The sequence below is a fragment of the Clostridium luticellarii genome, assembly GCF_002995845.1.
GTDB classification, from domain to species: domain Bacteria; phylum Bacillota; class Clostridia; order Clostridiales; family Clostridiaceae; genus Clostridium_B; species Clostridium_B luticellarii.
This window is the reverse complement of the sequence record NZ_PVXP01000004.1, coordinates 1-115,343: the sequence shown is the minus strand read 5'-3', so window position 1 is coordinate 115,343 and position 115,343 is coordinate 1. Positions and strand designations below refer to the sequence as shown.

Below are 115,343 nucleotides of genomic sequence, written 5' to 3'. Positions count from 1 at the left end.
GACAATATTTTAGTGACACAGGAGGAGATAAGGAAGGCCTACAAAGGCATAGATGATGAATTTGTAGAGGCTTTGAAGACAGCTGCCCAAAATATAATTTTTTTTCATGAAAAACAGAAGAGAAATTCCTGGATGGTAACCGGGGAAGATGGAATAATATTGGGACAGCAGGTTAGACCTCTGGAGAAGGTGGGAATATATGTGCCGGGAGGAACAGCAGCTTATCCTTCTTCTGTGCTCATGAACACTCTTCCGGCAAAGGTGGCGGGAGTTTCTGACATAACTATGGTTACACCTCCCTTAGAAGATGGAACTATAGAACCCAAAATACTGGTGGCTGCAGATCTGGCCGGGGTGAATAGAATTTACAAGGCAGGGGGAGCTCAGGCTATAGGTGCGCTGGCTTTTGGCACCGAGACAATTGGTAAAGTTGATAAAATAGTAGGCCCCGGCAACATATATGTGGCCATGGCTAAAAAAACTGTCTATGGTTTTGTAGATATAGATATGATAGCAGGCCCCAGTGAGATCTTCATAATTGCAGACGAAAGGGCAAATCCCCGTTATCTGGCTGCAGATTTGATGTCACAGGCGGAACATGATGTGCTGGCTTCTGCAGTATTAGCTGTTACTTCAAAAAAATTGGCCGACAAGGTAAAGGAAGAACTTATAAAACAGGTTGAATCTCTCAAGAGGAAAGATATCATATTACAGTCTTTGAAAAACCAGGGTGCTGTATTTATAGTGGATAGCGTGGAGGAAGGTGTGAAATTGGCAAATAAAATAGCTCCTGAACATCTGGAGCTCTGCATTAAAGATCCATTTTCCATATTGGGCAGTATAAAGAACGCAGGTTCGGTATTTATGGGGGATTTTTCGCCGGAACCTCTAGGTGATTATATGGCAGGACCCAATCATGTGCTTCCTACCAGTGGAACTGCCAGGTTCTTTTCACCGCTTTCCGTAGATGATTTTATAAAGAAATTCAGCTTTACCAATTATTCCAGACAATCACTTTTAAAAGTGGGGGATAAAATTGTAACACTGGCAGAGGCGGAGGGACTTACAGCCCATGCCAATTCCATAAAAGTCAGAATGAAATCATCAAACTAGGTAGATAATTATTTATATATAAAGAAGGTGTTTTTATGAGAACAGCAGAACTTTCCAGGCATACCTATGAGACTGATATAAACATAAAAATGGATTTGGATGGGTGCGGGAAATATGTGATAGATACGGGAATAGGATTTTTCAACCATATGCTGAGCATGGTGGCAAAGCATGGAATGGTGGACCTGGATGTGCAGGCAAAAGGAGATCTGGATGTGGATTTTCACCATACTGTGGAGGATACGGGAATTGTCATGGGGAAATGTATAAAAAATGCTCTGGGTGACAAGAAAAATGTGAAAAGGTATGGTACATTTTTTATTCCCATGGACGAAAGCTTATCCATGGTATCTGTTGATTTGAGCGGTAGGCCTTACCTTGTGTTTGATGCTGATTTTAAAACTGAAAAGGTGGGTAAGATGGATTCCCAGCTTGTGGAGGAATTCTTCAGGGCACTGGCGTTTAATGCGGAGATGACGCTTCACGTAAAAATATTCTATGGAAAAAACACCCACCATATGATAGAGGGAATATTCAAGGCATTCGGGCATGCCTTCAGAGAGGCGGCTTCCATAGATGACAGTATAAACGGGGTAATGTCCACTAAAGGCAGTATTTGAGTTTGCCTAAATATAAAATATTGTTGATTTTCAGCAGCCGCCGAGAATCTTCATTAATTGTGCATTGTGAAGTGTAAATTGTCAATTGAATAACAGAAAGAGGGTGTACAAATTGATTTGTATTGTAGATTATGGTATGGGAAACTTGAAAAGTGTCCAGAAGTCACTGAAATATATAGGAGCTGAGAGTATAATAACTTCAGATGCAGATAAAATAAAAAGCAGTGACAAAATTATACTTCCAGGTGTAGGTGCTTTTCCAGAAGCTATGAGAAACTTGAAGAAAAGAAATTTGGATAAGATTTTGAAAAAAGAGGCAGAAGCCGGGAAGCCCTTTATAGGCATATGCCTTGGAATGCAGCTGTTATTTGACCTGGGGGAGGAAATAGAGGAGTGTGAAGGACTTGGACTCATATCCGGGAAAATAGTTAAACTTCAGGGAAACATGAAGATACCACACATGGGATGGAATGACCTGATTATTGAAAAGCAGTGTAAAATTTTAAAAGATGTGCCCGAAAAGAGCTATGTGTATTTTGTACATTCCTTCTATGGAAAATTGAAATCAAAGGAAAATTTAAATGCCTACAGCACTTATGGCGAAGTAGATATACCAGCTGTTGTGAGTGAAGGAAATGTGTATGGGACTCAGTTTCATCCAGAAAAAAGTGGTGATGTGGGCATCAGCATGTTGAAGAATTTTGTAGAGAGAGCAGTTTAATTATAGAGTTCAAGGGGGCATTTTGTATGTTGATACTTCCAGCAATAGATTTAAGGGATGGAAAATGTGTCAGATTGTATCAGGGGAAATTTGAACAATCGGAAATAGTAGGTGAAGATCCGGTGAAAGTAGCTCTGAGCTTTAAAAAAAGTGGAGCCGAGTATATTCACATGGTGGATTTAGACGGGGCTCTTCATGGAAAGATTAAAAATATAAAGGCCATAGAGAAAGTGGCGAAAACAGCTGGAATCCCAGTGGAATTGGGCGGCGGTATAAGGGACATGGAAACCATAGATATGCTTTTGAAACTTGGAATATCAAGAGTGATACTGGGAACTTCAGCTCTGAAAGATCCCAATTTTGTCAAAGAAGCAGTAAAAAAGTACAGTGAAAAAGTAGCTGTGGGTATAGATGCAAGAAATGGAAAAGTTGCAGTAAATGGATGGGTTGATGTAAGCGCTGTTCATTATACTGATTTTGCAAGGCAGATGGAGGATATAGGTGTAAAGACAATTATATTTACAGACATAAGTAAAGATGGGACACTGAAAGGGCCTAATTTGGAGCAGCTTTTTGAAATAAAAGAAAGTGTAAACTGCCATATAATAGCTTCAGGAGGAATTAAGAGTGTGGAGGACCTGAAAAATATAAATAAGATGGGCATATATGGAGCCATAACAGGAAAGGCCGTATATTCGGGGAATATAGATTTGAAAAAAGCCATAGAATTATGCAGATAATTATAGTAGAAGGTGGTAACAATTATGAGTAAGTATTGGAGCAGTATTACAAAAAGTGTAGAACCTTATGTGTGTGGTGAACAGCCTAAGGACAAGAAATATATAAAATTAAACACCAATGAGAGTCCGTACGGGCCTTCACCTAAAGTATTAAATGCCATAAAGAGTACAGCAGATGAAAACTTGAGTTTGTATCCGGATCCCGGCTGCGATAAATTGAGGGAAGTTATATCCTGTTATTATGGCCTGGGAAAAGATCAAATTTTTGTGGGAAATGGTTCCGATGAAGTGTTAGCCATGTGCTTTATGGCATTTTTCAATAAGGGGGAGCCTATAATTTTTCCAGATATAAGTTACAGCTTTTATCCGGTTTATGCCAATTTGTACAATATAGATTATAAACTTGCAAAACTGAATGAAGATTTTTCAATTCCTGTGGAGGAATTTTTAACTAAAAATGGCGGGGTGGTGCTTCCCAATCCCAATGCTCCTACGGGGAAATGTATTGAAACAGAAGGAATTAAAAAAATTTTAAAAAGTAATCAGGACAAAGTAGTTATAATTGACGAGGCCTATGTGGATTTTGGCGGAAATTCTGTAGTGGGGCTGATAAAAAGCTATCCCAATCTCCTTGTAGTACAGACATTGTCCAAATCCCGTTCTCTAGCCGGGCTCCGTGTGGGATTTGCATTGGGACAGGAACAGCTTATAGAGGGGCTGAACAGGATAAAAAATTCTTTTAACTCCTATACTGTGAACAGAGTTTCAAATGCAGCGGCAATTGCAGCCATAGAAGATGAGGATTATTTTAAAAAATGTGTTGGTAAAATAATAGATACAAGAGAATTAACTGTGAGCAGGTTGAAAAAATTAGGATTTAAGGTTGTACCTTCAAAGGCCAATTTTATATTTATAACCAATCCTGAATATGCTGCAGAGGAACTTTTCAGAAAGCTGAGAGAAAAAGGTGTACTTGTGAGATATTTTAACAAGGAGAGAATAAACAATTACCTTCGAGTGAGCATAGGTTCGGAAAAGGATATGGATATTTTTATAGAAAAAATTGAGGAAATTATCAAGTGATTTATCTCAAGGATTCCATTGCCAAAATATAAAAATCACTTGATTATATATTTTAAATAATCAGGACAGGAGAGTGGAAAAATTGCTTACCAAAAGAATAATTCCATGTCTGGATGTAAATATGGGCAAAGTGGTTAAGGGAGTGAATTTTGTCCACCTGCAGGATGTAGGGGACCCGGTGGAGATAGCCGAACACTATAACAGGCAGGGAGCGGATGAAATAGTATTTCTGGATATTACAGCCACACATGAGAAGAGAAAGACCATAATAGATCTGGTGGAAAGAACTGCTGAAAAAGTATTTATACCGCTTACCGTTGGCGGGGGAATATCCGGTATAGATGATTTTAAGAATATACTTAGAGCTGGAGCTGACAAGATTTCCATAAATTCTTCTGCTATAAAAAATCCCAATTTAATATATGAAGCGGCGGATAGATTTGGATCCCAGTGCGTGGTGGTGGCAGTGGATGCCAAAAAGCGGGATTCCCAAGATGGATGGGATGTGTTTGTAGAAGGTGGAAGAAAAAATACTGGAATAGATGCTGTAGAGTGGATAAAAAAAGCGGAGCAGCTGGGTGCAGGAGAAATACTTTTGACCAGTATGGATGCGGATGGTACTAAAAATGGGTATGATATAGAACTTACCAAAACCGTGTGTGATCTTGTGAATATCCCTGTGATAGCTTCAGGCGGGTGTGGATCTTTAAATGATTTTTATGATGTATTCAATGATGCAGGTGCAGATGCAGCACTGGCAGCGTCACTGTTTCATTATGGAGAACTTACGGTGGAACAGGTAAAACAGTATTTGAAAAATAAAGGTATACCAGTTAGGTTGTAAAAATATATTATGGTTGGCTTTTCGGTTACACCGAAAAGCATCATTATTTGATATTTGTTTTTTGAACTTTAATTAAAGGGTGATAGTAAATGGATAGCGAAGTTTTAAAGAGTATAGATTTTAAAAAAATGAGGGGACTTATACCGGCAGTTGTGCAGGATTTTGAAAATGGAGAAGTTCTTATGCTTGCCTATATGAATGAAGAATCCCTGAAAAAAACCATTGAAACGGGTAAGACCTGGTTTTGGAGCAGGAGCAGAAACGAGCTCTGGAACAAGGGTGCTACTTCAGGCCATTATCAATATGTGAAAGGTATAAATTTGGATTGTGATTATGATACTATTTTGATAAAGGTAAAACAGGTGGGGGCAGCCTGCCATACGGGAAATAGAAGCTGCTTTTACAGAAAATTATATTAAAAGGGGTGTAATTGAATGGAATTGCAAAACATACTGGAAGAATTATATGGTGTTATAGAGGATAGAAAGATAAATCCGGTAGAGGGGTCCTATACCAATTATTTATTTAGAGAAGGAATTGACAAGATACTAAAAAAAGTTGGGGAAGAGAGCTCTGAGGTGATAATTGCCAGCAAAAATAATAATAAAGTGGAAGAGGTATATGAGATATGTGATCTTTTATATCATCTCCTGGTTTTAATGTCCAATCAGGGTGTAAAATTGGAGGATTTAGCGGAAGAGCTGGAGAGAAGAAGAGATAAGATATGCAATAAAAAGCCTGAAAGAAAGGCTGTAAATAGAATTTAATATAGAAAGGGGAATTTAAATTTTTTGAATAATAGATTATAATATAAAAGTAATCTTTAAATGGGAAAAATATGTTTAATGTTAAAAAGATTTCAAAGCACAGGGATGATTTTAGTTTCAGCCATGCTTTGAAATTATCACAGGGGGAATATGGAATGGATAAATCTGAACTGTTATCTGAACTGGTGGAGGTATCCGCCAAACCCATAGTGCAGGCTAAAAACTATTGGCATGAGAGTATATTCAATACTTTGAGAGAGAAGAGGAAATCGTCGAAGGATATTGAGGACTATGCTTTGGAGCTAAAAGCGGATATTGTATCTGTAAAAAAGCTTTGGGATGAACAGATGAAGGTTATAGAAAATTGGGCATTAGATGAGAAAATCCCTGAAGTAGACCAGATCAGCAGTACAATAGAGAATATGGAAAATGAGTGTAAGACAGCAGTGCTGGATAAAAAAGTGGTATTTAAAAATGGAAATTCTTTAAACAAGGATGAATTGAACTATATAGAAAGGTATAATTCAATAAAAAATTTAAACGAAAGAATAGCATCCATGGAAGAGGATTATCTATACCTTAGAATAAGAGATTATATAGTTTTGAATTTATATCAGTTTCTGGCCGAAAACAGGGAAATGGCACTTAACGTATTGAAAGGGGATACCGATAAAAAAATGAGAAGTATCTCTGATTTAATCTGCAAGGCTGCAGATAGCTGTATGTATATTGATCTGGAAGAGGATTAGTATACCTGCATTTTATTTTCATAAGGGCAGAAATTAGGTGAAATATTCTTGAATGTTAAAGTAATAAACCAAGTAATAATATTATCGATTATGATGTTAATAGGAGTTTTTGCAAGGAAAAAAAATATAGTGACAAAGGAGGCTGTAAAAAGTTTTTCGGATTTTTTACTCAATATAACGCTTCCTGCTATGCTTTTAACCTCTTTTGATTATGGTTATTCGGAAAAAATGATAAAAAATGCGGAGGATATATTCATATGTTCTGCCATTATCCAAATAATTTTTATATTTTTAAGCAGGCTTTTTGTTTTAAACAAGCAGGATAGAGCTAAAAGTGTATTGAGATTTTCAGTTATATTTCCCAACAGTGGGTTTATGGGATATCCTGTGCTGGAAGGGATATTCGGCAAAATAGGTATATTTTATGGTGCCATATTCAATATACCCTATAATCTATTTATGTTTAGTGTTGGTGCAATGCTGTATACAGGTAAAAGCGATATGAAGGCTGTAAAAAGTGCAATTTTGAATCCTGCTGTAATTGCCACGGTTATTGGTTTTTTGATGTTCGTATTTTCAATTAAGCTGCCGTATACTTTGTATACTGCATTTAGTACGGTGGGTTCCATGACCACCCCTCTTTCTATGATCATAGTTGGAACCATGCTGGCAGAAGCAAAACTTAAAGATATTTTTTCAGAATTTCTTGTATATTATGCATGTTTTTTAAGGTTGATATTGATACCTGTAATTACTGTAATTATATTAAAAATTTTTCATGTAGATGATCTCATAATTCAAATATGTGGTATAATTGAGGCCATGCCAGCGGCTGTGGTGGCTTCCATATTTGCTGAAAAATATAATGCGGATTTTAAACTGGCGGCCAGAATAATATTTATGAGTACTATAATATCGATGTTTACCATTCCGGTGGTCACATTGCTTTTGAAATACATAATTTAAAGCTTTATTTCAAATTGAATCTAAAAATCATTGATGGGAGGCGGTATATTGTTTGATACACATGTGCATACTGTTTTTTCTTCAGATTCGGATATGAGTATAGAAAGTGCAAAAAAATCTGCGGAGGGAAAGGGCATATCTTTTATAATAACGGAACATATGGATCTCAATTTTCCCAAAGAGGATCTTTTTCGTTTTGATGTAGGTAGATATTTCAATGAATATTCCGGGTGGAGAGGTGATAATCTACTTCTTGGGATAGAACTTGGCATGAAGAAGGATTGTATAGAGGATGCCAGAAAACTTATAGAAAACAATGCTTTTGATTATGTCATAGGATCCGTACATTTGGTTGAAAACAAGGATCTGTATTATCCGGACTATTATGAGGGTAAAACCAAGCATGAAGCTTATTTGAAGTATTTACAGGTTATGCTGGATGATCTGAAGCGTTTTGATTTTATAGACAGCCTGGGACATATTGATTATATAGCAAGATATGGAAAGTTCGAAGACAGGGAGCTGTATTACAAGGATTTTTCAGATATAATAGATGAAATATTTGTAAAGCTTATACAAAATGACAAATGCCTGGAGCTGAATACCAGAAGATTCAATAATGAAGATTCGATAAAAAACATGATTGATGTATACAAAAGGTTTGGGGAATTAGGAGGAAAGTACATAACTGTAGGATCTGACGCCCATGATCCTTCAGCTATAGGGGCAAATTTCAAATGTGCTGAAGAAGTTGCCAGGATATGCAATTTGAAGATTGTATATTTTAAAGATAGGGCGAAGGAATATGACAAAAATTTCTAGGGAGGGGAAAAATTATGGAATTTACAAAAAATTTGGATAAGGCCATTCAAAACATAAATAGAGGAAGAGCTCTTTTAACCAGCAAATACAATGGGAAGATAAATACCATGACCATAGGCTGGGGAAGCGTTGGAATCATATGGAGGAAACCGGTCTTTACCGTGCTTGTAAGGGAATCAAGATATACTAGGGAGTTTCTGGAAAACAGCGGCGAGTTCACAGTAAGTGTATGTTTTGATGACAGCATGAAAAATGTTTTTACCATATGTGGAACTAAATCGGGAAGAGACATAGATAAATTTAAAGAGTGCAATTTAAAGGCTGTACCTGGTAAAAGCGTGAGCAGCCCTGTCATAGATGGATGCAATATATACTATGAGTGCAAGGTTGTGTATAAGAGAGATATGGATAGAAAATTTTTATCTGAAGATGTAGATTCAGATTGCTACAGCGGAATTTATGCAGACAATTATCATACAATTTATTATGGGGAAATAGTAAATTGTTATGAGGCATGATAATCTATAGCAGTGAATACAGCCCCGGGAGATTTTGTCTAAGATCTCTTGGGGCTGTATTGAGCCTTCTGCCGGATTCTTAAATCATTTTTGTATATTGATTCAAGGCACGCTTCAAGCTTTCAACCTGCGGTTCCCTGTCCTTGCTGCGAAGTGCATCCAGGACACAGTGATCTAGATGATCTTCCAGTATGATCTGGCTGATTTTTTGAAGTGCAGCTTTTGAGGAATTAAGCTGAATAATTATTTCATCACAGGGTTTATCATCTTTCAACATTTTACATATGCCTTTTAATTGTCCCTGAATCCTGTTGATTCTCTGACAAATTTTATCTACATCATGGTGCTCATAAGTTGACATAAAATCACTCCCTATTTGATATTTACACTTTGTGTTTTTTCCTTTTGTATTTTGCTTTTTTCTCTTCCTATTATATATTTGGGATTGGCTTCATCCTTATATGTGAGCAGCAGAGCAGAATTCACCACTACAAATACGGATCCGCAATTATGAACAAGAGCTGCAGTTATTGGATTCAATATACCAAACCCTGCCAATATAATAGCACAGAAATTGATGAACATGGAGATAGTAATATTGAAAAGTATACGATTTTTAGTTTTACGGCACAGCTTAATTAAGAAGGGAAGTTTGCCTATATCATCACTCATTAGTGCAATATCTGCTGTTTCAATGGCTACATCTGAACCTATTGCTCCCATGACTATGCCTACAGAAGCTGTGGCCAGAGCCGGAGCGTCATTTACTCCGTCACCCAGCATGCCCACTGAATGCCCCTCATCCATCAGCTTTTTTATTGAATCGGCTTTATCCTCAGGAAGCTGAGATGCAAATATATCTGTCATGTTCACTGATTGTCCAATAGAGTTGGCAACTGCCTCATTATCTCCTGTAAGCATGACTAGGTGCGATATGCCTACTTTTTTCAGCTCTGAAATCGTGAGTTTGGCTTCCCTGCGCAGTGCATCTGCAATAGATACAATTCCTATGATTGTGCCATCTAGAGCAACGGGCAGAACAGTTTTACCGGATTTTTGGGTTTCCTCAACGAGCTCTGAAATTTCTGGAGAGCTATCTATAAGCTCCTGGCCTATAATTTTTATTCCAATTAGAATTTCGTGTCCTTCGACTGTTGCCCTAACACCTTTTCCAGCCTGCATTTTAAATAAATCGGGATCTTTTGCAGTGATTCCCTGCTGGTGACTGTATTTCAGAATTGCTCTTCCCAATGGATGCTCTGAAAATTTTTCTGCACTGGCCACCAGTTTTATAAAATCCTCTTTATGTATATTATCATGGAAAATAACTATATTTTCAACTCGAAGTTTTCCATAAGTCAAAGTTCCAGTCTTGTCCATTACAATGGTATCGAGTTTTGCAGCAGTTTCTACTGCGGAACCTGATTTTATAAGTATTCCTTTTTTTGTGGCATTTCCTATTGCAGCCATTATGGCAGTAGGAGTGGCCAGTATAAGTGAACAGGGACAGAAAACAACAAGAGCTGTAACGGCCCTGTGAATATCTCTTGTGATGATAAGAATTAGTATGGAACAGCCAAGAGCCACCGGTACTAGGATACGTGCCCATTTATCTGCTATACGGACAATTGGAGCCTTATTCTCCTCAGCTTTTTTCACCAAATTTATCATTTTTTTCAGGGAGGAATCATCTCCTACGTTAGATGCCTCAATTTTGATGACTCCATGCTCATTTATGGTTCCTTGATAAACTTCATCTCCAATTGTCTTGTCAACAGGGATGGATTCCCCGGTCATTATTGATTGATCAATTGATGTGGTACCCTTGATTATCCTGCCGTCGACAGGAATGGATTCGCCGGGCCTAATTAGTAGGATATCACCTTTTTTAACTTCCGAGGCCAATATTTCCATATCTCCATCTGACGTATGAAGGCAGGCTTTCTGGGGGGTGAGGTTTATCAATGATTGTAAACTTTTATGTGATTTTTTCGCTGTGAAATCCTCAAGTATTGAACCCAATTGCATGATAAAGGCAACTTCTCCGGCAGCAAAATATTGTTCTATTACAAGAGCTGCAATGAGAGCGATTGCCACAAGCAGGTCAGCAGTGACATCAAGTTCAGCCAGCAGTCCCTTGATGGCTCCGAAAATAATGGGGATACCGCTTATAATAATGGCAATCCAGGCGGCATCGAAGGGAAGCTGCGGAATCAATTTAAAAAAGCTTATAAATAAAAATATGCCTGATATTATGGTCAAACACAGTGTGCAAAATTCTTTTTCTTTTCGAAATTTGTCAACCACTTTCATGATTAAATCTCTGCCTTTCTATAATAATATCAATATGCTATATGCCCCTATAGGGCATATATTTATATTAAAAGAAGAAAATTTATTTGTCAATTGCGATATGAGGTTAATACGACTTATATAATTCTATTTTTATAGAACTAAGCCGTGGATTTTGTAGATGTAACTTATTTCAGAAAATATATAGTTGACAATTTTACTCTGATTTGATATTATAAAAAATATAATAGTTAAGTGATCTAAAAGATAGATGGGAAGTGATCGATTGAAGCTGTCTACAAAAGGAAGATATGGTGTGAAAGCTATGGTGGATTTAGCCATTCACTATAGTCAGGAACCTTTGTCTATAAAGAGCATATCGGAAAGGCAGAATATATCGGAATATTATTTAGAACAATTATTTTCCAGTTTGAGAAAATCCAATTTAATCAAGAGTATAAGGGGAGCACAGGGTGGATATATTTTAAATAGAGAACCTAAGAATATAACCATAGCGGATATAATGGAGGTATTGGAAGGTCCTGTGGAAATTTCAGATTGTATAGATGAAAATAGTGAAAATTCATGCAGCAGAGTAGATTGTTGTGCTACCAGACTTTTGTGGAGTAAAATCAAAGCCAGTATAGATCAGGTTATGAAGTTTACTACCTTACAGGATATGGTGGATGATTACAATCAAATGACCCAGGGAAAGATTAGAAAAGATAAATAGATAATTTTAAAATATAACTTGCCAAAGTTATATTTTTTATTTTTTTGGATAAATTAGATATATGTTTTCAAATTAAAGGTGATATTTTGTATAGAATAATGGACTTTATATTTAAAGGTGTAATGAATATTTCAGGGAAACAATTGGGATTTATAAGTGACATAATAGTGGATTTTAACGCCCGAAAAATAAATGGTTTTGTGATAACCTCCAACAATATATTTAAAAAACCACTGAATGTCAACATAAAGGATGTAGTGAATTATACATCTGTAATGGTTGTGACTGAAGTAAATAGAGAAAAATATCTTCAATTTAAAGAGATAAAGAATATGAATGTAGTAGATAAAAGCGGTGAGTTGATTGGAGTGGTGGAGGATATATTGTTTGACAGAGAAAAATTTTCAATAAAAGCTGTTATAATATCCACCGGTTTTATGAATAATTTTATAAAAGGCAAAAAAATATTGCTGATAGATGATCTGATACTGGGGGACAGAAATTTATTGTATAGAGGTAAAAACCAAAATATTAAATTCTTTAATTCGGTCCACCGGTTCATCAGGTGAATCTTAGAAATACCAAATCAGTCCAGTGTATATCCAAATAAAATTATGGAAGATGATGTATATGAATATTAATAGAAAGACAGGAATAAAATATATTGCCTTGATATCTGCAGCTGTGGCAATTGTTGTGTTTATCATTATGAGCTCCCTTCTGAGAGAAATCATATATTTGGTCTTTATATCTTTTTTAATAGCGTATACATTGAAACCAATATATAACTCCATGCTGAATAAAGGTATAAATAGGAGAATAAGCGCTTTTTTCCTGATAAGCCTGCTGATTCTGATTGTAATAGGGACATTTGCAATTCTCATACCTTCACTGTTCAGGGAAAGTTTGAATCTAAGCACTGCTGCAAACAGTGCCCAGAAATTGGTGGATAATCTTTACATGAAATTAAAACCGGTCCAGGGCAATAAGACAATTTATACACTGACCAGTAATTTAAACAGCAAAATTGACAGTGAAATTGTAAGCATATGCACTAGAATATTTGATTCCATAATGTACATAGGAGAGAATTTTTTATCTATAATAGTCATTCCCATAATAACCTATTATTTTCTGGCAGATGGAGATTGTATAAATGGAAAAATGCTTTCTGTTTTTCCCATCAGCAGCAGGCGTGTAATTCAAAAGATGTGCTGTAATGCAGATAAAATATTGGGAAGATACATAATGAGTCAGCTCATTTTAAGTGGACTGGTGGGTGTGGCTACATTTTTTATATTGATAATTTTAAAAGTTGACTTTCCAATAATTCTTTCCATGCTAAATGCATTTTTCAATATAATACCATATTTTGGACCTATATTTGGTGCCATTCCAGCTGTAGTCATAGCTGCTATAGAATCTCCCAGAGCGGCATTGTGGACTGTGGTATGTCTTTATATACTTCAGCAGATAGAGGGAAATATGCTGTCTCCCAAGGTTACGGGAGACAGCATAAACATGCATCCTCTGCTTATAATACTCCTTTTGATACTTGGTGGTAAAGCAGCGGGTTTCATTGGAATGATATTGGCAGTACCCATGGGTGTTATAGCTAAAATAATGTATGAAGATTTAAATTATTATTTATTTTGATTCTATTGGGATAAAATATTGACATAATTGTGTATTTAAATTATAATTTGTATCATAATTGAAGAATAAAGTGATGAATAGAAGGAGTAAATATTTTCTTACATGTTTAAGAGAGGAAGTGGGGGGTGTAAACTTCCTGTGAGTTGTATTGAAGCTGTCTAGGAACTTATGTTATGCTGTTTAAGAGATATGGATTTTATTTCAAATATCTGTATAATTAGGGTGGTACCGCGAAGAATCTTTCGTCCCTTAGGGGAGTGGAGGATTTTTATTATTTTAAGCATGAATTTTAGATACAGGTTCGGATGCGAAAAGATTTTTTTTAAAAGGCTTTTTCATCGCGCTTATAAATTATTTAGTATGTGGAGGAGAGATACATATGAAAAAATTAGGGCTGAATGAGATTAGGGAGTTATATTTGAGTTTTTTTGAAAGCAAGGGCCATTTAAGAATGCACAGTTTTTCTCTGGTACCTAAAAATGACAAGAGTTTACTGCTTATAAATGCTGGGATGGCACCTCTCAAGCCATATTTTACAGGACTTAAAATTCCGCCTCGGAGGAGGGTAACTACCTGTCAGAAGTGTATAAGAACGGGTGATATTGAAAATGTGGGGAAAACCTCTAGACATGGAACTTTTTTTGAGATGCTTGGAAATTTTTCTTTTGGAGACTATTTTAAGAAGGAAGTAATCCCCTGGGCCTGGGAGTTTACCACTCAAATTTTAAAGCTGCCAAAAGATAAATTATATGTTACAATATATTTAGATGATGATGAGGCCTATGATATATGGGTAAAGGACACGGATATAGACAATTCAAGAATTTTCAGGCTTGGAAAAGAAGATAATTTTTGGGAACATGGTGTGGGACCCTGTGGACCTTGTTCTGAAATCCATTATGACAGGGGAGAGGGAAAGATAGATACGGTAGAGGAATTTGTAAAAGCAGGGGACAATGACAGGGTACTGGAATTGTGGAACCTGGTTTTTACACAATTTGACAGGGATGAAGAAGGAAATTATAACAGACTTCCAAAACCTAATATAGACACAGGTATGGGACTTGAGAGAATGGCAGTTATAATGCAGGACAAGGAAAATATATTTGAAGTGGATACCATAAAAGCTATACTGCAGGAAGTAAGTGATATATCCTTTACCACGTATGGTAAAGACAAAAATAAAGATATTTCCATCAGAGTTATAACAGATCATATAAGAAGTATTGTTTTCATGATAAGTGATGGAATACTGCCATCTAATGAAGGCAGAGGATATGTACTGAGAAGACTTTTGAGGAGAGCGGCAAAACACGGCAAGTCTCTTGGAATTAAAGGACCTTTTCTTTATAAGCTGTCCAGAGCTGTTATAGATAATTCCCGTGAGGGTTACCCTGAATTGGTGGAAAGGGAAGATTATATAAAAAAAGTGATAAAAATTGAAGAAGAAAGATTTGCGGTTACAATAGACAGTGGAATACAGATTTTAAATGAATTCATAACTCAGCTGAAAGAAAACAACAGCTCAGTGTTAGATGGAGATAAAGTGTTTAAATTGTATGATACCTATGGTTTTCCTCTGGAGCTGACCAAAGAGATACTGGAGGAAGAAAATATCACTGTGGATTTGGAAGGTTTCAATAAAAAGATGAAAAATCAAAGAGATATGGCAAGAGCCGCCAGAATGGAGACAAATTATATGGGTAATGAGGATACTCTGTTGAATAAAATTCCTCTGGAGGTTAATACTATATTTGAAGGTTATGACAGGTTAAAATCAAATTCCAAAGTTAAAGTTATGGTGAAGGATGAAGAGTTTGTATCCCTTTTGAGTGAAGGAGAAGAAGGAGTTATAGTAGTTGAGAATACGCCTTTTTATGCTGAAATGGGTGGTCAGGTAGGGGACAGCGGAATCCTATATAATGAAAATTTTAAAGGGGAAGTTTTGGATTGTAAAAATAATGTAGCGGGTAAAATACTTCATTTTGTAAAAATTACTTCAGGCAGTTTGAGTTTGGATGATGATGTTGTTTTAAGCGTAGATAAAAACAGAAGAAATGCAATAAAAAAGAATCATACAGCCACCCATATTTTAGACGAAGCACTGAGAAAAGTTCTGGGAGAAAATGTTCATCAAGCTGGCTCCTATGTGGATGAATACAGATTGAGATTTGACTTTAACTATTTTGAGGCTTTGAACGATGAAAACCTTGGAAAGATTGAAAATATTGTGAATGAAAATATAATGGCAGTTCATCCAGTGAAAACAGCTGTTATGTCCTTGGAAGAGGCTAAAGAAAGTGGAGCAATAGCGCTATTTGATGGCAAGTACAAGGATAAGGTCAGAGTGGTCTCGGTAGGAGATTTCAGTAAAGAGCTCTGCGGCGGGACTCATGTGGAAAATTCCGGTGAAATAGGGTTGTTTAAAATAATTTCTGAAACAGGAATAGCTGCCGGCATAAGGAGAATAGAAGCTGTTACAGGATCTGCTGCAATGGAATACCTGAGCTCAAAGGATAAAATGGTTAGGGAAATATCACGTAAATTAAAATGTTCTGAAAAAGAGATAATCCATAAACTGGATTTGCAGACCGATGAGCTAAAGGAAGCAGATAAGGAGATACAGCAGTTGAAGTTAAAATTGGCAGGCAGTGCAGAAAATGATATTTTAAATGGAGTGAAAGTGGTGGGAGGAACGAACCTTCTTACAGGGATTCTCAAGGAAGTTGATGCCAATGCACTTAGAGAATTGGGAGATAAAATCAGGAGCAGATACGAGAATTGCCTGGTGGTATTGGGAAGCAGTGTTAATGGGAAAGTTCAGCTCATAGCTATGGCAACCAAAGAAGCAGTAAAAAATGGTATTCACTGTGGAAAAATTATAAAGGAAATTGCAGCCGTTGCTGGAGGCCGTGGAGGTGGAAGACCTGATATGGCTCAAGCAGGAGGAAAGTTTCCTGAAAAGCTGGAAGAAGCTATAGGAAAATGCAGTATAATTATGGAAAAAAAAGTTAGATAGTATACATTTTATAAAATATGTTCTATAATAGATTTATTAGAATGTTAGCGGGGTGATATGAATGGGCAAGGATAATACTATTCAGTTTGACATTTCTGAAAGCAAAAAGGCATTGACAAAGGAAATATTGACTGAAGTTTATGATTCGCTAATTGAAAAGGGATATAATCCAGTAAACCAGCTGGTGGGATACTTGATTTCAGGGGATCCGACTTATATAACAAATTATAATGGAGCAAGGTCATTAGTTAGAAAGCTTGAAAGAGACGAGATACTTGAAGAAGTTTTGAAAGTATATTTAGGTATAAAATAAAAATGTCCTTTTAGGACATTTTTATTTTAAATGTGAGCATAATAATTGAGGAGAGTGCAGGTTTGAGAATACTGGGGCTGGATATAGGTGATAGGACCATAGGTGTTGCCGTAAGCGATCCGCTGGGGTTTACTGCCCAGGGAATTACTACCATAAGGAGAAAAGGCGAAAAGAGAGATATTAAAGAACTGAAAGATATTTGTGAAAAATATAATATAGAACTTATTGTGTCTGGACTTCCCAAAAATATGAATGGAACACTGGGAAGCCAGAGCGAAAAAGTAATGAAATTTTGTGAGGTAATAAAAGAGTATATAAAATTACCTGTGGAAATGTGGGATGAAAGGCTGACCACTGCAGCGGCCAATAGGGCCATGATTGAAGGAGATCTATCTAGAGCAAAAAGAAAAAAAATAGTGGATAAAATGGCAGCTACATATATTTTACAGGGATATTTGGACAGTATTTCAAAATGATTATTTTGAAATCCAGAGGGGAAAATTTTTATGGAAAATGATATTAAGAATTTGGTACTGGAAGATGAAGATGGAAAACAGGTCCAATTTGAAGTAATTACTAAATTGGATATAGAGGATAGAGAATATGTAATTGTAACTTCTGAAGATTCTAGAGAATCAGAAGAGGCTATAGTACTTAAGATAATAGAGGACGAAAAGGGAATGGAAATTTTTGCAACAGTAGAAGATGAGCATGAATTCAATCAGGTATCAGAAGTATATGAAGCTTTATTTTAACAGTTATACAGCTAATATTAAAATTAGAAGCTTTAATTAATGAAGCCTTTAATTTTAATGTTAGTTGATTTTCAATTGACAATAATTTTATACTATATTAGACTTATAGCATAGAAGTTTTTTACAATATTTTAAATTTAAGTTGAAATGGGGTATAGTTATGTCAAAGCTTTCCTCTTCAGAAATAAAGAGATTGAAAAATAGCCTAAAGGAAAAGGGGTATAAACTCACACCTCAAAGAAGGGCTATAGTTGATATTATAATAAAAAATGAGGGACAGCACCTGACCACAGAAGAAATATATGATCAGGTTAGGGATGAGTGTCCTGAAATTGGGCTGGCTACGGTCTATAGAACAGTGCAGCTGTTAGATGATATAGGAGTAATATGTAAATTAGATCTGGATGATGGGTGTAACAGGTATGAGATAATACACAAGGAAGAAAACCACCAGCATCACCATTTAATATGCACTAAATGCTCAAAAATAATTGAGGTGACGGATGATCTTTTGGAACCTCTTGAGAGAGAAATAGAAAAAAAATATGATTTTAAAATTTTAAATCACAGTTTAAAATTTTATGGAATATGCAGTGACTGTAAAAAGTCAGGCAAATAGAAAACGCAGTTTGTAATTTACGTATTTATGAAAAACTGTTTAACAAAAATATGAGTCCGGTGTATTTTTAAATTTAACATTCGTATTGTTTTATCTGAATGCTAGCATTGCTGATACTCCCAACTTTTAAAGTGTGGGATAAGTAATGCTGCACCCATGGATAAATTTTTTGAGATTCAGTTGGAAAAATGTTTCCCAGGGGACAGATCTACCTGAATTTGAATTTAAGAATAGTTTGACAATATAATCAGTTTAGCATAAATCGTGCATTGCAAATTGCAAAGTGATAAATTAATTACACAAGGAGGGAAGATTTTTTTGCGAAAAGAGAGAGATAAAGTAAAAATTATTCCATTGGGTGGACTAAGCGAGATAGGGAAAAATATTACAGTCATAGAATATAAAGACGAGATAGTAGTCATTGATTGTGGACTGAAGTTTCCGGATGAAGAGATGTTGGGGATAGATATAGTTATACCCGATACAACCTATCTTAAAAAGAATATAAACAAGGTAAAGGGAATATTCTTAACCCACGGTCACGAAGATCACATAGGAGCATTGCCCTATGTGTTGAAGGAAATAAATGTGCCCGTATATGGAACTAAATTGACGTTGGGTATTGTTGAATCAAAATTGCAGGAGCACAATCTGAATGGAGTAGTGGATTTAAGATGTGTAAAAGCAAAGGATGTAATTAAATTAAATAATATGTCCGTTGAATTTATAAGAACTAGCCACAGTATAGCTGATTCTACGGCTATTGCAGTCTACACACCGGTAGGGATCATACTTCATACCGGAGATTTCAAAGTGGATTATACACCTATTGACGGAAGCGTGATTGACTTAGCCAGATTTGCAGAGCTTGGAAAAAGAGGGGTAACTCTTATGCTGGCAGATAGTACTAATGTAGAGAGACCTGGATATACCATGTCTGAAAGGACTGTAGGACAGACCTTTCAGAAGTTTTTTGCAGTGGCAAAGAGCAGGATAATAGTTGCAACCTTTGCATCAAATATTCATAGGATTCAGCAGGTAATTACTGCTGCGGAGAAATATGACAGGAAAGTGGCTATTTCAGGTAGAAGTATGGAAAATATAATGGAAGTAGCACTGAATTTGGGATATATAAGCGTTAAGAAAAATACTCTGATAAATATAGATAACATAAATAAATACCCTGGGAACAAAATAGTTATAATAACTACCGGAAGTCAGGGAGAGCCTATGTCCGCACTTTCCAGAATGGCAGCTTCCGAACACAAGAAGGTAAATATTATTCCGGGGGATACCATAATAATCTCAGCAAATCCTATACCTGGGAATGAAAAGTTGGTTTCAAGAGTTATAAATCAGTTGTTTAAAAAAGGAGCAGAAGTAATATATGAAGCTCTGGCTGATGTGCACGTGTCCGGGCATGCCTGCCAGGAAGAATTGAAATTGATGCACACACTTGTAAAACCTAAATTTTTTATGCCTGTGCACGGCGAGTACAGACATTTGAAGCAGCATGCGGATTTGGCCATGAATCTCGGACTTAATCCCAATAATGTAGTTATTGCAGATAATGGAGATGTTATAGAAGTTTCCAGAGATTCTATAAGAAAAACTGGAACAGTAGTATCCGGTCAGGTATTTGTAGATGGACTTGGAGTTGGCGATGTGGGAAATATAGTTTTAAGGGATAGAAGACATCTTTCACAGGATGGAATACTCACAGTGGTTATTACCATTGAAAAAGAAACTGGAACTGTCATTGCAGGACCTGATATAATATCCAGAGGCTTTGTATATGTACGAGAATCAGAAGATCTGATGGAAGAAGCAAGAGAGCTTGTACGTGATGTTTTGAAAGATTGTCAGGAAAAGCATATTACTGAGTGGTCAAGTATAAAATCCAATGTAAAAGAAGTACTTAGATCATTTCTCTATGAGAAGACAAAGAGAAAACCTATGATATTGCCGATAATTATGGAAATATGATTTGAATTAGATAAATTAGGAGAGTATTTGACAATGAATATATATGATAGAACAAAAGAATTTGCAGAAGAGCTTAAGGCATGTGATGAAGTGGTTACTCTTCAAAAATTGAGTCAGAGTATAAAGGACAGCGAAGAGTATAAAAAATTGCTGAGTGATTTTAGGAAAATACAGGTGAAGGCCTATTCACAGCAAGTTCAAGATGGGAAGATTTCAGAAGAAGTTATGGAAAAGTTTAAAAGTATGGGTTCTGTAATTTCTGCAAATCCTCCTGTAAATGAGTATATACAGGCAGAGCAAAAATTTAGTGTACTGTGGCAGAATATATTGAAGATATTGAATGATGCTATAGGAATAGATTTTTCTTTTGGGGAAGACAAAAATAGAGTTAATGTGAAGTGAAAACCGTTAACTTAAATACTATAAAGTTGACTTTTTAAACCTATGATATTAAAATAAATATGGTAGCTCTAAATTGGATACAAAAAGGTATCCAATTTTTTTGAGCGATTGTCCAATTCACAATTGATGGCAAGTAAAATTGATATTTGAATATATTCCATAGGTTAAGTATAAATTGGAGGAGTAATAATGAATTTATTTACAAGAAACGATATAAGAAATGTGGCAATAATCGCCCATGTAGATCATGGTAAAACTACACTGGTGGATGCACTTCTGAGACAGAGCAATGTATTTAGAGCAAATGAAAAGGTTGAAGAAAGAGTTATGGATTCTAATGCAATTGAGAGAGAAAGAGGTATTACCATACTTTCAAAGAACACTTCTGTAACTCATAAAGGTATTAAAATAAATATTGTAGATACACCGGGCCATGCAGATTTTGGAGGAGAAGTGGAACGTGTACTTGAAATGGTAGACAGTGTTTTACTGGTAGTAGATGCTGCAGAGGGTCCAATGCCACAGACAAAATTTGTTTTAAAAAAGGCCTTGGAGTTAAAGTTGAAGCCAATAGTTGTGATAAATAAAATAGATAAACCGGATGCAAGATCATCTCAGGTTTTGGATGAGGTGTTTGATCTTTTTATAGAATTGGGAGCCAATGACGAACAGCTGGATTTCAGTGTGGTTTACTGTTCAGCAAAAGCAGGGTTTGCCAAAAAGGAGCTGGAGGATAAATCCACCAATATGGAACCTCTTTTTGACACTATAATAAAAAATGTACCTGCACCCTCTGGTTATCTGGATATGCCGCTGCAGCTTCTCATAACCACTATAGATCACAATGAATATGTAGGTAGAATAGGTGTAGGTAAAATAACCAGGGGAAGTATAAGAAAAAATGAGCCTGTAGCACTTATAAGAAAGGGAAATAAAGTAGAAAATGTGAAAGTGTCAAATCTATATGTATATAATGGATTGAAAAGGGAAGAAGTGGAAGAGGCCAAGTTAGGAGATATAGTTGCAGTTTCAGGTATTCCCGATATAAATATAGGAGAGACTATTGCCGATGCATCAAATCCAGAGGCTCTTCCTTTTGTGGATATAGATGAACCAACTCTCAGTATGAATTTTATGGTAAATGATTCTCCCTTTGCCGGACAGGAAGGAGATTTTGTAACTTCCAGACATTTGAGAGATAGGCTTATGAAAGAGCTGGAGACCAATGTAGCACTTAAAGTAGAAGAAACCGACTCAGCGGATTGTTTTAAAGTGAGTGGAAGGGGAGAACTCCATCTTTCAGTTTTAATAGAAACCATGAGAAGAGAGGGCTATGAATTTCAAGTTTCCAAGCCAACAGTTATATTTAAAGAAGAAAACGGGAAGAAATTGGAACCAATTGAATACCTTACTATAGATGTACCTGAAGAGTTCATGGGCGTGGTGATGGAAAAGCTTGGACCAAGAAAAGCTGAAATGGTAAATATGACCTCAGCGGTAAATGGGTACACCAGGTTGGAGTTTAAAATACCGGCTAGAGGACTTATTGGATTTAGAAATGAATTTATGACAGATACCAAGGGAAATGGCATAATGAACCATGTATTGGATGGATATGAACAGTACAAGGGAGATATACCAGGAAGAACAAGGGGTTCTCTGGTGGTATTTGAGCCAGGAGTCTCTGTAACTTATGGACTTTTTAATGCACAGGAAAGGGGAACACTGTTTATAGGACCGGGAGTGGAAGTTTATGAAGGGATGATAGCCGGTGAGTGTTCAAGAGCAGATGATATAGAAGTAAATGTATGTAAGAAAAAACATTTATCCAATACCAGATCATCAGGAGCTGATGATGCATTGAAATTGGTGCCTGTAACTGAAATGACTCTGGAAAAATCTCTGGAATTTATAGCTTCAGACGAGTTGGTGGAAATTACTCCTGAGAATATAAGAATGAGAAAGAAAATATTGGATACGGATTTGAGAAAAAAGGCCACGAGAAGAAAGTAGAAAGGGTTGTTAGTAGTGAAAAGAGACTTTAAAAGAAGTATTTTTTTACTCTGTAGTCTGGCTTTAATTGTATTAATTTGCGGTATCTTATATTATCGTATGCAAAATATAAGATATCCGTTTAAGTTCAATGAAAAAGAAGTAAGTTTTGATGTAAAACAAAGGGAAAAATTGGAACAAGTTATAGACAATTTAAACAGCAGTAAGCTGATAAAAAATCCATCCATGCTGAAATGGTATATAGGCAGACATTTTGAAAACAGCACTTTGAAGCCTGGAAGGTATTCTTTTTCAAAAGATATAAGTTTGAATGATTTTGTTTTTTATTTAAAAAGTGGGATAAAGGACAACAGACCTGTTAAGGTGATAATACCGGAAGGGTATGATATAGAACAGGTAGGAAGTCTATTGGAAAAAAAAGGAGTAATAAGCAGCTCGGATTTTATAAAAAGCTGCAGGGAATATAAGCTTCCGGACTTTGTAAAAAAAGATCCCAAAAGAAGATATGCACTGGAAGGATATTTATTTCCGGATACTTATAGTTTGTTGAAGGGAAGCAGCGGCAGTCATATAATTCAAGTCATGTTGACCAGATTTTCCCAGGTGATGGATGAAATTCAAAAAGATACTGGAAAGCAGATAAAATCCCAGAATGTGGATAAAATTATAACCATGGCTTCCATAGTGGAAAAGGAAGTGGAAAAACCTGAGGAAAGAGGGAAAGCAGCTTCTGTGTTTTATAACAGGTTAAATAGAAATATGAAGCTTCAGTCCTGTGCTACGGTATTGTATGCATTGGGAGTGCATAAAGACAAGGTGTATTATAAAGATCTGGAGGTAAATTCCCCCTATAATACTTATAAGGTAGATGGACTTCCTGAAGGGCCCATCTCAAACCCGGGAAAAGAGTGTATAATTGCAGCTGTAAATCCAGACAAAACAGATTATATTTATTTTGTTTCTAAAAACGATGGAACTCATTTTTTTACCAACAGCAGTGAAAAGTTTTTAGATGTCAAAAAAATCACTCAGGGAGAATAGCTTTTTTGGAGGTAAGAATGAGCGGTGTTGAACAGGAATATATAAAGGAATATATAGGATCTTTGATGCATGACGGGCATGAGGGAATACTAAAGGAAATAGAGAACTATGCTCTTGAAAATTCCATCCCTATAGTGCAGAGAGAAACAGCAGAATTTCTAGAACTTATGGTAAATATAAAAAAGCCGCCTAATATTCTTGAATTGGGAACTGCCGTCGGGTATTCTGCCATTTTGATGAGTTTGAGTTCCCATAAAAAGAATCACATAACCACTATTGAAAGAGACAGAAATATGATTGAAATTGCCAGGAAAAATATAAAAAAATATAATTTTGAGCAGTGTATAGATATCATTGAAGGAGATTGCCTGGAGGTGCTTAAAAATATTGAAGGAAAATTTGACCTCATATTCATGGATGCAGGAAAAGCACATTACAATCATTTTTTGCCTTATTGTCTAAAAGTTCTAGACGAAAGAGGTATAATAGTGGCAGATAATGTATTGTTTAGAGGAATGGTGGCCTCAGACGAACTGGTGAAGAGAAGGAAGATAACCATAGTTAAGAGAATGAGGAAATACTTAGATATGGTGTCTGATAGAAATAAATTTATAACTTCCATCATACCTATGGGTGATGGTATAGCTGTTACTATGAGGAGGAAATGAGATGAAAAAACCGGAACTGCTGGCACCGGCAGGTAATTTGGAAAAGTTGAAAACTGCCATAGATTTTGGAGCGGATGCAGTTTATCTAGGTGGAAACAGGCTCAATTTAAGAGCGTTTGCAGATAATTTTACAGATAATGAATTGACTCAAGGGATAAGATATGCTCATGTAAGGGGAAAGAAAGCTTTCATAACGGTAAACGTATTTCCACACAATGATGATCTGAAGGGACTAGAGGATTATTTAAAGAAATTGTATAAATTAGACGTGGATGGAATAATTGTGTCAGATCCAGGAATAATAATGACTGCCAGGCAGACTGTTCCTGATTTGGAACTACATTTGAGTACCCAGAGCAACAGCGTGAACTGGATGTCTGCTCTATTCTGGTATAAACAGGGAATAAGGAGAATAGTTCTTGCAAGGGAACTTTCACTTAAGGAGATAAAGGAGATAAGACAGCATTTGCCTGAGGAATGTGAAATAGAAGCTTTTGTCCATGGAGCGATGTGCATGTCATATTCTGGGAGATGTATGCTTTCAAACTATATGACGGGAAGAGATTCAAATAGAGGTCAATGTGCTCAGCCCTGCAGGTATAAATATTATCTCATGGAAGAAAAAAGGCCTGGAGAATATTTTCCGGTATTTGAAGATACAGAGGGAGATTATATATTGAATTCCAAGGATCTATGTATGATAGAATATATCCCGGAATTGGTGGGAGCAGGTATAAATTCTTTTAAAATAGAAGGAAGAATGAAGAGTGCATATTATGTAGCTACCGTAGTCAAAGCATATAGAAGAGCCATGGATGCTTATCTTGAAAACCCTGATAAATATGTGTTTAAGGAAAAATGGCTGAAGGACTTGATGAAGGCAAGCCACAGGAAATATTTTACGGGATTTTATTTTGGGGATAAGGAAAGCCAGATTTATGAAAATTCATCCTATATAAGGAATTATGATATAGTGGGTGTGGTTAGAGATTATGACAGAGATAATGGTATAGCTGTTGTGGAGCAGAGAAATAAAGTATTTGACGGTGATATAGTAGAAGTACTGAGACCAGAAGGAGACGGTTTTACTATATGTTTGGAGAATATGAAAAACGAAGAAGAGGAAAATATAGAATCTGCCCCAGTTGCCCAAATGATATTTACTGCATCAGTTGACAGAGAATTAAAAAAAGGTGATATGCTTATAAAATCTAAAAATAGTAAATAACAATATAATATTCTGTTGAATAAAATATCTCATTTTGGATAGAAATTAGTCTAGATGAGGTGTTTTTTATGTTGAAGATAAACAGAAACAGGATAAGGAAAAGACAATATGTTTTATTTTCCGTAATTATTTTAGTATTTGTATTGCTTTATTTTAAAATAATAAAACTGCAGTATTTTGGAAGCAGTGAATTAAGTGTAATGGCGGATTCTCAATACTCTTACAAAGAAAATTTGACTGATGCAAATTATATATTGTATGATTGCAGTGGAAAACAGCTTATGAATTATGATAAAAAATACTATGCAGTAATATTACCTGAAGCATTTTTAAAAGATAATAAAAATGTGGATTCAGAAAAAATGCTCACTTTAATTTATACGCTTAGAAATTATAACAGTGATTATGATCTATCTAAGTCTGAAATATTAAATAGAAGTCAGAAATTGTATTATGAAGTAGATATAAGCACTTATAATAAGTTGAAAAGTATAAAAGGCGTAAATGGATTCTATACATACGAGTACTCTCCTTTAAACAAGACAGGAATATGGAGTATAGAAAATCTGCTTCAAAACCCCAGAAAAACTGAAAACAATCAATTTAAAGATAAAAATTCTCTTGAAATGCAGATATATGAAAAGACAAAAAGCAATGATAAACCCGAAGTTATTTTTGAGAGGGATGTAAATGGAAAGATAGTAAACAAAAAGGAGAATTACCCTGAAAACAATGTAAATGTAAGATTGACTGTAGATAAAAATATACAAAGTAAAATAAAAGAAATATTGAATGAAGGAGAAAATAAGCAATTTAGCCAGATAGGTGTGGTTTTAATGGAGGCAGATACGGGAAAGATAAAGGCAATTGTACAAAAAGACGACAGTGAACCCAATGTGGATATAGGTGCTGCCACTAATCATGGATTTTTCCCCGGTTCCATATTCAAAGTTATAGTAGAAGAGGCAGGACTTGATAAAAATATCATAAATGTGGATGACAAGTTTACCAGCAAAGGACTGTATGAGGAAGAGAGTGAAACAAATGGTGGTACATTTACTCCAGGGGAAGCATTAACTGTATCCAGCAATGATGTGTTTGCTCAAATAGGAATAAAAGTGGGATTTAATAATTTTTATGATAATGCCAGAAAACAAGGGCTGTTCCAAAAAATTTTAAATTTGGACAGTGAGAAGTCAGGGATATTTGAAGTAAAAAATCCCAATTATGCGGATGGAAGTCTATCCATTGCTGCCATAGGGCAAAATATCAGAATAACCCCTATAGAAGCTATAAATATACCCAATACGGTGGTAAATGGCGGAGTGTATGTAAAACCATATATATTAGATGCCTATGTGGATGATAAAAATGCCACTATAGAAAAACTAAATACCAGCAGCAACCCTGTTATAAAAAAGTCTACGGCTGATGAAATGAAAAAACAGATGATAGATGTAGTAAAAAATGGTACGGGAAAATCTGCGTATATAGATGGCATGGAAGTAGGAGGTAAAACAGGGAGTACCCAGAGAGTGGAGCTCACAGGTAAAAGCAAGACAGCGGAAGAACACTCCGATGGATGGTTTGCAGGTTTTTTCAAGTCAAACGGTAGATACTATTCTATGGTTGTATTTGTAAAGGATATAGATAAAGACAGTGAAAGTGGCGGAAACACTGCAGCTCCGATTTTTAAAAATATAGTTTTAAATATACAGAAGTACTTAAATTAAATTTATTTATTATGCACTTTTTGAAAAAGCTGCTCATAGTATATTAATAAGCACTATTAGGAGGAGCAGCTGGTGTTTATAACAAGTTACTTATTAGATATTATTGGAAATGTAGTGTTTATGACGGCATATGTAACCAATAACAATTCATTTCCACAACCTCTAAGTGATGAAGAAGAAGCATATTATTTAAGAAAATTGAAAGAAGGGGATTTACTTGCTAAAAGTATTTTGGTGGAGAGAAATTTAAGGCTGGTAGCACATATTGTAAAAAAGTATTCCTATCCCGGCAAGGAAGTGGATGACTTAATCTCTATTGGTACTGTAGGATTGATCAAGGCAATAGACTCTTTTGATTCATCCAAGGGGACTAGGCTGGCAACATATGCAGCAAAATGTATAGAAAATGAAATACTTATGCTCATAAGAAATAATAAAAAAATCAGAAATGAAGTATATCTTCAGGATCCAATAGGAGTAGACAAGGAAGGAAATGAAATCTCCCTGATGGATGTTCTTAGCAGTGATGATGATTCTATAATTGAAATTGTAGAACAGAAAATACAGGTGAAAAAACTATATTCTAAAATAAATACGTGTTTATCTCAGAGGGAAAAGAGCGTTGTAGAAATGAGATATGGACTTTTGGAGGGGAAGCCGAGAACTCAGAGGGAGATAGCTAAAATACTTGGGATATCAAGATCCTATGTATCGAGAATTGAGAAAAAGGCTTTGAAAAAATTATATAAAGAATTAAATTGTTGGACAAAATAATTTTTAGGGTAGATGTAAAAATGAAATTTTGGATAAATTCCATTGTATGTGCCATTGTAGTTTATAAAATTTTGCAAAGTTACAAGTGGTATGTACATGGAATTTATAATATTTTTTAATTCTTTAATTTAAGGCATATTAAAGTAAATAATATATAAAAGATGACGAATATAGATAATGGAAGTTTTACACATAATGCAGCAGGAGTCAGTTATAAAATAATATTTATTCCGGGTATAAATGTTTGAGAAAGGGGTTCTTAAAATGCTAGTACTTCAGGAACTGTTAAAAGAAACTATGAAAAGGAAGGCATCGGATTTACATCTTACGGTTGGAACACCTCCTGTCATAAGAGTAAATGGTAAGCTTGAAAGATTAGGCAGGGAAAAATTGCAGCCAGATGATACTGAAAAATTTTCCAGAGAAATATTAAAAGAGAATTACGAAAAATATAATAAAGTGGGGGAGATTGATGTATCTTTTTCAGTATCAGGACTTGGGAGATTCAGAGTAAATTTATTTAAACAAAGGGGAAGTTGTGCTATTGCGGTGAGAATTATAGGTTTAAAAATACCTAGTTTGAATGAAATTCAATTTCCGCCCCAGATAAAAAAACTTTTGGACTGCAAAAGAGGATTGATTTTAGTTACAGGATCTACAGGATCCGGGAAGAGCACTACACTGGCAGCTATGATAAATGAAATCAATGCCACTAGAACTGAACATATAATAACGCTGGAGGATCCCATAGAGTATTTACATAGGCACAATAAATCCATAATAAGTCAAAGGGAGATAGGCAGAGATTCATTGAGTTATGCCAATGCACTTAAAGCAGTGTTAAGAGAAGATCCAGATGTGATTCTGGTAGGAGAGATGAGGGATCTTGAAACTATATCCATTACTCTTACTGCAGCTGAAACGGGGCATCTCGTATTTTCTACCTTACATACTATAGGCACTGCCAAAACAATAGACAGAATTGTAGACGTATTCCCGCCCTATCAGCAGCAGCAGATAAAAATACAGTTGGCAGCTGTATTAGAAGGTGTAATATGTCAGCAGCTTATACCTAAGGTGGACGGGGAAAACAGAATAGCTGCAGTTGAAATCATGATCGCAACTGCAGCTATTAAAAATATGATAAGGGAAGGGAAGACTCATCAGATAGAATCTTCAATGCAAACTGGTGCAAAATATGGAATGAAGACTATGGACATGTCATTGGCAGAGTTATATAAAAAGGGAATTATATCCTATGAGTCTGCTATGGACTATGCTGTTGACAGCAATATGCTTGCAAGAATAATCTCCTTATAGAGCTCATATGTAAAGGAATAGAATTTTAAATTCTATTCCTTTTATGGTAAATTGTTCATTACAATATATAAATTATTTTATAGGTTATTGTGAATTACTATAGTAATTAAATTTTATTTGTGCTAAAATATTTTTGAATTAGGGGGGATTAAAGTGAGCATTCTTAAAGAAATAATTCATAATGTCTCTCGTGTCTTAACCTATACAGTTTATATAATATCAATGTATTATCTGTGTGTATCCTTTTTTGGTATACTGAGGAAAAAAAATATTGAGAAGGTAAAGCCAAAAAGAAGCTTTGCACTAATTGTAGCAGCTCATAATGAAGAGGTTGTGATTGATGATATTATAGAGAGTTTAAAAGGATTGGATTACCCTAAAAAATTATATGACATTTTTGTAATTGCCGATAACTGTACAGATAACACTGCACTGAAGGCAAGAAAAAAGGGAGTCTTTGTGTATGAGAGAAAAACTATTGGAAAACGTGGTAAAGGGTATGCGCTGGAATGGATGTTTAACAAAATATTTAAAATGGAAAAAAAATATGATGATGTAGCTATATTTGATGCAGATAATCTTGTTCACAAAAACTTTTTAAAAGAGATGAATAAACAGCTTTGTAAGGGATATAAAGTTGTCCAAGGTTATTTAGACAGTAAAAATCCCGATGATACGTGGATTACAGGTAGTTATTCCATAGCATTTTGGACCAATAACAGGATGTTTCAGCTTGCTAGAAGTAATTTAGGATTATCAGCCCAATTGGGTGGGACGGGTTTTTCTATAGATACGGACATCTTGAAAAAATTAGGATGGGGTGCTACATGCCTTACAGAAGATTTAGAGTTCACCTGTAAGCTGATATTGCATGGGTATAAGGTAGGATGGGCTCATGATGCCATAATATATGATGAAAAACCACTTACTCTATTGCAGTCCTGGAATCAGAGGAAAAGATGGATGCAGGGATTTACAGATGTATCAAGCAGGTATTTTTTTAAACTTGTAAAAGAGTCAATAAGAAATTGTAATTTTTTATTGATGGATTGTGCTCTTTATAGTATTCAGCCTATAATAGCTGTTCTTATAGGAATTTCGGCTGTAAGCGGTGGAGTTCAGTACATAATGAAAACATTCAACTTAATATCTAATTTTAACACAATTGTATATTCTATTAATTTTGATCTGTTTACCATATCCATGATACTGATTTCAATACTGCAGTTTGTATATACTCCATTTATATTGATTTTGGAGAAAAAGTTAAATTTTAAAACATTTTTGTATTACATAATATATCCAGTATATGCTTTTACCTGGTTTCCCATCTCGCTTTTAGGTATTCTGGGTAAAAATAATAGGGAATGGAATCATACTATTCATAGCCGAAGTGTGAAAATAAAAAATTTGGAAAAAGCCAATTGAAAAATGAATAAATTTTGAAAAGGAAAAGATAATAAATCTTTTCCTTTTATTTTACCTTATAATAGAAGTAATAAATGAATATTATTTAACTGTGTTTGAGATTTTATTCAAATGTGATAAAATATATAAGAGGAAAATTAGACTCTTTGTTGAATATATATTTTTAATGGTTCTCTTTATGCAAAGGAGGGAAATATTTTAATGAATGAATATATAATTGGTATAGATATAGGTTCCTCTAATATTTGTGCCGCTGCTGGAAAAGTGGACAAACATGCTGAAATGCAGATAATGGGTATAACGTCTTCAAGTTGCAGCGGTGTAAAAAGAGGAATAGTTGTAGATATAGATAATACATCAGAATCTATAAAAAAATGTATAAGTTCACTGGAAAGAATGGTGGATACTAAGGTAACTGAAGCTTATATATCTTTACCCGGGGGAATAAGTGAGCTCATTTTGAATAAAGGAGTAGTTGCGGTATCATCAGAGGATCGCGAAATAAGAAAAAATGATGTGAAAAGAGTTTTAAAGGCATCTAAAATAATTACTATTCCGAACGATAAAGAAATAATAGGGGTAATACCTCAACAGTACATAATTGACGGTTATGATAAAATAAAGGATCCTGTAGGTATGAGCGGATTGAGGCTGGAAGTGGATGCACAGATAATACTTGCCCAATCAACTGTAGTAAATAATATATTTAAAAGTGTAAATAAGGCTGGGATAAGAGTACGTGGGGTGGTTTTTGGGCCCATAGCTGTATCTGGTGTAGTATTGAAAGAAGAGGAAATTCAAAGAGGTGTAGTTCTTGTAGATGCAGGTTCTGAATCTATAAATATCTACATCTATGAAGGTGGTCATTTGAGAAATATAAGTACTCTTCCTCTGGGTGGCAATATTATAACCAGTGATATTGCAGTGTGTTTAAAAATCCCTGTTTCAGAAGCAGAAAAGCTTAAAATAAAATATGCAAATATTGGAATGGATTCTCATAAGGATGATTTCAAAATAGATATAAATGCTAATTATAATAATAAAGTAAAAGTTAGCTATAATATGTTAAATGAGATTATAGAGGCCAGAGTTGAGGAAATATTTTCATTGATAGACAAGGAAATAAGGATATCTGAATATTATGATAAACTTTCTGGAGTAGTTATGGTGGGTGGTGGTATGGCTCTGATAAATGGAGTAGAGAAAATTGGCAAAAACATACTGGGGAAGCTTGTGAGAACTGGAATTCCCAAGTATATAGGGGCATCAAGCCCGTTGTATGCTACAGCAGTTGGAGTAGTAAGAGATGTTTCTGATTCCATGAAGCTTAAAAATTCTATGGATATGGATTTATCCAAGGATGATGATTTGCCTGATTATAAAAAAATAATTGAAGATGAAGATGAGAAGGAAAAAGAAGATAAAGGCAATAGATTTATATCAAAAATAAAAGATTTTTTTACGGATTTTTTTTAATAAGGGAGGTAAGGTATTGTGTTAGATTTTGATGTTGATGTTCAGCAGTTCGCTCAAATAAAGGTAATAGGATGCGGCGGCGGCGGAAACAATGCTGTAAACAGGATGATAAAAGAAGGACTGAAAAATGTTGAATTTATAGCTATAAATACAGATAAACAGGCGCTGATGCTTTCACAGGCATCACAGAAAATACAAATAGGAGACAAGCTTACTAAGGGACTTGGGGCAGGAGCTAATCCTGAAATAGGACAAAAAGCTGCAGAAGAAAGTAAGGATGAAATATCCCAGGCCATAAAAGGGGCGGATATGGTATTTATTACATCTGGCATGGGAGGTGGAACCGGTACTGGAGCAGCACCTATAATTGCAGAGCTGGCCAAATCAATGGGGATACTGACTGTAGGAGTGGTTACGAAACCTTTTCCTTTTGAAGGCAGAAAGAGAATGCTGAATGCGGAAAGGGGAATAAAGAATTTGCGGGAGAAAGTGGATACGTTGGTTACTATTCCAAATGAAAGACTTCTTTCCGTGGTGGATAAAAAAACTACTTTGATGGAATCTTTTAAATTTGCAGATGATGTTCTAAGGCAGGGTGTGCAGGGTATATCTGATTTAATAACTATACCTGGACTTGTAAATTTGGATTTTGCCGATGTAAGGACAATTATGATAGACAAAGGTCTTGCCCATATGGGTGTAGGTAAGGGAAACGGTGACAACAGGGCTCAGGATGCGGCAAAACAGGCTATATCAAGTCCTCTTCTTGAAACCTCCATAGTGGGGGCTACAGGAGTGCTTTTAAATATAACTGGAGGACAGGATCTGGGACTGCTGGAAATAAATGAAGCAGCTGAAATAGTTCAGGAAGCTGCAGACCCGGATGCAAATATAATTTTTGGAGCCGTTATAGACGAAGAAATAAAAGATGAAATAAGAATTACTGTAATAGCAACGGGCTTTGAATCAGATAAAGGCGAAAGTAAGGATACATCTTCTCAAACGGATGTAAATGACCATGGATCATCTCTGGGAATGCGAGATAGCAGAAATGAAGCAGCCGCTTCTGTAGAATATGAAAAATTCAATGAAAACAATCTGGAAATACCTGCTTTCCTGAGAAGGCAGAAAAAGTGATAAATTCACGGCGGACAGTTAAATGTGCGCCGTGAATTTTTTTTATCCAATTCTAAAGGATTGGGATACGACGGGAATAAAAAGAAATTTTGTGACATATTATAGAAGATAAAAATATTAAAAGAGATTAAAAAATGACAAAATTTTGAAATACATAGGTATATAATAAAAGTAAATAACAGGAAATAAGGGCGGAGGTGATTGCTTATTTGGTTGTATACTTGGATGTACTGATTTTAGTAAATTTGATAGTTGATTTTTTCCTGTTGTATATTACAGGCAGGACTTTGAAACTGAAAATGAGATTTAAATTCATGTTTTTGTCCGCAGCTATAGGCAGTATTTATACAATTACAATAATTTGCCCAAGCCTAAAACTGTTTTCTGCTTTCTATTTCAAAATCATACTTTCAATTTTACTGGTTTATGTTTCTTTTGGAAATAGGGGATTTATCAATAATCTGAAGATATTGACACTGTTTATCCTTTATTCCATGCTGCTGGCGGGATTATGTATATTTATTCAATATAACAGATATTCCTATGTGGATGGACCTGTTATAATCAATTTTCCATACCAATGGCTTTTTATTTCACTTATGATATTGTATATGACTTTGGACAGACTGTTGGTTTATGTGAAAGACAGAAACAAACTATACAAATTGATTTACAACGTGGATATCATATTCAAAAATAAATGCAGGACTGTCAGAGCCTTTCTGGATACTGGAAATGAGCTCAGAGAGCCGGCAACTAACCTGCCGGTGATAATAGTTGAAAGTTCTGTATTTGAAAATATGAATTTAGAAGGAGAATGTGAATTCTATATACCTTACAGAGTTATAGATGGAGGATGTGGAAGGCTTCAAGGCTTTAAGCCCGATGTAATAAGGATAGATCTGGGGGAGGAAATTGAATACAGGGAAGTTGTAATTGCCATTTGTCAGGAAAAATTAAGTAAACTTGGTGATTATCATGCTCTTTTATCCAGAGGAGTAATGTAAATGGTCACAATTTTGTAAATAGTAAAAAACAATTAATAGTGGAGGATGATTATGCTTAAGTTAAAAACATTGTTGAACAGAATACTCATAAGATTTAAGTTTTTGATAAAAGATATATATTATATAGGTGGCAATGATGTATTACCTCCCCCTCTGAGTAAAAAAGAAGAAGAGGAATTGGTCTCAAAATTGGTCTCTGGAGATGAGAAAGTAAAATCCACTCTTATAGAGAGAAATCTGCGTTTAGTGGTTTACATAGCTAGAAAATTTGAAAATACGGGAGTAAATGTAGAGGATTTGGTGTCAGTGGGAGCCATAGGACTTATAAAAGCAGTGAACACTTTTAACCCTGAAAAAAAAATAAAATTGGCCACTTATGCATCTCGATGTATAGAAAATGAAATACTCATGTATTTGAGGAGAAACAGTAAGGTGAAGGCAGAGATCTCTTTTTATGAGCCATTGAATGTGGACTGGGATGGAAATGAGTTATTGCTCTCTGACATTTTAGGAACTGATAATGATGTGGTCTATAGTTTTATAGAAGATGAAGTGGATAAGCAGCTTCTGGTTATTGCCATGAAAAAATTAAGTGACAGAGAAAAGGAGATAGTGAATTTGAGGTTTGGATTAAATGGCAAAAAAGAGAGGACGCAAAGAGAGGTGGCGGATTTGCTTGGAATATCACAGTCCTATATTTCCAGACTCGAAAAACGAATAATAAAAAGATTGAAAAAGGAAATAAATAAAATGTTATGAGGTTGTCTTTAGTATAAAATTTGGTCTCTTAGTAAATACTTAAAATGCTATATATTCTAAAGGGGCTGATTACATGATAATTAATAAGGTTGAAATCTGCGGTGTAAATACATCAAAATTGCCAGTTTTAAAGGGAAAGGAAATGAAAGAACTCTTAATAAAGATGCATCAGGGGGATAATAGTGCTAGAGAAAAGTTCATAAAGGGAAATTTAAGATTGGTATTAAGTGTAATACAGAGGTTTAATAATAGGGGAGAAAATGTAGATGATCTTTTTCAAGTAGGATGTATAGGACTTATGAAAGCTATTGATAACTTTGATTTAAGTCAAAATGTTAAATTCTCAACTTATGCGGTTCCCATGATTATAGGCGAAATAAGACGGTACCTGAGAGACAATAATTCTATAAGAGTAAGCAGGTCACTTAGGGATATTGCTTACAGGGCTCTTCAAGTCAGAGATAGGTTGATAAGAGAAAATAACAAGGAGCCCACTATATCCCAAATAGCTAAAGAATTGCAGATACCCAGGGAAGAGGTGGTATTTGCATTGGATGCTATCCAGGATCCGGTATCTCTGTTTGAACCCATATACCATGATGGTGGAGATGCCATTTATGTAATGGATCAGATAAGTGATAGAAAAAATGTAGATGAAAATTGGCTGGAGAATATAGCTATAAAGGAGGCTATGAAAAAATTAAACGACAGGGAGAAACTGATCCTCAATTTGAGATTTTTTGATGGGAGAACTCAAATGGAGGTGGCAGATGAAATAGGAATATCTCAGGCACAGGTATCTAGATTGGAAAAAACCGCGCTCAGGCATATGAGGAATTATATATAAAAAGATTTATAAAAAGGATGGAGGGGTGTACATATATGGATACGGAGGGTGATCTATTTTCCCTGGCTAATTTAAAGGATATGGAAATTATAGACATAAACACAGGTGCAAAATTGGGGTTTATAAAAGATTTAAAGATAGATTGCGATGAGAACAGGATAATATCGGTTATTTTACCTTCTCAGACTTCCAAGATGTCTTTATTCAGTAAAAGTGAAGATATAGAAATTCCCTGGGAAAAAATAAAAAAAATAGGAGTGGATGTGATTTTAATAGACGGCGAAAAACTATCGGATAAAATCTGAAAATTCTCTATTATAAGGTCCAAATCAATCTGGAAATTTCAATGGCTAAAAAGAAATTGTAGAATACTGAGCAAAAAGGTGTATAATTATTAATATAATATATTGTACAAAGGACGTGAATTGAAGTGAAATGCCCTTATTGTGGATATGGAGAGAGTAAAGTGGTAGACTCTAGATCTACAGATGATGATATGGCCATAAGAAGACGGAGAGAATGTTTGAACTGCAGCAGAAGGTATACTACCTATGAGAAAATTGAAAATGTACCCCTGCTGGTCATAAAGAAGGATATGAACAGAGAGTATTTTGACAGAAATAAAATATTGAATGGACTCATAAAAGCCTGTCAAAAACGACCTGTTTCAAGAAAACAGATTGAGAGTATAGCAGATGAGGTGGAGAAAAGAATAAATAATAAAATGCTTACGGAGATAAGTTCTTCTGAAATAGGAGAAATGATAATGGAGAGTTTAAAGAAGGTGGATGAAGTGTCCTACGTGAGATTTGCATCTGTCTATAGACAATTCAAAGATATAAATACTTTTATGGAAGAGATAAAGAATCTAATTTCCAACAAATAGCAACTATACTTAAAATAGGTGCTTGCTCAAGCCCTATATAGGGCTTGATATTTTTAGTTCCAGTGTCTAAATGATGCTGGCTTTTATTTTATTCAAACTTTTATATATGCACTGTTGGTTCAAGTATTGTCAGTGTATTGTTATAAGTGTTAAGATTAGCTTGAGCACCTATTGGTATAGCCATCTTGTATGTGCCATGTCCTGATGCTAAATTTGTCATGAGGGGCTTCTTCAATGGTACCATAACTTCATTGATTAAATTTTCATATGATCTTCCGTATGCAGACTCACAACTTGTGCATTGCCCCATAATGATACCTGCACAATCCCTGAGTTTACCTGCTAACATAAGGTGATTTATATGCCTGTAGACTGTATTGATAGGTTCATGGACTTCCTCAATTAATAGTATTTTTCCCCGGGTATCAACTTCAAATGGGGTGCCCAGGTTATCTACAAAAGATGTAAGGTTACCTCCTACTATAGTCCCTGTTACATTTCCGGGAACCCTGCTTATAAGAGGCATTCCAGGAGGATTTTCAAGTACCCTCGGTGATATAAGTGTAGAGGTAGCAGTGAAAAACTGATTCATGTTGTATGCAGGAGTAGTGGATTTAAAGTCTATTAAGAGAAGACTGTGAAAAGTAATTAAGTTAGCCCATATATACAAAACATTTAATAAGATTGTTATATCGCTGTATCCTGTGATGATTTTGGGATTCTGTGCAATGACAGAATAATCGAGATATGGTATGATGCCTGCAACACCTACTCCACCTCTTGAGGGTATAACAGCTTTCACTTCAGGGTTTTTAAACATTTCCATCAAATCAGAGGCCCTCTGTTGTTTTGAGGATGCAATATATCCACTGTAAGAATATACGTATTTACCCAAAATTACATTAAAGCCCATATTTTTAAGGGTCTGTACACCGGTATTGATGGCATCTGCAGATAATGGACTTCCTAAAGTGACTATTCCTATTGTATCCCCTGCACGTAAAATTTGCGGCCTTATTGCCATACCCATTCACCTTCTAAATAACATTATAATATTACTAGAATATTATATGAAGTTACTCAAATAGTTGTTAAGCATCAATATTGCTTAGTAAATGAATAAAAAGCAGCATAGAGAGGAGACTGCACAAACTTTTTCAAATTATTTCTAATGTATTATAATTTTTTCGTGAATAATGTTAAAATATATTTAAGGCATTTTTACATAAAATTAATTTGGAGGGTATTATGAAAAAATTTGCGGTTGGATCATATGAATTTATAATATCAGATTTAAAAGGGGCAAAAGCAGTATTTTCCACAGCCAAAAATGATTTGAATTTTAATAAGACAAAAAGTGAAGGGAGAAAAAATATAGAAAATTTAAAACAGTGGTTTAAATTAAAAAATATAGGATACTTAAATCAAATTCATGGATGTAATATTGTGAATTACAGCAATAATGTAGAAGATGCAGATGGTATAATTACAAATAGACCTTATACAGCAATAGGAGTTTTTAATGCAGATTGTGTGCCAGTACTCATATATGATGAAAAGAAAAAAGTTATAGCTGCAGCTCACAGCGGCTGGAGGGGAACATTGTCCTGCATTGTTTCTAGAACTATTGAAAAGCTTAAGGAAGAGTATGGCAGCAAAGCTGAAAATTTGAAGGTATGTGTGGGCCCTCATATTCACAGCTGCTGTTATGAGGTAGGGGAAGAACTTAAGAATAAATTTAAAGCTGATCCTTTCTACAGGGATAAAAGTCACATATTTAATGGTAGAAATTTGGATTTGAAAAGGTGTATATTATATCAGCTGGAAGAAAAAGGAGTTAAAGTGGAAAATATAAATTATCCGGATATATGCACAGTATGCAGTAAGGAATTACAATTTTATTCTTACAGAAGAGATAAAGGTGCTGGAAGAATGTTTTCATTTATTTATCTGGATCCTTTTGATAAAAAAGCTGATTTGTAACTTTTGATTTTAAATTGTCAACTTATTAACTTTTAATTCCACAAGGAGGGAATATTGTGTCACAGAAAAAAATATTGATAGTAGATGATGAAGAGCATATTTGTGAACTCATAGGATTTAATCTTAGGAAAAATGGATACAATACTATTGTATCAGGTAATGGATCGAATGGACTTAAGCTTGCGAGGGAAGAAAAACCTGATCTTATTTTACTGGATGTTATGCTTCCGGAACTGGACGGCTATGAGGTATGCAAGGAAATAAGAAAAGACAGTGTAATATCTTCTACTCCAATAATAATGATAACTGCCAGAGGTGAGGAGTTTGACAAAGTGCTTGGACTTGAGCTTGGAGCGGATGACTATATAACAAAACCATTTTCCATAAGAGAACTGGTGGCCAGAGTTAAAGCCGTGCTCAGAAGGACAGAGGTAAAGACCATAGACAAAAATTATAGATTTGGAAATATAAATATAGATTTTGAAAAGCATGAAGTCACCAGGAATGGAAATAAAATTGAGCTGACTTTAAAAGAATTTGAGCTTTTAAAAATACTCATAGAAAACAAAGGAAGGGTCATGACCAGGGATTTTTTGCTGGATAAAGTTTGGGGATATGAATATGTGGGAGAGACCAGGACTATAGACGTGCATATAAGGCACTTGAGACAGAAAATAGAGGAGATGGATAAAAAACCTAAGTATATAGAGACCATTCGTGGAATTGGTTATAGATTCAATTCAGAAGAATAGCCGGTGATAAAATGAAAAAAAAATTAATGATTTCCATGTTGTCTACTCTTATATTTAGTATGGTCATAACTACTTTACTGTTTGTAATTATTGAAAATCATGAGTATATTGAAAATATGAAACGAATTTTAAAGTTGAATAATGAAATCATAATAGATGTAATAAATTATCAGTTTTCAGGAAATATAGATACTTTTTCGATAAAACATTTTAAAAATACACTTACAAGGGAGACTCTTATAGATAAAAGTGGAAAGGTAATCGGTGATTCAGTGGCCCCGGAAAAAAGCATGGCTAATCACAATTCGAGAAAAGAAGTGCAGGAAGCTAGAAAAAATGGAACTGGATATGATATAAGGTGGAGTGACACTACAAATAAAAAGACCCTGTATTTTGCCACTGTATTTGGAAATGGATATGTGATGAGAAGTGCCGTTACAATGCAGACGGTTAAGGGATTTGAAGGAAATTATCTTAAATGGTATATACTCGTAGCGTTTTTTTCCATACTGGTGTCACTGTTGTTTGCTGAGAAATTTTCGAAATCCATAGTGAAACCCATTGAAAGACTTCAACATATAACTTTCAACATAGCTGATGGGAATTTTGACAGCAGGGTAAAAATAAGTTCCAGTGATGAGATAGGACAGCTTGCCAGAAATTTTAACAATATGGCGGATAGACTTCAGACTACCTTTGAGGATTCCATAGATAAGCGAAATAAATTGGAAGCCATATTAAAGAGCATGGATAACGGGGTAATAGCCGTAGATATGAATTATAGGATAATAATGATAAATCCATATGCGGAGAGGATATTTGGAATTCACAAGAACATAATAGGTGAAGAGCTGCTTGATGGAATAAGGGATTTTGAACTAGAGGATATATTCAAAGGTGAAGAGGATAATTACAGGGAGATTAAGATACTCTGGCCTAAGGAGAGGATTCTCAGGGTTAAGAGAGCCAGTATTATAAATGGCAAAAAAAATATAGGAAAGGTAGTTGTAGTTCAGGATATAACAGATATAAAAAAATTAGAAAATATGAGATCCCAATTTGTGGCCAATGTTTCCCATGAATTAAAAACACCTCTTACTTCTATAAAAGGATTTGCAGAGACATTAAAATATGTGGAAGATGAAGAGGATAAAAATAAATTTTTAAATATAATAAATGATGAGGCGGATAGACTGACGAGACTTATAAATGACATACTGACACTGTCTCATATAGAAAACAGTAAAATGAACAAATCCAAAATAGTTGGAGTAAACCATATGATAGAGAATATATGCTGCATGATGCAGGCCTCCGCAGAAAAAAAACATATAGCTATCAGAAATAATCTGTGTGAGGAACCCAATATATGGGGAGATGGAGATAGATTTAAGCAGATGGTTATAAATCTGGTAGACAATGCTATAAAATATACAGACAACGGAGGTCAGGTTAAAGTCAGCACGGATATTAAGGACGGCAGTTACTTGATTTCAGTGGAGGATAATGGAGTTGGAATTTCAAAAAAACATCAGGAGAAATTGTTTGAAAGGTTCTACAGGGTGGATAAGGCCAGATCGAGAAGTGCAGGAGGAACAGGGCTTGGGCTTGCTATAGTAAAGCATATAGTCCTGGGATTCAATGGTACTATAGAACTTGAAAGTGAAGTTGGAAAAGGTAGTAAATTTACCATTAGAATTCCTTTGGAATCAAGTGAAGATTCAAATATGTAATTTTTAGATTAATATGAAATATGAAGGTGAAAAAGCATATTTTTACCTTATGTTAATTTTAATTAACATTGCTATAATAATGCATTAACCTTCATGTTATATTATAAAAAATGTGATGAATAATAAGAATATTACATATTAAATTTTGAGGAGGTCTATAGTATTATGAGAAAAAAAGGTTTTAAAAGCCTTATCGTAACACTAGCCGTTGTTTTAATAACAGGAGTGTTTGCAGGTTGTGGTGGAAATACCGGCGGCGACAGCAGCCAGGGAAATACTACTAAGGATGATAGTAAGAAAGAATTGTCAGGTTCTATAACTCTTGCAGGTTCTACAGCACTTCAGCCGTTGGCAGAGGAAATTGGGAAGTCATTTCAGCAGAAGAATCCTAAAGTTACCGTCAATGTACAAGGCGGAGGAAGTGGTACAGGACTTAATCTGGCACTTGAAGGAACTGCAAACATAGGAAACTCCGATGTAACTGCAGAATCCAAATTGGATGCAGACAAGGCAAAGCAGCTGGTAGATCATCAGGTCTGTGCTATAGGTTTTGCAGTAGTAGTAAATCCTAGTGTTAAGGTTGATAATTTGACTAAGGATCAGATACAAAAAATATTTACTGGAGAGATCACAAACTGGAAAGATGTAGGCGGAGATGACATGAAGATAAATGTAATAAACAGAACCAAGTCATCCGGAACAAGAGCTACATTTAAAGATACAGTAATGGGTGGTAAAGATGAAAAAGAAGGTCTTGGTACAACTCAGGATTCAAATGGAAATGTTGAAAATGCCATTAAGACTACAGAAGGATCAATAAGTTACCTTGCACTTTCTTATTTGACGGATTCAGTTAAAGCAAATGTTAAAGCTTTGAAAATAGAGGGTGTAGAAGCTACTTCAGAGAACATAACTGCTAAAAAATATCCTTTCTGGTCTTATGAGCACATGTATACAAAGGGAGAAGCAAAAGATCCTGAAAAAGCTTTTATAGATTATGTACTCAGCGACGAAAATACTGAAACAATAAAGAAACTTGGATATATACCTATGAGTGAAATGAAATAGAGATTATTTTGAATATTTTACTGGCTAGATGTAAGGTTACCAGCCAGTAAAATATAATATTGAGGTTGGTGAGTATGAGAAAAAAATTGTTGTGGAATAAATTTAAGAATGAATACATAGGAAGAGGATTTGCCACATTTTGCGGTATTATGATTATAGTTCTCACACTTAGTATAATAATTTTTATAGCTTCAAAAGGTTTAAGTACATTTGTGAAAAGAGGATATCCTCTAGCACAATTTTTGTTTACATCCAGGTGGGTACCAGATGCCAGCAGCCCTAGACTGGGTGCTGCTATATTTTTTGTGGGATCTACATTGGTCTCCATAGGTGCTGTTATAATAAGTGCTCCTATAAGTATAGCACTGGCTGTATTCATGAATTATATATCTCCTAAAATAGGCTCTAAGATACTGCAACCTTCTCTGGAATTATTTGTGGGCATACCTTCTGTTGTATATGGCTGGATTGGATTCAGTGTACTGATCCCGTTCTTGAAAGCACATTTTGGAGGCATTGGATTTAGCCTGATTGCCGGAATACTGGTGCTCAGTGTCATGATACTGCCCACTATAGCAAGTATTTCAGCTGATGCTTTAAAAACAATTCCGAGGGGTTACATGGAAGCCTCCTATGGACTTGGAGCAACCAGGTGGCAGACTATAGCGAAAGTTATAGTTCCATCTGCTAAAAATGGCATATTGACAGGCGTGGTGCTTGGACTTGCGAGGGCTTTTGGTGAAGCTCTAGCAGTGCAGATGGTAATAGGAAATACTATAAGATTTCCGGGAGGTCTTCTCAGTCCTACGGCCACACTTACAAGTATTTTGACCATGGATATGGGTAATACTGTATCTGGAACCGCATGGAACGATGCACTGTGGTCTCTGGCATTATTTCTTTTGATAATTTCATTTGCATTTATATTGATAATAAGAGCTATAGGAAAAGGAAGTGAAATTAAATGATGAATGCCAAAAGTAAGGATAAAATTTGGACTGGAGTTTTGTATGGTGTGACGGCTTTTATAGTAGCTCTTCTGGTTGCCTTGATAGGGTATATATTGTTTAAGGGAATTGGTTTTTTTAAACCGTCTTTTTTATTTGGAGATCCAAAATTCGGGCAGACAGGAGGAGGTATAGGAGCCCAGCTCTTTAATTCCTTCTATATGCTTGTGATTTCTCTTATAATTAGTGTGCCTTTTGGAGTGGGTGCAGGCATATATCTGGCCGAATATGCCAAAAAAGGTGTGTTTTTAAACGTTATAAGGCTTTGTATAGAGACTATGGCTTCACTTCCTTCCATTGTGGTTGGATTGTTTGGTCTTCTTATATTTGTAAATGCCACCCAATGGGGATTCACTCTTTTATCCGGAGCTCTTGCCATATCGGTATTGAATCTGCCGGCTTTGACCAGGGTAAGCGAAAATGCTATAACTGCAGCCTCCTATTCTGTAAAAGAAGCAAGTCTTGGATTAGGTGCAACCAGGTGGCAGACCATATCAAAGGTTGTTATTCCGGCAGCCATACCTGCAATTTTAACAGGTGTAATACTTGCAGCAGGAAGGATATTTGGAGAGGCAGCAGCTCTTTTGTATACGGCAGGTATGAGTGCTCCTAAATTGAATTTTTCATATTTCAGTCTCATAGACAGCGGTTCTGCTTTCAGCATAATGAGACCTGCTGAGAGTCTGGCGGTGTATATATGGAAGCTCAATTCAGAGGGAATGGTGCCGGATGCAGCTGATATTGCCAATAAAGCCTCTGCGGTTTTGATAATTATGGTGTTGTTGTTTAACTTTTTGGCAAGAATAATAGGCAAAAAAATATATGAATCCTATACGGGCAAGAAGTAGGGAGGAAAATCAATGGATATAATACAGACTGAAAATCTCGATCTATACTATGGAGCTGTTCAAGCTCTTAAAAAAGTGAATTTAAATGTGAAAAAAAATTCAGTTACAGCACTTATAGGACCTTCTGGATGCGGGAAATCTACATTTTTGAGAACCTTAAACAGAATGAATGATTTAATAGATTCAGTTAAAATTGAAGGAAAAGTTTTATTTGAAGATAAAGACATATACAGGGATTATGACGTGATAGATTTGAGGAAGAGAATTGGAATGGTATTTCAAAACCCAAATCCATTCCCAATGTCCATATATGACAATGTGGCATATGGCCCTAGGGTTCACGGTATAAATAATAAAAGTAAATTGGATGAACTGGTGGAGAGTAGTTTAAAAGGTGCGGCAATATGGGATGAGGTTAAAGATAGATTGAATAGAAATGCACTGGGACTCTCAGGAGGACAACAGCAGAGACTTTGTATAGCCAGAACTCTTGCCGTAGAGCCGGATGTGCTTTTAATGGATGAACCTACTTCTGCTCTTGATCCTATATCCACTCTCAAAATAGAAGAACTTATGGACACGTTGAAGAAAAAATACACTATAATAATAGTAACGCATAATATGCAGCAGGCAGGCAGAATATCCGACTATACCGCTTTCTTCCTAAATGGTGAAATCATTGAAGACGGTAAGACTGAAAATATTTTCTACAAACCCAAGGAAAAAAGAACGGAAGATTATATTACAGGCAGATTTGGATAAGATTATATGCTGTAATTTGTTATAGCAATAAATAATTTATAAGGTATAAGGGAGGTGCGGTGAATAATGACGAGAAGTGCATTTGACAGTGCATTGCAGGAAATTCACAATGATGTGCTCAGAATGGGAAGTATGGTTGAGAAGCAAATTCATCAATGTATAGAATCACTTGTGAATCAAGATGAAGAATTGGCGGAGCAGACCATAAAAAATGATGATCTAGTAGATGCCCTGCAGAGGGAAATAGAAGATAAATGCATAAAGCTGACTGGAAAAGAGCAGCCTCTGGCCATAGATCTAAGAACAATATTTACGAATTCCAAATTGGTGATGGATCTTGAAAGAATGGCAGATCATGCAGTGGACATAGCTAAAGTGACTTTGAGACTCAAGAATGAGAAATACGTAAAAAGACTGACAGATATACCGAAGATGTCCAATGTAGTGAAGGACATGATAAAAGTTGCTTTAGATTCATATGTGCAGAGGGATCTGGAGAAAGCCTATGAAGCCTGCAAAATGGATGATAAAATAGATGCGTTATTTAAAAAAATATTTACTGACATGATTAAGGTTGCCGAAAAGGATGAAGGCAAGGCAAATCAGATAATTCAACTGGTGCTTGTATGCAAGTATCTGGAGAGAATAGCCGATCGTGCCACGAATATATGTGAGGGAACAATATATTTAGTGACAGGAGAGCAGAAAGATCTAAATGAGTAAAAAGTAAATATATGTAATTTTTGAGTTTTAAGCACATACTGCTTAAAACTTTTTTTATTTAATTTCAACCTAATTTATGGTATACTTTATTAGGTCGAAAATGAATATTTTCAATAATCAGGAGGTATATAATGTTTACTTTTACTCCCAAGGAAGATAAATTTTATGAATTTTTCATACAGACGGCGGATATTGCCTACAGGGCATCAAAACTGCTGCTGGAATTTTTGGGCGATTTGGAAAATGCAGAGAAGAATTTGAAAAAATTAAAAGAAGTGGAACATGAAGGAGACAGAAAGCAGCATGAAATACTAGAACAATTGAATAAAACCTTTATTACTCCATTAGATAGAGAGGATATATATATAATAGCCAAGGATATGGATGATATTGTTGACTTTATAGAATCCACTGCCAACAGGTTTGTTATGCTGAATGTGAATAAATGTACCGAAGAGGCATGTCAATTGAGCCACATGATAGTTGAATCCTGCAAAGAAATAATAGAGATAATGAAAGAATTGAAAAATATGAAGACAAGCAAGAAGCTCCCACATATGATAATAGATGTAAACAGAATAGAAGAACAGGGAGATGTGGTTTCAAGGGGAGCTATTGGAAGTTTATTCAGATCAAATATGAAGGTTTTGGATGTTATAAAGTGGAGAGAAATATACCAGTACCTTGAAAATACATTGGATGCCTGTGAGGATTTGGCGAATGTTATCGAAGGAGTAGTAATGAAAAATGCTTAGTTCTTTGACTTTGACTGTAATAATAGTTATAATTGCAATAGTATTTGACACGATAAATGGTTTTCATGATAGCGCCAATGCCATAGCCTGTTGTGTGTCCACCAGAGTTATGACTATGAGAGAAGCTGTTTTAATGTCGGCTTCCCTGAATTTTATGGGAGCTTTTATGAGTGTAAAAGTTGCTGAAACGGTAGGTAATGGAATAGTAAATCCCAATGATGTTACTCAAGAAGTAATTATAGCTGCTTTAATGGGTGCTATAATCTGGAATTTGATAACCTGGTATTTTGGTATACCAAGTAGTTCCTCTCATGCACTCATAGGAGGATTAGTGGGGTCTGCTGTTGTCTATAAGAGTTCTTTTTTAATAATCAATTGGTCAGGACTTTTTTGGAAAGTCATACTCTGGCTTATATTATCACCAATAATAGGATTTATAGTAGGGTATATATTTATGAATATAATGAATCTGGTGCTCAGAAATACCAGACCTCGTGTAGTTACGAAGGTTTTTTCAAAGGCCCAGATATTTTCAGCTATGCTGGTGGCTTTAAATCATGGTGGAAATGATGCACAAAAAACTATGGGAATCATAACCATGACATTGGTGAGTGCCGGATTTCTCGCTGAATTTTCAGTACCCCTATGGGTAAAGATATGCTGCGCCCTGTCCATGGCATTGGGAACAAGTCTTGGAGGGAAAAAGATAATAAAGACCATGGGTTCTAAAATGGCAAAAATGGCACCGATAAATGGTTTTTCAGCGGAAATGGGAGCTTCGGCGGTAATATTTACAGCCACTATGTTTGATGCACCTGTCAGTACAACTCATATAATAACCACAGCTATAATGGGAGTCGGTTCTGCTAAAAGATTCTCTGCAGTGAGATGGAGTGTGGCCAAGGATATAGTTGTAACCTGGATATTTACTATACCAAGTTGTGCCGTAATTTCGGGAATTCTTATATTTTTATTGAGTTTGTTTTAAAAGTTATAATAAATATTTAATTAGGGGTCATATAGATGAAAAATAGAATTAAGGCAGTCAAAACTGGAAGTATTGCAGAGGAAATGGGAATAGAAATTGGAGATTGCCTTTTATCCATAAATGGTATTGAGGTTAAGGATATAATAGACTACAAGTTTTTGATGAGTGATGAATATGTAAAAATAGAAATAGAAAAGTGCAGTAAAGAGATATGGGAACTTGAAATAGAGAAGGAATATGATGAGGAACTAGGTGTGGAATTTGAAGAGACCATTCTGGATAAACCCAGAAGCTGTCATAATAATTGTATTTTTTGTTTTATAGCCCAGCTTCCACCTGGCATGAGAAAAACTCTCTATTTTAAGGATGACGATTCCCGTCTGGCCTTTCTTCAGGGAAATTTTGTAACTCTTACAAATATGACTGAATGGGATATAGATAGAATAATCAAGTATAAAATCAGCCCAATAAATGTATCTGTGCATACTACAAATCCAAATCTTAGGATAAAGATGATTCAAAATAAATTTGCAGGAAATATATATGATTTGCTGAAGAAGCTTACTGAAAATGGAATAAAAATTAATTGTCAAATAGTACTATGTCCCGGTATAAATGATGGTGTGGAGTTTAGGAGAACCGTGGAGGATTTGTATAAACTGTATCCTGGAATTTTAAATGTTGCAGCAGTACCTGTGGGAATTACTAAATACAGGCAGGGACTTTTTACACTTAGGCAGTATGACAGAATTTCAGCAGAAAATCAGCTGCAAATTGCAGAAGAACTTCAGTGCAAATATGAAGGAGAAATGGGCTCGCCATTTGTAAGGCTTTCTGATGAATTCTATCTCATTTCATGTAAAAAAATTCCGAATTCCACTTTTTATGGAGATTATGGGCAGCTGGAAGATGGAGTGGGTATGGTGAGGCTTTTTAGAGCGAACATAGACAGGGAAATTGATCATCTAAATACTCATATAAAAGGTAATTTTACTTTTTTGACCGGGGATCTGGCATACAATGACATAAAAAATGCGGCTGCTAAAATATCAGAAAAAAATCCCGATATTTTAATTGATGTAAAAAAGATAATAAATAACTTTTTTGGAAACACTATAACTGTGGCGGGGCTTATTACTGCAGAAGATATAACATACCAGCTTAAAAATGAAAGTCTTGGCAGGTATATAGTCATACCGGAATGTATGTTGAGAAAAGGATATGAATTTTCAGATTCAAAAGACAGGGTATTTTTAGATGATGTAACTTTAGAGAAACTGGAAAAAACTTTAAAAAGAAAGATACTTGTATGTGATTATACAGGAAAGGATCTAATAAAGATCATAAATGAAAATGGTGAGGTGAAATGATAAATGGGAAAACCAATAGTAGCTATAGTGGGAAGGCCTAATGTAGGAAAATCAACTTTGTTTAATAAATTGGCGGGAAAGAGAATATCCATAGTGGAGGATACACCTGGAGTTACCAGGGACAGGGTATATGCAGAGGCGGAGTGGCTGAAATATAATTTCACCATAATTGATACTGGAGGAATTGAACCGGAGGAAAATGATATAATATCTCTTCAGATGAGAAGACAGGCACAGATGGCAGTTGAGGTTGCAGATGTGATAATATTCATAGTGGATGGCAGGGAAGGACTCACTGATTCTGATAAAGAGGTTTCCCAAATGCTCAGAAAAAGTAAAAAGTCAGTGGTGCTTGTAGTGAATAAAATAGATAGTGTAAAACAGGAAGTTTCTGCATATGAGTTCTATAATCTCGGCATAGGGGATCCTATAGCCATTTCAGCCTCTCAAGGACTGGGACTGGGTGACATGCTGGATAAGGTAGTGGAGAATTTTAAAAACCACAGTGATGAACAGGCCGAGGAGGAATATGTTAAAATAGCTTTTATAGGAAAACCCAATGTGGGAAAGTCATCTCTTGTGAACAAACTGCTGGGTGAGGAGAGAGTTATTGTGAGTGAGATTCCGGGCACTACCAGGGATGCTATAGACAGTTACCTCAATACGGAGGAAGGCAAATTTTTATTGATAGATACGGCAGGCATCAGAAGAAAGAGCAAAGTCAGAAAAGAAGTGGAAAGGTACAGCGTCATAAGGACCTATGCAGCTGTTGAAAGAGCAGATGTCTGTGTACTAATATTGGATGCTACCCAGGGTATAAGTGAACAGGATGAAAAAATAATAGGATATGCACATGAATTGAATAAGTCCATCATGGTTATAGTAAATAAATGGGATTTGATAGATAAAGACACGAAGACTGTAAATATGTACAAGAATACTTTAAATAAAAGTCTTTCCTTCATGATCTATGCTCCCTACCTCTTTATATCTGCAAAGACAGGACAGAGAGTACATAAAGTGCTGGAACTGGTGAAAATCTGTTATGAAAATTATTGTAAGAAAATAAAGACCGGAGTGTTAAATGACATTATAAGCAGGGCTATTATGATGAAGGAACCTCCAGTGGTAGGAAATAAAAGACTGAAGATATATTACGTCACTCAAATAGATATCAAACCTCCTACCTTTGTGTTTTTTGTAAATGATCCTAATTGTATTCATTTTTCCTATGAAAGATATATAGAGAATCAATTGAGGGAAAACTTCGATTTTACAGGCACTGGAATAAAATTTGAATTTAGGGAAAGGAAGGATTAAATGTGGGTTTATCCGTATCTTTTTTAGGAGGGGGCAGCTTTGGAACGGCCCTTTCTGTAATGCTTGCTAAAAAGGGAGTTCAAGTGAACTTGTGGGACAGAAAAAGTACTATAGTGGAAGATATAAATGTGAAAAGGGAAAATATAAAGTATCTACATAAAGTATTGATTCCAAAGGGCGTAAAGGCATCTACCGATGGTGAGAAAGTGATCAAAAGCAGCGATATCTTGGTTCTGGCGGTTCCCTCCCAGGCAGTAAGGGAAGTGTGTGGAAATTTTAGTCAGTTTATAGATAAAGATCAGATAATTGTAAATATAGCTAAGGGAATAGAGACAAAAACAGGGGAAAGGCTTTCACAGGTCATTGAAGAAGAACTGCCTGAAAACAAAGTGGTAGTTCTTTCAGGACCCAGCCATGCGGAAGAAGTGGCTCTTGATATACCCACCACGGTGGTTGTATCTTCAAAAGACATGGAAGCCTGCAGAAAAATTCAAAATTTGTTTATGACAAATAAGTTTAGAGTATATACCAATGAGGATACAGTTGGAGTGGAAATTGGCGGTGCTGTCAAAAATATAATTGCACTGGCAGCTGGAATTTCAGATGGCATAGGTTACGGAGACAACTCAAAAGCAGCCCTTATGACCAGGGGAATTGCAGAAATAGTTAGAATTGGAGAAAGACTTGGAGGCAGGAGGGAGACTTTTTCGGGCCTTTCAGGTATAGGGGATCTCATAGTTACCTGTACCAGCATGCACAGCAGAAATAGAAAAGCAGGGATACTTATAGGACAGGGAAAATCAGTAAAAGAGGCTGTTAAACAAGTTAATATGGTGGTTGAAGGTATATCAGCCTGCCAGGCTTTCCATGAGCTGAAAAGTAAGTTGAATGTAGAAATGCCTATAACTGAAGCACTCTATGAAATACTTTTTCTGGGAAAGGATCCCAGGTACACCGTATATGAACTTATGACAAGAGCCAAGAAAAGTGAGGTATATTAAAATTAATTTTGACTTCATATGAAATAATATGTAATAAAATATGCCCTATGAAAATATATATATACTGTTAATATTAGATTATTGGAGGGTATATTTTGGAAAACTTTAATATATACAAAGATATTGCAGAGAGAACTCAAGGAGATATATATGTAGGAGTTGTAGGCCCTGTTAGAACTGGAAAATCCACTTTTATAAAAAAATTTATGGAAATAATGGTGCTTCCCAACATAGATAATTCTTATAAAAAACAGAGAGCTAAAGATGAACTGCCCCAAAGTTCTTCCGGAAAATCAATTCACACTACGGAACCTAAATTTGTTCCCAATGAAGCTATAGAGATAAGTTTAAACGAGAGTACTAAATTCAAAGTAAGGATGGTGGACTGTGTAGGGTATATAGTTAAAAGTGCGCTGGGGTATATGGAGGGAGAAGAGGCCAAAATGGTCACCACACCCTGGTACGATTATGAAATACCTTTTGAAGAAGCTGCTGAGATTGGAACTAAAAAGGTAATAAATGAACATTCAACCATAGGAATTTTGGTGACTACAGACGGATCTATAACGGATATAGACAGGGAAGACTACGTGGAGGCGGAGGAAAGAGTTGTAAATGAGCTGAAATCAATAAATAAGCCTTTTATGATAATCTTAAATTCGCAGCACCCCTATGAGCCGGATACCATGACTTTAAAGAAAGAACTTGAAGGCAAATACGATGTACCTGTTCAGTGTATGGATGTGCTCAATATGAGGGGAGAAGACATAACAAATGTATTCCAGAAAATATTAAAGGAATTTCCAATCAAGGAAATAAATATTGACATGCCGGAGTGGATAGAAAAAATGGAACCATCTCATTGGCTTAAATTGGACTTTATAAATTTGATAAAGGAAATGTGTCAAAGTGTATACAAAATCAGAGATATAGTGAAATCCGTTGAGGGGTTTGGCGACGTGGAGTTTGTGGGAGATTCCCAGGTAAAGGAAATTAACATGGGAGAGGGTACCGCCACCATTAATCTAAATCCAAAAAAAGATCTTTACTATAAGATATTGGGTGAAATCTGCGGAAAAGAAATTCAAGGAGAAAATGATCTGCTGAACATAGTTAAGGAAATGAACAGTGCTAAAGTCGAATACGACAAGATTTCCAGAGCCCTGAAAGATGTAAGAGAAACCGGCTACGGATTGGTGGCACCACAGCTTTCTGAAATGAAGCTGGAAGAACCTCAAATCGTTAAGCAGGGAAATAAATTTGGAGTTAAACTAAAAGCCAGTGCCCCTTCACTGCATTTTATAAGAGCAGATATCGAAACTGAGATTTCACCTATTATGGGTACAGAGAGGGAAAGTGAGGAAATGGTGAAATCGCTGCTGGAACAATTTGAAAGTGATCCTTCTAAAATATGGCAGAGCAATATGTTTGGAAAGTCACTGGAAATATTGGTGAAGGAGGGACTTCAGAACAAACTCTATAAAATGCCGGAGGATATCCAGATTAAAATACAAAAAACACTGCAGAAAATTATAAATGAAGGCAATGGAGGACTAATATGCATTATACTTTAAATTTTCGCAATGTATTCTGAAATAGTTGTTTTACCGAGATATGGTTGTCTTGAAATTGGATTTTCAAGCTTAGAGCTTCAGATAATTAAAATATAATTGTCTGAAGCTCTAAATTTTCTAAATAAATCTATAATATTCATATATATATGTCTATTGCAGGCATTTTATGATATAATCGTTTTAAAATAGGTTTTCAGGAGAAATTTTAGCTGGGATTGGTTGATTTTCGTCTTTAACTTAAAATCTTCATTATTTAATATTTAGTATTTATACTTTGCACTTTGAAATGAGGATATCAGCCTTTGGAGAAATTTATCTTGAAATTATTATATATATTTATGTATAATTAAGTGGAGACTTATAAGGTTTGTGGAAGGATGAAATTATAATGATTAAAAGTATGACGGGATTTGGAAGGGGTACAGTGGAAGGTGATGGACAGAGTTTTACGGTGGAGATAAAAAGTGTAAATCACAGATATTGTGATTTGAATATTAAGATGCCAAAAAGCTTTATGCCTCTTGAAAGCAGGATGAGAAAGGTTATTCAGGAGAGAATAAATAGAGGCAAGGTGGATATATTCGTGACTCAGACTAATTTTGGCAGTTATACTACAAAAGCTGTGCTGGATGAAAAACTAGCGGACAGCTACGTGGAGTGTTTAAATAGAATTGAAGAAAAATATAATATAAAATCCGATATATCTCTTGATCTAATTGCCAAATTCCCAGATGTGATAACGCTAAAAAAGGAAGAAGATGATCTGGAAAATACCTGGGAATATCTATTGCAGGCTTTAAATGATGCTATTTCCATGCTTATGGACATGAGGGAAAAAGAAGGCAAGAAGCTGAAAGACAATATGATTCAAAAATGCAATAATATCAAAGATCTGGTAAATAATATAGAAGGTAGATCCCTTAATGTGGTAGAAGAATACAGGGAAAAACTTTCAGCTAGATTGAAGGAATTACTGGGAAAGTGCCCCGTGGATGAAAATAGATTGGCTATGGAAGTTGCGTTGTTTGCAGATAAGTCCTGTATCGATGAAGAAATTGTAAGGCTGAATAGTCATATAATTCAGTTTAAAGATGCTTTAAATGTGGATGAACCTGTAGGAAGAAAACTTGATTTTATATTACAGGAAATGAATAGAGAGGCAAATACCATTGCATCTAAATCAACAAATTTGGAAGTGACACAGCTGGTATTGAGTGTGAAAAACGAAATAGAGAAGGTAAGAGAGCAGATACAAAATGTAGAATAAAAACAGGAGGAAATGTATGGGTATTAAGTTAATAAATATAGGGTTTGGAAATATTGTTTCAGCAAATAGATTGGTGGCTATAGTGAGTCCGGAATCTGCACCCATAAAGAGAATAATTCAAGAAGCCAGGGACAGAGGGATGTTGATAGACGCCACTTATGGAAGGAGAACAAGGGCTGTTATAATAACAGACAGTGATCATGTAATACTTTCGGCAGTTCAGCCTGAAACTGTAGCACATAGATTATCATCCAAAGATGGGGACGACGATGATGAAATCAGTGAGGTTGAGGAATAATGGAAAAAAAAGGCCTTTTAATTGTAATATCAGGACCTTCTGGTGCAGGAAAAAGCACAGTGTGCAAAGCTCTGACTAAAAAAAATAAATTTTGGATTTCAGTTTCAGCCACTACAAGAGCTCCCCGCAAGGGTGAGGTAAATGGCGTAAACTATTATTTTTTGACTGAAGAGGATTTTAAGGATAAAATAAAAAATAATAATTTTTTGGAACATGCAGAAGTATATGGAAACTACTATGGAACACCCAGATCTCAGGTTTTAAAAGCTATAGAAGAGGGAAAGGACGTAATCCTTGAAATTGACATCCAGGGAGCATTGATGGTAAAGGAGGCTTATCCTGAAGGTGTATTTGTCTTCATACTTCCTCCTTCCATGGAAGAACTTAAAAAAAGAATCATAAACAGGGGCAGTGAAACATCAGAGTCGTTTACGACCAGGTTTAATTCAGCATACAGGGAAATAAATTATGTATCAAAATATAATTATGTGGTTATAAATGATACTGTAGACAATGCTGTGAGAAATATAGAAAGTATAATCATGGCGGAAAAATGCAGAGTGGATAGAGTCAAAGATGAGATATTAAATCCTTAAGGAGGTAATTACTTATGAACAATTCGATGATAAATCCATCTATTGTGGATCTACTGAAAAAAGTAGACAATAGATATACTTTAATTACTATAACGGCCAAGAGGGCAAGACAGATTATTGACGGCAGTGAGCCGTTAGTGGATATAGATTCAACCAAACCTGTTACTATAGCTATAAATGAAATAGATAGACAGTTGATCACCTATGAAACTGTAAAAGAGGGTATTAAGTAATGTCAGATCACAAAAAAACAGTAGTTGTAGGAGTAACAGGTGGGATAGCAGCTTATAAGGCATTGGATGTTGTAAGCAGACTTAAAAAAAAGGGCTTTGAAATAAATGTAGTGATGACAAGATCCGCAACAGAATTTGTGACTCCGTTAAGTTTTCAGACTATAAGCCAGAATCTTGTAAATGTGGATATGTTTCAGGAACCAAAGGCCTGGGAAATACAGCATATCTCCCTTGCAAAAAAGGCGGATTTGGTAGCAGTTGTACCGGCTACTGCCAATTTGATAGGAAAGATTTCAAATGGTATAGCAGATGATCTTTTAACTACTACCATTATGGCCACTAAGGCTCCTGTGATTTTTGCACCAGCTATGAATACCAATATGTATAAGAATCCCATTGTACAGGACAATGTCAATAAACTCATGAAGTTTGGATACGAATTTATAAAACCTGCTTCGGGAAGGTTGGCCTGTGGTGACAGCGGAGAGGGTAAACTGGAGGACACGGGATTTATAGCACAGGTAATCGAAAGTATGTTGTATGACATAAAAGATCTAAGAGGAAAGAGAGTTCTGGTAACTGCAGGACCTACAATGGAAGATATAGATCCTGTAAGGTATATAACAAATAGATCTTCTGGTAAAATGGGATATTCTATAGCTGAAGAAGCTAGAGATAGAGGAGCGGAAGTGACCCTCGTGTCAGGACCTACAAATTTAAGTATACCTTTTGGAGTGAAATTTGTGAGGGTGAGGACAAATGAGGAAATGTTAAATGCAGTACTTGAAAAATTTGAAAGTCAGGATATAGTTGTGAAAGCAGCGGCGGTTTCCGATTATAAACCAAAAGTTTATTCTCAAAAGAAGATAAAAAAGAATGAAGATGAATTTTTGCTTCCCCTTACCAAAGATGTGGATATATTGAGAAAACTTGGGAAATTAAAAAAAAGCCAGGTTTTAGTGGGATTTGCAGCAGAAAGCAACGATCTCATTGAGAATGCTGAAAAAAAATTAAAAAACAAAAATTTAGATTACATAATTGCCAATGATATAACGGGTACAGATACTGGATTTGCTTCAAATAATAATAAGGTAACTATAATATTTAAAAATGGAGACAAAATAAATTTGGACAAAATGAACAAAAGAGAAGTGGCGAGAAAATTGTTTAACATAGTGACATCTGGATTATCCAGCAGGGTATAAATTATGTTATAATTTAAAATGCGAAATTTACGATTAGAGGGGTTAAATTTAAATCCCTCTCTTTATTTGATGTTTATTATAAAAGGGTGAGCTGATGCATATGTATGCAGGAATTATTATAAATAGCAATTCTGTAAAGCTGGATAAGATTTTTACCTATAAAATACCTGAAAAATTGAAAGACAAAATAGCCCTGGGTTTCAGGGTCAAGGTTCCCTTTGGAATGGGCAACAGAAAATTAGATGGATTTGTGGTGGGACTTTATGAAAATGTCTCGGTAGATGATACCAGGATAAAAGAAATAAGTGATTGCTGTGATGAATTTGCTCTTTTAACATCAAAGGATCTGGAGCTTGTAGAAGAGATGAGAAGAAGGTATCTTTGTACATATCTGGATTGTATAAAAGTATTTATCCCAAGAGGCATCTTCAAAGGTATGAAAGACAAAAAGAAGATTCTTGTGTATACAGGCAGGAAGCTAGATGAAAATTTTAATAGAGAACCTTATAAAAGCATATATGAAGTAGTGAAAAATGAAAATGGCAGATATACCAAAAATTTCATAAGTAAGAATTATAATCTGTCTCTGTCATCTATAAATACCATGATAAAGCATGGGTTTCTCTCTGTGGGGAAAAGAACTGTAGCCAGGTATGATAATAGAAAATACGTGGATTATTCCAAAAAAATTCTAAATAGAGAACAGCAGTTTGCAGTAGATAAAATAATGAATTCATATAAAAAGGTGTTCCTAATTCACGGAGTTACAGGAAGCGGCAAGACTGAAATTTACATGCAGCTTGTGGAAAAAGCCATAGAAAGTGGAAAAGAATCCATAGTGCTGGTTCCGGAAATTGCCCTTACTCCACAGATGGTTGAAAGATTCAAGGGAAGATTTGGCAGGGATGTAAGTGTGTTTCACAGCAAATTGTCAGATGGAGAGAGATATGACGAGTGGATGAGAATAAAACGGGGCCAGGTTAAACTTGCTATAGGAGCTAGATCTGCCATCTTTCTGCCTTTTAGTAATTTGGGATTTATAATAATGGATGAAGAGCAGGAGCTGAGTTATAAATCAGATAGCAATCCCAAATATAACGCCAGAGAAATTGGAGAGATGAGATGTGACCAGTATGGCTGCAAGATGATACTGGGTTCTGCTACCCCTTCTGTAGAAACCTATTACAGGTGCAAAAAAGGTGAAATCGAACTCATAGTTTTAAAAAACAGGGCAGATGGTGCCGTTATGCCCGAGATCAAAGTTGTGGACATGAGAGAGGAACTTTTACATGACAATAAATCCATGTTCAGCAGAGTTCTATATGAAGCTATTGGTGACAGATTGAAGAAAAAAGAACAGACAATACTATTTTTAAATAGAAGAGGATATTCTACTTTTGTATCCTGCAGAAGGTGTGGCTATGTGTTTAAATGCAGCAATTGCGACATATCATATACCTATCATCACAATATGGGAAAACTTATATGCCATTATTGCGGAAGCAAAATTGATATACCAAAGGTATGTCCTAAATGTGGAAGCAGGTATGTGAAATATTTTGGAGTGGGTACTGAGAAGATAGAACAATTGATAAAAAGTGAATTTCCACAGGCGAAAACCATAAGAATGGATTTTGATACTACCAGGAAAAAGAATTCTTATGAAAATATATACAATACTTTTAAAGAAGGCAGAGCCGATATATTAATAGGAACACAGATGATAGCAAAAGGGCTTGATTTTAAAAATGTAACTCTGGTAGGGGTGATAGCGGCGGATTTGTCTATTAATCTTCCAGACTTCAGATCTGCTGAAAAAACCTATGAACTCATAACTCAGGTTTCAGGAAGAGCAGGCAGAGGTGAAAAGCGTGGAGAGGTGATTGTTCAGACATACAATCCTGAAAATTACAGTATAAGATGTGCTGCAAAAAATGATTATGAAAATTTTTTTAATGAGGAAATTGATATAAGAAGGCGTATGGAATATCCACCTTTTTCAGATATCCTTTTTATAAATATGAATAGCAAAAATGAAAATATTTTAATAAAAAATATACAAAATGTTGGTATCTTTTTAAAAAATATTCTCGAAAAAGATGATAAAATTGAAATGCTGGGGCCGTGTCCCTGTGAAATATCTAAAATAAAGGAATTATACAGGTGGAAAATAATGATAAAAGGCAAAATAGATCTAAATTTGGCCTGGAATATTAGAAAAATAGTTTATGATTTGTTAAAAGACGTTTATAATGATATAAAGGTGAGTATAGATATAAATCCTAATAGCATGTTGTAAAATTTGCAGGCATGAAATTGGGAATGCAGCTTAAATTGAGAAGGGAGTTGAACAAAACGCATAATAACTTGAGTTTCATAGAGTTTATTCATGCGCTGAATATATGGCTTTGAGAATTGTTAGAAAATATGGAGACGATATACTGCGAAAAAAAAGCAGAAAGGTGGATGTAATAAATGATAGAATTATAACACTGCTGAAGGATATGGAGGAAACACTGTATGCAGAAGATGGTGTAGGTCTGGCAGCACCTCAGGTGGGTGTGCTTAAAAGAGTTATAGTAGTTGATATAGGAGAGGGGATATTCAAACTTATAAATCCGGAAATCATATACAGTGAAGGCAGTTATGTGGATAAGGAGGGATGTTTGAGTATACCCGGAGTGCAGGGTGAAGTGGAGAGGCCCCGCAAAGTGAAAGTGAAGGCATTGAATGAAAGTGGAGAAGAGGTAATAGTGGAAGGAGAGGATTTGCTGGCCAGGGCATTTTGTCATGAAGTAGATCATCTAAACGGCATACTCTTTATAGATAAGGCTATAAAAAAGGAAGGTGAAAATGGTATATGAATGTAGTTTTTATGGGGACTCCTGATTTTTCAGTGCCATCTCTGAAAAAATTAATAGATAAATTCAATGTCACGGCGGTATTTACCCAGCCGGATAAACCCAGGGGGAGAGGAAAAAAAATATCTTTTTCGCCGGTTAAGGAAGAGGCGCTTAAGCATAATATTCCAATATATCAGCCTGTGAGTTTGAAAAAAGATACTCAGGCCTTAGATGATTTAAAGGATATGAAAATAGATTTTATAGTAGTAGTAGCCTATGGACAAATTCTTACAAAAGAAGTGCTGGATATACCTAAAAAAGGATGCATCAACCTGCATGCATCCCTGCTGCCCAAATACAGAGGCGCAGCGCCCATAAACTGGTGTATTATAAATGGAGAAAAGGAAAGTGGAAATACCACCATGTTCATGGATACCGGTCTGGATACCGGGGACATCCTCTTAAATAGTTTTGCACCGATTTCAGAAGATATGACTGCGGGGGAGCTTACAGATATATTGAAGGAAGATGGAGCAGATTTACTGGTAAAGACACTTGAAGGACTGGAAGCAGGTTCAATTGTGAGAAAGAAACAGGGAGAAACTCCAACTGATTATGCAGGGATGTTATCCAAGAATATGGCAAATATAGACTGGAATCTCGGCAGCTTTGAAATAAAAAATTTTGTCAGGGGTTTAAATCCGTGGCCTATTGCATATACTCAGTATAGTGGTGAAAACATGAAGATATATCAGGTGGATGTACTTAATGAAACGACTTCAAAGGAAGCTGGATGTATACTTGAAATTTCCCAATCAGGTATCAAGGTTGCCTGTGGGAAAGGAGTTATTTTGATAAAAAAAATGCAGTTTCCAGGGAAAAGACCCATGGAAGTCAGTGAGTATATAAGAGGACATTCCATGGAACCAGGTGTTTTATTAGGAAAATAATTTGTGTGGAGGTGTAATTTATGTTTTTTGACAGTAGTTTTATTATATTGATTCCAGCACTTTTAGTAGCAATTTGGGCCCAATACAGAGTATCTTCCGCTTTTCAAAAGTATTCCAGATATAGAAGCCACAATGGATATACAGGTGCCCAGGTGGCTAGAATGCTTTTAGATGGCAGCGGGCTCTATGATGTACCGGTGGAACTTATACCGGGAAAACTCAGCGATCATTATGATCCTTCTAAAAGGGTAATGAGACTGTCGGAGGATGTTTATTACGGAAATTCTGTGGCATCAATAGGTGTGGCAGCCCATGAAACCGGCCATGCTATTCAGCATAAAAATGGATATATTCCCCTTGTCATAAGGAATGCCATTGTACCTGCAGTTAATTTTGGTTCCAGTGCCTCATGGATATTGTTTTTGGCAGGATTTATTTTGGGAATAAGAGGACTTGTGCAGGTAGGTATAATTTTATTTACACTGGTGGTTTTATTTCAGATAATAACTCTTCCTGTGGAGCTGAATGCTTCAAGAAGAGCTTTAAAAATACTGGAAGGGAGAAATATACTCTATTCAGATGAGTTAAAGGGAGCCAGGTCAGTTTTAAGTGCTGCTGCCATGACTTATGTAGCAGCTGCATTGACTGCCATAGCTAATTTGCTTAGACTCATATATATAAGCAGAGATAGAAATTAGTGAATAGATGTATGCTATGAATTGAGGTAGAATTATGACAAATGCTAGAAATATAGCAGTTCAAATACTTAAACAGGTGTTGTGCAGCAAGGCATATTCCAATATAATTTTGAGTATGTATTTAAATAGAGAAAATTTGAATGCGAAGGATAGAGGACTGGTTACGGAGATAGTGTATGGAACCTTAAAATATAAGTATACTATTGACAACATATTGGCTGTTTTTATAAAGAGCAATCTGGAGAAAATGGATGCTGATATATTGAATATACTCAGAATGTCCATATATCAGCTGAAATATCTGGATAAAATCCCTGAATTTGCAGTAGTAAATGAGGCCGTAGAAATTTCCAAAAAAAGATCAGTCAAATTATCCAGATTGGTGAATGGTGTCTTGAGAAATTATCTGAGAAATAAAGAACATCTCCCCTGTGAGTACAAAAATAATATAATTGACAGATTGAGTTTTGAATATTCTTTTTTGCCCTGGATGACTAAACTTATTATCACCCAATATGGCGAAAGTGCAGGGAAGAAAATATTAAAAAATTCAAATGAGATTCCCAAAATTACAGTGAGAGTGAATAATCTAAAAACAGAATATGGTAAAGTATGGAATGAACTTATAGAAAATGGATATGATGTAGAGAGAGGTACTATATGTAAAGAAGCTATAATTATAAAAAGGGGTAGCAATGTGGAGTTCAATCCTCTTTTTAAAAAAGGATATATTACAGTACAGGATGAAAGTGCAATGCTGGTAGCTGATATTATGGATGTTGAAGAGAACATGACTTTACTTGATCTATGCAGTGCACCGGGAGGAAAATCCTGTCACATGGCTGAGCTTATGAAAAATACAGGAAAAGTGTATTCCTATGATCTGCATGAAAAGAAGCTGGAACTTGTGAGAGAAAATGCCGACAGGCTGGGAATTAAAAATATTATCTGCAGCAGGATGAATGCTGAAATTTATGTAGAAGAACTACGGAATACAGCAGACAGGGTTCTTATTGATGTTCCCTGTTCTGGGCTCGGTATAATAAGGAAAAAACCTGAGATCAAATGGAATAAGGATGAAAGGTCCATGAATAACCTGATAAAAGTACAGAGGAATATTATGATGAATGCATCAAAATATGTAAAGCCGGGTGGAAAGCTTATATATTCCAGCTGTACCTTGAACAAGAGGGAAAATGGTGAAAATGTAAATTGGTTTATTGATAAAAATCCTCAGTTCAAATTGGAAAAACTGGACTTGGGTGATTTAAAAAATATAATTTATCATAGGGAAGGTTACATTACCATACTTCCAGATGACAATATGGATGGGTTTTTTATTGCAAAAATGATGAGATTTAGGTAGGTGCAATAAATATATGTATAATATTTTGGACTTCAATATGGAAGATTTGAGAAACTGGATGAAAGATAATGATGAAAATAAATTTAGGGCGGGTCAGATAATTGACTGGCTGTATAAAAAAAGTCAATGGGATTTTGATTGTATGACTAATATTTCCAAGCCATTGACTGCAAAACTGAAAAAAAATTTTTATATAGAGATTCCTGATTTAGTTAAGAAGTATGAGTCAAAATCAAAAGATACTTTTAAATTTTTATATAGATACAGAGATGGAAATGTCATAGAGACAGTAGTTATGAAGTACAGACATGGCAATTCCGTGTGTGTTTCAACCCAGGTTGGATGTAGAATGGGCTGCAAATTCTGTGCATCAACTGTAAATGGCATGGTGAGAAATTTGAGCAGTGGAGAGATATTGGGCCAGGTGCTGGAAGCCCAAAGAGAAGTAGGAGAAAGAATCTCCAATGTGGTGTTAATGGGAAGTGGAGAACCACTGGACAACTATGATAATGTGTTGAAATTTTTAAAAATGGTGAGCAGTGAGTACAGCTTAAACATAGGTCAGAGACATATAACTCTTTCTACCTGTGGCATAGTACCCAGGATAAAACAGCTGGCAGACGAAAACCTACAGATAACTTTGGCTATATCACTGCATTCCCCGGATGATATCAGAAGAAAAAAGATAATGCCTATTGCAAATAAATACTCTGTACCTGAGATAATAGATGCATGTAGATACTATATAAATAAAACTGGCCGAAGAATATCCTTTGAATATGCTTTAGCAAGAGGTGTAAATGATGATTTAAAATGTGCCGAAGATTTAATTCAATTGCTTAAGGGATTGTTATGTCATGTGAATTTGATACCTGTAAATCAGGTTAGAGAAAATGAACTCAGGAAATCTTCTCTGAGCAATATACAGGATTTTTATGATAAACTCCATGAAAATGGACTTGAAGTTACCATAAGAAGAGAAATGGGTTCGGATATAGATGCCGCTTGTGGACAATTGAGAAGAAGTTATTTGGAATCAAAAAGGTATAGAAAGGGTGTAGAAAATGGTTGGGATCTTGTCAGATGTAGGCAAAGTGAGAAAACTGAATGAAGATTTTGCGGATTTCTATAATGGAAAGGACTTAAATTTGTATGTAATAGCGGATGGAATGGGTGGACATAATGCAGGAGAAGTTGCCAGTAAAATTGCAGTGGAGACAACTATCTCCCATATAAAGTCTAAAGATATGGAGGATATGGAAAAAGATCTGCTGGAAGCTATAAATCTGGCAAATGAAAAGATCTATAAACTATCCAGGAGCAATAATGAATTTGGAGGAATGGGGACAACTATAACGGCCTGCCTTGTTAAGAACATGAAAATGGTAGTGGCCAATGTAGGCGATAGTGGATGTTATGTTGTAAAATATGATGGTGTATCTAAGATCACTAAAGATCATTCTCTTGTGCAGCAGCTGGTTGATGAAGGAAGCATAACAGAGGATGAAGCGGCAATTCATCCCAATAAAAATATAATAACCAGGGCCCTGGGAACTAATTTATCCGTAAAAGTGGATTTGTTTCAGGTGGATTTGAAAGATGTAAACAGAGTCATACTCTGTACTGATGGATTGTCCAATGGGGTAAGCACTGATGAAATGTATGATATAATAATGAATAACAATAACATGAATGCCTGTAAACAATTGATAGAACTCAGTAATCTTAGAGGCGGAAGGGACAATATATCAGTTATTGTTTTTGAAGGAGAGGGTAAAGATGATAGGGATCATGCTAGGGAATAGATATGAACCTCTGGAAAAGATAGGAGAAGGTGGAATGGCAGTTGTCTATAGAGCCACAGACCATCTTTTGAATAGAAATGTAGCAGTAAAAGTTCTCAAAGAACAATTTTCAAGCGATAGTGAATTTGTTCAAAAGTTCAAGAGGGAAGCTACAGCAGCAGCAAGTCTTTCAGACAATAATATAGTTAATATATATGATGTAGGGACCCAGGATGACATAAATTATATAGTTATGGAATATGTTTCCGGAAAGACATTGAAACAGATAATAAAAGAAGAGGTCAGAATACCTTCGGAGAAAACAATAGAGATAGCTATTCAGATAGCCAAGGCCATAAAATGTGCACATAAGAACAATATTATACATAGAGATATAAAACCTCATAATATTCTTGTAACAGAAGATGGAATAGTGAAGGTAACAGATTTTGGAATTGCAAAAGCTTCGAATTCGGTAACTATAACCAACTCAAACAAGATAATGGGATCCGCGCATTATTTTTCTCCGGAACAGGCAAAAGGCAGTTTTGTAGATTTTAGAACAGATATCTATTCTCTTGGAATAGTAATGTATGAAATGGTTACAGGACGTGTCCCCTATGATGCAGAAAGCCCTGTATCCATAGCACTAAAACACATACAGGAACCGGTAGTTCCACCTATAAAGCTGAATGAAAACGTGCCTGAAAGCTTGAATAAATTGATACTTAAAGCGGTAGAAAAGGAGCCCATAAAGAGATATCAGACCATGGAAGATATGCTGGTGGATCTAAAGAAGATAGAAAACAATCAAAAATTGAATTTGACGGAAGATGACTTAAATGATGACATGACACGTATAATGGATCCTGTGGATGTAAATGACAGCTATAATAATGAAGAAGATTACGGCTATGAGGATGAATTGGAAGATAAAAAACCCAAACCAGTACTTGATTCCAAAAAAAAGAAAACCATACTTATAGTAGCATTGTTTATGCTGGTGATAGTGATAGGTGCAGTTTCGGGATATTTTGCCTTCAGCAAGCATGGCAACTCTGTGGAAGCTGCAGTGCCGAATATAGTCGGGATGAAACAGGATGAAGCAAAAAAACTGGTGGAAAGTAAAAAACTTAATTTCGTAGTGGGGGCTAAGGAAAAAAGTGATAAACCTGAGGGAACGGTAATTGAATGCTTTCCCAAGGCTGGCACAAAGGTAAAAGTGAATTCAGATGTAAGAGTGATTATAAGTGAAGGAACCGACACCATGGGCGTTCCAAATGTGGTTGGTATAGATTTGAATACGGCAAAGAATATTATAAGCAGCAGTGGGCTCAGTGTTGGGAATATATCCTACAGATACAGTGATACAGTGTCCCAGGGACAGGTTATAAGTCAGGACCCTGAAGCGGATTCCAAGGTGAAGGATGGAGCAAAAGTGAATCTTGTGGTGAGCAAAGGAGCTGAAGTGAAATATGTTACAGTTCCGGATGTTTCAGGTAGAAGTATAGGCGATGCAGAGGCCATACTAAAAAATGCGGGTTTGAGAGTTGCTCAAAATCCAGTGGAGACATCTGACAAAACCAAGGAAAATCTGGGTGTCACAAATCAAAGTGTAGGGGCCTCGCAGCAGGTCAAGGAAGGAACTACTGTGACTTTGACCTACTATGTATATAAGGAACCTGAAAATAAAGACGATAATGGTGGGTCTCAAAATAATAATACTGAAGAAAACAGCGGCAATGGTACCGGAGAAAATGGCGGCGGACAGAATAGTGGCGGACAGCAAAATGAGAATGGTAATGGCGGAGGTTCTCAAAACAACGGCGGCAGCGGCAATAATTCAGGAGGAGATAAGAATCCAAACCCAGGTACCACAGGAAATTAGGCAAAATTAAGAACATAACTTGAGCTCAGCTACGGACAAAATATGAATTGGGAGGGATTATGAAGGGAATTATAATTAAGGGAATAGGCGGATTCTACTATATAAAAACTGAAACTGGAGTGATTGAATGCAGGGCCAGGGGAAAGTTCAGGTACGATGAACTTTCCCCTCTGGTCGGGGATTACGTAAACATCACAGTGGAGAGGAATCAGGGAGTCATTGATAAAATTTATACCAGAAAAAGTTATCTCAAAAGACCTGCAGTGGCGAATGTAACTCAAGCTCTAGTGATCTTTGCATTTGATCATCCTAAAATAAATGAGGATTTGTTGAATAGAATCCTTGTAAATTGTGAGTACAATGATTTGGAAATAATTGTATGCTTTAATAAAATGGATTTACCCAAGAAAAAAGAGGAAATGGATGTTATGGACAGAATAAAAAATGTAGGTTATGAAGTCCTGCAGCTTAAGGCGAAGGAAGGATATGGCATTGAACAAGTGAGGGAAAAAATCAAGGGAAATATCACCGTGCTGTGCGGGCCGTCTGGTGTGGGGAAATCCACCATTTTAAATTCCATCTGCGGGAGAAAACTTATGGAAACGGGGAGTATAAGTGAGAAATTAAACAGAGGCAAACATACCACCAGACACAGCCAGCTTATAGAAAGCGAGGAAGGATTTGTGGTGGATACTCCTGGATTTTCTTCACTGGATACAAGTAATATACCTAAGGAAAAACTCCAATACTGTTTTCCCGAGTTTGTTGAATCGCTGGGAAAGTGTAGGTTTACAGGATGCATCCATCATAAAGAACCCAAATGTGCAGTTAAGGCTTCTGTGGAAAGAGGAACCATAAGCAGAGAGAGATACAATTTTTATATTAAGCTTTTGGATGAGATTTCCTGTAGAAAAAAGTATTGATATCTTATTACTATTAATATTAAAAAGGAGATAATACACAATGATAAAAATAGCACCTTCCATATTATCGGCAGATTTTTCAAGGCTGGGAGAAGAGATAAAGGCTTTGGATAAATATGGAGCGGATTTAGTTCATATAGATGTGATGGATGGGAACTTTGTACCAAATATAAGTTTTGGGGTACCCATTATAAAAAGCATACGAAGGTATACAAAACTGCCTTTTGACGTGCATTTGATGATACAGGAACCTGCCAGATATATAGAGAGTTTTGTAAAAGCAGGAGCAGATATCATAACAGTGCATTTTGAAGCTGACAATCATCTGGACAGAACTTTGAGTTATATAAGGAGTCTTGGTGTGAAGGCAGCGGTTGCGTTAAATCCTGCTACACTGGTAGATAATATAAAATATCTGATATCTGATCTGGATATGGTTCTTATAATGTCTGTAAATCCTGGATTCGGTGGACAAAAATACATAGATTACTGCTCTGAAAAAATAAGAGAAGTTAAAGCTTTAAGTGATAAATACAATGAAAATCTGTTGATAGAAGTAGATGGCGGTATTTCAAAACACAACATAGGCAGTGCAGTGAAAAATGGAGCAAATGTGATTGTGGCGGGTTCTGCTGTGTTTAGAGATGGTAGTATAGAGGAGAATATAAAGATGCTGAGGGAAGGAATTTAATATGAAAGCAGTTATAGTTTCGGGAGGACATGCACCTTCTAAGGAGCTGATCAAAGGGGAACTCGATGGGAAATCAATTTTGATATGTGCAGATGGTGGCGGAAATTGTCTGTATAAATATAATATAATACCTGAATACCTTATAGGGGACTTTGATTCCATAGATAGAAATGTGCTGGAATTTTTCGAAAAAAAAAATTGTACTGTAGAAAAATATCCTAAAGCTAAAAATGCTACAGATACTGAGATAGTAATTGACAGAGCTTTAGAATTAAAGGCAGATGAAATAGTGCTTCTTGGAGTTACTGGAAGCAGGGTGGATCACCTTTTGGGAAATTTGGGAATGCTTTTGAAATGCAATTTAAAGGGAGTGAAAGCTTACATAAAAGATGAACACAATACTGTTGAGCTGATAGACAAACCAATTACAATAGAGGGCAGTGAAGGGGAAAGCTTTTCCCTTCATGCCTATTGTGACATAGTCAGTAATTTGAGTATTATAGGTGCAAGATACAAGCTTCATAATTACAATCTTAAATTGGGGGATGGAAGGACCATATCAAATGAATTTTTAAAAAGCAGTGTTAATATAACTTTTGACAGTGGAAGACTACTTCTCATAAGAAGCAGAGACTGACTTATTCAATTTACAATGGACAATTTGTAATTAAGGTGCAAATAATTGTAACAATACTGTAATGTAATGCATATAATAATGTAGAGCAATTTTTAAGGGATAATAACGTGAAAAAAAGAGGACTCAGAAGAAGAACAAAAAGAAAAATCGGATTGGTGGCTTTATCTATAGGTGTGGGATTCCTAATGACAGTTATTATCCCTATATGGGGATGGATAATAGCTGCAGGTGCTGGATTAATTTATTGTGGATGGTATTTAATAGAACGTCATAAATAAGGAGGTAATTTGATGAAAATTATTGCATTTAAACTTCCGGGTATCCTGTCTGCAATTATAAAATTTTTCACCAAAAAGAAATAATCGTATAAACACAAAAATGCAATTGTAACTAAACAACTGCATTTTTATTTTTATATGGCACGCTGAACCTTTCCTGAACGAAGGCACCTCGAACAAACATGTATAGTTTTTGGTGTACCATTGACTATGGCCTTAATTTTTCTTATATTTGGCGACCAGGTTCTTTTAGACTGACGATGTGAATGGCTGTACTGTACTCCAAATACAAGACCCTTACCACATATTTCACATTTCTTTGACACTGCAAACACCTCCTTAGTGACCCTAAACAATTCAAACATAAGTTATTTTACCACAGAATGTATAATATGTGCAAGGCTAAGTTAAATTTCGAAGTACAGATGACAGCAACTTTTAACTTTGAATCGTGGAGGAATTTGGAAAAATATTGTATTCAGCTTGAATAATAAAATATATTTATGGTATTATAGAGTATGATATTGAGTGAGGAGGTTTTTGTATGATAGGTAGTATTGTTCAGGAAAATGGATATATAGATTATTCGGAAGAAGTAGTTGCTAATATAGCTGGGCTGTCTACTATGGAATGTTATGGTGTAGTAGGCATGGCGTCTAAAAGTGCTAAAGATGGCTTTTGGAAGTTGATAAAAAGTGAAAATTTAAGTAAGGGAGTAAAAATTCGTTCCAAAAACAATGAATTGATTATAGAACTGCATATAATTGTGGAATATGGAACAAAAATATCTGTAATCGCCAATAATATAATACAAAAGATAAAATATAATATAGAAAACTACACGGGGCTCAAAGTTTCAGCTATAACAGTAAATGTTCAAGGTGTTAGAGTCTAGGGAGGTAATTTGTAAAAATGGGATACTTAAATATAGACGGGAAGATTTTTTACAATATGGTTGTGAATGCCAGCAATAGACTGGAGGAGCAGAAGGATTTTGTAAATTCATTGAATGTATTCCCGGTACCTGATGGAGATACAGGGACTAATATGTCTATGACCCTCAGGAATGCAGTTTTGGAGGTAGCCAGCTTAGATGAAAAATCCATAGAGATAATAGGCAGGCAAATGGCCAAAGGTGCACTTATGGGAGCTAGAGGAAACTCCGGAGTTATACTTTCACAGATATTCAGAGGTATAGCTAAAGGCATTGAGGGCAAAAAAAATGTGGATTCACTGGAATTTGCAAATGGCCTGGCGGAGGGAGCAAGATTTGCCTATAAGGCAGTTATGCGTCCTACGGAGGGAACCATATTGACTATTATAAGAGCAGCCAGTGAAAGTGCTGTAAAATCCGATAAGAAGGATATAGCTGAGCTTATGGAGGGAGTATGTGATTACAGCAAGAGCGTACTTGATAAAACTCCTGATATGCTTCCTGTCTTGAAAAAGGCAAAAGTGGTAGATGCCGGAGGCATGGGGCTTCTTGTCATACTTCAGGGAATGTATGAGGCTTTGAAGAATCATATGGAAAATGTGCGTTTAAAAGAAGCCAGCGGTGCCAAAATGCAATCTGCAGCTAAAAACCTGGGAGAACAAAATATAAAATATGGATACTGTACTGAATTCCTCATTCATTCTCAAACATCTGATATAGAGGATTTCAGAAAGAAACTGCAGAATATTGGAGATTCCATGGTAGTAGTTAAAGATGAGGACATAATAAAAGTTCATATTCATACCAATGATCCAGGATGGGTTTTGTCCCAGGCAGTCAAATTGGGTGAGATGTCCAAGATAAAAATAGATAACATGAGAGAACAGCACAGACATATTTTAAATATAGATGATTTTAAAGAAGATTCTTCCGTGGAAGAAAATCATGGGGAAAAGGAATTGGCACAGGAGACTGAGCCTAAAAAATATGCTTTTATCTCAGTATCCATAGGAGATGGGATTAATAGTATATTTAAGGATCTGGGAGTGGATTATGTTATAGAAGGCGGGCAGACCATGAATCCCAGTACTGAAGATATATTGAATTGCATAAACAAGCTGAATTCGGAAAATGTATTTGTGCTTCCAAACAACAAGAATGTAATTATGGCAGCTAATCAGGCAGCAGAGCTTTCGGATAAAACGGTTAAAGTGATACCAACTAAGACCATACCTCAGGGGATTACTGCAATAACCGCATTTAATTCAGATTATGAATTGGATGAAAATGTGAGTGCCATGGAAGAAGCGATAGCTACAGTGACCACAGGCGTGGTGACTTATGCAGTGAGAGATACGGAGTTGGATGAAAAAGATATAAAACAGGGAGATATACTTGGACTTATTGAAGGCAAGATAGAAAAAGTGGGAAGGGATAAGTTTCAGGTATGTAGTGATATAATAGATGAAATGACAGGGGAAAACAGTGAACTTATAAGCATATATTATGGTGAGGGATGCAGTGAGAACGAAGTGAATGAGTTTGTGAAAAAACTTGAAGTGAAATATGAGGATATGGATATACAGTGCTATAGTGGAAAGCAGCCTCTTTATTATTTTATAGTATCTGTTGAATAAAAAAAGCCGGTGGGCTTTTTTTATTTAAGCGGATCAACTCTTTATTTTTAATTTACTGAAATATAGTATAATATTTTAAGTGAATAAGTAGGTGAAAATTTGTGAATGTATATGATGATATAAAGTCCATAAAGGGAGTTGGAGCTGTAACTGCAAGAAATTTAAATAGATGCTGTATATTTAGCATATTGGATTTGCTCTTGTATTTTCCGAGAGACTATGATGTGATTTCCAATTGTGAAAATTTAAGTAGAGGTCAAACTGGAAAGATCATAATAGACTGCAGGGTTAAAGCCATATGCAGGGATATAAGGACTAAAAATGGGAAAATAATTTCCACTGTGGTATTTGAGAGTGAGGGGAGTAATTTTAGGGGAAAGTGGTTCAATCAGCCCTACATAAAAAATAAATTTAGAATAAATGGCATTTACAGGATAATGGGAAAAGTTCAGAAATTCAGAGGAAATAGTTTTATGATGAATCCAGTTATTGTAAATGGATGTAAAACGGGGAAAAAGGAAGATAAGATAATACCCATATATCCTTTAAAATCTGGAATAACCAACAATACCCTCATAAAACTCATATCGGAAATACTTGAAGACATAAATATAGAAGAAAATTTGCCAGGGTGGATAATTGATAAATATAAATTATGCAGTCTTGACAGAGCTGTAAGGATAATACATAATCCTTCCAGCCTGGAAGAACTGAAGCAGGGGAAAAGAAGGCTTAAGTTTCAAGAACTGTTTACATACTCTCTAAAAATATTGATGCTCAAATACAGCCTTAACGGTGAAAAAGGGATAGCTTTTAAAATTGCTCCTGAATTGACACAATTGAAGGCAGAACTTCCCTATGAGCTCACCGGGGCACAAAAAAAATCCATAAGAGAGATACTGATGGATGAAAAAAAACCGCTTCCTATGAATAGACTGCTTCAGGGGGACGTAGGCAGTGGAAAGACCATAGTAGCTCTAATAGCTATTTTTAATGTGGTAAAAAATGGCTATCAGGCAGTTCTAATGGCCCCCACCGAGATACTTGCAGTACAGCACTACATGGAGGCCCAAAAACTTCTGGAACAGTTCCAGGTAAATGTAGAGCTGCTCTCTGGAAGCACCCGGGCCAAAGATAAAGAAAAGATAAAACAGGATTTGGAGTTGGGAAAAATAGATGTACTTATAGGAACTCATGCTTTGATTCAAGATGATGTGAAATTTAAAAATATAGGCATGGTGGTTACGGATGAACAGCATAGATTTGGAGTTACACAGAGAAGTAAACTTACCAATAAAGGAGAAAATGCAGATACCCTTGTTATGACAGCCACACCTATTCCAAGAACTTTAAGCCTATATCTATACGGGGATCTAGATGTGTCCACCATAGATGAACTTCCACCTGGAAGACAGAAAATAGATACCTACTATAGAGATAAAACTGCCCGAGAAAATGTGTATAAATTTGCCCTGGATGAAATAAAGAAAGGAAGGCAGGTATATGTAGTATGTCCGCTGGTGGAAGAAAATGATCAATTGGACTTGAGTTCGGTGGAGGATATTTTTAAAGAGCTAAAAGAAAAATATTTTAAAAATGTGGAGATAGATATACTGTACGGCAAAATGTCCTCAAAAGATAAGGAAAGCAAGATGGATAGGTTCAAAAACGGAGAAATAAAGGTCATGGTGTCTACTACGGTTATAGAAGTGGGGATAAATGTTCCCAATGCCTCATTGATGATAGTGGAAAATGCAGAAAGATTTGGACTTGCACAGCTTCATCAGCTCAGGGGAAGAGTTGGAAGGGGAAAATATAAATCCTATTGTATTTTAATTGCAGATATCAAAAATGATATAATAAGAAAGAGAATGGAGATAATGAAGTGCAGTAATAATGGATTTTTCATTGCAGAACAGGATTTGAAGCTCAGAGGAACAGGTGAAATATTTGGCTTTAGGCAGCATGGTGAAGATGGGCTTGTACTATCGGATCTGGTAGAGGATATAGATATATTCAAAAAAGCCAATCTGGAAGCTAGAAGACTTCTCAAAAGCGAAGATTCAGAGGATATAAAAATTAAAGATGAGATACAGAAAAAATTGAAAAGAACTTCTAAATTCATAAGTTTTAACTAGCTGGAAAACTTGAAGATGAATTTTGAATAATGGGAATATATATGTTAAAATGTTAGCGTTCGGATAAAACAAAAATAGGAGGAAAATTTATGAGGATAATTTCAGGCGTTGCCAGAGGAAGAAAATTATTGTCACCCAATGGATATGATACTACAAGACCTACTTTGGATAGGGTAAAGGAATCAATGTTTGACATAATTCAGAGAAAAGTACCTGGTGCGGCTGTACTGGATGTGTTTGCTGGAACAGGTAGCCTTGGGCTTGAAGCCGTGAGCAGGGGGGCTAAAAAATGCTTTTTAGTTGACAGAGACAGTGATACATTTAGTTATCTTAAAAAAAATGTGGAAAATTTGAAATTTACTTCTATATGCAGAACTATAAATATGGATTCCTATAGAGCTCTTGAGGAATTGGGAATAAAAGAAGAGGTATTTGACGTAATATTTGTTGATCCTCCCTATAAAAAAAATATGATTCCACCTGCAGTGGAGATAATTGAAAGAAAAAATTTACTGTCTGCGGATGGGATCATAGTTGCCAAAATTGACACCAGTGAGAAAATATATGGGGGAACTGACAGTATAGTTTTGACGGAGCACAGGAAATACGGAAAGACCACCCTATGCTTTTATAAATACAAGGAGGATTAATTTGGTATGAATATAGCAATATGTCCGGGAAGTTTTGATCCTATAACAAATGGACATTTGGATATAATAAACAGATCGGCCAGAATATTTGATGAATTGATAGTGGGGGTGCTGGTTAATCCTGAAAAAAAAGGATTGTTCAGCATAGATGAAAGGGTTAAACTAATTAAAAAAGTTGTGAAAAATATGCCTAATGTGAAAGTTGCAAGCTTCAGTGGATTATTGATAGACTTTATGAAAGAGAGAAATATTAAGGTTATAGTTAAGGGACTTAGGGCTGTATCTGATTTTGAATATGAATTTCAGATGTCACTTATGAATAAAAAGCTGGATCCCAACATAGAAACTGTATTTATGATGGCCAGTGCTATGAATTCATTTTTAAGTTCTTCTTCAGTAAAACAGGTTGCTATGTTTGGAGGATGTATTGAGGGATTGGTTCCTGAAGAAATAATACCTGATATTACACAAAAAGTTAGTGAAATACATAAAAATTCTAATGAACCTTAGGGGGAAAATTATGGATGTTATTAAACTTTTAGAGTATCTTCAAGAAATTGTGAGTACTTCTGCCAGAGTTCCCATGACGGGAAAAATCATGGTAAATAAAAAGGAAATCGAAGAAACATTGAATAAGATAGTCAATTGTCTTCCTGGCGAACTTAAGAAGGCACAGTGGATAGTGGATGAAAAAGACAGAATTTTAACTGAAGCTGTACAAGAGGCTGACAACATAAAGAAAGAAAATTTAAATTTGCTTAGGAGGCAGATAGAAAATCATGATATTACAAAAGAGGCAAATATGAGAGCTCAGGAGATAATTTCATCTGCACAAAAAAATGCAAAGGCTATAAGGTTGGGAGCCAGGGATTATGCAGATGAAATGTTGAGTCAGCTGGACAGTGAAATAACAGATAAAAGTAATGAGTTCCTGACGAATTTGAAAGTGGAATTTCAGAAGATGTTAAATGATTTAGAGGGAAACATAGACTTAAAATCCAGTTCCATAAGAGCCAATATAAAGGAATTAAGGGATATGAAATAGCTTTGCTGTCCTAAATATCAGCCAGGGCAGTATAATTAGAACTAGAATGAGTAAAAATACACTGCTTGAATCTCCTGCAATTTTATAATAAGGTAAAAAGGCAGATGCTGATAATTTATTGAAGAATACATTGTAGATAGAAAAACTTAAAATAGAACATATGATTCCCTGAAAGATTTTGCCCAGAATGTATTTTTTCATGGATATTTTAAACCTGTAAGTAAATGAGTAAACCTGTGATATAATTGAAACCCCACTGAAGGTAAAGAGGAAGCTTACAATAATGATTTTTAAATTAAGTGAAGCAGTGGAAGAGGATATCAGATTGCATCCATTTGTCATCTCTATTATTCCAAGCAGGAATCCCTCTATTATATCACCGGGAAATGCAGTGAATTTTGAAATCCACTGTATTAGTGAACTAAATAGAAAATTATTTTTTAAAATATTATTTACCACGGAGAAGATAATTACAAATCCGCCTATGGACATGCAAGTTTTTATTGCATTTTCAATGCTGCTTTTTATTACTTTTCCAATATTTTCATTACTATACACATGATTTTTTTCAGGTCTGTTATCTATATATATTTTCTCAGGCTTAAGCAAAAAGCCCATTGCTATGCATGACAGCAAATTGGACAGAAGCAGTATGTATCCAAGAGTGGAGTTTTTAAACATGGATATGCCCACGGATCCCAATACAAAGAGAGGGCTGGCGTTAGAAGCTATGTTTAAGAGCCTTTCACAAGTGGGAAGATCTATCAATCTTCTTTCCAGTAGATCACAGGCATATTTTGCACCAAGAGGATATCCGCACAGCATGCTTATTATGAGTACAAAGCTGCAGTTAATTGGAAGTCTCAGGGGTTTGCATAAGAATCTCCCTATTAGCTTTGAATATATATATACTCCATCGTAGAATAAAATTATATTTGATACCACTAAAAATGAAAATAAAGATGGAAATACTTTATAGAAAAACAACATGGCACCACTTATCACGCCATCTATACATATTTTAGGTGATAATATAATCTGCCCTATTAAAATAGTACATATTATAGTAATCAGGATGTTTATATTCCTTATGGAAAAACATAAAATAAGCAGTATTATGAATATCAAAACATAAAATAAAACAATCACTGGTAGTTTACCTACTTTCTAAAAACTTTTGCCTAAGATACATATCTTAATAAATTATATTTATAAAGTAGGATGCTTATTCTAAATTTTATCCATTATAATCGGGCTTTTAGTGTAATCCTGATTAAAAGGTATATTTTTGTTTAAAAGGCTGTAGGCACTGGTAGCTGATATATCCAGTTTCAGAATCTGGTCTGTTATTTGAGGTATTTTTGTGTAAATAGGAAGAGAGGAATTTTTTTTCACTTCTCTGAGAATTTTTTTGCCTGTACTATTAAATCCCAGTACTCTGGCATAGGGACATGGATTTTTTCTTAAACTGCCTGTATCCAATTTTTCAAATCCCAAAAAGAATTGACATAATATTCTGCTTATCCTGCTGTAGGCATATCTTTTTGTCTTGGATGCCTCTACAATATCCTTATAAGAGCAATTATTTTTTATTGCATCGAATATCCTGTTTTCTATGCCTTCCGACACATCTGGAAGATATTTAAAATTTCCTTTATAGAAAAAGTATTTATATTTCAAATAGGGTACCAGAGAATCCTCAAAAGTGAAATTGTATCCTGAATCCTGTAATTTTTTTAAAATAGAAAATACACTGGGAGGTAAATTATTTTCCAGATCATCAAAATTACCTTCATTTTTTATAAAATTTCGGATAGAGGATGCACTGGAAAAGTTATTTTTCATTTCCAGGCTGTTATAAGAACTTCCAATTCTTTTTATACAGAGAGGGATAATACTGCTCTTCAGTTTTAATAGGCTCTTACAGTATTCTATTGCTAGAATGTTGTTGGGAGAAGACAGTATTTTTCTCAGATCATAGTCCTTGAACTCAGAATTGTCATTATGGTGGAAAAATTCCATCAATGCATTGCTTCTGGCATGAGGATAGGACAAACCTTCAGATAAATTCTTTTTTAAATTGATTTTAAATTCATAGGGCTCCTGACACAATATACTGCCTATTGATTCTAAAAGTTGAATATTGCCGCATTCACTTCCAAAACACAGTTTTTTTACCACACCTAGATTTTCCAGAAGACTTACAGCGCCAAATGCAAAAAATTCTGCGGAAGATAAACTGTAGAGTACGGGAATTTCCAGAACCAGATCCACTCCATTTTGAAGTGCCATGTATGTTTTGGTCCACTTGTCTATGATAGATGGAGCTCCCCTTTGGACAAAATTTCCACTGACAGCTGCGATTACTCCACTGCATCCTGTCATGGATTTCATTTTTTCAATATGGTATCTGTGTCCATTGTGAAATGGATTGTATTCTGCTATTATTCCTGCTATATTCATTGAAGTTTCCTTTCTGTTATAGTATCATTAATTGAGTGATATAAATCATTATACCAATATATTATAATCCATTAAGTTGAATTTTGCATGAATATATGTTGAAAAATGCAGTAAAAAAGGATTATATTATAGGTGTGTATAATCCATACTAATTTTGAAAGGAGAAATAAACATGAAATTAATGGAACAAATCTGGAATTTGGCCAGATCAAACAAGAAAAAAATTGTGTTGGCAGAAGGTGAAGAAGAGAGAACTCTTAAAGCCTGCGAAAAAATAATCAGCAATAAAATTGCAGATATAGTTTTGGTAGGTGATGAAAATATTATAAGAGAAAAAGCATCGAAATTGGGAGTGAATTTAAATGGAGCTGAGATTGAGAATCCACAGACTTCAGCTAAACTTTCAACTTATGCCAATGAGTTCTATGAACTCAGAAAAAAGAAGGGAATTACCCCTGAAAAAGCTGATAAAATTGTAAGGGATCCCATATATTTTGCCACGATGATGGTTAAACTGGGAGATGTAGATGGACTTGTTTCAGGAGCAGTACACACTACAGGAGATCTTTTAAGACCCGGCCTTCAGATAGTGAAAACTGCACCGGGAGTTTCTGTGGTTTCCAGTACATTCTTAATGGAAGTGCCAAATTGTGATTATGGTGACAAAGGTGTGCTGCTGTTTGCAGATTGTGCGGTAAATCCATTGCCGGATGAAAATCAATTGGCTTCTATTGCAATAAGTACTGCCGAAACTGCCAAAAAATTATGTGGAATTGATCCTAAAGTTGCCATGTTGTCATTTTCCACTAAGGGCAGTGCAAAACATGATTTGGTAGATAAGGTGGTAAATGCCACTAAGATAGCTCAGAAGGCAAGACCTGATTTGAAAATAGATGGAGAGCTGCAGCTGGATGCATCTATAGTGGAAAGTGTTGCAAGCTTAAAGGCTCCAGGCAGTGATGTAGCAGGAAAAGCCAATGTACTTGTTTTCCCGGATCTTCAGGCAGGGAATATAGGATATAAACTTGTACAGAGATTTGCCAAGGCTCAGGCTATAGGCCCTATATCTCAAGGATTTGCAAAGCCAATAAACGATTTATCAAGAGGATGCAGTTTTGATGACATAGTAAATGTAGTGGCAGTTACTGCAGTTCAAGCGCAGGGATAAAAGATACCTCATACCTATCTGTAAAACAAATAGTATGATGATTTTAATATAAAAAGAAATTTGATTATAATAGGAGGAAGTTAGGAATGAAGATATTAGTAGTGAACTGTGGAAGTTCATCCTTAAAATATCAGCTTATAAACATGGAAGATGAAAGTGTCCTGGCTAAAGGACTTGTTGAGAGAATTGGAATAGAAGGATCCGTCCTGACTCACAAGGTAAACGGCGAAAAGCATGTTATAGAGCAGCCTATGGAGGATCATAAAGTTGCTGTGAAATTGGTTCTCGATGCTCTTGTAGATAAAAAATATGGTGTAATAGAGGATATGTCAGAGATATCCGCAGTAGGACATAGAGTTGTTCACGGCGGTGAAAAATATGCAGGTTCAGTATTTATAGATAAAGATGTTATGAAAGCCCTTGAAGATTGTATACCACTGGCACCATTACATAATCCACCTAATATAATAGGAATAAATGCCTGCAGAGAATTGATGCCGGATACACCGATGGTAGGAGTATTTGATACAGCATTTCATCAGACGATGCCTAAATACTCTTATATATATCCTCTCCCTTATGAGTTGTATGAGAAATATAAAATCAGGAAATATGGATTCCACGGTACTTCCCATAGATTCGTATCTGCCGAAACTGCTAAATTGATGGGCAAAAATATAGAAGATATCAAGATGATAACATGTCATTTGGGGAATGGAGCCAGCATATGTGCAGTGGATAAAGGAAAGTCAGTGGACACCAGTATGGGATTCACACCTCTTGCAGGACTTGCCATGGGAACCAGATGCGGAGACATAGATCCTGCTGTAATACCATTTTTGATGAATACAACAGGTATGTCCATAAAAGATGTGGATGTTTTGATGAATAAAAAATCGGGAATACTTGGAGTATCGGGAGTGAGCAGTGATTTCAGAGATGTGGAAAGTGCAGCCAATTCAGGAAATGAAAGGGCAAAGCTGGCTTTGGATCTGTATTATCACAGGGTTAAATCCTTTATAGGAGCTTATACTGCGGTTTTAAATGGTGTAGATGCAATAGTATTTACAGCAGGACTTGGAGAAAATTCAGCTACCAGCAGAGCTGCTATATGCGATGGACTTGGCTATCTTGGAATTAAAATAGATCCTGAAAAAAATAACATAAGAGGAGAAGCACTGGAGATAAGTGCACCTGACTCAAAGGTCAGGATATTTGTAGTTCCTACAAACGAGGAGCTTATGATAGCTAGAGATACAAAAGATATAGTTGAGAACCTTAAGTAGAAGATAAAAACTTGACTTTTAATACTCATCTCTATATAATAAATTGTGGCTAATGTATAGAGGTGAGTATTATGGAATTAAATATATCGGAATTATTGGATGAAAATATATTTTTAAAAGAACTCGAGCTTAAAGTAAAAGATGAGGGGTTCTACTATGGCGGTGAATACATAAAATTATTGCAGCCTATGAATTTCAACGGAACTTTAAGCAAAGCGGGAGATATTTTTGAATTGAAGGGAAGGCTTCACTCTTTACTCCAGCTCACTTGTTCCAGATGTTCTGAAAAGTTTCCATATGCTGTAGACATACCAATTGCCGAAAGATTCACCAATAGCTCAAATGGAGATGAGGAGCTCATCTTTATAGATGGTGATATCATAGATATTACGGAAATATTGGAAAATAATATTATATTGAGTTTACCAATTAAAAGACTCTGCAGGGAAGACTGCAGGGGTTTATGTCAAAAATGCGGTACTAATTTGAATTATTCTGAGTGCCATTGCAAAGATGACGATATTGATCCAAGATTGGCGAAACTAAAGGATATGTTTTTTACTGATTAAGGAGGTGTTTACTTTGGGAAATCCAGCCAGAAAATTCTCTAAGGCAAGAAGAGACTCGAGAAGAGCACAGACTTTTAAGTTGAGTTTACCTGATTTAGTTGAGTGTCCTCAGTGTCACGAAATGAAACTCGCTCATAGAGTCTGCAAAAATTGCGGATATTACAAAGGTAAGGAAGTTATCTCAACGGGAAATTAATAAAAGAAAGTCATATGGCTTTCTTTTTTTGCATGAGCAATTTCTAGATAACGCACAATTTACAATGAACAATGTATAAATAATGAAAATTTTCAGTTAAGGCTGAAAATTGAATGGAAAGGAGGAAAAATATGATAATTGCTGTAGACGGCATGGGAGGGGATCTTGCACCTTCAGCTGTAGTGGAGGGTACGGTGGAGGCTGTTAGGGAAAAAGCCGTGAATGTAATAATAACCGGAAGAGAAGGGCAAATTAAAGAGGAATTATCCAAATATGATTATCCCAAAGATAGAATAAGTATTTTAGATGCCCCGGAGATCATAACTACTGAAGAATCTCCTGTCATGGCAGTGAGGAAAAAGAAAAATTCAAGTTTGGTAAAGGCATTGACTCTTGTAAGGGAAAATAAAGCAGATGCAGTTGTATCTGCGGGGAGTACAGGAGCATTTATGGCAGGTGCTACTTTGATTGTGGGCAGAATCAAAGGTGTTGACAGAGTAGCCCTGGCACCTGTTATACCAGGTAAGAATGGAAATTTTATGATTATAGATGCAGGGGCCAATGTGGATTGTAAACCTCAATATCTATTGCAGTTTTCCCTTATGGGGAAAATATACCTGGAGAATGTTTTAAAGAAGAAAAATCCTTCCATAGGTCTGGTGAACATAGGTGTTGAGGAGGAAAAGGGAAATGAGCTGACTAAAAGTGCATATAAACTGCTTAAAAATGTGGATTTCAATTTTGTGGGAAATGTGGAACCAAGAGATATTCCGGCAGGAGATGTAGATATACTGGTCTGCGATGGAATGATTGGAAATACTGTTTTGAAAATGTATGAGGGTGTGGCACTGAATTTGTTTGAAATGTTAAAAGAGGAAATTATGAAATCCTTTAGAACAAAATTAGGAGGAATTATTTTAAAATCAGCTTTTAGAGAAATAAAAAATAAGATGGATTATTCTGAATATGGGGGATCTGCTTTTCTGGGAGCCAGAGGCATTTGTGTAAAGGCTCACGGAAGTTCGAATGGAAAAGCATTTAAGAATGCGGTGAAGAGGGCAGTGGACTGCTATGACAATAAAATCATAGATAAAATAAGATCTGAAATAGAAAAAATCCCTCAGATGGAAAGTGATAGTATAAAGAAATAAAATTTACTGGTATTTATTGTTGACGGCGTATAAGTTATGTAATATTATTTATGTATGAAAATTTTTTGGAGGTGAAATTATGGTTTTTGAAAAAATACAAAAAATAATATCTGAACAATTGGGTATAGATTCACAGGAAATAAGTTTGGAATCATCTTTTGTTGACGATTTAGGTGCTGATTCCCTTGATATAGTCGAATTAATAATGGCTCTGGAAACGGAGTTTGATTTGGAAATACCCGATGAAGAAGCTGAAAAGGTAAAAACAGTGGGAGATGTAGTTGAGTACATAAAAGCTCATACTGAAGAATAAAATAATAATTTAAAGTCCCGTTTATTAATACGGGGCTTTAAATTTAAAAATTGATTATTGTATCAATGAATAAAGTGAATTTATTCTTGAATTTACTTTTATAGAAAATGATCTGCTGTAAATTGAAGAATAGAGTTCAAAAGGAGAAATTTGAATGGGCGAGAAAGTAAGTTATGTTGAGGATGTAGAAAAAAAGCTGAATGTGTGTTTTAAAGATAAGGAATTGATTAAAATAGCATTGACTCATAGTTCCTATGCCAATGGAAGAAAAAATATAAAATTTAATGAGAGACTGGAATTTTTGGGAGATTCCGTATTACAGCTCTGTATATCAGAATACCTGTTTACAATGTACAAAAACAAGCCTGAAGGAGAGCTTACTAAAAAGAGGGCTCTCATAGTTTGTGAAAATTCTCTCTACGAAATAGCAAAAAAATGGGAACTGGGTAAATATATAAAGATGAGCAGAGGAGAAGAACTCACTGGAGGAAGAGAGAGAACATCCATACTGGCGGATTGTGTAGAAGCTATTATTGCAGCGGTTCATGTGGACTGTGGTTATGAAAAAGCCAGAGAATTTATTATATACAATTTTAAAGATGTGATACAAAGAGCCATGGAAAACAGAATAGTATCGGACTATAAAACCAGGCTTCAGGAAATACTGCAGAAAGATGGAGATGTTTCCATAGAATATGTGCTTATAAAATATGATGGACCTCCACATAGAAGAAAATTCTATACTGAGGTCTGTATAGATAAAAATATTTTAGGTACTGGCACGGGATATAGTAAAAAGGAATCGGAACAGGATGCAGCGCACAATGCCTTGAGTAAATTGAGTTTCAGGGCTGAAAACAGAGTATAGAGAGGTAGTATTTATGAAAGGCAGGCATTATATAATACCTATATTTGTGCCCAATGAGGGTTGTCCACATAACTGTGTTTTTTGCAATCAGAGTATTATCACCGGAAATGAACAAAAAGTTGATGCTGATTTTGTCAGAAGGACCGTGGAGGAATATTTAAAAACAATAAAGAGAGAAAATTCTACAGTGGAAGTTTCCTTCTTTGGGGGAACCTTTACCGCAATTCCTCTGGGCAGGCAGAAGGAACTTCTAAAAATAGCTAAAGAATACAAGAATAGAGGAGATATAGATTATATACGTCTTTCCACCAGACCGGATTATATAGATGAAAATATACTGGATAATTTAAAGAATTATTCCGTGGATATAATAGAACTCGGTATACAATCTCTGGACAGGGAAGTCCTTATAAAATCCGGCAGAGGACATTCTTTTGAGGATGCTGAAAAGGCTTCTTTCCTGATAAAGAAATATGGATTTGTGCTGGGACATCAGATAATGCTGGGACTGCCCCGGGACAGCTTTCAAAAAGACATAAAAACTGTAAAAGAGTCCATAGGGATGGGACCTGACATATACAGATTATATCCTGCACTTGTGATAAGAGAAACGGCTATGGAGATCATGTATAAAAAAGGAATATACAGGCCTTATTCCCTGTCTGAGGCAGTGGACATATGTAAAATCCTGTACTGCATTTTAAGGGCAAAAGGCGTAAAGGTAATAAGAATTGGGCTTCAGCCTACAGAGGAGATAAATACTGGAGCAGATGTAGTGGCAGGACCGTTCCATCCTGCTTTTAGAGAATTGGTGGAGGGGAGTATTTATAACAGTATTGTAGAAAAAATCATACCAGATTTCCAAAAAGGTGACATAACTGTAAAGATAAATTACAGGGATCTTTCCAAACTGTATGCAGACAGAAAAAGATATTTTAATGACATGAAAAATAAATTTAGTCATTGCCGTGTAAAAGTGCTGCAGAGTGAAAGTGTTGACAGAGGCACCTTGTGTATAGATGGCAGAAATTTGCATGAAATCATATCAATAGATGACTATATGAGAGATGAGTGTTTAAGCAGGAACTTAGTATAAAGGAGAGTGATATTATGAAGAAACAGACCAGAGATAAGATGACCAAGGCCCTTGTGATTTTTGTAATACTTATATTTGTAATAGGATTACTGCCAATGTTTTTCAGATAAGGAGTGTCTATAAATATGTTTTTAAAGACTATTGGTATAAGAGGATTTAAATCCTTTGCAGACAAGACGGAATTGGTATTTACCGAGGGAATTACATCTATTGTAGGACCAAATGGAAGTGGAAAGAGCAATATCTCAGATGCGGTTAAATGGGTGCTTGGCGAGCAGAGTATAAAAAATTTGAGAGGAGGAAAAATGGAAGATGTGATTTTTGCCGGGACTCAATTTAGAAAACCGGTGGGCTTGTGTCAGGTTTCTCTTACTCTAGACAATATGGACAGAAAGCTTCCCATAGATTATTCCGATGTAACTATTTCCAGAAGGCTGTATAGATCTGGAGAAAGCGAATACTATATAAATAATACCCAGTGCAGGCTGAAGGACATAAATGAGCTCTTTATGGACACAGGTATAGGGAGAGAAGGTTATTCCATAATAGGGCAGGGAAATGTAGAATCCATTATAAATGGAAGACCTGAGGATAGAAGAAACATTTTGGAGGAAGCAGCGGGAATAGTTAAGTTCAGGTGGAGAAAGGAAGAAGCGGAAAAAAAACTTGAAAATACCCATATGAATTTGTTGAGAATAGGAGATATTTTGGAAAGCTATGAGACAAGGCTTGGACCTCTTCAGGCTGAAATGGAAAAGGCAAATGAATTTTTAAAATTATCCGGGAAACTTAAGGAAATGAGAATAAATGTACTGCTTCATTCCATTGAAAAGCTGGAAGGTAAAATATGCAGCATAAAAAAGTCTGCAGATCAGATTCAATTGGATACTGGAGAATTAAATGAACAATTTGCCAGGTTAAAGTCCAGGGCAAGTCAGTGGAATGAAGAAATGGAGAGTATTCAAGCAAAAAATTCCGATTATAGAAAGAGCTACTATGACAACAGAGAGTGTGTTCAAAGAATAAATAGTGAAATAAAGCTTTTACAGCAGCAGATGGAAAATATAAAGCAGGTTATAGAGAAGAATACTGTGGAACTAAATGAACTGGATAAAAAAAGAGAGAAAAGTTTACAGCAGAAGGAAGCACAGCATCACAGCATTTCTAAATTGGAACTGGCTAAAAAGAATATAGACGAGAAACTGTCAGAGTATGAAAGAGCTGCAAAGAGCACAGGAGAAAAAATAGAAGAAAGAGAAAATTATTATAAAAGTCTTAAAGAGGATGAAATAGAATATTTAAGAAGCATTTCCAATATAAAAAACAATATGGCTTCAATTAAAAAGGATATAGAGGATATGGGTGAGAAAGCTGCTGGTATGAAAGCTTCCTGTGAAAGCTACAGCCATTCCATTAAAATAAATTGCAATACCAGGGACAGCATGCTTCTGAAGATGTCGGAAATGAAAGGTGCTGTAGAAAAATACGGACACAGAATTGATGAAAATAAAAGTGAAGTTTTAAAGTTGAAGGGTCTCCTTCTATCCCGGGAGAAAAAATTAAAGGAATTGACTTCAGTACATAATAGATTAGAGGCAAACCGCACCATGCTCATAAGTCTGGAGGAGCATTACGAAGGTTATAACAGGGCGGTTAGATCTCTTATGGAGGAAATAAAAAAGGGTAAGCTGCACATTGATCAAAGTGAATGCTTTGTAGTAGGTGAAGTTATAACCCTGGAGAAAAAATTTGAGATCTGCATAGAAGTGGCTTTGGGAAGCGCCATATCCAATATAATAACCAAAGATGAAATTATGGCCAAATCCCTTATAAAATATCTTAAGGACAATAAAATGGGCAGAGCTACTTTTCTACCACTTACCTTGATCAAAGGAAGAAAAATACTGGATAAATATAAATTCCAAAATATAAAGGGATATATAGGCATTGCCAGTGATCTTCTAAAATGTGAAGAGCGTTTTAAAAATATAATGGAATACATATTGGGCAGAACAATAGTGTGCAGCGATATGGACAGTGCCCTTGAAATAGCTAAATGCAGCGGATACAGATTTAAAATAGTTACTCTCCTAGGTGATGTAGTTAACCCGGGAGGATCTCTTACAGGAGGAAGTCTGCAGAGGAGAAACAGTAATATAATAGGGCGTAAGAGGGAAATAAATGAACTCTCCTCCAGAATAAAAGATACAGGCGTCAAAATAGAGGATGTAACTCAGAATATAGGTGATTGTAAAAAAGTCATGGAGAAAAAAAATGAAGAGGTTCTGGATCTAAAAGATAAAATTTATATTCAAAATATAGAATTGACCAAAGTACAGGGCGAGATAAATGCCATAGAAAATGAGAACTCAAAATTGTTGGAAAATATAAGAGTATCCAACAGAGAAGTAGGTATGATTTCTAAGAATAGGGAATCCAGCTTAAATAAATTGCAAAAAGAAAAGAATAATTTGAAAACACTTTACGAAAAGCAAAATGAAAACAACAAGTGTATTTTACAGATGGAAGAAGAGCTGAAAAATAAAAGGGGAGATATTGAAGATACAAAAGAGAAGCTCACTCAACTGCGTATAAAAATGGCACAGATCGATGAGGGTATTTCGGTGAAATACCGGGAGCTTAAGAGACTGACGGGCGAAATAGAGGAATTGAACTTAAAAAAATCCCGTATAGACACTGATATGAAAAATTATGAGAAAGATGTGTGCCAATGTGAATTGAAAATAAATTCCAACTTCAGGACTGTAGAGGAGTCAAAATCAAAAATATCAAAATTACAGGAATATATAGAGGAAAATGATAAAAAGATTATAAAACTAAAGGGTGATATAAAAGATTGTAATGAAAAATCCGGGGATTTAGCTCTTGTAATAAATAAAAAAGAGCAGGGACTCCATAAAATGCAGATATCTCTGACTAAATTATCTGCAGAAAAGGAAAATATGCATTTGAAACTGAAGGAGGATATGGAACTCACCCATGAAGCTGCTTTGAAGTATAAAAAGGAGATAGACAATTTAAATAAATACAATGAAGAAATATTGAATTTGAAGAAAAGTATTTCCGATCTTGGAACAGTTAATTTGGGTGCTATAGAAGAATATGAACAGTTGAAAGAAAAAAATACATTTTTAACCTCACAAAAGGAAGATCTGGTAAAGTCAAAGAATGAACTGGAAAATGTAATAGATATGGTGACAAGAAAGATGAGAATACTTTTTAAAGAAAATTTTAGCAAATTGAGGGAGAATTTCAATTCCATCTTTAAAGAATTGTTCAACGGTGGAAGTGCAGATTTGACACTTGTAAACGGAGATGAACTCACTGCAAATATAGATATAACAGTTCAGCCTCCAGGTAAAAAACTGCAGAATATAAATCTTTTATCAGGGGGTGAAAAGGGGCTCTCTGCTATAGCACTGTTGTTCGCTATACTGAAGATTAAACCAACTCCCTTTTGCATACTGGATGAGATAGAAGCTGCACTGGATGATGCGAATGTGGCAAGATATGCTAAATTTCTCAAAAAGTTTTCTGAGAATACCCAGTTCATCATCATAACCCATAGAAAAGGAACTATGGAAATGAGCGATGTGATGTACGGGGTTACCATGGAAGAAAAGGGGATTTCAAAAATAGTTTCCGTAGATTTAAAGGAAATCTCTTGAAGATGTACGTTCAATAACAAATATAAAATGGGAAAGGTAGATAAAAATGTTTAAGGAATTTTTTGACAAGCTGAAAAATGGTCTTGAAAAAACCAAAAATAATTTGACTGGAAAAATAACGGATATGTTAAGCCAGGCCGTCACCATTGATGAAGAACTCTATGATCAGCTGGAGGAGATACTTATAACTGCAGATATAGGTGTGGAAACCACTATGTATATCATAGACAGATTGAAAGAGAAGATTAAAGAGGACAAAATAAAGGATCCCGCCCTGTTAAAGGATTCTTTAAAGGAGATTGTAATAGAGATATTGGGAGATGAGGAGAACAGCATAGTACCTGAAAAAACTCCGGAAATAATTTTGGTAATAGGAGTAAATGGTGTGGGAAAGACCACTTCAATAGGAAAGATTTGCTACAAGCTGAAGGACAGGGGATATAAGGTTATTATGGCTGCAGCAGATACTTTTAGGGCGGCAGCTATAGATCAGCTGGAGGTGTGGAGTGAAAGGGCTGGTGTTGAAATAATAAAGCACCAGGAAGGCTCCGATCCGGCTGCGGTCATATTTGATGCCATTCAGGCATCAAAGGCCAGAAAAAAAGATGTACTCATATGTGATACGGCAGGAAGACTTCACAATAAAAAAAATTTGATGAATGAACTTGGAAAAATAAATAAAGTAATAGAAAGAGAGTATGGAGAAGCTTTTAAACAGACTTTTCTTGTATTGGATGCGACTACAGGACAAAATGCAGTCCAGCAGGCAAAGCAGTTCAAGGAAGTGTGCCCTGTAGACGGTATAATACTTACAAAGCTGGATGGCACTGCCAAAGGGGGAATAGTAATATCTATAAAGCACAGCTTGAATATACCGGTAAAATTAATAGGAGTGGGCGAGGGTATTGATGATCTGCAGGAATTCAAAAGCAGAGACTTTGTAGATGCACTGTTTTAAAATCTGTTAAGTAAAAATACTTGACATAGCTTATTAATTTTGATATCATGGTTGAGGATTAAATCTGTGATTTTACTGAATAAAGAAGAGGATATTATGGAAGAGAGAATACAGATTTCAATATTACTTGATATATACGGTGAACTTTTGACGGAAAAGCAGAAGAATGTAATGGAGTTTTACTACGATGATGATTTGTCTTTGAGTGAGATAGCGGAACATACAAATACAAGCCGGCAGGCGGTATATGACATCATAAAAAGATGTCACAGGCTTTTGCTGCAATATGAAGATAAACTTCATGTACTTCAGGATAGAAAGAGTTTGGAAAAAAATAAAAAATCCATTTTAGAATTTTTGGATTCCCTTCAATGCAGTGAATATGAAGAGGTTTTAAATAAAATAAAAAATTATGTAAGGTTGAATATTTAATTTAGGAGGATTAGCATGGCTTTTGAAGGATTGGCATCTAAGCTCCAAGAAACATTGAAAAAGCTTAGAGGAAAAGGTAAACTTTCTGAAAAAGATATAAAGGATGCTATGAGAGAAGTAAAGCTGGCACTTCTAGAAGCAGATGTTAATTACAAGGTGGTAAAAAATTTTGTTAAGAGTACCAGCGAAAAATGTCTGGGAGAAGAAGTACTGAAAAGCTTGACTCCGGGGCAGCAGGTAATAAAGATAGTCAATGAAGAACTTACTGACTTGATGGGAAATAGTCAGAGCTCAATTGAATATGATTCCAATGGACTCACTATAATAATGTTAGTGGGGCTGCAGGGTGCAGGTAAGACCACCATGTGCGGCAAGCTGGCACTGCAGCTTAGAAAAAAGAATAAAAATCCGATTTTGGTAGCCTGTGACATATATAGACCAGCTGCAATAAAACAGCTTCAGGTGGTTGGAAAAGAGATAAATATTCCTGTTTTCTCCATGGGAGATAAAAAAGCTGCAGTGGATATATGTAAGGGAGCTGTGGAGTATGCCAGGGGTAATGATTTTAATGTACTCATAATAGATACAGCAGGCAGACTTCAAATAGATGAAAAATTGATGGATGAGTTGAGTCAGATAAAAGAAGGGGTAAATCCCAATGAAATACTGCTGGTAGTGGATGCCATGACGGGTCAGGATGCAGTTAATGTAGCTTCAAGTTTTGATGAAAAACTGAATATAAGCGGAGTTATACTCACGAAATTGGATGGAGATACAAGAGGCGGAGCTGCTCTTTCCATAAGATCCATGACCGGGAAACCGATAAAATTTGTGGGTGTTGGGGAAAAAATGAGTGATTTTGAAATCTTTTATCCTGACAGGATGGCTTCAAGAATACTGGGTATGGGGGATGTACTTTCTCTAATAGAAAAAGCCCAGCAGTCCATTGACAAGGAAGAAGCCGAAAAGTTGGGAAGCAGGATGCTCACCAAGGAATTCAATTTTGAAGATTTTTTGTCCATGATGCAGCAGGCCAAAAAATTGGGACCTTTGAGTAAACTTATCGAAATGGTACCTGGAGCAAATACCAAGGCATTACAGGGAATTGACTTTTCAAAGGGAGAAAAAGAACTGGTGAAAATTGAAGCTATAATCAATTCCATGACTTTAGAGGAGCGTAGAAACCCTCCTGTTGTAAGTGCTTCTTCCTCAAGAAAGAAGAGAATAGCTAAGGGATCCGGTACTACAATACAGATGGTCAATAAACTTTTAAAGGATTTTGCAAGAATGAAAAAGATGATGAAGCAATTCAGCGGCAGTGGAATGAAAAAAGGTTTTAAGAAGGGACCATTTGGGAATCTCCCTTTTTAGATAGATATATATAAAGTGTACATTTTAGAGGATTTTTTACATTATAAGGAGGTGATATAAATGGCTTTAAAGATAAGATTGAGAAGAATGGGTGCAAAGAAGGCTCCATTTTATAGAATAGTTGTAGCAGATTCAAGATTTCCGAGGGATGGAAGATTTATAGAGGAGATAGGATATTATAATCCTACTACTGATCCAAATACTGTGAATTTTGATGAGGAAAAAGCTGTTAAATGGATAAAAAATGGTGCTCAGCCAACAGAAGTAGTCAAGAAGATCTTTGACAAATCCGGATTAAAGGATAAACTTGGTAAGTAGTTAACTGGGGGTGTAGTTAAGTGAAAGAACTAGTAGAGATCATTGCTAAATCGTTAGTAGATAACCCAGATATGGTTCAAGTAAATGAAATTGTAGGTGAGCAATCTATAATTCTTGAATTAAAAGTTGCACAAGAGGATATGGGAAAGGTAATAGGCAAACAGGGAAGGATAGCGAAGGCTATAAGAACTGTGGTAAAAGCAGCAGCTATAAAGGAAAATAAAAGAGTTGTTGTGGAGATAATATAAGAGTTAGATATCTAGCTCTTATATTTACATTAAATAGTGGCAGAGCTTAAGCTTCAAACTAAATCTCGGATTAAATTATATGTTATTTGAAATTACATCATAGTGAAAAAGAGGTGAATAAATAAATTCTGCATATTGCAGCTGCTATATTAAAAGGTGAATTGCAGTGCAACTTGATTTTGGATATGCAGAATATTATTCTATGAAGGAATTTATAACTGTAGGGGAAATAATAAATACCCATGGAATAAAAGGAGAATTAAAAGTATATCCGCTTACCGATGATCTTAAAAGGTTCAATTTACTGAAGCTGGTATATATAGATGGAATATCAAAAAAGGTACTCCAGTGTAAACTCCAATCCAATAGGGTAATAATTAGAATTGAAGGAGTGAATTCCATAGAAGAAGCTCTTCATTATAAGGGAAAGTATCTGGAAGTACCCCGGGCAGATGCAGTAAAGCTAAAAAAGGGCTCTTATTTTATTGCGGATATAATAGGGTGTTCTGTAGTAGATGAAGAGGGAGTATTTTATGGTAAGGTGGGAGACGTACTCCATACTCACAGTAATGATGTGTACTGGATAAAGGGGAAAAATGAACTGCTTATTCCAGCTATAAAAGATGTGGTATTGAATATAGATATTGAAAAACAAGAGATAGTTATAAAGCCGGTGAAGACATGGATGTAAAAATAGACATACTTACTCTTTTTCCTGAGATGTTTGATGTATTTAATTATAGTATAATAGGAAGAGCACTTAAAAATAATATCTTGACCATAAACACCTTCAATATAAGGGATTTTACTGAGGATAAACATAGAAAAGTGGATGACTATCCTTATGGCGGTGGAGCCGGAATGATAATGTCTGCACAGCCTATTGTGGACTGTATAAAGAAGGTAAAAGCCAACAACAGTGGGAATGTAATATACCTGGGGCCCAGAGGAAAGACCTTTGATCAGTCTACTGCAAAAAGGCTTTCCAAGGAAAAAGAACTGATATTTTTATGCGGGCATTATGAAGGAATAGATGAAAGAGTATATAAATACATAGATATGGAAATATCTATTGGTGATTTTGTGGTAACTGGCGGAGAGATGGCATGTATTCCTATTGTAGACAGTATATGCAGAATGATTCCCAATGTATTGTCCAGCAGTGAGAGTTATACGGAAGAGTCCTTTTACAATGGACTGCTTGAATATCCACAGTATACCAGACCAGAATATTTTCGGGGAGATGGTGTGCCCGAAATTCTTCTATCCGGTCACCATGAAAATATAAGAAAATGGAAGAGAGCAAAATCCCTCGTAATGACTAGAGATAAAAGACCGGATTTATTTGAGAAGATTTCATTATCAGAAGAGGACAAAGAACTTATGGAGTCCTGTGAGAAAAATGATAAATATTAATTATGTGTTGAAAATAGAATATAGATGTGTTAAAATTTGTTTGTGCTGCACGAACGTTCCGCTGTCTGCAAATTGAGTGTGCTGGATAAGAACGTTTAATAATTATTAGGAGGTAATGCGCAGTGTTGGATATAATAAAACAAATAGAGTCTGAACAGATAAAGAAAGATTTACCAGCTTTTAATGTAGGAGATACGGTAAAGGTTCACGTAAAGATCAAAGAGGGAAACAGGGAAAGAATACAGATATTTGAAGGTGTGGTTTTAAAAAGGCAAAATGGTGGAATAAGGGAGACATTTACAGTTAGAAGAGTTGCCTATGGTGTAGGAGTTGAAAGGACATTTCCGGTAAATTCTCCTATAATAGATAAAATACAGATAGTGAGAAAAGGTAAAGTTAGAAGAGCAAAATTATACTACTTAAGAAATAGAGTAGGTAAAGCAGCTAAAGTAAAAGAAATATTAGGATAAAAGGGGCTTTATAAAGTCCCTTTTTTAAATATTAAGGTGGTGTGGAACTTTTGGTAAAAGAACTGATAGAAATAGGCAAGTCCATATTGATAGCCATTATAGCGGCATTTTTAATTATTACCTTTGTATTCGAAACTGTAAATGTGGATGGACATTCCATGGATCCTACTTTGAATAATGGAGACAGGTTAATTGTGGAAAAGGTGAGTTATTATTTCAGAGCTCCCAGGGCCGGTGATATAGTGGTAATAAAATATCCTGCCAATCCCAAGGAAAAATTTATCAAGAGGGTGATAGGAGTTGGAGGGGACAGAATAAAGATTGAAGATGGAAAACTCTATGTAAATGGAGCAGTAAAGAAAGAGCCCTATATACTGGAAACCATGACAGGAGATTTTGACGAGGTTACAGTACCTCAAAATACGGTATTTGTAATGGGAGATAACAGAAATAACAGCAGAGACAGCAGATTTCCCGATGTGGGATTTGTAAGTTATAAGATGGTAGTTGGAAGAGCTGCCTTCAGGATATATCCTTTTAGCAGAGCGGGAAAATTAAGCGCATTTCAAAATTGGAAAGGAAGATCTATATGGCTATAAATTGGTTCCCCGGACATATGGCCAGAACTAAAAGAGAGATAAAGGAAAATCTAAAACTGGTGGATGCAGTTATAGAGATGAGAGATGCCAGAATAATAAGATCCAGCAAAAATCCGGATATAGATGATATCTGCGGTTCCAAGCCCAGGATAATACTTTTAAATAAAAGTGATCTGGGAGAAGAGAATGTAACAAGAGCCTGGATAAAATACCTTTCAAAAGAAAATATAAAGGTGTTATCTGTAAACTGCAGCAGGGGTTTGGGCTTGAAAAATATAAAAATTCTATTGAACCAGCTTCTGGAAGAAAAACATAACAGAATGAAGAAGAAAGGTATTTCCAAAATAGTTGACAGAGCCATGGTAGTTGGCATCCCCAATGTGGGAAAGTCTTCCCTTATAAACAAGCTGGCTAAAAATAAAATAGCTAAAGTAGGAGATAAACCTGGAGTTACTAAAAACAAACAATGGATTAAAACCAAATTAGGCATAGAACTTATGGATACTCCGGGAATACTGTGGCCGAAACTTGAAAGTGAAGAGACTAGACTCAATTTGGCTTATACTGGAGCAATAAAAGATGAGATTGTGGATATAGAGGAGCTGGCATTAAATCTTGTAAATTTTTTAGGCCGATATTATCCAGACAGGATAAAGAGCAGATATAAGCTGGAAGGGTTAAGTGAAGAACCTCTGGAAAACATTCAAAATATAGCTAGAAAAAGAGGGGCTATAATCTCTGGAGGCGAAGTGGATTATAATAGAGTATCTGTATTGCTTTTAGATGAATTCAGAGGAGGAAAACTAGGACCTATATCTCTGGAAAGACCTTAGATGATTTTGAAAGGTGCATTTTATATGATGAAAGATAAAAATAATATGGAAATGGATAATTTTGCATGGAGTAAATTAGCCATTTATAGATCTCGGGAAATAAAAGATGAAGTGGACTGTTTGAAAAAAAATTATTCCAATTTGAAAAAAGATATGCTTCTTAAAATACTGGACAGTCTAAGAGCTGACAGCAGAAAGAATGTAAGGAATCTGGCTGCGAATTTTCATAATTTTATAGAGAACAGAAAAAGTGAAATAGAAAGAATTAAAGCTATGTATTCCTTTGACAAGAAATTTGGCAATTATGTTTATACTGCAGGGGTGGATGAAGTTGGAAGAGGACCTCTGGCAGGACCTATAGCTGCTGCGGCAGTGATATTGAATCTGAATTGCAGGGAAGATGGAGAACTTATTCTGGGGATAAAGGATTCAAAAAAGCTTTCTCCAAAACGAAGGTGTGAACTTTCGGAAGCAATAAAGCACAAAGCTCTAGGGTATAATATCTCAGTTATAAACAATACTGAAATTGATAAAAGAGGAATTGCCTGGTGTAATAATGAAGTTTTAAAAAGAGCTGTAGAAGGACTGAAATTGCCTGTGGATATGGTTTTATCCGATGGATACCCCATAAAACATTTATTTGGCAATAATGAATTTATAATAAAAGGAGATGCCAAAAGTGCAAGCATAGCGGCAGCCTCTATTGTAGCAAAGGTATATAGAGACAGCCTTATGAAAGAGTATTCCCACATATATGCTGAATATGGCTTTCAGCATAATTCAGGGTATGGAACTAAAGAGCACATAGAAGCCATTAAAAAATATGGAGTTTGTAAGATACATAGAATGAGTTTTTTGAAAAATATAATAATGTGAGTACATAGTTGAGAACCGAAAAAACGGATGGGCTATATCTGAAAGGCATCTTTGATGAGTTTTATGGATGGAATATTGTTGTAGGTATTGAATATTATTTCTATGACATCAAATCTAAAATTGAATTTAAATAGTTTCTTTTTAATTATGTACATATTGGCTGTTCTATATATCTTGATACGCTTAGGATAATTTACAGCCTCACAGGGGTTTCCATATAATTTGTCATAGCGGGATTTGACTTCTATAAAACAAAGATAACTCCCGTCCTTGCCTATAATATCAACTTCACCTGTTTTACAGCGAAAATTCCTCTCTAATATGATGTATCCGTTTTCTTTTAAATAATTTTCAGCTACATCTTCACCCAGGGAACCTATATCTTTATTGAAGGAATACATAGATCTCCACCTTTCATCTTAATATATACATTGGACTTGTTTTTAAATTACTGATAAGGTTTGGTATATATATATTTATGCAAATCAATAAGAAGAATATGGAAAGTACCCACCCTATGCTTATTATATCACTGTTCTTCCCTCTTATTCCCATAAAAATTAATAGTGCACCTATGATGAGACCCAATATGACCATGAAAAAATACATATAATATTCTCCCTTCTTTATAATAATTTATGGATTGCATTCAATTACATATATATTATACATTTTTTGTAAATATAAATAAAGTAATTTTTTCAAAAAAATAGAAATAAAGTTACAGGGCTAATTACTCTATATGAAATTATCGCTTATAAATTTCCGGTAGTGGAGAGCTTCAATTAAATGAGACTCTTTTATGGATTCACTGAGATCCAAATCTGCTATTGTCCGGGAGACTTTTAAAATTTTACTGTAGGCTCTAGTTGTCAGATTATATTTGGAATATACTTTTTCAAGTAGTTTTAAAGAATTTCCGCCTAGTTCGCAATATTTTTTTATAAGAACACTGTTCATTTCAGAATTAAAGTATATTCCTTGATTTTTAAATCTTTTCTTTTGGATCTTACGGGCGTTTTCCACCCGCTTCCTGATCAATTTAGAGGATTCACTTTTTTTGTAGTCCTGTATACTTTTAAAATCTAAAGAATTTACAAAAGTGAACAGATCTATTCTGTCCATAATTGGACTGGACAATTTAGATATATATCTTCTCCTCTCATAGTCCGTACATGTACACGGCTTTTCAGAAGCAAAGTTTCCACAAGGACAGGGGTTAGTGGCCATTATGGTCATAAAATTACAGGGAAATGAAACTCTGCCGGAAGCTCTGTTTATCACTATTTTTTTTTCTTCCAGCGGCTGCCTTAAGACTTCCAGTACATTTTTTTTGAATTCAAGTACTTCATCCAGAAAGAGTATGCCGTTGTGAGCCAGAGATATTTCTCCAGGCATTAAATTATTTCCACCGCCTATCAGGGAAATTGTTGTACTGGTATGATGTGGATTTCTAAAAGGCGGCCTTATTATAAGGCCTTCATTTACATTTAAATTTCCTGTTACGCTGTATATCTTGGTGACCTCCAGAGATTTTTCATAACTCAAATCCGGGAGTATGGTTGGAACTCTTTTGGCCATCATGGTTTTACCAGACCCCGGCGGACCCGCCATAAGTATATTGTGATTTCCTGCACAGGCCACTTCTAAAGCTCTTTTACAGCCTTCCTGGCCAAATACATCTGAGAAATCCAGAGAAGGACTCAGGAATTTAGATGTTTTCCTTTTATGTTTGTAGGGCATTAAATCCCTGTATTTTATAAAATATGCTATCTGTTTTAAGTTTTCAAAAGCATAGCAGTTGGCACCTTTTATAGAAGAACATTCTTCTGCATTCTCAAAGGGTACAATGAAATTTTTGATGTGGTTTCTTATACCTTCCAGTGTTATGGGAAGTACCCCTCTTACCTTGTTCAAAGTACCGGACAGTGAAAGCTCTCCCAGTATTAAAAACTTTTCCCAGTCATTGAAATTCATCTGACCTGTACATATTAGTATTCCCAGAGCTATGGGAAGATCAAATAGCGAACCTGCTTTTTTCATATCTGCAGGAGCCAGATTAACTACTATTTTCTTTATGGGAAATTCAAATCCTGAATTTATTATGGAAGCTCTCACTCTTTCTTTGGATTCTTTTACGGAAGTATCTGCCAGACCAACTATGTTGAAAGATGGAAGTCCTCTTTCAATGTCAACCTCTACTGAAACTATACTTCCTTCTATACCTAAGAAGGAGGAAGTATTTAATTTAACTGCCACCACGTTATCACCTCAGCTTAATTCTTGACAATAATATTTTGTTTTAAACTCTCGAAGATAAAACTTGAAGGATCTGAATAAAATAATTGTAGTATGAACATAATTTTTACATATGAAGAAAGGCATTTTTTATAGGCAGGCCCTACCTGGACCTGAGAATTATTTGATGGGATGTGAATTGTTTATGGACATATACGATCTGTGGTTTTCTTCTGTAAAAATATCAAACAAGATAAAAAATAGTATTTTGAAAAAATTTAAAAGCACAAGGCAAATATATATACATAGTATTTATAATGATAATTCTGTATTTTTAGGAGAGAATTGTGGTAAAATATGTGGAGAATTTAAAAAAGCCTGGAACAAGTATGAATTAGAGAGTTTGATGGAGTATTCCTTGAAAAAGGGCATTGATACTGTAAACTGCTGTGATAAAAATTATCCTGCTAGATTGAAAAATTATGACGATTCTCCTGCAATTTTATTTTATAGGGGGGACATTGAAAGACTGAAACAGGTGAGCGTGGGTATGGTTGGAGCCAGAAACTGCAGCCTGTATGGAAGAAATGTGGCTTCTCTTCTGGGAAAGGAAGTTTCTTCAAATAATGTAAATATAATAAGTGGTATGGCAAGAGGAATTGACAGTTGCTGTCATAGGGCCGCCGTTGAAAATGACGGATATACCTGTGCTGTTCTTGGTTCAGGTTTAGATGTGATATACCCCAGAGAAAATGCAAAATTATATGACGGCATTTTGGAAAATGGATGTATACTTTCTGAATTTATGCCAAAGACTAAGCCATATTCCTATAATTTCCCCATGAGGAACAGAATTATAAGCGGCTTGAGCGATTTGGTGATTGTAATTGAAGCGGGAAATAAAAGTGGAGCTTTAATAACAGCCGGCTGTGCTCTGGAACAGGGAAAAGACGTGATGGCAGTTCCGGGTTCCATATTTTCTCCCCAGAGCAAAGGTACAAATACGCTTATAAGAGAGGGAGCACATGTATTTACCTGTCTGGAGGATTTGTTTCAGATGCTTCCAGTAAGATACATGAAGGAGAGATATGCAAAAGAGAGTACATTAAATGCCACACAGGAAAAAATATGTAAACTTATTGGACACATTCCCATGCATATAGATGAAATATGCAGGATAACTAATATTGACATAAAACGATTATATGAGTTATTATTTGAATTGCAACTAAATGGTAAGATAATATGTCTTCAAGGAAACTACTATGTAAATGTTAAGTGTAGTAAAGACGTTATGAATTGATTCTAAATCGAGGCTGAGTTTTATCATATGGCGCATTTTACAGCGGCTCAGGAGAATTTGTATGTATAGGGTTGTTATTTCTGCCCATGTTTAATTTTACTGAGTTGTGTTATTATAAAATAATGACTGTGACGAGATAAAATAGTATAATAAATATTTATATGGTTAAAATAAGGTTCATGGTTAAAATAAGGGGGTGTAGACTCTGACATAAATTTAAAAATGTTCAGAGTATAATATGGGACAAAAATTAGTTATAGTTGAATCACCGGCTAAGGCTAAAACTATAGGAAAATATCTAGGTAAAAATTACGTGGTGAAAGCTTCCATGGGTCATGTAAGAGATCTTCCCAAAAGTCAATTGGGAGTTGATATAGATAATGAATACAATCCTAAGTATATAACGATAAGGGGCAAAGGAGAACTTTTAGACAAACTTAAGCGAGAGGCAAAAAAAAGTGAAAAAGTATATCTGGCAACAGACCCTGATAGGGAAGGAGAGGCAATTTCATGGCATTTGGCCCATGCACTTAAACTAAGTGAAAGTGAAAGGTGCAGAATAGAATTTCATGAAATCACTAAAAATGCCATAAAAAGCTCTATAAAATCACCTAGAGTTATAAATATAAATTTAGTCAATGCCCAGCAGGCTAGGAGGGTATTGGATAGACTGGTGGGATATAAGATAAGCCCTATACTTTGGAAAAAAATCAAATGGGGCTTGAGTGCCGGAAGGGTACAGTCTGTGGCACTTAAAATGATATGTGAAAGAGAAAAAAATATAATAGATTTTAAACCTCAGGAATATTGGACTGTAGAATGTGAGCTTCATAAAAAATCTGAAGTCAAATGTTTTAATGCAAAGCTCACTACTTTTAACGGTAAAAAAATTGAGATTGGAACTAAAGATGAAGTGGATAAAATTATAAAAGAGCTGGAGGAAGGTCAGTTTATTGTAAAATCCATTAGGACAACACATAAGAACAAGACTCCTCTTCCACCTTTTATTACCAGTACGTTACAGCAGGATGCCTATAAAAAATTAAATTTTTCCACTAAAAAAACCATGGCTGTGGCTCAGCAGCTGTATGAAGGAATAGATATAAAGGGTTATGGAACTGTTGGACTTATAACTTATATGAGAACTGATTCGGTGAGGATTTCAAGAGAGGCTCAGGATGCCTGCAGGGAGTTTGTGGTAAATAAATTTGGAAAGGAATATATAGAAGAAAAGCCCAGAAATTTTAAAAGCAAAAAAAATATACAGGATGCTCATGAGGCCATAAGACCAACTAATATAGAGATAGAACCTGACAGGGCCAAAGAAAATTTAAAACCGGAACAGTATAAACTCTATAAATTGATATGGAACAGATTTTTGGCAAGTCAGATGGCTTCTTCAAAAATTGATGTTACTTCCATAAATATACTTAACAATAAGTATGGATTGAAAGTCAGCGGATCCCAGGTGAAATTTGACGGGTTTATGAAAGTGTATGAATATACCACTGAAGATGAAAAATCCGGCAGTACTTTGCCAAAACTTGAGAAGGATGAACTGCTTTTTAAGAAGTCCATAAATGGAAAACAGCATTTTACACAGCCTCCGGCTAGATTTTCAGAAGCTTCTCTTGTAAAGACACTTGAGGAAAATGGTATAGGAAGACCTAGTACTTATGCTCCGATATTGTCCACGCTTTTGGATAGAAAATATGTACAGAGAGAAAAAAAGACCTTGATTCCTACAGAATTGGGAAATATAGTAAATAACATATTGAGTGAATATTTTAAGCAAATAGTGGATGTGGAATTTACCGCGGAAATGGAATCCAAATTGGACAGTGTGGAAGAGGGAAAGGATAATTGGAGAAAGGTGGTGGATGAATTTTACCATCCTCTGAAAAAATCCATAGAAGTGGCTGAAAAAGAAGTGGCCAAGATTACCATAGAAGATAAGGTGACGGATATAAAATGCGATAAATGCGGAAGAAATATGGTAATAAAACATGGGAGGTTTGGAGACTTTTTAGCATGTCCAGGATATCCTGAATGTAAAAACACAAAACCAATAGTTGAAGAATTGGATGTAGAATGTCCAAAATGCGGCGGAAAAGTTCTGGTAAAGAGGAGCAGAAAGGGCAGAAAATTTTATGGATGCAGTAATTATCCAAAGTGCGATTTTGTAAGCTGGTTTGAACCCGTGAAAGATAAATGCAGTGTATGTGGAAGCTATATGGTAAAAAAGTACAGCAAAGCCAGGGGAAATTATTTGGAGTGCTCTAATGTAGAATGTAAGCACAGGGAGTATCAGAATGAGAAAAATGGTGATAAAGATGACAAAATATCCGAGAAAAACGGATAGAATTTAAAATCAACAGTGAATTAAGTCGAAAATACAGTTTAATTATAGATTAGAGGTCTATATTAAACTGTATTTTAATTATATTATCAAATATAGTTGAATTATAACAACTGTTATGTTATGATAATTAATGTATAAAGAACAATTCTAAATATTTTAAAAAATCCAAAATATTAAAAATATTGGTGATTGTTTCATACTACCTTATGGTTCAAAACTTTGGGAATAAGAATTTTCAGTAGGAATATAGTAGAAGCTGAGTATGCAGCACTATAGGTAAAGTAAAATTGGTAATTACAAGGAGGACTGTAAATGACAACACTATTAGACAAAACAAGAAAGCTGAATAAGATATTACAAAAATCAGGAACGGAACCGGTAGTCTTTGATGACATATGTAAATTGTTAAGTGAAGTTTTAGGATGTAATATTTACATCATAAGTAGAAGAGGAAAGATATTGGGATATAATTTCCCGGATGGGTTTGAATGTGATATTGTTAAAGACAAGATAATAAGTGAAATGAAATTTCCAGAACATTACAACAATAAACTTCTAAATGCTCGTGAAACCATACCTAATTTAGCCAATCATGGGATATGTGTTTTTGAAGATGGAAGCCCCTGTAATGTGGATAATAAATTAACAACTATAGTCCCTATAGTTGGAAATAGAGAAAGACTGGGGACTTTGCTATTGGCAAGTTTTGGAGAGAGGTTTGTGGATGAGGATCTTATATTGGCAGAATACAGTGCTACCATAATAGGACTTGAAATATTAAGGGCTAAAAATGATGAGATAGAGGAAGAGGCAAGAAAAAAGGCTGTAGTTCAATTGGCAATAGGAACACTTTCCTATTCTGAGCTGGAAGCAGTGGAACACATATTCAACGAACTGGATGGGAATGAGGGACTGCTTGTGGCTTCAAAAATAGCAGATAAGGTTGGAATAACCAGATCTGTAATTGTAAATGCACTTAGAAAATTTGAAAGCGCTGGAGTAATAGAATCTAGATCTCTTGGAATGAAAGGAACCCATATTAAAATACTGAATGAAAAATTATTAGATGAACTAAAAAAAATAAAGTAACATAAAAAATGGATTAAATCCATTTTTTTGTTGAATACAAACAGACATTATGATATACTACAAAAGGTATTAAAATACACACATTATCTAATTCATAGTAAGGTGCTGTTAGTCATCTATGAATATGAGGGTAATGGAGGAAAAAACCTAGGAGGGAAAATAAATGTCAGTTATTTCTATGAAACAATTATTGGAAGCAGGTGTTCACTTTGGACACCAGACGAGAAGATGGAACCCTAAAATGGCTTCTTACATTTTTACGGAGAGAAATGGAATCTATATAATAGATCTCCAGAAGACAGTGAAAAAAGTTGAAGAAGCTTATGAGTTCATAAAGAAAACTGCAGAAGAGGGAAAAGACATATTGTTTATCGGCACAAAAAAACAAGCTCAGGAAGCTATTCAAGAAGAAGCGAAAAGAAGCAATATGTACTATGTCAATAATAGATGGTTAGGTGGTATGCTCACTAATTTTGTCACTATAAAAGCTAGAATAGGTAAATTAGAGGAACTGGAAAAAATGGAGGAAGATGGAACATTTGAAGTTCTGCCTAAAAAAGAAGTTATAAAATTGAAGAATGAAAAGGAAAAGCTTGAGAAAAATTTGGGCGGAATCAAAAATATGGATGCCAAAAATGTAGGAGCATTATTTGTTGTTGATCCAAGAAAAGAGAAAAATGCTATATCGGAAGCTAAGATTTTAGGAATTCCTGTAGTGGCCATAGTTGATACAAATTGCGATCCTGATGAAGTGGATTATGTTATACCAGGAAATGATGATGCCATAAGAGCTGTGAAATTAATCACATCTAAAGTGGCAGACGCTGTTATGGAAGGAAGACAGGGAGAACAATTAGCTGAAGAATAATTTATTATATTATTATAATGAAAATATACAAAAGTGGTCAAATACAAATGTGAGAGGAGTTGAAAAACCGTTATTTGGCAAACAATTAAATTGCTGAGTTGCCTATAGGGTGGTGATGCATCCGAATTTAAGCCCTAGGAGTGTCGGACCTGAATAAAGTTTAACTTTAGACATTATGAATAGGGAAATAAATATGGGATTTTGCAGAATCCTATATTTTTAGATAACGGAATATGCTTATGATAACTGCACAGATGGTAAAAGAACTCAGAGAGAGAACTGGGGCAGGAATGATGAACTGCAAGAAAGCTTTAAAGGAAGCCGATGGAGATACGGAAAAGGCTATTGAAATATTGAGAGAAAAAGGATTGGCTGCTGCAGCTAAAAAATCCGGCAGAGTGGCTTCTGAAGGACTGGTTAAGACTTATGTTTCAAAAGATGGCAAAGCTGCCTCAATAGTAGAAGTAAACTGTGAAACTGATTTTGTGGCAGTGAATTCAGACTTTGTAAGCTTTGTTGATAATTTGGCAAAACAGGTGGCTGATTCCAAAGCTTCCACTGTGGAAGAACTGCTTAAAGAAAAATATATAGTGGACAGCAGTAAAACTGTAGGAGAGACATTGGTGGCCTTAATTGCAAAATTGGGAGAAAATATGGCTGTAAGGCGATTTAAGAGGTTCTCCGTTTCAAAAGGATTGATTCAAAGTTATATTCATGGCGGCGGCAGAATAGGAGTTTTGGTAAAGCTTGAATGTGACAATGAAAGCGATGTACTGGAAGAAGTTGCAAAGGATGTGGCTATGCAGGTAGCTGCTACAAATCCATTGTTTTTAGATAAAAATTCAGTGGATGATGATACTTTGAATAAAGAAAAGGATATATACAGGGTTCAGGCATTGAACGAAGGAAAACCTGAAAAAATTGTAGAGAAGATAATTATGGGAAAAATCCAAAAATACTATAAGGAAAACTGTCTAGTTGAACAGATATGGGTTAAGGATTCTGATCTTACTATTAATAAATACATCAACAGCAAGTCAAAGGAAGTTGGTGCTCCGATAAAAGTGTCCGATTTTGTTAGATTTGAGAAGGGTGAAGGAATAGAGAAGAAGGAAGAGGATTTTGCCGAGGAAGTTCGCAAGCAGATAGAGGGTAAATAGCAACTGAAAAGAGGACACTGGGTGTTCTCTTTTTTTAAGATGTGAAGTATGAGAACTGTGAATTTAAGTTTCACTTTATGATAATTTGGAGGTATAATATATATGAGTTTGGCTAAATACAAGAGAGTAATGCTTAAACTTTCAGGAGAAGCTCTTGCAGGGGAAAAAGGATATGGAATAGATTTTGATGTGGCAAAAAATATAGCTGTTGAAATAAAAGAGCTGATAACTATGGGGGTGTCAGTGGGAATTGTAGTTGGCGGTGGAAATATATGGAGAGGCAGAAGCGGCATTGGAATGGATAGGACAACTGCGGATTATATGGGAATGCTGGCTACGTGTATAAATGCTCTGGCACTTCAGGATTCGCTTGAAAATTTGGGTGTAGTTACTAGAGTGCAGACGGCTATAGAGATGAGAGAGGTAGCTGAGCCTTTTATAAGAAGACGTGCCATGAGACATTTAGAAAAGAACAGAGTTGTTATATTTGCTGCAGGGACGGGAAACCCTTATTTTTCAACCGATACCACAGCCTCCCTTAGAGCTGCGGAAATAGAGGCAGATGTTATACTTCTTGCTAAAAAGGTAGATGGTGTGTATGATAAGGACCCGCATAAATACAATGATGCCAAAAAATTTGATAAATTAACTTACATTGAAGTACTTGAGAAGGGACTTCAAGTTATGGATTCTACAGCTACGTCTCTTTGCATGGACAACAATATACCTATTTTAGTGTTTGGCTTGGATAATCCGGAAAATATAAGAAAGATTGTCATAGGGGAAAAAATTGGCACTATTGTTTGTAGAGAATAAAATTAGGAGGTATTTTGCATGATTAAGGATACTTTGAAAAATGCAGATGAGAAGATGGGGAAAACTATAGAATCATTGAAAAAGGAACTGGCTTCCATGAAGGCTGGAAGAGCCAATCCTGCTATACTGGACAGAATAGAAGCAGAATATTATGGAACAATGACTCCCATAAATCAAATGGGGAACATATCTATTCCGGAAGCTAGAATGCTTGTTATACAGCCCTGGGATAAAAATGCATTAAAAGCCATAGAAAAGGCAATATTAAAATCAGACCTAGGTATAAATCCTTCCAATGATGGAGAGGTCATAAGACTTATGATACCAGAATTAACAGAAGAGACCAGGAAGAATCTGGTAAAGAATGTGAAAAAGTTAGGAGAAGATTCCAAGGTAGCTATAAGAGCAATAAGAAGAGACGGAAATGATAAATTGAAAACACTTAAAAAAGAAAGTGATATTTCTGAAGATGATATAAAAAAAGCTGAAGTGGAAATACAGAAAAAAACTGATAGCTTTATAAAGGACATAGATGGTATAGTTGAGAAGAAAGAAAAAGAAATCATGTCATTATAATAGTTGATCTTTTAAAACCTGCCTACTGCAGGTTTTTTGTCCAATGGGCAGACTTCATCTTAATCCAACAATCGCTTGATTAAAAATAAAATTTTGCAATGATGATGAATGGAGATATACTTATGTTAAAATTTTTTAGGACGGATAGAAAAAAAGAAACTGAAAATAAAGACATATCTATTGATTTAAACAACATTCCAAGACATATAGCTATTATAATGGATGGAAATGGAAGGTGGGCCAAGGAGAGAAATCTTCCGAGAGCCATAGGACATAAAGCGGGAGTGGAAGCTATAAGAGAGGTGGTAAAAGAGTGCAGCGTTTTAAAAGTGAAATACCTTACACTGTATGCTTTTTCCACTGAAAACTGGAAAAGACCTAAAGATGAAATAAACGCACTGATGAGTCTTCTGGCGGAGTACTTGAAAAAAGAATTTAAAGAACTTGATTACAACAATGTAATTATAAATTATATAGGAGATATATCCAAATTACCTGATTTGTGCCAGAGAGAACTTATTGAATCTCATGAAAATACTAAAAATAATACTGGATTGACTTTGAATTTGGCGCTGAACTATGGGGGAAGATATGAGATAGCCAGAGCTTTTAAGTTGATGTATGAGGATATAAAATCAGGGAAAATAAGTGAAGATGACATAAATGAGCATATGATATCAAATTATATGTATACTAGAAATATGCCAGATCCTGATCTCATAATTAGACCAAGCGGAGAACAGCGTTTGAGCAATTTCCTCTTATGGCAGTGCGCATATTCTGAATTTTGGTATTCCAATATAAAGTGGCCGGATTTTAGAAAAGAACATCTCCATAGAGCTATTTTTGATTATCAAAATAGAGACAGAAGGTTTGGCGCAGTGAAGTAAATAATATCAGTAGTTTTGATTTTTGTATGGAGGTATATAGGTGAACAATAGATATTTAGGAGCAATTACACTACTCCCGTTTATTTTAATTTTATTTTTAGGCGGGGTTTACTTAAAATATGGGATTATGATTGTTTCCCTCATGGGAATGTATGAGTTTTACAAGGTGATAAAGGAAAAAGGCATAAATGCCATAAATATAATAGGATATTTGCTCTGTGTAGCATATTATATTACGGTTGGTACTGAAGTAAACTATAAATTCATATTTTTTACCATAACGGTCTCAATATTTATGTTATTGTGTATTCCTGTTTTGGATACGGACTATAATTTTATAGATGTAGCTTGTACTTTATTTGGATTTTTATATGTAGCGCTGTTTTTTAGTTCCATAGTTCTAGTTGACAATGTGCCCTATGGAAAATATTTTGTATGGCTTATCTTCATGTCTGCCTGGGGATGTGATACAGCTGCTTATTATACAGGCAAGCTTTTGGGGAAAAGAAAACTCTGTCCCAAGGTAAGTCCTAAAAAAACTGTAGAGGGTTCTATTGGGGGAATATGTGGAAGTGTAATTATGTGTACCCTGTTTGGATGGTTTGCCGCTAAAAAAGGTGTGCCGATGGCTCTGTATAATTATGTCATAATCGGAGGCTTGTGTGGGACGTTTTGCCAATTCGGCGATTTAACTGCTTCTTCAATAAAAAGATCTGCAGGGGTAAAGGACTACAGCAATTTAATACCCGGGCATGGAGGAATTTTAGACAGGTTTGACAGCATACTTTTTTCAGGAGTAACAGTACTGTATTATTTGATGTTTATAGCTTTTATTTAGGAAGAGAAGTATATTTTATGTACTTCTCTATTATTTATTTTATGGGACAAATATGGTATAGTTAATCGTATTGAAATTACCTGACTTATGGATTTGATTTGAATAAGGAGTTGTTATAGATGAGAAAAATTTCCATACTGGGAGCTACGGGATCTATAGGTACCCAAGCTCTTGATGTATTGAGAAAAGATAGAGAAAATTTTCAGCTTGTAGGGGTATCTGCAAACAGCAATTCAGAAAAGCTCCTGAAGATAGTGGAGGAATTCAAGCCATCTTATGCGGTGCTGACTGAAAGAGAAGCTTACTTAAAATTTAAAGGATATTTTAAGAATAAAAACAGGAATTTTAAAATATTATTTGGTACAGAAGGATTAAATATCATAGCAAGTTTACCCGAAATCGATATGACAGTGACTTCGGTGATGGGCATGTCAGGGCTTGTTCCAACCATAAAAGCTATTGAGGCGGGAAAGGATATAGCATTGGCAAACAAGGAAACCCTTGTTGTGGGCGGAAAACTTGTTACAAAACTTGCAGAGGAAAACAATGTAAAATTGATACCGGTGGATTCAGAACACAGTGCTATTTTCCAGTGCCTTCGGGGAAATAAACACAGTGATGCGGAAAGATTGCTTGTGACTGCTTCTGGAGGCCCTTTTAGGGGAAAAAGCAAAGAAGAACTTTTGAATGTTACCGTTCAGCAGGCTCTAAAGCATCCAAGCTGGCATATGGGGGAAAAAATCACCATAGATTCTGCTACTCTTATGAACAAGGGCTTAGAAGTTATAGAAGCACACTGGCTTTTTGATTTGCCTTATGAGAAAATAAAAGTAGTGGTTCATCCTGAAAGCATAGTTCATTCCATGGTGGAATATAAAGATGGAAGTGTTATAGCACAACTTGCCAGTACTGATATGAGGCTTCCTATTCAGTATGCGCTAAACTATCCTAAAAGGGGTAAAGCTGTAGTAGACAGACTGGACTTTTACAGCTTAAAAAAATTGACTTTTGAAAAGCCTGACATGAACACATTTAGATCGTTGAAACTGGCGTATGAAGCAGGAAAAATTGGTGGAACAATGCCTGCCATATTGAATTGTGCAAATGAAGAAGCTGTTCAATTGTTTCTTTCAAATAAAATTAAGTTTCTGGATATAAGCAATATAGTGGAGGAGTGTATGAATAAATTTTCCCCTAAAGATAATTTTGAATTGAAGGATTTGCTCTATATAGAAATAAAAATCAAAGAATATGTAAAAACTAAATTTGGTAAATAAGAATGTGATTAGGAGGAATAGATTTGTATATAATAGCGGCTATAATAGCCTTTGGGGTTTTGATCATAATTCATGAACTGGGACATTTTATAATGGCGAAAGTGAATGGAGTAAAAGTAGAAGAATTTTCCATAGGAATGGGCCCAAAACTTTTTGGAATAAAGGGGAAAGAGACGGAATACCTGATAAAGCTGCTTCCAATTGGCGGTTATGTGAAGATGCTTGGAGATGAGGGTAAAAGCGATGATCCAAGGGCTTTTAACAATAAGAGCTCTCTTAGAAAACTCAGTGTTGTAATAGCAGGTCCTATAATGAATCTAGTACTTGGAGTAGTGTTATTTTCAATTATTGCTTCCGCTAGAGGTTATGTGGCACCGATAGTAAAAAGTACAATCCCAGATCAACCTGCAGCTGTAGCAGGTATCAAGCCTGGAGATAGAATAACCAGGGTCAACAATTCAAAGATTTCAACCTGGGAGGATTTTATAACTCAAGTATATACTGTAGGTGGAAAGCCCATTAATATATCCTATGAGAGACAGGGTACTTTAAGACAGGCAACAGTTATTCCTATGAAGAATAAAGCGGAAAATAGATATATGGTGGGAATAGAAGGTACGCAGGTGACCAGTCCCAATCTTGGCCAGTCCATATCCTATGGATTCATAGAGACCAAATCCCTTATAAAACAGACTTTTAGCTTTTTTAAGATACTGTTTAGTGGAAAGGCATCAATGAATGACGTAGGTGGTCCTGTGACTATAATAAAAATTTCCGGGGCGGCAGCAAAAGCCGGCATATTGAGTTTACTTGCTTTTTCAGCATATATTAGTGTCCAGCTCGCTATATTCAATATAATACCATTTCCAGCACTGGATGGAGGATATATATTTCTATTCCTATTTGAAATAATAACGGGGAAAAAGGTGGATGACAATAAGGTTGGAATGATAAATTATGTGGGATTTGCCATACTCATGGCTCTTATGGTGGTTGTAACTGTAAAAGACATACTTTATCCTATAAAATTTTAGTGAATCAGCTCAGGTGGTGAGGTAATGAACAGGTTGGAGACCAAGAAGATAAAAATTGGAAAATTGTATATAGGAGGAGATTCACCCATAGCGGTGCAGTCTATGACCAATACGGATACAAGGGATGTAAAAGCTACTGTGGCTCAGATAGAGCAATTGAAAAAAGCAGGATGCCATATAGTGAGGTGTGCGGTTCCGGATGAAAAAGCCTCCAGTGCGCTTAAACAGATTGTGAAAAAAGTGGATATACCCCTTGTAGCAGATATACATTTTGATTACAGGTTAGCTCTCAGTTCTATGGAAAACGGAATTTCAGCTTTAAGAATAAACCCTGGAAATATCGGGGACATATATAAGGTAAGGAAAGTGGCAAGAGAGGCTGAAAATATGAAAATTCCGATTAGAGTGGGAGTTAATTCTGGATCTCTCAAAAAAGATATTTTAAATAAATACGGTGGTGTATGTGCTGATGCACTTGTAGAGAGTGCATTGGAGCATGTTAGAATACTGGAAAATGTTGGATTTTACCGTACGGTTATATCCATAAAATCCTCCCATGTAGGACAGATGGTGGAAAGCTACAGGAAAATATCGAATATCGTAGACTATCCACTGCATTTGGGGGTAACTGAGGCAGGTACTGTCTGGAGGGGGACTATAAAATCAGCTGTTGGAATAGGAACTCTTTTAATGGAAGGCATAGGCGATACCATAAGGGTGTCTCTTACTGGAGATCCTGTAGAAGAGGTGAAGGCGGGAAGGGAAATATTAAAATCCTGCGGATTATTGAAAGAAGGTATTGAATTTATATCCTGTCCTACCTGCGGCAGAACTGAGATCAATTTGATTGAAATAGCCAGAGAAGTAGAAAAAAGACTCTTAAATGTGCATAAAAATATAAAAGTGGCTGTTATGGGATGTGTAGTAAATGGACCGGGAGAAGCAAGGGAAGCGGATATAGGCATAGCTGGAGGAAAAGGAGAGGGACTCATATTTAAAAAGGGGAAGATAGTGAAAAAGGTTAAAGAAGATGATTTGGTGGAAGCTCTTATGGAGGAAATAGAAAAAATTTAATTATTGGAAATTGTGAGTTGTGCACTGTACGTTGTGAATTGACAAAAGGGTGGGTGAATGATGAGCCTGGATATTGTGAAAATTTTACAAAAGGATTTAAATTGTAACAGTGATACTCTGGAAGAAAATATAGAACTTCTAAAGATACAGTATTTAAAAAAGAGCAATAAATTAAAAGTGATAGTCAAATCAAGGGAAAATTTGAATCAAAGTGTACAGAGTAAAATAAAGAGCATAGTCAATAAAAAACTTGGAGATTTTTTCAATATTGATCTCATATGCTACAGGGATATATCCAATGTATCTTTGAAAGAGATAAGTGAAGATTATTGGATTCAGCTGGTAGACGTGATAAGCTCATATATACCTGTCTGCAGAGATTTTTTACTGAGATCATCCAGAAAAGTAGAAGGAGATATAATTAATATTTCCAGTGGGAATGAATTCATATGCAATTTATTGAAGAACAAGAGCATAGAAAAACTCATGGCCAGAAGTGTGAGAAATATATTTGGAGTGAACTGTTCCGTAACATTGAATTATAATGAAAGTCTCAATATGGAAAATTATCTGGAAGAAAGCCAGAAAGAAGACAAAAAGTACATAGAAGATATTTTGAATTGCAAAAACGTGTCAGATGGAAATGGTGTGGGACCGCAAAAGTTTAAACAAAATGGCCGGAATAAAATACCTTCACGGGAAAGCGAAAACTCTGACAGGGGAAATATAATAGTGGGAAAAAGCATAAATGGAGATATCACGGATATTCGAAGCATAACGGAGGTTTCCAAATCAATTGTCATAAAAGGAGATATATTTAAAAGAGAGATTATAGAGACAAAAACCGGGAGGAAAATAATAACTTTTTATATAACTGACTATACCAGTTCCATTATTGTGAAACTTTTTCCCAGACCTAAGGATGCAGATAGATTGATAGATGAAATAAAAGAAGGTCTTTTCTGTATGGTAAGGGGTGAGGTGGTAAATGATATTTATGCCAGAGAATTGGTGATAATGGCCAGAGATATAGTGAAAACCAGGAAAAAGATAAAACAGGATAATGCACCTAAAAAAAGAGTGGAACTTCACCTTCATACTCAAATGAGTGCCATGGATGCGGTTAGTTCAGCCTCAAGCCTTATTGAAAGGGCAGCCAACTGGAATCATAGGGCTATTGCCATAACTGATCATGGAGTGGTTCAGGCCTATCCGGAAGCCATGGAGGCTGCCAAGAAAAATGATATTAAAATAATATACGGCATAGAGTCCTACCTGGTGGATGATGGTGTACCTATTACTATAAACGGTGACGATAGAACTTTAGATGACACCTATGTGATTTTTGACATTGAAACTACAGGCTTTTCCAGTATAAATGACAGTATAATAGAGATAGGAGCAGTCAAGATAAAGGGTGGAGAGGTAGTTGGTAAATTCAGTGAGTTTGTAAATCCAGAGAGAAAAATACCTTATCGTATTGTAGAGCTTACGGGAATCACAGATGAAATGGTGGAAAACTGTTCTAATATAAAAAGTATTCTGCCTGAATTTATGAAATTTATAGGAGATTCCGTAGTGGTGGCACATAATGCAAATTTTGATGTGGGATTTATAAAAAAGAACTGCAGCGATTTGAATTTAAAATTTCAAAATCCTGTTATGGATACTATTCCGCTTTGTAAGTTTTTATTTCCGGAGCTGAAGAAATTCAAGCTGAACATAGTGGCAAAGCATCTTGGAATATCGCTGGAAAATCACCACAGAGCAGTGGATGATGCTGGAGCTACCTGTGATATACTTTTGCAATGTTTTAAAATTTTAAGGGAAAGGGATATTTTAAATCTTGGCAGGTTAAATGAGGAATTCCTGAAAAATATAGATATAAAAAAGCAAACCATGTACCATCTTATAATATTGGTTAAAAATCAGACTGGTCTTAAGAATCTATATAAGCTGGTGTCAAAATCGAATTTGGACTATTTTTTTAAAAAACCCAGAATGCCAAAGAGTCTGATAACCAGATACAGGGATGGGCTTATAATAGGAAGTGCCTGTGAGGCAGGCCAGGTCTATAAGGAGGTATTATCCGGAAAAAGTGATGAAGAATTAAAGGATATGTTGAGTTTTTATGATTATTTGGAAATACAGCCCATAGGAAATAATATGTTTCTAGTAAAAAACGGCCTGGTTAAAGATGAAAATGAGCTTAAAGATATAAACAGAAGAATATGTGAATTGGCAGAAAAAAATAACATGCCCGTGGTGGCTACCTGCGATGTACATTTTATGGATCCTGAAGATGAGGTGTTCAGGCGTATAATAATGTCAGGTCAGGGATACTCTGATGCAGATAATCAACCGCCTCTTTATTTTAGAACCACAGAGGAAATGCTTTCTGAATTTCAATATTTAGGCAGAGAAAAGGCAGAAGAGGTAGTTGTGGAAAATACCAATAAAATTGCCGATATGATAGGAGAGGTAAAACCCATACCTGATGAAACCTTTCCGCCTAAGATTGAAGGAGCTGAAGAGCAGATAAAGAGTATGACCTTAAAAAAAGTACATTCTATTTACGGGGAGAAGCTGCCTGAAATTGTTCAGGAAAGATTGGATAGAGAATTGAACTCCATAATAAATAATGGATATGCTGTACTTTATCTGATTGCGGAAAAGCTGGTTGCAAAATCCTATAAAGATGGTTATTTAGTTGGCTCCAGAGGATCCGTGGGTTCTTCACTGGTGGCAACTATGTCCAATATTACAGAAGTAAATGGACTGCCGCCCCACTATGTATGTCCTAAATGTAAGTACAGTGAATTTTTCACAGATGGTTCCATAGGAGCGGGAGTGGATATGCCTGAAAAGAACTGTCCTAAATGTGGTGAGAAACTTAAAAGAGATGGATATGACATACCTTTTGAAACATTTCTGGGATTTGCAGGGGACAAAGAACCTGATATAGATTTGAATTTTTCCGGGGAGTATCAGCCTGTGGTACATAAGTACACAGAAGTGCTGTTTGGCCAGGGCCACGTATTTAGAGCAGGAACTATAGGAACCATAGCGGAAAAAACCGCCTACGGGTATGTAAAAAAATATTTGTCAGAAAAAAATATGATTGTACCTCAGGCTGAGGTAGAAAGACTTACAAGAGGATGTACGGGTATAAAAAGGACTACCGGGCAGCACCCAGGAGGGGTTATGGTAGTTCCCAGTGATAATGAGATATATAATTTTACACCCGTGCAGCATCCTGCAGATGACAATGATACGGATATAATAACGACTCATTTTGATTATCATTCTATAAGTGGAAGACTTCTGAAATTGGATATACTGGGCCATGATGATCCTACAGTGCTTAGAATGCTTCAGGATTTAACGGGAATTGACCCAAAAACCATACCTCTTGGAGATCATAAGGTGATGAGCTTATTTACATCTACTGATGCACTTGGGGTTACGAAAGAAGAACTTGGCTGTCCTGTGGGAACCTATGGGCTGCCTGAATTTGGAACTAAATTTGTAAGGCAGATGCTGCTGGACACCCATCCTAAAACTTTTTCCGATCTGGTGAGGATATCAGGGTTGTCCCACGGAACAGATGTATGGATAAATAATGCCCAGTATTATATAAAGGAAGGATACACCACCCTTAAGGACTGCATAGCCTGTAGAGATGATATAATGATGTATTTGCTCCATAAAGGACTTCCTCCAAAGATGTCTTTTACCATAATGGAAAAGGTGAGAAAAGGAAAAGGACTTAAAGAAGAATATGAAAAAGAAATGAGGAAGCACGGTGTTCCAGACTGGTATATTGAGTCCTGTAAAAAGATAAAGTATATGTTTCCAAAGGGTCATGCAGTGGCTTATGTAATGATGGCAGTCAGGATAGCATATTTTAAAGTGTATTACCCCAAAGCATATTATGCCACTTATTTTACCGTAAGGGCGGATGAATTTGACGCTGATATTGTGGCTCAAGGTGAAGATGCCATAGAGAAGAAGAGAGATGAGCTCTATGGGATGGGAAATAATGCAACTCAAAAAGACAAGGGACTCATTACAATATTGGAATTGTGCTATGAAATGTACAAGAGAGGCATAAAGTTTTTGAAGGTGGATCTGTATAAATCCAGTGCAGATAGATTTTTAATAGAGGAGGAAGGGATAAGAATTCCAATAAATGCTCTGGCCGGTGTTGGTGAAAATGCTGCTAAAAATATAGTGGAGGCCAGAGAAAAAGGGGAATTTATATCTAAAGAGGATTTGAGAATGAGGGCAGGAGTTTCCAAAACCGTAATAGAAACTCTGGATAGATATGGAGCCTTAAGAGGAATGTCTGAAACTAATCAGCTCTCTCTATTTGCATAGATTTTGTAATTTAATATACTTAATATTTAATTAGAGGCATATATTGTGTAGAAACCATCTATAGATTGGATTTTACATGATATATGCCTCTATTGTGCTTGTATTATAGTAAAAATATTATGACAAAAGACATAAATA

At 35.6% G+C, this 115,343-nt stretch carries 116 protein-coding genes, 1 pseudogene and 1 other annotated feature (1 of these 118 running past the window's edge); of the genes and pseudogenes, 108 read left to right on the top strand and 9 right to left on the bottom strand.

What is annotated here, in order from left to right:
• The 12 genes from hisD to CLLU_RS02960 all read left to right on the top strand — a co-directional run.
• Positions 1–1,113, top strand: partial view of a histidinol dehydrogenase gene (hisD, locus tag CLLU_RS03015; protein WP_106008098.1) — the 3' portion only. Its footprint begins 201 nt before the window's first position; 1,113 of the gene's 1,314 nt are visible here — the last part of the coding sequence; its start codon lies off the left edge, out of view; the stop codon is at positions 1,111–1,113.
• Between the two features lie 35 nt (positions 1,114–1,148).
• Positions 1,149–1,733: an imidazoleglycerol-phosphate dehydratase HisB gene (gene hisB / locus CLLU_RS03010; RefSeq protein WP_106008097.1), complete on the top strand. Its 585-nt coding sequence runs from the start codon at positions 1,149–1,151 to the stop codon at positions 1,731–1,733.
• 112 nt (positions 1,734–1,845) lie between these two features.
• Positions 1,846–2,454 carry an imidazole glycerol phosphate synthase subunit HisH gene (hisH, locus tag CLLU_RS03005; protein WP_106008096.1) on the top strand — a complete coding sequence of 203 codons (609 nt, stop codon included), beginning with the start codon at positions 1,846–1,848 and terminating at the stop codon, positions 2,452–2,454.
• 26 nt (positions 2,455–2,480) lie between these two features.
• Positions 2,481–3,194 (top strand): 1-(5-phosphoribosyl)-5-[(5-phosphoribosylamino)methylideneamino]imidazole-4-carboxamide isomerase, encoded by a 714-nt coding sequence (hisA, locus tag CLLU_RS03000; RefSeq protein ID WP_106008095.1) that lies wholly within the window; start codon positions 2,481–2,483, stop codon positions 3,192–3,194.
• 24 nt (positions 3,195–3,218) lie between these two features.
• Positions 3,219–4,277 (top strand): histidinol-phosphate transaminase, encoded by a 1,059-nt coding sequence (hisC, locus tag CLLU_RS02995; protein ID WP_106008094.1) that lies wholly within the window; start codon positions 3,219–3,221, stop codon positions 4,275–4,277.
• A gap of 82 nt (positions 4,278–4,359) precedes the next feature.
• Positions 4,360–5,121 carry an imidazole glycerol phosphate synthase subunit HisF gene (gene hisF, locus CLLU_RS02990; protein WP_106008093.1) on the top strand — a complete coding sequence of 254 codons (762 nt, stop codon included), beginning with the start codon at positions 4,360–4,362 and terminating at the stop codon, positions 5,119–5,121.
• Positions 5,122–5,210: 89 nt separating this feature from the next.
• Positions 5,211–5,540 carry a phosphoribosyl-AMP cyclohydrolase gene (gene hisI / locus CLLU_RS02985; RefSeq protein WP_106008092.1) on the top strand — a complete coding sequence of 110 codons (330 nt, stop codon included), beginning with the start codon at positions 5,211–5,213 and terminating at the stop codon, positions 5,538–5,540.
• A 15-nt stretch (positions 5,541–5,555) separates the two neighbouring features.
• Positions 5,556–5,888 (top strand): phosphoribosyl-ATP diphosphatase, encoded by a 333-nt coding sequence (gene hisE / locus CLLU_RS02980; RefSeq protein ID WP_106008091.1) that lies wholly within the window; start codon positions 5,556–5,558, stop codon positions 5,886–5,888.
• Between the two features lie 155 nt (positions 5,889–6,043).
• Positions 6,044–6,637 carry a hypothetical protein gene (locus CLLU_RS02975; protein WP_106008123.1) on the top strand — a complete coding sequence of 198 codons (594 nt, stop codon included), beginning with the start codon at positions 6,044–6,046 and terminating at the stop codon, positions 6,635–6,637.
• A gap of 48 nt (positions 6,638–6,685) precedes the next feature.
• Positions 6,686–7,603, top strand: coding sequence for an AEC family transporter (locus CLLU_RS02970; protein WP_106008090.1), 918 nt, complete (start codon positions 6,686–6,688; stop codon positions 7,601–7,603).
• A gap of 48 nt (positions 7,604–7,651) precedes the next feature.
• Positions 7,652–8,425, top strand: a complete 774-nt coding sequence (locus tag CLLU_RS02965; protein ID WP_106008089.1) for a histidinol phosphate phosphatase — start codon at positions 7,652–7,654, stop codon at positions 8,423–8,425.
• 14 nt (positions 8,426–8,439) lie between these two features.
• Positions 8,440–8,943, top strand: coding sequence for a flavin reductase family protein (locus tag CLLU_RS02960; protein ID WP_106008088.1), 504 nt, complete (start codon positions 8,440–8,442; stop codon positions 8,941–8,943).
• Between the two features lie 79 nt (positions 8,944–9,022).
• Here the strand turns inward: CLLU_RS02960 and CLLU_RS02955 are convergent, their stop codons facing one another.
• The gene (locus CLLU_RS02955) at positions 9,023–9,304 is read right to left on the bottom strand and encodes a metal-sensitive transcriptional regulator (protein ID WP_106008087.1); all 282 of its coding nucleotides are present in this window, start codon (positions 9,302–9,304) and stop codon (positions 9,023–9,025) included.
• Positions 9,305–9,315: 11 nt separating this feature from the next.
• Positions 9,316–11,256, bottom strand: coding sequence for a heavy metal translocating P-type ATPase (locus CLLU_RS02950; RefSeq protein WP_106008086.1), 1,941 nt, complete (start codon positions 11,254–11,256; stop codon positions 9,316–9,318).
• Positions 11,257–11,521: 265 nt separating this feature from the next.
• On the opposite strand from CLLU_RS02950, the gene CLLU_RS02945 reads away from it, so the two are divergent.
• From CLLU_RS02945 to nrdR, 25 genes are all read left to right on the top strand, one after another.
• A complete protein-coding gene (locus CLLU_RS02945; protein ID WP_106008085.1) occupies positions 11,522–11,968 on the top strand; it encodes an RrF2 family transcriptional regulator in 447 nt (148 codons plus the stop codon).
• Between the two features lie 86 nt (positions 11,969–12,054).
• Complete coding sequence (locus tag CLLU_RS02940; RefSeq protein ID WP_106008084.1) at positions 12,055–12,537, top strand: PRC-barrel domain-containing protein; 483 nt, start codon at positions 12,055–12,057, stop codon at positions 12,535–12,537.
• 61 nt (positions 12,538–12,598) lie between these two features.
• Positions 12,599–13,624 (top strand): AI-2E family transporter, encoded by a 1,026-nt coding sequence (locus tag CLLU_RS02935; protein ID WP_106008083.1) that lies wholly within the window; start codon positions 12,599–12,601, stop codon positions 13,622–13,624.
• 64 nt (positions 13,625–13,688) lie between these two features.
• Positions 13,689–13,877 (top strand) — a binding site (T-box leader).
• 126 nt (positions 13,878–14,003) lie between these two features.
• Complete coding sequence (gene alaS / locus CLLU_RS02930) at positions 14,004–16,643, top strand: alanine--tRNA ligase (RefSeq protein WP_106008082.1); 2,640 nt, start codon at positions 14,004–14,006, stop codon at positions 16,641–16,643.
• Positions 16,644–16,704: 61 nt separating this feature from the next.
• Positions 16,705–16,956: an IreB family regulatory phosphoprotein gene (locus tag CLLU_RS02925; protein WP_106008081.1), complete on the top strand. Its 252-nt coding sequence runs from the start codon at positions 16,705–16,707 to the stop codon at positions 16,954–16,956.
• 62 nt (positions 16,957–17,018) lie between these two features.
• The gene (ruvX, locus tag CLLU_RS02920; protein WP_106008080.1) at positions 17,019–17,432 is read left to right on the top strand and encodes a Holliday junction resolvase RuvX; all 414 of its coding nucleotides are present in this window, start codon (positions 17,019–17,021) and stop codon (positions 17,430–17,432) included.
• Between the two features lie 30 nt (positions 17,433–17,462).
• On the top strand, positions 17,463–17,711 hold the full coding sequence (locus tag CLLU_RS02915; RefSeq protein ID WP_106008079.1) for a DUF1292 domain-containing protein: 249 nt from the start codon (positions 17,463–17,465) through the stop codon (positions 17,709–17,711).
• A gap of 160 nt (positions 17,712–17,871) precedes the next feature.
• Positions 17,872–18,330, top strand: a complete 459-nt coding sequence (locus CLLU_RS02910) for a Fur family transcriptional regulator (protein ID WP_106008078.1) — start codon at positions 17,872–17,874, stop codon at positions 18,328–18,330.
• A gap of 318 nt (positions 18,331–18,648) precedes the next feature.
• On the top strand, positions 18,649–20,316 hold the full coding sequence (locus tag CLLU_RS02905) for a ribonuclease J (RefSeq protein ID WP_106008077.1): 1,668 nt from the start codon (positions 18,649–18,651) through the stop codon (positions 20,314–20,316).
• Positions 20,317–20,349: 33 nt separating this feature from the next.
• A complete protein-coding gene (locus tag CLLU_RS02900; RefSeq protein WP_106008076.1) occupies positions 20,350–20,718 on the top strand; it encodes a YlbF family regulator in 369 nt (122 codons plus the stop codon).
• A 189-nt stretch (positions 20,719–20,907) separates the two neighbouring features.
• Positions 20,908–22,731 (top strand): translational GTPase TypA, encoded by a 1,824-nt coding sequence (gene typA / locus CLLU_RS02895; protein ID WP_106008075.1) that lies wholly within the window; start codon positions 20,908–20,910, stop codon positions 22,729–22,731.
• Positions 22,732–22,746: 15 nt separating this feature from the next.
• Positions 22,747–23,772: an endolytic transglycosylase MltG gene (mltG, locus tag CLLU_RS02890; protein WP_106008074.1), complete on the top strand. Its 1,026-nt coding sequence runs from the start codon at positions 22,747–22,749 to the stop codon at positions 23,770–23,772.
• Positions 23,773–23,789: 17 nt separating this feature from the next.
• Positions 23,790–24,440, top strand: coding sequence for an O-methyltransferase (locus tag CLLU_RS02885; protein WP_106008073.1), 651 nt, complete (start codon positions 23,790–23,792; stop codon positions 24,438–24,440).
• A 1-nt stretch (position 24,441) separates the two neighbouring features.
• On the top strand, positions 24,442–25,668 hold the full coding sequence (locus tag CLLU_RS02880; RefSeq protein WP_106008072.1) for a peptidase U32 family protein: 1,227 nt from the start codon (positions 24,442–24,444) through the stop codon (positions 25,666–25,668).
• 68 nt (positions 25,669–25,736) lie between these two features.
• Entirely contained in the window at positions 25,737–27,401 is a 1,665-nt protein-coding gene (locus CLLU_RS02875) for a penicillin-binding transpeptidase domain-containing protein (RefSeq protein ID WP_106008071.1), read from the top strand.
• A gap of 72 nt (positions 27,402–27,473) precedes the next feature.
• The gene (sigK, locus tag CLLU_RS02870) at positions 27,474–28,175 is read left to right on the top strand and encodes an RNA polymerase sporulation sigma factor SigK (RefSeq protein WP_106008070.1); all 702 of its coding nucleotides are present in this window, start codon (positions 27,474–27,476) and stop codon (positions 28,173–28,175) included.
• 264 nt (positions 28,176–28,439) lie between these two features.
• Entirely contained in the window at positions 28,440–29,495 is a 1,056-nt protein-coding gene (locus CLLU_RS02865) for a type IV pilus twitching motility protein PilT (RefSeq protein ID WP_106008069.1), read from the top strand.
• A gap of 153 nt (positions 29,496–29,648) precedes the next feature.
• Positions 29,649–30,923, top strand: coding sequence for a glycosyltransferase family 2 protein (locus CLLU_RS02860; protein WP_106008068.1), 1,275 nt, complete (start codon positions 29,649–29,651; stop codon positions 30,921–30,923).
• Between the two features lie 201 nt (positions 30,924–31,124).
• Positions 31,125–32,399 (top strand): cell division protein FtsA, encoded by a 1,275-nt coding sequence (gene ftsA, locus CLLU_RS02855; RefSeq protein WP_106008067.1) that lies wholly within the window; start codon positions 31,125–31,127, stop codon positions 32,397–32,399.
• Between the two features lie 18 nt (positions 32,400–32,417).
• Entirely contained in the window at positions 32,418–33,536 is a 1,119-nt protein-coding gene (ftsZ, locus tag CLLU_RS02850) for a cell division protein FtsZ (protein ID WP_106008066.1), read from the top strand.
• 209 nt (positions 33,537–33,745) lie between these two features.
• The gene (spoIIGA, locus tag CLLU_RS02845) at positions 33,746–34,543 is read left to right on the top strand and encodes a sigma-E processing peptidase SpoIIGA (RefSeq protein WP_106008065.1); all 798 of its coding nucleotides are present in this window, start codon (positions 33,746–33,748) and stop codon (positions 34,541–34,543) included.
• Positions 34,544–34,594: 51 nt separating this feature from the next.
• Positions 34,595–35,302 carry an RNA polymerase sporulation sigma factor SigE gene (gene sigE, locus CLLU_RS02840; RefSeq protein WP_106008064.1) on the top strand — a complete coding sequence of 236 codons (708 nt, stop codon included), beginning with the start codon at positions 34,595–34,597 and terminating at the stop codon, positions 35,300–35,302.
• A gap of 73 nt (positions 35,303–35,375) precedes the next feature.
• On the top strand, positions 35,376–36,149 hold the full coding sequence (gene sigG, locus CLLU_RS02835; RefSeq protein ID WP_106008063.1) for an RNA polymerase sporulation sigma factor SigG: 774 nt from the start codon (positions 35,376–35,378) through the stop codon (positions 36,147–36,149).
• Positions 36,150–36,184: 35 nt separating this feature from the next.
• On the top strand, positions 36,185–36,454 hold the full coding sequence (locus tag CLLU_RS02830; RefSeq protein ID WP_106008062.1) for a YlmC/YmxH family sporulation protein: 270 nt from the start codon (positions 36,185–36,187) through the stop codon (positions 36,452–36,454).
• 125 nt (positions 36,455–36,579) lie between these two features.
• Positions 36,580–37,035 carry a transcriptional regulator NrdR gene (gene nrdR / locus CLLU_RS02825; RefSeq protein ID WP_106008061.1) on the top strand — a complete coding sequence of 152 codons (456 nt, stop codon included), beginning with the start codon at positions 36,580–36,582 and terminating at the stop codon, positions 37,033–37,035.
• Between the two features lie 100 nt (positions 37,036–37,135).
• Here nrdR and CLLU_RS02820 read toward each other — a convergent pair whose 3' ends face one another.
• A complete protein-coding gene (locus CLLU_RS02820; protein WP_242977461.1) occupies positions 37,136–38,065 on the bottom strand; it encodes a S66 peptidase family protein in 930 nt (309 codons plus the stop codon).
• 218 nt (positions 38,066–38,283) lie between these two features.
• Between CLLU_RS02820 and pgeF the strand changes: the two genes are divergently transcribed.
• The 31 genes and pseudogenes from pgeF (at position 38,284) to CLLU_RS18825 (ending at position 68,576) form a co-directional block, all read left to right on the top strand.
• Positions 38,284–39,018, top strand: coding sequence for a peptidoglycan editing factor PgeF (gene pgeF / locus CLLU_RS02815; RefSeq protein ID WP_106008059.1), 735 nt, complete (start codon positions 38,284–38,286; stop codon positions 39,016–39,018).
• Positions 39,019–39,074: 56 nt separating this feature from the next.
• Complete coding sequence (locus CLLU_RS02810; protein WP_106008058.1) at positions 39,075–39,770, top strand: response regulator transcription factor; 696 nt, start codon at positions 39,075–39,077, stop codon at positions 39,768–39,770.
• A gap of 11 nt (positions 39,771–39,781) precedes the next feature.
• A complete protein-coding gene (gene pnpS, locus CLLU_RS02805) occupies positions 39,782–41,503 on the top strand; it encodes a two-component system histidine kinase PnpS (RefSeq protein WP_106008057.1) in 1,722 nt (573 codons plus the stop codon).
• A gap of 165 nt (positions 41,504–41,668) precedes the next feature.
• Entirely contained in the window at positions 41,669–42,571 is a 903-nt protein-coding gene (locus CLLU_RS02800; protein WP_106008056.1) for a phosphate ABC transporter substrate-binding protein, read from the top strand.
• 74 nt (positions 42,572–42,645) lie between these two features.
• Positions 42,646–43,539, top strand: a complete 894-nt coding sequence (gene pstC, locus CLLU_RS02795; protein ID WP_106008055.1) for a phosphate ABC transporter permease subunit PstC — start codon at positions 42,646–42,648, stop codon at positions 43,537–43,539.
• Positions 43,539–44,426: a phosphate ABC transporter permease PstA gene (gene pstA, locus CLLU_RS02790; protein WP_106008122.1), complete on the top strand. Its 888-nt coding sequence runs from the start codon at positions 43,539–43,541 to the stop codon at positions 44,424–44,426. Before pstC ends, pstA begins: the two co-directional genes overlap by 1 nt.
• 12 nt (positions 44,427–44,438) lie before the next feature.
• On the top strand, positions 44,439–45,188 hold the full coding sequence (gene pstB / locus CLLU_RS02785; protein WP_106008054.1) for a phosphate ABC transporter ATP-binding protein PstB: 750 nt from the start codon (positions 44,439–44,441) through the stop codon (positions 45,186–45,188).
• Positions 45,189–45,254: 66 nt separating this feature from the next.
• Positions 45,255–45,911 (top strand): phosphate signaling complex protein PhoU, encoded by a 657-nt coding sequence (gene phoU, locus CLLU_RS02780; protein WP_106008053.1) that lies wholly within the window; start codon positions 45,255–45,257, stop codon positions 45,909–45,911.
• 131 nt (positions 45,912–46,042) lie between these two features.
• The gene (locus tag CLLU_RS02775) at positions 46,043–46,666 is read left to right on the top strand and encodes a DUF47 domain-containing protein (RefSeq protein WP_106008052.1); all 624 of its coding nucleotides are present in this window, start codon (positions 46,043–46,045) and stop codon (positions 46,664–46,666) included.
• A complete protein-coding gene (locus tag CLLU_RS02770) occupies positions 46,659–47,654 on the top strand; it encodes an inorganic phosphate transporter (RefSeq protein ID WP_106008051.1) in 996 nt (331 codons plus the stop codon). Before CLLU_RS02775 ends, CLLU_RS02770 begins: the two co-directional genes overlap by 8 nt.
• Positions 47,655–47,689: 35 nt before the next feature.
• Positions 47,690–49,024: a DUF512 domain-containing protein gene (locus CLLU_RS02765; protein ID WP_106008050.1), complete on the top strand. Its 1,335-nt coding sequence runs from the start codon at positions 47,690–47,692 to the stop codon at positions 49,022–49,024.
• Between the two features lie 3 nt (positions 49,025–49,027).
• The gene (der, locus tag CLLU_RS02760) at positions 49,028–50,344 is read left to right on the top strand and encodes a ribosome biogenesis GTPase Der (protein WP_106008049.1); all 1,317 of its coding nucleotides are present in this window, start codon (positions 49,028–49,030) and stop codon (positions 50,342–50,344) included.
• A 2-nt stretch (positions 50,345–50,346) separates the two neighbouring features.
• Positions 50,347–51,345, top strand: coding sequence for an NAD(P)H-dependent glycerol-3-phosphate dehydrogenase (locus tag CLLU_RS02755; RefSeq protein ID WP_106008048.1), 999 nt, complete (start codon positions 50,347–50,349; stop codon positions 51,343–51,345).
• A gap of 95 nt (positions 51,346–51,440) precedes the next feature.
• Positions 51,441–52,919, top strand: a complete 1,479-nt coding sequence (gene spoIVA, locus CLLU_RS02750; RefSeq protein ID WP_106008047.1) for a stage IV sporulation protein A — start codon at positions 51,441–51,443, stop codon at positions 52,917–52,919.
• Positions 52,920–53,307: 388 nt separating this feature from the next.
• A complete protein-coding gene (locus CLLU_RS02745) occupies positions 53,308–54,186 on the top strand; it encodes a YicC/YloC family endoribonuclease (protein WP_106008121.1) in 879 nt (292 codons plus the stop codon).
• 16 nt (positions 54,187–54,202) lie between these two features.
• Complete coding sequence (remA, locus tag CLLU_RS02740) at positions 54,203–54,484, top strand: extracellular matrix/biofilm regulator RemA (RefSeq protein ID WP_106008046.1); 282 nt, start codon at positions 54,203–54,205, stop codon at positions 54,482–54,484.
• Positions 54,484–55,153, top strand: a pseudogene (gmk, locus tag CLLU_RS02735) (guanylate kinase). The gene remA and the pseudogene gmk overlap by 1 nt, the downstream one beginning before the upstream one ends.
• A complete protein-coding gene (gene rpoZ, locus CLLU_RS02730) occupies positions 55,095–55,313 on the top strand; it encodes a DNA-directed RNA polymerase subunit omega (RefSeq protein ID WP_106008044.1) in 219 nt (72 codons plus the stop codon). Before gmk ends, rpoZ begins: the two are co-directional and overlap by 59 nt.
• Complete coding sequence (coaBC, locus tag CLLU_RS02725; RefSeq protein WP_106008043.1) at positions 55,313–56,518, top strand: bifunctional phosphopantothenoylcysteine decarboxylase/phosphopantothenate--cysteine ligase CoaBC; 1,206 nt, start codon at positions 55,313–55,315, stop codon at positions 56,516–56,518. Before rpoZ ends, coaBC begins: the two co-directional genes overlap by 1 nt.
• A 94-nt stretch (positions 56,519–56,612) precedes the next feature.
• Positions 56,613–58,817, top strand: a complete 2,205-nt coding sequence (gene priA / locus CLLU_RS02720) for a primosomal protein N' (RefSeq protein ID WP_106008042.1) — start codon at positions 56,613–56,615, stop codon at positions 58,815–58,817.
• 103 nt (positions 58,818–58,920) lie between these two features.
• On the top strand, positions 58,921–59,382 hold the full coding sequence (gene def / locus CLLU_RS02715) for a peptide deformylase (RefSeq protein WP_106008041.1): 462 nt from the start codon (positions 58,921–58,923) through the stop codon (positions 59,380–59,382).
• Entirely contained in the window at positions 59,379–60,311 is a 933-nt protein-coding gene (fmt, locus tag CLLU_RS02710) for a methionyl-tRNA formyltransferase (protein WP_106008040.1), read from the top strand. The genes def and fmt overlap by 4 nt, the downstream gene beginning before the upstream one ends.
• Positions 60,312–60,331: 20 nt before the next feature.
• Positions 60,332–61,009: a zinc metallopeptidase gene (locus CLLU_RS02705; protein ID WP_106008039.1), complete on the top strand. Its 678-nt coding sequence runs from the start codon at positions 60,332–60,334 to the stop codon at positions 61,007–61,009.
• Positions 61,010–61,043: 34 nt separating this feature from the next.
• Complete coding sequence (rsmB, locus tag CLLU_RS02700; protein ID WP_106008038.1) at positions 61,044–62,375, top strand: 16S rRNA (cytosine(967)-C(5))-methyltransferase RsmB; 1,332 nt, start codon at positions 61,044–61,046, stop codon at positions 62,373–62,375.
• 13 nt (positions 62,376–62,388) lie between these two features.
• A complete protein-coding gene (rlmN, locus tag CLLU_RS02695; protein ID WP_106008037.1) occupies positions 62,389–63,486 on the top strand; it encodes a dual-specificity RNA methyltransferase RlmN in 1,098 nt (365 codons plus the stop codon).
• Entirely contained in the window at positions 63,440–64,180 is a 741-nt protein-coding gene (locus CLLU_RS02690; RefSeq protein WP_106008036.1) for a Stp1/IreP family PP2C-type Ser/Thr phosphatase, read from the top strand. The genes rlmN and CLLU_RS02690 overlap by 47 nt, the downstream gene beginning before the upstream one ends.
• Positions 64,155–66,047, top strand: coding sequence for a Stk1 family PASTA domain-containing Ser/Thr kinase (gene pknB, locus CLLU_RS02685; protein ID WP_106008035.1), 1,893 nt, complete (start codon positions 64,155–64,157; stop codon positions 66,045–66,047). The genes CLLU_RS02690 and pknB overlap by 26 nt, the downstream gene beginning before the upstream one ends.
• Before the next feature lie 59 nt (positions 66,048–66,106).
• Entirely contained in the window at positions 66,107–66,970 is an 864-nt protein-coding gene (gene rsgA / locus CLLU_RS02680) for a ribosome small subunit-dependent GTPase A (protein WP_106008034.1), read from the top strand.
• 40 nt (positions 66,971–67,010) lie between these two features.
• The gene (gene rpe, locus CLLU_RS02675; protein WP_106008033.1) at positions 67,011–67,661 is read left to right on the top strand and encodes a ribulose-phosphate 3-epimerase; all 651 of its coding nucleotides are present in this window, start codon (positions 67,011–67,013) and stop codon (positions 67,659–67,661) included.
• 1 nt (position 67,662) lies between these two features.
• Positions 67,663–68,298, top strand: a complete 636-nt coding sequence (locus CLLU_RS02670; RefSeq protein ID WP_106008032.1) for a thiamine diphosphokinase — start codon at positions 67,663–67,665, stop codon at positions 68,296–68,298.
• Positions 68,299–68,405: 107 nt separating this feature from the next.
• A complete protein-coding gene (locus CLLU_RS18825) occupies positions 68,406–68,576 on the top strand; it encodes a hypothetical protein (RefSeq protein ID WP_170065722.1) in 171 nt (56 codons plus the stop codon).
• Positions 68,577–68,710: 134 nt separating this feature from the next.
• On the opposite strand, the gene rpmB is transcribed toward CLLU_RS18825, so the two are convergent.
• A complete protein-coding gene (rpmB, locus tag CLLU_RS02665; RefSeq protein WP_106008031.1) occupies positions 68,711–68,902 on the bottom strand; it encodes a 50S ribosomal protein L28 in 192 nt (63 codons plus the stop codon).
• A 218-nt stretch (positions 68,903–69,120) separates the two neighbouring features.
• On the opposite strand from rpmB, the gene CLLU_RS02660 reads away from it, so the two are divergent.
• The 6 genes from CLLU_RS02660 (at position 69,121) to CLLU_RS02635 (ending at position 74,980) form a co-directional block, all read left to right on the top strand.
• Positions 69,121–69,471 (top strand): Asp23/Gls24 family envelope stress response protein, encoded by a 351-nt coding sequence (locus tag CLLU_RS02660; RefSeq protein ID WP_106008030.1) that lies wholly within the window; start codon positions 69,121–69,123, stop codon positions 69,469–69,471.
• A 17-nt stretch (positions 69,472–69,488) separates the two neighbouring features.
• Entirely contained in the window at positions 69,489–71,147 is a 1,659-nt protein-coding gene (locus CLLU_RS02655) for a DAK2 domain-containing protein (protein WP_106008029.1), read from the top strand.
• Positions 71,148–71,248: 101 nt separating this feature from the next.
• Positions 71,249–73,285, top strand: coding sequence for an ATP-dependent DNA helicase RecG (gene recG, locus CLLU_RS02650; protein ID WP_106008028.1), 2,037 nt, complete (start codon positions 71,249–71,251; stop codon positions 73,283–73,285).
• A gap of 89 nt (positions 73,286–73,374) precedes the next feature.
• Positions 73,375–73,935 (top strand): 16S rRNA (guanine(966)-N(2))-methyltransferase RsmD, encoded by a 561-nt coding sequence (rsmD, locus tag CLLU_RS02645; protein WP_106008027.1) that lies wholly within the window; start codon positions 73,375–73,377, stop codon positions 73,933–73,935.
• Positions 73,936–73,941: 6 nt separating this feature from the next.
• Positions 73,942–74,445, top strand: coding sequence for a pantetheine-phosphate adenylyltransferase (coaD, locus tag CLLU_RS02640; protein ID WP_106008026.1), 504 nt, complete (start codon positions 73,942–73,944; stop codon positions 74,443–74,445).
• 10 nt (positions 74,446–74,455) lie between these two features.
• Positions 74,456–74,980, top strand: a complete 525-nt coding sequence (locus tag CLLU_RS02635) for an ATPase (protein ID WP_106008025.1) — start codon at positions 74,456–74,458, stop codon at positions 74,978–74,980.
• Here the strand turns inward: CLLU_RS02635 and ylbJ are convergent.
• On the bottom strand, positions 74,963–76,129 hold the full coding sequence (gene ylbJ, locus CLLU_RS02630; protein ID WP_106008024.1) for a sporulation integral membrane protein YlbJ: 1,167 nt from the start codon (positions 76,127–76,129) through the stop codon (positions 74,963–74,965). The two genes, CLLU_RS02635 and ylbJ, sit on opposite strands and share 18 nt — an antisense overlap.
• An 81-nt stretch (positions 76,130–76,210) precedes the next feature.
• The gene (locus CLLU_RS02625) at positions 76,211–77,443 is read right to left on the bottom strand and encodes a nucleotidyltransferase (RefSeq protein WP_106008023.1); all 1,233 of its coding nucleotides are present in this window, start codon (positions 77,441–77,443) and stop codon (positions 76,211–76,213) included.
• Between the two features lie 172 nt (positions 77,444–77,615).
• Here CLLU_RS02625 and pta point away from each other — a divergent pair, with 172 nt between their 5' ends.
• From pta to CLLU_RS02520, 21 genes are all read left to right on the top strand, one after another.
• Complete coding sequence (gene pta / locus CLLU_RS02620; RefSeq protein ID WP_106008022.1) at positions 77,616–78,611, top strand: phosphate acetyltransferase; 996 nt, start codon at positions 77,616–77,618, stop codon at positions 78,609–78,611.
• A gap of 86 nt (positions 78,612–78,697) precedes the next feature.
• A complete protein-coding gene (locus CLLU_RS02615) occupies positions 78,698–79,897 on the top strand; it encodes an acetate/propionate family kinase (RefSeq protein ID WP_106008021.1) in 1,200 nt (399 codons plus the stop codon).
• Between the two features lie 71 nt (positions 79,898–79,968).
• Entirely contained in the window at positions 79,969–80,466 is a 498-nt protein-coding gene (locus CLLU_RS02610; protein WP_106008020.1) for a YceD family protein, read from the top strand.
• 13 nt (positions 80,467–80,479) lie between these two features.
• Positions 80,480–80,662 carry a 50S ribosomal protein L32 gene (gene rpmF / locus CLLU_RS02605; RefSeq protein WP_106008019.1) on the top strand — a complete coding sequence of 61 codons (183 nt, stop codon included), beginning with the start codon at positions 80,480–80,482 and terminating at the stop codon, positions 80,660–80,662.
• A gap of 131 nt (positions 80,663–80,793) precedes the next feature.
• Entirely contained in the window at positions 80,794–81,813 is a 1,020-nt protein-coding gene (gene plsX / locus CLLU_RS02600) for a phosphate acyltransferase PlsX (RefSeq protein ID WP_106008018.1), read from the top strand.
• Positions 81,814–81,892: 79 nt separating this feature from the next.
• Positions 81,893–82,126 (top strand): acyl carrier protein, encoded by a 234-nt coding sequence (gene acpP, locus CLLU_RS02595; protein WP_106008017.1) that lies wholly within the window; start codon positions 81,893–81,895, stop codon positions 82,124–82,126.
• 154 nt (positions 82,127–82,280) lie between these two features.
• A complete protein-coding gene (gene rnc / locus CLLU_RS02590; RefSeq protein WP_106008016.1) occupies positions 82,281–82,994 on the top strand; it encodes a ribonuclease III in 714 nt (237 codons plus the stop codon).
• A gap of 13 nt (positions 82,995–83,007) precedes the next feature.
• Positions 83,008–84,090, top strand: a complete 1,083-nt coding sequence (locus tag CLLU_RS02585; RefSeq protein ID WP_106008015.1) for an elongator complex protein 3 — start codon at positions 83,008–83,010, stop codon at positions 84,088–84,090.
• A 14-nt stretch (positions 84,091–84,104) separates the two neighbouring features.
• Positions 84,105–84,200 carry a DUF4044 domain-containing protein gene (locus CLLU_RS02580; protein ID WP_106008014.1) on the top strand — a complete coding sequence of 32 codons (96 nt, stop codon included), beginning with the start codon at positions 84,105–84,107 and terminating at the stop codon, positions 84,198–84,200.
• A gap of 15 nt (positions 84,201–84,215) precedes the next feature.
• A complete protein-coding gene (gene smc / locus CLLU_RS02575; protein ID WP_106008013.1) occupies positions 84,216–87,779 on the top strand; it encodes a chromosome segregation protein SMC in 3,564 nt (1,187 codons plus the stop codon).
• Positions 87,780–87,825: 46 nt separating this feature from the next.
• Complete coding sequence (ftsY, locus tag CLLU_RS02570; protein ID WP_106008012.1) at positions 87,826–88,737, top strand: signal recognition particle-docking protein FtsY; 912 nt, start codon at positions 87,826–87,828, stop codon at positions 88,735–88,737.
• A 96-nt stretch (positions 88,738–88,833) separates the two neighbouring features.
• Positions 88,834–89,169, top strand: a complete 336-nt coding sequence (locus CLLU_RS02565; RefSeq protein ID WP_106008120.1) for a putative DNA-binding protein — start codon at positions 88,834–88,836, stop codon at positions 89,167–89,169.
• Between the two features lie 15 nt (positions 89,170–89,184).
• On the top strand, positions 89,185–90,540 hold the full coding sequence (gene ffh / locus CLLU_RS02560) for a signal recognition particle protein (protein ID WP_106008011.1): 1,356 nt from the start codon (positions 89,185–89,187) through the stop codon (positions 90,538–90,540).
• Positions 90,541–90,600: 60 nt separating this feature from the next.
• On the top strand, positions 90,601–90,858 hold the full coding sequence (gene rpsP / locus CLLU_RS02555; RefSeq protein ID WP_106008010.1) for a 30S ribosomal protein S16: 258 nt from the start codon (positions 90,601–90,603) through the stop codon (positions 90,856–90,858).
• Between the two features lie 20 nt (positions 90,859–90,878).
• On the top strand, positions 90,879–91,106 hold the full coding sequence (locus CLLU_RS02550; protein WP_106008009.1) for a KH domain-containing protein: 228 nt from the start codon (positions 90,879–90,881) through the stop codon (positions 91,104–91,106).
• 202 nt (positions 91,107–91,308) lie between these two features.
• Positions 91,309–91,797: a ribosome maturation factor RimM gene (rimM, locus tag CLLU_RS02545; protein ID WP_106008119.1), complete on the top strand. Its 489-nt coding sequence runs from the start codon at positions 91,309–91,311 to the stop codon at positions 91,795–91,797.
• Positions 91,788–92,522, top strand: a complete 735-nt coding sequence (gene trmD / locus CLLU_RS02540; protein ID WP_106008008.1) for a tRNA (guanosine(37)-N1)-methyltransferase TrmD — start codon at positions 91,788–91,790, stop codon at positions 92,520–92,522. Before rimM ends, trmD begins: the two co-directional genes overlap by 10 nt.
• Positions 92,523–92,644: 122 nt before the next feature.
• Entirely contained in the window at positions 92,645–92,992 is a 348-nt protein-coding gene (rplS, locus tag CLLU_RS02535; RefSeq protein WP_106008007.1) for a 50S ribosomal protein L19, read from the top strand.
• A 50-nt stretch (positions 92,993–93,042) separates the two neighbouring features.
• Positions 93,043–93,591 carry a signal peptidase I gene (gene lepB, locus CLLU_RS02530; protein ID WP_106008006.1) on the top strand — a complete coding sequence of 183 codons (549 nt, stop codon included), beginning with the start codon at positions 93,043–93,045 and terminating at the stop codon, positions 93,589–93,591.
• The gene (gene ylqF / locus CLLU_RS02525; protein ID WP_106008005.1) at positions 93,582–94,424 is read left to right on the top strand and encodes a ribosome biogenesis GTPase YlqF; all 843 of its coding nucleotides are present in this window, start codon (positions 93,582–93,584) and stop codon (positions 94,422–94,424) included. Before lepB ends, ylqF begins: the two co-directional genes overlap by 10 nt.
• 153 nt (positions 94,425–94,577) lie before the next feature.
• Complete coding sequence (locus CLLU_RS02520; RefSeq protein WP_242977462.1) at positions 94,578–95,300, top strand: ribonuclease HII; 723 nt, start codon at positions 94,578–94,580, stop codon at positions 95,298–95,300.
• 32 nt (positions 95,301–95,332) lie between these two features.
• Here CLLU_RS02520 and CLLU_RS02515 read toward each other — a convergent pair whose 3' ends face one another.
• The 3 genes from CLLU_RS02515 to CLLU_RS02505 form a co-directional block, all read right to left on the bottom strand.
• Complete coding sequence (locus tag CLLU_RS02515; protein WP_106008004.1) at positions 95,333–95,701, bottom strand: YraN family protein; 369 nt, start codon at positions 95,699–95,701, stop codon at positions 95,333–95,335.
• A 13-nt stretch (positions 95,702–95,714) separates the two neighbouring features.
• Positions 95,715–95,909: a hypothetical protein gene (locus tag CLLU_RS02510; protein WP_106008003.1), complete on the bottom strand. Its 195-nt coding sequence runs from the start codon at positions 95,907–95,909 to the stop codon at positions 95,715–95,717.
• 129 nt (positions 95,910–96,038) lie between these two features.
• Complete coding sequence (locus CLLU_RS02505; RefSeq protein ID WP_106008002.1) at positions 96,039–97,559, bottom strand: YifB family Mg chelatase-like AAA ATPase; 1,521 nt, start codon at positions 97,557–97,559, stop codon at positions 96,039–96,041.
• Positions 97,560–97,743: 184 nt separating this feature from the next.
• On the opposite strand from CLLU_RS02505, the gene dprA reads away from it, so the two are divergent.
• The 13 genes from dprA (at position 97,744) to CLLU_RS02440 (ending at position 115,205) form a co-directional block, all read left to right on the top strand.
• Complete coding sequence (gene dprA, locus CLLU_RS02500; RefSeq protein WP_106008001.1) at positions 97,744–98,841, top strand: DNA-processing protein DprA; 1,098 nt, start codon at positions 97,744–97,746, stop codon at positions 98,839–98,841.
• Positions 98,842–99,079: 238 nt separating this feature from the next.
• Complete coding sequence (gene topA, locus CLLU_RS02495) at positions 99,080–101,203, top strand: type I DNA topoisomerase (RefSeq protein ID WP_106008000.1); 2,124 nt, start codon at positions 99,080–99,082, stop codon at positions 101,201–101,203.
• A gap of 312 nt (positions 101,204–101,515) precedes the next feature.
• Positions 101,516–102,292, top strand: a complete 777-nt coding sequence (gene codY, locus CLLU_RS02490; protein WP_106007999.1) for a GTP-sensing pleiotropic transcriptional regulator CodY — start codon at positions 101,516–101,518, stop codon at positions 102,290–102,292.
• Between the two features lie 163 nt (positions 102,293–102,455).
• Positions 102,456–103,160 (top strand): 30S ribosomal protein S2, encoded by a 705-nt coding sequence (gene rpsB, locus CLLU_RS02485; protein WP_106007998.1) that lies wholly within the window; start codon positions 102,456–102,458, stop codon positions 103,158–103,160.
• 239 nt (positions 103,161–103,399) lie between these two features.
• Positions 103,400–104,320: a translation elongation factor Ts gene (tsf, locus tag CLLU_RS02480; protein ID WP_106007997.1), complete on the top strand. Its 921-nt coding sequence runs from the start codon at positions 103,400–103,402 to the stop codon at positions 104,318–104,320.
• Positions 104,321–104,422: 102 nt separating this feature from the next.
• On the top strand, positions 104,423–105,136 hold the full coding sequence (gene pyrH, locus CLLU_RS02475; RefSeq protein WP_106007996.1) for a UMP kinase: 714 nt from the start codon (positions 104,423–104,425) through the stop codon (positions 105,134–105,136).
• Between the two features lie 18 nt (positions 105,137–105,154).
• Positions 105,155–105,712 carry a ribosome recycling factor gene (frr, locus tag CLLU_RS02470; RefSeq protein ID WP_106007995.1) on the top strand — a complete coding sequence of 186 codons (558 nt, stop codon included), beginning with the start codon at positions 105,155–105,157 and terminating at the stop codon, positions 105,710–105,712.
• Between the two features lie 122 nt (positions 105,713–105,834).
• On the top strand, positions 105,835–106,602 hold the full coding sequence (locus CLLU_RS02465; RefSeq protein WP_106007994.1) for an isoprenyl transferase: 768 nt from the start codon (positions 105,835–105,837) through the stop codon (positions 106,600–106,602).
• A gap of 40 nt (positions 106,603–106,642) precedes the next feature.
• Positions 106,643–107,440, top strand: a complete 798-nt coding sequence (locus CLLU_RS02460) for a phosphatidate cytidylyltransferase (protein ID WP_106007993.1) — start codon at positions 106,643–106,645, stop codon at positions 107,438–107,440.
• Positions 107,441–107,559: 119 nt separating this feature from the next.
• Complete coding sequence (locus CLLU_RS02455; protein ID WP_106007992.1) at positions 107,560–108,717, top strand: 1-deoxy-D-xylulose-5-phosphate reductoisomerase; 1,158 nt, start codon at positions 107,560–107,562, stop codon at positions 108,715–108,717.
• Positions 108,718–108,740: 23 nt separating this feature from the next.
• Positions 108,741–109,751 carry an RIP metalloprotease RseP gene (gene rseP, locus CLLU_RS02450; RefSeq protein WP_106007991.1) on the top strand — a complete coding sequence of 337 codons (1,011 nt, stop codon included), beginning with the start codon at positions 108,741–108,743 and terminating at the stop codon, positions 109,749–109,751.
• A gap of 24 nt (positions 109,752–109,775) precedes the next feature.
• Positions 109,776–110,825 (top strand): flavodoxin-dependent (E)-4-hydroxy-3-methylbut-2-enyl-diphosphate synthase, encoded by a 1,050-nt coding sequence (gene ispG / locus CLLU_RS02445; protein WP_106007990.1) that lies wholly within the window; start codon positions 109,776–109,778, stop codon positions 110,823–110,825.
• 60 nt (positions 110,826–110,885) lie between these two features.
• Positions 110,886–115,205, top strand: a complete 4,320-nt coding sequence (locus CLLU_RS02440) for a PolC-type DNA polymerase III (RefSeq protein ID WP_106007989.1) — start codon at positions 110,886–110,888, stop codon at positions 115,203–115,205.
• The last annotated feature ends 138 nt before the right edge of the window (positions 115,206–115,343 follow it).

Bases quoted from the DNA above. Each gene is read 5' to 3' on its own strand.
- hisB (WP_106008097.1), top strand. From the start codon at position 1,149: ATGAGAACAGCAGAACTTTCCAGGCATACCTATGAGACTGATATAAAC.
- hisA (WP_106008095.1), top strand. From the start codon at position 2,481: ATGTTGATACTTCCAGCAATAGATTTAAGGGATGGAAAATGTGTCAGA.
- hisC (WP_106008094.1), top strand. From the start codon at position 3,219: ATGAGTAAGTATTGGAGCAGTATTACAAAAAGTGTAGAACCTTATGTG.
- hisI (WP_106008092.1), top strand. From the start codon at position 5,211: ATGGATAGCGAAGTTTTAAAGAGTATAGATTTTAAAAAAATGAGGGGA.
- hisE (WP_106008091.1), top strand. From the start codon at position 5,556: ATGGAATTGCAAAACATACTGGAAGAATTATATGGTGTTATAGAGGAT.
- CLLU_RS02975 (WP_106008123.1), top strand. From the start codon at position 6,044: ATGGATAAATCTGAACTGTTATCTGAACTGGTGGAGGTATCCGCCAAA.
- CLLU_RS02960 (WP_106008088.1), top strand. From the start codon at position 8,440: ATGGAATTTACAAAAAATTTGGATAAGGCCATTCAAAACATAAATAGA.
- CLLU_RS02955 (WP_106008087.1), bottom strand. From the start codon at position 9,304: ATGTCAACTTATGAGCACCATGATGTAGATAAAATTTGTCAGAGAATC.
- CLLU_RS02950 (WP_106008086.1), bottom strand. From the start codon at position 11,256: ATGAAAGTGGTTGACAAATTTCGAAAAGAAAAAGAATTTTGCACACTG.
- CLLU_RS02935 (WP_106008083.1), top strand. From the start codon at position 12,599: ATGAATATTAATAGAAAGACAGGAATAAAATATATTGCCTTGATATCT.
- alaS (WP_106008082.1), top strand. From the start codon at position 14,004: ATGAAAAAATTAGGGCTGAATGAGATTAGGGAGTTATATTTGAGTTTT.
- CLLU_RS02925 (WP_106008081.1), top strand. From the start codon at position 16,705: ATGGGCAAGGATAATACTATTCAGTTTGACATTTCTGAAAGCAAAAAG.
- CLLU_RS02915 (WP_106008079.1), top strand. From the start codon at position 17,463: ATGGAAAATGATATTAAGAATTTGGTACTGGAAGATGAAGATGGAAAA.
- CLLU_RS02910 (WP_106008078.1), top strand. From the start codon at position 17,872: ATGTCAAAGCTTTCCTCTTCAGAAATAAAGAGATTGAAAAATAGCCTA.
- CLLU_RS02900 (WP_106008076.1), top strand. From the start codon at position 20,350: ATGAATATATATGATAGAACAAAAGAATTTGCAGAAGAGCTTAAGGCA.
- typA (WP_106008075.1), top strand. From the start codon at position 20,908: ATGAATTTATTTACAAGAAACGATATAAGAAATGTGGCAATAATCGCC.
- CLLU_RS02885 (WP_106008073.1), top strand. From the start codon at position 23,790: ATGAGCGGTGTTGAACAGGAATATATAAAGGAATATATAGGATCTTTG.
- CLLU_RS02880 (WP_106008072.1), top strand. From the start codon at position 24,442: ATGAAAAAACCGGAACTGCTGGCACCGGCAGGTAATTTGGAAAAGTTG.
- CLLU_RS02875 (WP_106008071.1), top strand. From the start codon at position 25,737: ATGTTGAAGATAAACAGAAACAGGATAAGGAAAAGACAATATGTTTTA.
- CLLU_RS02865 (WP_106008069.1), top strand. From the start codon at position 28,440: ATGCTAGTACTTCAGGAACTGTTAAAAGAAACTATGAAAAGGAAGGCA.
- ftsA (WP_106008067.1), top strand. From the start codon at position 31,125: ATGAATGAATATATAATTGGTATAGATATAGGTTCCTCTAATATTTGT.
- sigE (WP_106008064.1), top strand. From the start codon at position 34,595: ATGCTTAAGTTAAAAACATTGTTGAACAGAATACTCATAAGATTTAAG.
- sigG (WP_106008063.1), top strand. From the start codon at position 35,376: ATGATAATTAATAAGGTTGAAATCTGCGGTGTAAATACATCAAAATTG.
- CLLU_RS02830 (WP_106008062.1), top strand. From the start codon at position 36,185: ATGGATACGGAGGGTGATCTATTTTCCCTGGCTAATTTAAAGGATATG.
- CLLU_RS02820 (WP_242977461.1), bottom strand. From the start codon at position 38,065: ATGGGTATGGCAATAAGGCCGCAAATTTTACGTGCAGGGGATACAATA.
- pgeF (WP_106008059.1), top strand. From the start codon at position 38,284: ATGAAAAAATTTGCGGTTGGATCATATGAATTTATAATATCAGATTTA.
- pnpS (WP_106008057.1), top strand. From the start codon at position 39,782: ATGAAAAAAAAATTAATGATTTCCATGTTGTCTACTCTTATATTTAGT.
- CLLU_RS02800 (WP_106008056.1), top strand. From the start codon at position 41,669: ATGAGAAAAAAAGGTTTTAAAAGCCTTATCGTAACACTAGCCGTTGTT.
- pstC (WP_106008055.1), top strand. From the start codon at position 42,646: ATGAGAAAAAAATTGTTGTGGAATAAATTTAAGAATGAATACATAGGA.
- pstA (WP_106008122.1), top strand. From the start codon at position 43,539: ATGAATGCCAAAAGTAAGGATAAAATTTGGACTGGAGTTTTGTATGGT.
- pstB (WP_106008054.1), top strand. From the start codon at position 44,439: ATGGATATAATACAGACTGAAAATCTCGATCTATACTATGGAGCTGTT.
- phoU (WP_106008053.1), top strand. From the start codon at position 45,255: ATGACGAGAAGTGCATTTGACAGTGCATTGCAGGAAATTCACAATGAT.
- CLLU_RS02775 (WP_106008052.1), top strand. From the start codon at position 46,043: ATGTTTACTTTTACTCCCAAGGAAGATAAATTTTATGAATTTTTCATA.
- CLLU_RS02770 (WP_106008051.1), top strand. From the start codon at position 46,659: ATGCTTAGTTCTTTGACTTTGACTGTAATAATAGTTATAATTGCAATA.
- CLLU_RS02765 (WP_106008050.1), top strand. From the start codon at position 47,690: ATGAAAAATAGAATTAAGGCAGTCAAAACTGGAAGTATTGCAGAGGAA.
- der (WP_106008049.1), top strand. From the start codon at position 49,028: ATGGGAAAACCAATAGTAGCTATAGTGGGAAGGCCTAATGTAGGAAAA.
- CLLU_RS02745 (WP_106008121.1), top strand. From the start codon at position 53,308: ATGATTAAAAGTATGACGGGATTTGGAAGGGGTACAGTGGAAGGTGAT.
- remA (WP_106008046.1), top strand. From the start codon at position 54,203: ATGGGTATTAAGTTAATAAATATAGGGTTTGGAAATATTGTTTCAGCA.
- rpoZ (WP_106008044.1), top strand. From the start codon at position 55,095: ATGAACAATTCGATGATAAATCCATCTATTGTGGATCTACTGAAAAAA.
- coaBC (WP_106008043.1), top strand. From the start codon at position 55,313: ATGTCAGATCACAAAAAAACAGTAGTTGTAGGAGTAACAGGTGGGATA.
- priA (WP_106008042.1), top strand. From the start codon at position 56,613: ATGCATATGTATGCAGGAATTATTATAAATAGCAATTCTGTAAAGCTG.
- def (WP_106008041.1), top strand. From the start codon at position 58,921: ATGGCTTTGAGAATTGTTAGAAAATATGGAGACGATATACTGCGAAAA.
- fmt (WP_106008040.1), top strand. From the start codon at position 59,379: ATGAATGTAGTTTTTATGGGGACTCCTGATTTTTCAGTGCCATCTCTG.
- CLLU_RS02705 (WP_106008039.1), top strand. From the start codon at position 60,332: ATGTTTTTTGACAGTAGTTTTATTATATTGATTCCAGCACTTTTAGTA.
- rsmB (WP_106008038.1), top strand. From the start codon at position 61,044: ATGACAAATGCTAGAAATATAGCAGTTCAAATACTTAAACAGGTGTTG.
- rlmN (WP_106008037.1), top strand. From the start codon at position 62,389: ATGTATAATATTTTGGACTTCAATATGGAAGATTTGAGAAACTGGATG.
- CLLU_RS02690 (WP_106008036.1), top strand. From the start codon at position 63,440: ATGGTTGGGATCTTGTCAGATGTAGGCAAAGTGAGAAAACTGAATGAA.
- pknB (WP_106008035.1), top strand. From the start codon at position 64,155: ATGATAGGGATCATGCTAGGGAATAGATATGAACCTCTGGAAAAGATA.
- rsgA (WP_106008034.1), top strand. From the start codon at position 66,107: ATGAAGGGAATTATAATTAAGGGAATAGGCGGATTCTACTATATAAAA.
- rpe (WP_106008033.1), top strand. From the start codon at position 67,011: ATGATAAAAATAGCACCTTCCATATTATCGGCAGATTTTTCAAGGCTG.
- CLLU_RS02670 (WP_106008032.1), top strand. From the start codon at position 67,663: ATGAAAGCAGTTATAGTTTCGGGAGGACATGCACCTTCTAAGGAGCTG.
- CLLU_RS02660 (WP_106008030.1), top strand. From the start codon at position 69,121: ATGATAGGTAGTATTGTTCAGGAAAATGGATATATAGATTATTCGGAA.
- CLLU_RS02655 (WP_106008029.1), top strand. From the start codon at position 69,489: ATGGGATACTTAAATATAGACGGGAAGATTTTTTACAATATGGTTGTG.
- rsmD (WP_106008027.1), top strand. From the start codon at position 73,375: ATGAGGATAATTTCAGGCGTTGCCAGAGGAAGAAAATTATTGTCACCC.
- coaD (WP_106008026.1), top strand. From the start codon at position 73,942: ATGAATATAGCAATATGTCCGGGAAGTTTTGATCCTATAACAAATGGA.
- CLLU_RS02635 (WP_106008025.1), top strand. From the start codon at position 74,456: ATGGATGTTATTAAACTTTTAGAGTATCTTCAAGAAATTGTGAGTACT.
- CLLU_RS02625 (WP_106008023.1), bottom strand. From the start codon at position 77,443: ATGAATATAGCAGGAATAATAGCAGAATACAATCCATTTCACAATGGA.
- pta (WP_106008022.1), top strand. From the start codon at position 77,616: ATGAAATTAATGGAACAAATCTGGAATTTGGCCAGATCAAACAAGAAA.
- CLLU_RS02615 (WP_106008021.1), top strand. From the start codon at position 78,698: ATGAAGATATTAGTAGTGAACTGTGGAAGTTCATCCTTAAAATATCAG.
- CLLU_RS02610 (WP_106008020.1), top strand. From the start codon at position 79,969: ATGGAATTAAATATATCGGAATTATTGGATGAAAATATATTTTTAAAA.
- plsX (WP_106008018.1), top strand. From the start codon at position 80,794: ATGATAATTGCTGTAGACGGCATGGGAGGGGATCTTGCACCTTCAGCT.
- acpP (WP_106008017.1), top strand. From the start codon at position 81,893: ATGGTTTTTGAAAAAATACAAAAAATAATATCTGAACAATTGGGTATA.
- rnc (WP_106008016.1), top strand. From the start codon at position 82,281: ATGGGCGAGAAAGTAAGTTATGTTGAGGATGTAGAAAAAAAGCTGAAT.
- CLLU_RS02585 (WP_106008015.1), top strand. From the start codon at position 83,008: ATGAAAGGCAGGCATTATATAATACCTATATTTGTGCCCAATGAGGGT.
- CLLU_RS02580 (WP_106008014.1), top strand. From the start codon at position 84,105: ATGAAGAAACAGACCAGAGATAAGATGACCAAGGCCCTTGTGATTTTT.
- smc (WP_106008013.1), top strand. From the start codon at position 84,216: ATGTTTTTAAAGACTATTGGTATAAGAGGATTTAAATCCTTTGCAGAC.
- ftsY (WP_106008012.1), top strand. From the start codon at position 87,826: ATGTTTAAGGAATTTTTTGACAAGCTGAAAAATGGTCTTGAAAAAACC.
- CLLU_RS02565 (WP_106008120.1), top strand. From the start codon at position 88,834: ATGGAAGAGAGAATACAGATTTCAATATTACTTGATATATACGGTGAA.
- ffh (WP_106008011.1), top strand. From the start codon at position 89,185: ATGGCTTTTGAAGGATTGGCATCTAAGCTCCAAGAAACATTGAAAAAG.
- rpsP (WP_106008010.1), top strand. From the start codon at position 90,601: ATGGCTTTAAAGATAAGATTGAGAAGAATGGGTGCAAAGAAGGCTCCA.
- rimM (WP_106008119.1), top strand. From the start codon at position 91,309: ATGAAGGAATTTATAACTGTAGGGGAAATAATAAATACCCATGGAATA.
- trmD (WP_106008008.1), top strand. From the start codon at position 91,788: ATGGATGTAAAAATAGACATACTTACTCTTTTTCCTGAGATGTTTGAT.
- ylqF (WP_106008005.1), top strand. From the start codon at position 93,582: ATGGCTATAAATTGGTTCCCCGGACATATGGCCAGAACTAAAAGAGAG.
- CLLU_RS02520 (WP_242977462.1), top strand. From the start codon at position 94,578: ATGCTTCTTAAAATACTGGACAGTCTAAGAGCTGACAGCAGAAAGAAT.
- CLLU_RS02515 (WP_106008004.1), bottom strand. From the start codon at position 95,701: ATGTATTCCTTCAATAAAGATATAGGTTCCCTGGGTGAAGATGTAGCT.
- CLLU_RS02510 (WP_106008003.1), bottom strand. From the start codon at position 95,909: ATGTATTTTTTCATGGTCATATTGGGTCTCATCATAGGTGCACTATTA.
- dprA (WP_106008001.1), top strand. From the start codon at position 97,744: ATGGACATATACGATCTGTGGTTTTCTTCTGTAAAAATATCAAACAAG.
- topA (WP_106008000.1), top strand. From the start codon at position 99,080: ATGGGACAAAAATTAGTTATAGTTGAATCACCGGCTAAGGCTAAAACT.
- codY (WP_106007999.1), top strand. From the start codon at position 101,516: ATGACAACACTATTAGACAAAACAAGAAAGCTGAATAAGATATTACAA.
- rpsB (WP_106007998.1), top strand. From the start codon at position 102,456: ATGTCAGTTATTTCTATGAAACAATTATTGGAAGCAGGTGTTCACTTT.
- tsf (WP_106007997.1), top strand. From the start codon at position 103,400: ATGATAACTGCACAGATGGTAAAAGAACTCAGAGAGAGAACTGGGGCA.
- pyrH (WP_106007996.1), top strand. From the start codon at position 104,423: ATGAGTTTGGCTAAATACAAGAGAGTAATGCTTAAACTTTCAGGAGAA.
- frr (WP_106007995.1), top strand. From the start codon at position 105,155: ATGATTAAGGATACTTTGAAAAATGCAGATGAGAAGATGGGGAAAACT.
- CLLU_RS02465 (WP_106007994.1), top strand. From the start codon at position 105,835: ATGTTAAAATTTTTTAGGACGGATAGAAAAAAAGAAACTGAAAATAAA.
- CLLU_RS02455 (WP_106007992.1), top strand. From the start codon at position 107,560: ATGAGAAAAATTTCCATACTGGGAGCTACGGGATCTATAGGTACCCAA.
- ispG (WP_106007990.1), top strand. From the start codon at position 109,776: ATGAACAGGTTGGAGACCAAGAAGATAAAAATTGGAAAATTGTATATA.
- CLLU_RS02440 (WP_106007989.1), top strand. From the start codon at position 110,886: ATGAGCCTGGATATTGTGAAAATTTTACAAAAGGATTTAAATTGTAAC.